The 113468-nt window shown below is 69.3% G+C and carries 101 protein-coding genes (1 of these 101 running past the window's edge); 54 read left to right on the plus strand and 47 right to left on the minus strand.

Features of this window, described 5'->3' with window-relative positions:
- The coding region (locus tag G8346_RS01605; RefSeq protein ID WP_370520513.1) for a ComF family protein at positions 1-195 on the plus strand (195 nt) is incomplete at its 5' end.
- On the opposite strand, the gene ubiA is transcribed toward G8346_RS01605, so the two are convergent.
- The 8 genes from ubiA to G8346_RS01645 form a co-directional block, all read right to left on the minus strand.
- The gene (ubiA, locus tag G8346_RS01610) at positions 180-1082 is read right to left on the minus strand and encodes a 4-hydroxybenzoate octaprenyltransferase (protein ID WP_166047553.1); all 903 of its coding nucleotides are present in this window, start codon (positions 1080-1082) and stop codon (positions 180-182) included. The genes G8346_RS01605 and ubiA overlap by 16 nt on opposite strands.
- Positions 1067-1648 (minus strand): chorismate lyase, encoded by a 582-nt coding sequence (locus tag G8346_RS01615; protein ID WP_166047555.1) that lies wholly within the window; start codon positions 1646-1648, stop codon positions 1067-1069. The genes ubiA and G8346_RS01615 overlap by 16 nt, the downstream gene beginning before the upstream one ends.
- Before the next feature lie 54 nt (positions 1649-1702).
- The gene (recG, locus tag G8346_RS01620) at positions 1703-3772 is read right to left on the minus strand and encodes an ATP-dependent DNA helicase RecG (protein ID WP_166047557.1); all 2070 of its coding nucleotides are present in this window, start codon (positions 3770-3772) and stop codon (positions 1703-1705) included.
- 16 nt (positions 3773-3788) lie between these two features.
- On the minus strand, positions 3789-4175 hold the full coding sequence (locus G8346_RS01625; protein WP_166047558.1) for a Rid family detoxifying hydrolase: 387 nt from the start codon (positions 4173-4175) through the stop codon (positions 3789-3791).
- A 10-nt stretch (positions 4176-4185) separates the two neighbouring features.
- Positions 4186-6339, minus strand: coding sequence for a bifunctional (p)ppGpp synthetase/guanosine-3',5'-bis(diphosphate) 3'-pyrophosphohydrolase (locus tag G8346_RS01630; protein WP_370520514.1), 2154 nt, complete (start codon positions 6337-6339; stop codon positions 4186-4188).
- 19 nt (positions 6340-6358) lie between these two features.
- On the minus strand, positions 6359-6622 hold the full coding sequence (rpoZ, locus tag G8346_RS01635; protein WP_166047560.1) for a DNA-directed RNA polymerase subunit omega: 264 nt from the start codon (positions 6620-6622) through the stop codon (positions 6359-6361).
- A 94-nt stretch (positions 6623-6716) separates the two neighbouring features.
- A complete protein-coding gene (gene gmk / locus G8346_RS01640; protein ID WP_166047562.1) occupies positions 6717-7343 on the minus strand; it encodes a guanylate kinase in 627 nt (208 codons plus the stop codon).
- Entirely contained in the window at positions 7333-8205 is an 873-nt protein-coding gene (locus tag G8346_RS01645) for a YicC/YloC family endoribonuclease (protein ID WP_166047564.1), read from the minus strand. The genes gmk and G8346_RS01645 overlap by 11 nt, the downstream gene beginning before the upstream one ends.
- A gap of 91 nt (positions 8206-8296) precedes the next feature.
- On the opposite strand from G8346_RS01645, the gene G8346_RS01650 reads away from it, so the two are divergent.
- The 6 genes from G8346_RS01650 to G8346_RS01675 all read left to right on the plus strand — a co-directional run bounded on the left by G8346_RS01650 (position 8297) and on the right by G8346_RS01675 (position 13675).
- Complete coding sequence (locus G8346_RS01650; RefSeq protein ID WP_166047566.1) at positions 8297-9037, plus strand: PP2C family serine/threonine-protein phosphatase; 741 nt, start codon at positions 8297-8299, stop codon at positions 9035-9037.
- Between the two features lie 12 nt (positions 9038-9049).
- On the plus strand, positions 9050-9775 hold the full coding sequence (gene rph / locus G8346_RS01655; RefSeq protein WP_166047568.1) for a ribonuclease PH: 726 nt from the start codon (positions 9050-9052) through the stop codon (positions 9773-9775).
- Complete coding sequence (gene rdgB / locus G8346_RS01660; protein ID WP_166047570.1) at positions 9772-10407, plus strand: RdgB/HAM1 family non-canonical purine NTP pyrophosphatase; 636 nt, start codon at positions 9772-9774, stop codon at positions 10405-10407. The genes rph and rdgB overlap by 4 nt, the downstream gene beginning before the upstream one ends.
- Before the next feature lie 2 nt (positions 10408-10409).
- Positions 10410-11564, plus strand: coding sequence for a radical SAM family heme chaperone HemW (hemW, locus tag G8346_RS01665; RefSeq protein WP_166047572.1), 1155 nt, complete (start codon positions 10410-10412; stop codon positions 11562-11564).
- 452 nt (positions 11565-12016) lie between these two features.
- Entirely contained in the window at positions 12017-12226 is a 210-nt protein-coding gene (gene rpmE / locus G8346_RS01670; protein WP_166047574.1) for a 50S ribosomal protein L31, read from the plus strand.
- Between the two features lie 147 nt (positions 12227-12373).
- Entirely contained in the window at positions 12374-13675 is a 1302-nt protein-coding gene (locus G8346_RS01675) for a citrate synthase (protein WP_166047576.1), read from the plus strand.
- Positions 13676-13696: 21 nt separating this feature from the next.
- On the opposite strand, the gene G8346_RS01680 is transcribed toward G8346_RS01675, so the two are convergent.
- Both G8346_RS01680 and G8346_RS01685 read right to left on the minus strand, forming a co-directional pair.
- On the minus strand, positions 13697-14305 hold the full coding sequence (locus tag G8346_RS01680) for a hypothetical protein (RefSeq protein ID WP_166047578.1): 609 nt from the start codon (positions 14303-14305) through the stop codon (positions 13697-13699).
- An 8-nt stretch (positions 14306-14313) separates the two neighbouring features.
- Positions 14314-16773 (minus strand): penicillin-binding protein 1A, encoded by a 2460-nt coding sequence (locus tag G8346_RS01685; protein ID WP_166047580.1) that lies wholly within the window; start codon positions 16771-16773, stop codon positions 14314-14316.
- Positions 16774-17212: 439 nt separating this feature from the next.
- Here G8346_RS01685 and G8346_RS01690 point away from each other — a divergent pair, with 439 nt between their 5' ends.
- From G8346_RS01690 to hemE, 10 genes are all read left to right on the plus strand, one after another.
- The gene (locus G8346_RS01690; protein WP_370520515.1) at positions 17213-18274 is read left to right on the plus strand and encodes a pilus assembly protein PilM; all 1062 of its coding nucleotides are present in this window, start codon (positions 17213-17215) and stop codon (positions 18272-18274) included.
- On the plus strand, positions 18274-18861 hold the full coding sequence (locus tag G8346_RS01695) for a PilN domain-containing protein (RefSeq protein WP_166047584.1): 588 nt from the start codon (positions 18274-18276) through the stop codon (positions 18859-18861). Before G8346_RS01690 ends, G8346_RS01695 begins: the two co-directional genes overlap by 1 nt.
- Positions 18858-19472 carry a type 4a pilus biogenesis protein PilO gene (locus G8346_RS01700; protein ID WP_370520516.1) on the plus strand — a complete coding sequence of 205 codons (615 nt, stop codon included), beginning with the start codon at positions 18858-18860 and terminating at the stop codon, positions 19470-19472. Before G8346_RS01695 ends, G8346_RS01700 begins: the two co-directional genes overlap by 4 nt.
- Positions 19469-19990 carry a pilus assembly protein PilP gene (locus tag G8346_RS01705; RefSeq protein WP_240901240.1) on the plus strand — a complete coding sequence of 174 codons (522 nt, stop codon included), beginning with the start codon at positions 19469-19471 and terminating at the stop codon, positions 19988-19990. The genes G8346_RS01700 and G8346_RS01705 overlap by 4 nt, the downstream gene beginning before the upstream one ends.
- A 50-nt stretch (positions 19991-20040) precedes the next feature.
- Positions 20041-22200, plus strand: coding sequence for a type IV pilus secretin PilQ (gene pilQ, locus G8346_RS01710; protein WP_166047586.1), 2160 nt, complete (start codon positions 20041-20043; stop codon positions 22198-22200).
- A 75-nt stretch (positions 22201-22275) separates the two neighbouring features.
- A complete protein-coding gene (aroK, locus tag G8346_RS01715; RefSeq protein ID WP_166047588.1) occupies positions 22276-22803 on the plus strand; it encodes a shikimate kinase AroK in 528 nt (175 codons plus the stop codon).
- Positions 22804-22811: 8 nt separating this feature from the next.
- Entirely contained in the window at positions 22812-23891 is a 1080-nt protein-coding gene (gene aroB, locus G8346_RS01720; protein WP_166047590.1) for a 3-dehydroquinate synthase, read from the plus strand.
- Entirely contained in the window at positions 23888-25042 is a 1155-nt protein-coding gene (locus G8346_RS01725; protein ID WP_166047592.1) for a deoxyguanosinetriphosphate triphosphohydrolase, read from the plus strand. The genes aroB and G8346_RS01725 overlap by 4 nt, the downstream gene beginning before the upstream one ends.
- 104 nt (positions 25043-25146) lie before the next feature.
- Positions 25147-25860, plus strand: coding sequence for an orotidine-5'-phosphate decarboxylase (gene pyrF / locus G8346_RS01730; protein ID WP_240901241.1), 714 nt, complete (start codon positions 25147-25149; stop codon positions 25858-25860).
- The gene (gene hemE / locus G8346_RS01735) at positions 25857-26924 is read left to right on the plus strand and encodes a uroporphyrinogen decarboxylase (RefSeq protein WP_166047596.1); all 1068 of its coding nucleotides are present in this window, start codon (positions 25857-25859) and stop codon (positions 26922-26924) included. The genes pyrF and hemE overlap by 4 nt, the downstream gene beginning before the upstream one ends.
- Before the next feature lie 458 nt (positions 26925-27382).
- Here hemE and G8346_RS01740 read toward each other — a convergent pair whose 3' ends face one another.
- Complete coding sequence (locus G8346_RS01740) at positions 27383-28129, minus strand: hypothetical protein (RefSeq protein ID WP_166047598.1); 747 nt, start codon at positions 28127-28129, stop codon at positions 27383-27385.
- A 133-nt stretch (positions 28130-28262) separates the two neighbouring features.
- Here G8346_RS01740 and G8346_RS01745 point away from each other — a divergent pair, with 133 nt between their 5' ends.
- Positions 28263-28766 carry a phasin family protein gene (locus G8346_RS01745; protein ID WP_166047600.1) on the plus strand — a complete coding sequence of 168 codons (504 nt, stop codon included), beginning with the start codon at positions 28263-28265 and terminating at the stop codon, positions 28764-28766.
- A gap of 3 nt (positions 28767-28769) precedes the next feature.
- Positions 28770-30020 carry a patatin-like phospholipase family protein gene (locus tag G8346_RS01750; protein WP_166047601.1) on the plus strand — a complete coding sequence of 417 codons (1251 nt, stop codon included), beginning with the start codon at positions 28770-28772 and terminating at the stop codon, positions 30018-30020.
- A 30-nt stretch (positions 30021-30050) separates the two neighbouring features.
- Here the strand turns inward: G8346_RS01750 and G8346_RS01755 are convergent, their stop codons facing one another.
- Positions 30051-31721, minus strand: coding sequence for a long-chain-fatty-acid--CoA ligase (locus tag G8346_RS01755; protein WP_166047603.1), 1671 nt, complete (start codon positions 31719-31721; stop codon positions 30051-30053).
- Positions 31722-31745: 24 nt separating this feature from the next.
- Positions 31746-32372 (minus strand): arylesterase, encoded by a 627-nt coding sequence (locus G8346_RS01760; protein ID WP_166047605.1) that lies wholly within the window; start codon positions 32370-32372, stop codon positions 31746-31748.
- Between G8346_RS01760 and G8346_RS01765 the strand changes: the two genes are divergently transcribed.
- Positions 32371-33054, plus strand: a complete 684-nt coding sequence (locus tag G8346_RS01765) for an ABC transporter ATP-binding protein (RefSeq protein ID WP_166047607.1) — start codon at positions 32371-32373, stop codon at positions 33052-33054. The two genes, G8346_RS01760 and G8346_RS01765, sit on opposite strands and share 2 nt — an antisense overlap.
- Positions 33051-35522 (plus strand): ABC transporter permease, encoded by a 2472-nt coding sequence (locus tag G8346_RS01770; RefSeq protein ID WP_166047609.1) that lies wholly within the window; start codon positions 33051-33053, stop codon positions 35520-35522. The genes G8346_RS01765 and G8346_RS01770 overlap by 4 nt, the downstream gene beginning before the upstream one ends.
- Here G8346_RS01770 and G8346_RS01775 read toward each other — a convergent pair whose 3' ends face one another.
- The 3 genes from G8346_RS01775 to G8346_RS01785 form a co-directional block, all read right to left on the minus strand.
- Positions 35523-36443, minus strand: coding sequence for a LysR substrate-binding domain-containing protein (locus G8346_RS01775; protein WP_166047611.1), 921 nt, complete (start codon positions 36441-36443; stop codon positions 35523-35525).
- 83 nt (positions 36444-36526) lie between these two features.
- Positions 36527-37930 (minus strand): deoxyribodipyrimidine photo-lyase, encoded by a 1404-nt coding sequence (locus G8346_RS01780; protein WP_166047613.1) that lies wholly within the window; start codon positions 37928-37930, stop codon positions 36527-36529.
- On the minus strand, positions 37927-38910 hold the full coding sequence (locus G8346_RS01785) for a D-2-hydroxyacid dehydrogenase (RefSeq protein WP_166047615.1): 984 nt from the start codon (positions 38908-38910) through the stop codon (positions 37927-37929). The genes G8346_RS01780 and G8346_RS01785 overlap by 4 nt, the downstream gene beginning before the upstream one ends.
- 65 nt (positions 38911-38975) lie before the next feature.
- Here G8346_RS01785 and G8346_RS01790 point away from each other — a divergent pair, with 65 nt between their 5' ends.
- Genes G8346_RS01790 through G8346_RS01800 form a run of 3 tightly spaced genes read left to right on the plus strand, consistent with a single transcriptional unit; the run spans position 38976 to position 41941 of the window.
- Positions 38976-39863 (plus strand): acyltransferase, encoded by an 888-nt coding sequence (locus G8346_RS01790; RefSeq protein ID WP_166047617.1) that lies wholly within the window; start codon positions 38976-38978, stop codon positions 39861-39863.
- On the plus strand, positions 39860-40555 hold the full coding sequence (locus tag G8346_RS01795) for a nitroreductase family protein (protein WP_166047619.1): 696 nt from the start codon (positions 39860-39862) through the stop codon (positions 40553-40555). Before G8346_RS01790 ends, G8346_RS01795 begins: the two co-directional genes overlap by 4 nt.
- Positions 40556-40582: 27 nt before the next feature.
- Complete coding sequence (locus G8346_RS01800; protein WP_206202548.1) at positions 40583-41941, plus strand: sodium:alanine symporter family protein; 1359 nt, start codon at positions 40583-40585, stop codon at positions 41939-41941.
- Here the strand turns inward: G8346_RS01800 and G8346_RS01805 are convergent.
- From G8346_RS01805 to G8346_RS01820, 4 genes are all read right to left on the minus strand, one after another.
- The gene (locus tag G8346_RS01805; protein WP_166047623.1) at positions 41908-42318 is read right to left on the minus strand and encodes an EF-hand domain-containing protein; all 411 of its coding nucleotides are present in this window, start codon (positions 42316-42318) and stop codon (positions 41908-41910) included. The two genes, G8346_RS01800 and G8346_RS01805, sit on opposite strands and share 34 nt — an antisense overlap.
- Before the next feature lie 132 nt (positions 42319-42450).
- On the minus strand, positions 42451-43134 hold the full coding sequence (locus tag G8346_RS01810; protein ID WP_166047625.1) for a response regulator: 684 nt from the start codon (positions 43132-43134) through the stop codon (positions 42451-42453).
- Positions 43131-44522: an ATP-binding protein gene (locus G8346_RS01815; protein WP_166047627.1), complete on the minus strand. Its 1392-nt coding sequence runs from the start codon at positions 44520-44522 to the stop codon at positions 43131-43133. Before G8346_RS01815 ends, G8346_RS01810 begins: the two co-directional genes overlap by 4 nt.
- A 94-nt stretch (positions 44523-44616) precedes the next feature.
- Positions 44617-44859, minus strand: coding sequence for a hypothetical protein (locus G8346_RS01820; protein WP_166047629.1), 243 nt, complete (start codon positions 44857-44859; stop codon positions 44617-44619).
- 123 nt (positions 44860-44982) lie between these two features.
- Here G8346_RS01820 and G8346_RS01825 point away from each other — a divergent pair, with 123 nt between their 5' ends.
- From G8346_RS01825 to G8346_RS01855, 7 genes are all read left to right on the plus strand, one after another.
- Complete coding sequence (locus tag G8346_RS01825) at positions 44983-45693, plus strand: ABC transporter ATP-binding protein (protein ID WP_166047631.1); 711 nt, start codon at positions 44983-44985, stop codon at positions 45691-45693.
- A complete protein-coding gene (locus G8346_RS01830; protein WP_166048013.1) occupies positions 45693-48059 on the plus strand; it encodes an ABC transporter permease in 2367 nt (788 codons plus the stop codon). Before G8346_RS01825 ends, G8346_RS01830 begins: the two co-directional genes overlap by 1 nt.
- 3 nt (positions 48060-48062) lie before the next feature.
- Complete coding sequence (locus tag G8346_RS01835) at positions 48063-49262, plus strand: efflux RND transporter periplasmic adaptor subunit (protein WP_166047633.1); 1200 nt, start codon at positions 48063-48065, stop codon at positions 49260-49262.
- A 7-nt stretch (positions 49263-49269) separates the two neighbouring features.
- Positions 49270-51000, plus strand: coding sequence for a TIGR04190 family B12-binding domain/radical SAM domain protein (locus G8346_RS01840; RefSeq protein WP_166047635.1), 1731 nt, complete (start codon positions 49270-49272; stop codon positions 50998-51000).
- An 86-nt stretch (positions 51001-51086) separates the two neighbouring features.
- Positions 51087-52268: an efflux RND transporter periplasmic adaptor subunit gene (locus G8346_RS01845; protein WP_166047637.1), complete on the plus strand. Its 1182-nt coding sequence runs from the start codon at positions 51087-51089 to the stop codon at positions 52266-52268.
- A gap of 7 nt (positions 52269-52275) precedes the next feature.
- Positions 52276-55431, plus strand: a complete 3156-nt coding sequence (locus G8346_RS01850) for an efflux RND transporter permease subunit (protein WP_166047639.1) — start codon at positions 52276-52278, stop codon at positions 55429-55431.
- Positions 55431-56831 carry an efflux transporter outer membrane subunit gene (locus G8346_RS01855; RefSeq protein WP_166047643.1) on the plus strand — a complete coding sequence of 467 codons (1401 nt, stop codon included), beginning with the start codon at positions 55431-55433 and terminating at the stop codon, positions 56829-56831. The genes G8346_RS01850 and G8346_RS01855 overlap by 1 nt, the downstream gene beginning before the upstream one ends.
- 417 nt (positions 56832-57248) lie before the next feature.
- On the opposite strand, the gene G8346_RS01860 is transcribed toward G8346_RS01855, so the two are convergent.
- Positions 57249-58580 (minus strand): MFS transporter, encoded by a 1332-nt coding sequence (locus G8346_RS01860; RefSeq protein WP_166047645.1) that lies wholly within the window; start codon positions 58578-58580, stop codon positions 57249-57251.
- A gap of 155 nt (positions 58581-58735) precedes the next feature.
- Between G8346_RS01860 and G8346_RS01865 the strand changes: the two genes are divergently transcribed.
- On the plus strand, positions 58736-59857 hold the full coding sequence (locus G8346_RS01865) for a hypothetical protein (RefSeq protein WP_166047647.1): 1122 nt from the start codon (positions 58736-58738) through the stop codon (positions 59855-59857).
- 7 nt (positions 59858-59864) lie between these two features.
- Here G8346_RS01865 and arsS read toward each other — a convergent pair whose 3' ends face one another.
- The 4 genes from arsS to G8346_RS01885 all read right to left on the minus strand — a co-directional run bounded on the left by arsS (position 59865) and on the right by G8346_RS01885 (position 65275).
- Positions 59865-60824 (minus strand): arsenosugar biosynthesis radical SAM (seleno)protein ArsS, encoded by a 960-nt coding sequence (gene arsS, locus G8346_RS01870; protein ID WP_166047649.1) that lies wholly within the window; start codon positions 60822-60824, stop codon positions 59865-59867.
- Entirely contained in the window at positions 60817-61653 is an 837-nt protein-coding gene (locus G8346_RS01875) for a sterol desaturase family protein (RefSeq protein ID WP_166047651.1), read from the minus strand. Before G8346_RS01875 ends, arsS begins: the two co-directional genes overlap by 8 nt.
- Before the next feature lie 115 nt (positions 61654-61768).
- Positions 61769-64393, minus strand: coding sequence for a sialidase family protein (locus tag G8346_RS01880; RefSeq protein ID WP_166047653.1), 2625 nt, complete (start codon positions 64391-64393; stop codon positions 61769-61771).
- A gap of 177 nt (positions 64394-64570) precedes the next feature.
- On the minus strand, positions 64571-65275 hold the full coding sequence (locus G8346_RS01885) for a Crp/Fnr family transcriptional regulator (protein ID WP_166047655.1): 705 nt from the start codon (positions 65273-65275) through the stop codon (positions 64571-64573).
- Positions 65276-65484: 209 nt separating this feature from the next.
- Here G8346_RS01885 and G8346_RS01890 point away from each other — a divergent pair, with 209 nt between their 5' ends.
- From G8346_RS01890 to fabB, 5 genes are all read left to right on the plus strand, one after another.
- Positions 65485-66729, plus strand: a complete 1245-nt coding sequence (locus tag G8346_RS01890; RefSeq protein WP_166047657.1) for an efflux RND transporter periplasmic adaptor subunit — start codon at positions 65485-65487, stop codon at positions 66727-66729.
- 5 nt (positions 66730-66734) lie between these two features.
- Positions 66735-69881 carry an efflux RND transporter permease subunit gene (locus tag G8346_RS01895; RefSeq protein ID WP_166048014.1) on the plus strand — a complete coding sequence of 1049 codons (3147 nt, stop codon included), beginning with the start codon at positions 66735-66737 and terminating at the stop codon, positions 69879-69881.
- A gap of 166 nt (positions 69882-70047) precedes the next feature.
- Entirely contained in the window at positions 70048-71688 is a 1641-nt protein-coding gene (locus G8346_RS01900; RefSeq protein ID WP_166047659.1) for a tetrathionate reductase family octaheme c-type cytochrome, read from the plus strand.
- Between the two features lie 143 nt (positions 71689-71831).
- On the plus strand, positions 71832-72344 hold the full coding sequence (gene fabA, locus G8346_RS01905) for a 3-hydroxyacyl-[acyl-carrier-protein] dehydratase FabA (protein WP_166047661.1): 513 nt from the start codon (positions 71832-71834) through the stop codon (positions 72342-72344).
- Between the two features lie 10 nt (positions 72345-72354).
- Entirely contained in the window at positions 72355-73566 is a 1212-nt protein-coding gene (gene fabB, locus G8346_RS01910) for a beta-ketoacyl-ACP synthase I (RefSeq protein ID WP_166047663.1), read from the plus strand.
- A gap of 401 nt (positions 73567-73967) precedes the next feature.
- Here the strand turns inward: fabB and G8346_RS01915 are convergent, their stop codons facing one another.
- From G8346_RS01915 to G8346_RS01925, 3 genes are read right to left on the minus strand one after another with little or no spacing between them, the layout of a single operon-like run.
- Positions 73968-76478 carry an RND family transporter gene (locus tag G8346_RS01915; protein ID WP_166047665.1) on the minus strand — a complete coding sequence of 837 codons (2511 nt, stop codon included), beginning with the start codon at positions 76476-76478 and terminating at the stop codon, positions 73968-73970.
- Between the two features lie 22 nt (positions 76479-76500).
- The gene (locus tag G8346_RS01920) at positions 76501-77328 is read right to left on the minus strand and encodes a DUF3014 domain-containing protein (RefSeq protein ID WP_206202535.1); all 828 of its coding nucleotides are present in this window, start codon (positions 77326-77328) and stop codon (positions 76501-76503) included.
- A gap of 18 nt (positions 77329-77346) precedes the next feature.
- On the minus strand, positions 77347-77652 hold the full coding sequence (locus G8346_RS01925; protein WP_166047667.1) for a hypothetical protein: 306 nt from the start codon (positions 77650-77652) through the stop codon (positions 77347-77349).
- 136 nt (positions 77653-77788) lie between these two features.
- On the opposite strand from G8346_RS01925, the gene G8346_RS15050 reads away from it, so the two are divergent.
- Positions 77789-79936 (plus strand): S9 family peptidase, encoded by a 2148-nt coding sequence (locus G8346_RS15050; RefSeq protein WP_206202536.1) that lies wholly within the window; start codon positions 77789-77791, stop codon positions 79934-79936.
- A gap of 47 nt (positions 79937-79983) precedes the next feature.
- Positions 79984-80505, plus strand: coding sequence for a DUF4136 domain-containing protein (locus G8346_RS01935; protein ID WP_166047669.1), 522 nt, complete (start codon positions 79984-79986; stop codon positions 80503-80505).
- A gap of 16 nt (positions 80506-80521) precedes the next feature.
- On the opposite strand, the gene G8346_RS01940 is transcribed toward G8346_RS01935, so the two are convergent.
- Positions 80522-81166, minus strand: coding sequence for a hypothetical protein (locus G8346_RS01940; RefSeq protein WP_166047671.1), 645 nt, complete (start codon positions 81164-81166; stop codon positions 80522-80524).
- Between the two features lie 93 nt (positions 81167-81259).
- Positions 81260-82558, minus strand: a complete 1299-nt coding sequence (locus G8346_RS01945) for a hypothetical protein (RefSeq protein WP_206202537.1) — start codon at positions 82556-82558, stop codon at positions 81260-81262.
- Positions 82559-82837: 279 nt separating this feature from the next.
- Here G8346_RS01945 and G8346_RS01955 point away from each other — a divergent pair, with 279 nt between their 5' ends.
- Both G8346_RS01955 and G8346_RS01960 read left to right on the plus strand, forming a co-directional pair.
- On the plus strand, positions 82838-84631 hold the full coding sequence (locus G8346_RS01955; RefSeq protein WP_166047675.1) for a sensor histidine kinase: 1794 nt from the start codon (positions 82838-82840) through the stop codon (positions 84629-84631).
- Complete coding sequence (locus G8346_RS01960; protein ID WP_166047677.1) at positions 84628-85284, plus strand: response regulator transcription factor; 657 nt, start codon at positions 84628-84630, stop codon at positions 85282-85284. Before G8346_RS01955 ends, G8346_RS01960 begins: the two co-directional genes overlap by 4 nt.
- Before the next feature lie 16 nt (positions 85285-85300).
- Here G8346_RS01960 and G8346_RS01965 read toward each other — a convergent pair whose 3' ends face one another.
- From G8346_RS01965 to G8346_RS01985, 5 genes are all read right to left on the minus strand, one after another.
- Positions 85301-86140, minus strand: coding sequence for a transporter (locus G8346_RS01965; RefSeq protein ID WP_166047679.1), 840 nt, complete (start codon positions 86138-86140; stop codon positions 85301-85303).
- Positions 86141-86171: 31 nt separating this feature from the next.
- Entirely contained in the window at positions 86172-86672 is a 501-nt protein-coding gene (locus G8346_RS01970; RefSeq protein ID WP_166047680.1) for a hypothetical protein, read from the minus strand.
- A gap of 116 nt (positions 86673-86788) precedes the next feature.
- On the minus strand, positions 86789-89506 hold the full coding sequence (gene ppc / locus G8346_RS01975; RefSeq protein ID WP_166047682.1) for a phosphoenolpyruvate carboxylase: 2718 nt from the start codon (positions 89504-89506) through the stop codon (positions 86789-86791).
- A gap of 5 nt (positions 89507-89511) precedes the next feature.
- On the minus strand, positions 89512-90180 hold the full coding sequence (locus tag G8346_RS01980; protein ID WP_166047684.1) for a glutathione S-transferase family protein: 669 nt from the start codon (positions 90178-90180) through the stop codon (positions 89512-89514).
- 3 nt (positions 90181-90183) lie between these two features.
- Complete coding sequence (locus tag G8346_RS01985) at positions 90184-90666, minus strand: YajQ family cyclic di-GMP-binding protein (RefSeq protein ID WP_166047686.1); 483 nt, start codon at positions 90664-90666, stop codon at positions 90184-90186.
- 186 nt (positions 90667-90852) lie between these two features.
- Between G8346_RS01985 and G8346_RS01990 the strand changes: the two genes are divergently transcribed.
- The 10 genes from G8346_RS01990 to G8346_RS02035 all read left to right on the plus strand — a co-directional run bounded on the left by G8346_RS01990 (position 90853) and on the right by G8346_RS02035 (position 101005).
- Positions 90853-92025 carry a hypothetical protein gene (locus G8346_RS01990; RefSeq protein WP_166047688.1) on the plus strand — a complete coding sequence of 391 codons (1173 nt, stop codon included), beginning with the start codon at positions 90853-90855 and terminating at the stop codon, positions 92023-92025.
- A gap of 54 nt (positions 92026-92079) precedes the next feature.
- On the plus strand, positions 92080-93945 hold the full coding sequence (locus tag G8346_RS01995) for an SLC13 family permease (RefSeq protein WP_166047690.1): 1866 nt from the start codon (positions 92080-92082) through the stop codon (positions 93943-93945).
- A 242-nt stretch (positions 93946-94187) separates the two neighbouring features.
- Positions 94188-95552: an anthranilate synthase component I family protein gene (locus G8346_RS02000; RefSeq protein WP_166047692.1), complete on the plus strand. Its 1365-nt coding sequence runs from the start codon at positions 94188-94190 to the stop codon at positions 95550-95552.
- A gap of 14 nt (positions 95553-95566) precedes the next feature.
- Complete coding sequence (locus tag G8346_RS02005; RefSeq protein WP_166048021.1) at positions 95567-96139, plus strand: aminodeoxychorismate/anthranilate synthase component II; 573 nt, start codon at positions 95567-95569, stop codon at positions 96137-96139.
- Positions 96136-97170 (plus strand): anthranilate phosphoribosyltransferase, encoded by a 1035-nt coding sequence (gene trpD / locus G8346_RS02010; protein ID WP_166047694.1) that lies wholly within the window; start codon positions 96136-96138, stop codon positions 97168-97170. The genes G8346_RS02005 and trpD overlap by 4 nt, the downstream gene beginning before the upstream one ends.
- A complete protein-coding gene (locus G8346_RS02015; protein WP_206202538.1) occupies positions 97167-97991 on the plus strand; it encodes an indole-3-glycerol-phosphate synthase in 825 nt (274 codons plus the stop codon). Before trpD ends, G8346_RS02015 begins: the two co-directional genes overlap by 4 nt.
- Complete coding sequence (locus tag G8346_RS02020) at positions 97988-98605, plus strand: phosphoribosylanthranilate isomerase (protein WP_166047696.1); 618 nt, start codon at positions 97988-97990, stop codon at positions 98603-98605. The genes G8346_RS02015 and G8346_RS02020 overlap by 4 nt, the downstream gene beginning before the upstream one ends.
- Positions 98606-98607: 2 nt before the next feature.
- Positions 98608-99849: a tryptophan synthase subunit beta gene (gene trpB, locus G8346_RS02025; protein ID WP_166048025.1), complete on the plus strand. Its 1242-nt coding sequence runs from the start codon at positions 98608-98610 to the stop codon at positions 99847-99849.
- Positions 99846-100622 (plus strand): tryptophan synthase subunit alpha, encoded by a 777-nt coding sequence (trpA, locus tag G8346_RS02030; RefSeq protein ID WP_166047698.1) that lies wholly within the window; start codon positions 99846-99848, stop codon positions 100620-100622. Before trpB ends, trpA begins: the two co-directional genes overlap by 4 nt.
- Before the next feature lie 62 nt (positions 100623-100684).
- The gene (locus G8346_RS02035) at positions 100685-101005 is read left to right on the plus strand and encodes a hypothetical protein (RefSeq protein WP_166047700.1); all 321 of its coding nucleotides are present in this window, start codon (positions 100685-100687) and stop codon (positions 101003-101005) included.
- Positions 101006-101053: 48 nt separating this feature from the next.
- On the opposite strand, the gene G8346_RS02040 is transcribed toward G8346_RS02035, so the two are convergent.
- On the minus strand, positions 101054-101434 hold the full coding sequence (locus G8346_RS02040; RefSeq protein WP_166047702.1) for a DoxX family protein: 381 nt from the start codon (positions 101432-101434) through the stop codon (positions 101054-101056).
- Between the two features lie 32 nt (positions 101435-101466).
- Complete coding sequence (locus G8346_RS02045; protein WP_166047705.1) at positions 101467-102339, minus strand: pirin family protein; 873 nt, start codon at positions 102337-102339, stop codon at positions 101467-101469.
- 97 nt (positions 102340-102436) lie between these two features.
- Here G8346_RS02045 and G8346_RS02050 point away from each other — a divergent pair, with 97 nt between their 5' ends.
- Positions 102437-103324, plus strand: a complete 888-nt coding sequence (locus tag G8346_RS02050) for a LysR family transcriptional regulator (protein ID WP_166047707.1) — start codon at positions 102437-102439, stop codon at positions 103322-103324.
- On the opposite strand, the gene ubiB is transcribed toward G8346_RS02050, so the two are convergent.
- From ubiB to dapF, 9 genes are all read right to left on the minus strand, one after another.
- On the minus strand, positions 103299-104951 hold the full coding sequence (gene ubiB / locus G8346_RS02055; RefSeq protein ID WP_166047709.1) for a ubiquinone biosynthesis regulatory protein kinase UbiB: 1653 nt from the start codon (positions 104949-104951) through the stop codon (positions 103299-103301). The genes G8346_RS02050 and ubiB overlap by 26 nt on opposite strands.
- Positions 104948-105529 (minus strand): SCP2 domain-containing protein, encoded by a 582-nt coding sequence (locus tag G8346_RS02060; protein ID WP_166047711.1) that lies wholly within the window; start codon positions 105527-105529, stop codon positions 104948-104950. The genes ubiB and G8346_RS02060 overlap by 4 nt, the downstream gene beginning before the upstream one ends.
- Positions 105529-106281, minus strand: coding sequence for a bifunctional demethylmenaquinone methyltransferase/2-methoxy-6-polyprenyl-1,4-benzoquinol methylase UbiE (gene ubiE, locus G8346_RS02065; RefSeq protein ID WP_166047713.1), 753 nt, complete (start codon positions 106279-106281; stop codon positions 105529-105531). The genes G8346_RS02060 and ubiE overlap by 1 nt, the downstream gene beginning before the upstream one ends.
- Positions 106278-106655, minus strand: coding sequence for a gamma-butyrobetaine hydroxylase-like domain-containing protein (locus G8346_RS02070; protein ID WP_166047715.1), 378 nt, complete (start codon positions 106653-106655; stop codon positions 106278-106280). The genes ubiE and G8346_RS02070 overlap by 4 nt, the downstream gene beginning before the upstream one ends.
- 87 nt (positions 106656-106742) lie before the next feature.
- Positions 106743-108092 carry an ATP-dependent protease ATPase subunit HslU gene (gene hslU, locus G8346_RS02075; RefSeq protein ID WP_240901242.1) on the minus strand — a complete coding sequence of 450 codons (1350 nt, stop codon included), beginning with the start codon at positions 108090-108092 and terminating at the stop codon, positions 106743-106745.
- A complete protein-coding gene (gene hslV / locus G8346_RS02080; protein ID WP_166047717.1) occupies positions 108092-108622 on the minus strand; it encodes an ATP-dependent protease subunit HslV in 531 nt (176 codons plus the stop codon). Before hslV ends, hslU begins: the two co-directional genes overlap by 1 nt.
- A gap of 31 nt (positions 108623-108653) precedes the next feature.
- Positions 108654-109562 carry a tyrosine recombinase XerC gene (gene xerC, locus G8346_RS02085; protein WP_166047719.1) on the minus strand — a complete coding sequence of 303 codons (909 nt, stop codon included), beginning with the start codon at positions 109560-109562 and terminating at the stop codon, positions 108654-108656.
- The gene (locus G8346_RS02090) at positions 109559-110299 is read right to left on the minus strand and encodes a DUF484 family protein (protein WP_166047722.1); all 741 of its coding nucleotides are present in this window, start codon (positions 110297-110299) and stop codon (positions 109559-109561) included. Before G8346_RS02090 ends, xerC begins: the two co-directional genes overlap by 4 nt.
- A complete protein-coding gene (dapF, locus tag G8346_RS02095) occupies positions 110296-111168 on the minus strand; it encodes a diaminopimelate epimerase (protein ID WP_166047724.1) in 873 nt (290 codons plus the stop codon). The genes G8346_RS02090 and dapF overlap by 4 nt, the downstream gene beginning before the upstream one ends.
- A gap of 47 nt (positions 111169-111215) precedes the next feature.
- Here dapF and ubiD point away from each other — a divergent pair, with 47 nt between their 5' ends.
- Both ubiD and G8346_RS02105 read left to right on the plus strand, forming a co-directional pair.
- Positions 111216-112682, plus strand: coding sequence for a 4-hydroxy-3-polyprenylbenzoate decarboxylase (gene ubiD / locus G8346_RS02100; protein ID WP_166047726.1), 1467 nt, complete (start codon positions 111216-111218; stop codon positions 112680-112682).
- A 66-nt stretch (positions 112683-112748) separates the two neighbouring features.
- Entirely contained in the window at positions 112749-113387 is a 639-nt protein-coding gene (locus G8346_RS02105) for a ParA family protein (RefSeq protein ID WP_166047728.1), read from the plus strand.
- Between the two features lie 13 nt (positions 113388-113400).
- Here G8346_RS02105 and G8346_RS02110 read toward each other — a convergent pair whose 3' ends face one another.
- A protein-coding gene (locus G8346_RS02110) for a GntR family transcriptional regulator (protein ID WP_166047731.1) crosses the window boundary here: on the minus strand, positions 113401-113468 show its 3' end. The gene runs 589 nt beyond the window's last position; 68 of the gene's 657 nt are visible here — the last part of the coding sequence; the start codon falls outside the window, past its right edge — the gene reads right to left on this strand; it ends in the stop codon at positions 113401-113403.

Below are 113468 nucleotides of genomic sequence, written 5' to 3' on the forward strand. Positions count from 1 at the left end.
CGCCGCCGCCGCAACCTCGCCGGGGCCTTCGTCGCCGGCCAGGGCGCCGGCGGGCTGCGCCTCGCGATCGTGGATGACGTCTTCACCACCGGGTCCACGGCCGAGGGCCTGGCGCATGCGTTGCTCGACGCCGGCGCCGGCGGGATCGAGGTATGGACCGTGGCGCGCGGGGGCACCGCTCAGGCGGGCGCGTAGATGTAATGCAGCAGGATGCCGACGAAGACCACCATGCCGTAGTGGTGGTTGTTGAGGAAGGCGCGGAAACAGAGCTCGGGACGGCGGTCGCGGATGAGGCGCTGTTGCCACAGCGACAGCGCCGCGGCGATGGCCAGCGCGCCCAGGTACCAGGCGCCGAGGCCGGCCTGGCGACCGATCAGCCACAAGGCCAGCAACAGGAGCAGCTGCAGCACGCCGATGAGCAGCCGGTCCGCGGCGCCGAACAGGATGGCGGTGGAGCGCACGCCGAGCTTGAGGTCGTCCTCGCGGTCCACCATGGCGTACATGGTGTCGTACACCACGGCCCAGATGACGACGGCGATGAACATCAGCCAGGCGAGCTGCGGGACGGTACCGGTCTGTGCGGCAAAGGCCATCGGCACCGACCAGCCGAAGGAGGCGCCCAGCCAGATCTGCGGCAGGTGGGTGAAACGCTTGAGGAAGGGGTAGGCCACCGTGAGCACGGCCCCGGCCAGTGCCAGCAGCACGGTGAGCCGGTTCAGCGTCAGCACCAGGCCGAAGGCCACGGCGCCGAGCGCCGCCGCGAGCAACAGCGCTTCCAGCGGGGAGACCGCGCCGCGCGCCAGCGGACGATCGCGCGTGCGCTCGACATGGGGGTCGATGCCGCGGTCCGCGAAGTCGTTCATGACGCAGCCCGCCGAGCGCATCAGCACGACGCCGGCGACAAACACCAGCAGCACGTGCGGGTCGGGGCGCCCCTGGCCGGCGATCCACAGCGCCCACAGCGTCGGCCACAGCAGCAGCAGCGTGCCGATGGGCCGATCCAGCCGCATCAGCAGGGCATATTCCCGCAGCTGCGAGCCGAGGCGGCGCGGCAGGGCGCCCTGGCCTAGCGGTTCCTGCATCGGGTCAGGCCGGGGAGGAAGATCTCGTAGATCAGCAGCGGCCCGGCCGCCAGGCTGAAGCGTGAGCGCCGCGCCCAGATGGACGCCGGGCGGATGTCGCTGTCCTGCAGCGCCGGCATGAACAGCGGGTGGTTCGGGCTGACGCGCGCGAACTCGAACGCCGAGCGGCAAATGCCGTCGCGCTCCAGCAGCGCGTCCCCCAGGGGGCGGTCACCCAGGGCCTCGAGCCACGGCGTGCCGGCCAGCGTCGCCGACGGTATCAGCGTGGTCGCGCACACGCACAGGCTCTCGCCGCAAAACATGCGCACGCGCCGCGCGCGCGCTGACTCTCCCGCGAGCAGCCCGCGCGCGTCCTCAGGTATGGGCTCGCCGGCCTCGCCCAAGAGCTCGAGGCGGAATCCCTGCGGGCAGGCGGCACGCAGGCGCGAGGTCAGGGATCCCGGGTCGCGCATCCAGTCGCGCAGCCCGGCGTCCTCCGGCAGGGCCCCGCGAGCGCGCGCCGGCAGCCAGGCCAGGGGCTCGGCGAGGTTGTCGGGCCGCGCGGTAACAGGACTCTCGCTGCTCATGGGGCGGGGTGTCGCAGGGAACGGAAGAACATTATAGATGCCTTCTGCGATTCGTCAGACCTGGCCGTAACGCGTGGCCGCGCCGATCCACCTTCGCTCCAGGCCGGCCACCGTTTCCGGGTGGCGCTGCAACAGGGCGTCCGCGAGCTCTCGCACCTGGGGCATGAGCGCGGCGTCGCGCGCCAGGTCGGCCACCTTGAGCGCCAGCAGCCCGGTCTGGCGCACGCCGAGCACTTCGCCGGGCCCGCGCAACTCGAGGTCGGTGCGGGCGATGCGGAAGCCGTCGTTGGTCTCGCGCATCGCCGCCAGGCGCGTGGTCGCGGCGGGCGACAGCGGGGGCTTGTAGAGCAGCACGCAGGAGGAGTCGTCCGAGCCCCGGCCGACGCGGCCGCGCAACTGGTGCAGCTGGGCCAGCCCCATGCGCTCCGCGTTCTCGATGATCATCAGGCTGGCGCGCGGCACGTCGACGCCGACCTCGATCACGGTGGTGGCCACGAGCAGCTGGATCTCGCCGGCCTTGAAGGCGCGCATGACCTGCTCCTTACCCGCCGGCTTCATGCGGCCATGCACCAGCCCGATGGCCAGCTCGGGCAGCGTCTCCGCGAGCAGCGTCGCCGTGTCCTCCGCCGCCTGCGCCTGCAACTGGTCCGACTCCTCCACCAGCGGGCAGACCCAGTACGCCTGGCGCCCGGCGGCGCACGCCTCGCGGATCCGGGTGATGACCTCGGCGCGACGGGATTCCGGCATGGCCACCGTCCGCACCTCGCCGCGTCCCGGCGGCAACTCGTCGATCACCGAGGTGTCGAGGTCGGCGTAGGTCGCCATGGCGAGGGTGCGCGGGATGGGGGTGGCCGTCATCACCAGCTGGTGCGGGCGGCGGCCGGCGCGCGTCCCCTTGTCGGTCAGCGCCAGGCGCTGGTGCACGCCGAAGCGGTGTTGCTCGTCGATCACCGCCAGCGCCAGGCGCGCGAACTCGACGCCTTCCTGGAACAGGGCATGCGTCCCCACCGCGACGGCCGCCTCCCCCGAAGCGATGCGCGCGCAGGCGTCGCGCCGCTGTGCCGCCGGCAGCGAACCGGACAGCCAGGCCACGTCGACTCCGAGCGGTTCGAGCCAGGCGCGGAAATTGGTGTAATGCTGCTCGGCCAGCAATTCCGTGGGCGCCATGATGGCGGCCTGCGCGCCCGAGGCGACCGCCTGCAGGGCCGCGACCGCAGCCACCACGGTCTTGCCGCTGCCGACGTCGCCCTGCACCAGCCGCATCATGGGTTCGCGCGCCGCCAGGTCGCGGCGCACCTCCGCGACCACGCGGCGCTGGGCGCCGGTGAGCGTGAACGGCAGGCTGTCGATGAAGCGCTCGACCAGCGGCCCGCCGGGCAAAGGCCAGGCCGGCTTGCGGCGCGCCTGGTGGCGCAGCGCGCGCATCGCCAGCTGGTGCGCCAGCAGCTCCTCCAGCGCGAGTCGCCGTCGCGCCGGGTGGCTGCCGCCCTCGAGCGCGGCGAGATCCGCGTCGGGCGGCGGGTGATGCAGCAGGCGCAGGGCGTCGTCCAGCGACGGCAGGCCGCGGCCGGCCAGCGCGCCCGGCGGCAACAGCTCGGGCAGGGAATCGCCGAGCGCCCGCATGGCCATGCGCACGAGCTGGCGGAGGCGCGCCTGCGTCAGGCCCTCGGTGCCCGGGTACACCGGCGTCAGGGCCTCGTCCTCCGTGCCGCCGGGACCGTCGGCGCGCTGGTACTCCGGGTGCACGATCTCCAGTCCGCGCTGGCCCGCGCGTACCTCGCCGAAGCAGCGCAGTCGCGTGCCCCGGGCCAGCGACTCCTGCTGGCGCGCGTTGAAGTGGAAAAAGCGCAGCGTCAGCATGCCGGTGGTATCGCCGAAGGCGACCACGAGCATGGGGCGGCGCCGGCGCACGACTTCGGTCAGCAGCACCTCGCCCTCGATCACGGCGCGCTGGCCGGGGCGCAGCGCCCCGATCGGGAGCACGCGGGTGCGGTCCTCGTAACGCGCCGGCAGCAGCAGTACCAGGTCCTGCACCGTGCGGACGCCGAGCTTCTCCAGCCGGGCCGCCAGTGCGGGACCGACGCCGCTCAGCCGCGTGACCGGGTCCTCGGGCGCGACGGGCACGCGGCTGGCGGGCGCCTCAGCGCCCCTTCACCAGCACGGCGTCGACCTCGACGCGGGCGCCCTTGGGCAAGGCGGCGACCTGGACCGTGGCGCGCGCCGGATAGGGCGGATCCAGGACTTCTTCCATGACGCGGTTCACCACGGCGAAGTCGCCGAGATCGGTGAGGTACACCGTGAGCCGCACGGCCTCGCCGAGGCTCGAGCCCGCGGCAGCGGCCACGGCGGCGAGGTTGCTGAACACCTGCCGGACCTCGGCCTCGATGTCGCCCTCGACCAGCGTCATGGTGGCGGGATCGAGCGGGATCTGGCCCGAAAGCCACACGGTGCCGGCGCACTCGACGGCCTGGGAATAGGTCCCGATGGCGGCAGGGGCGCGGTCTGTAGCAATGGCATGGCGGGTCATGGCGTCTCCTTCAGGTGTTGGTGCGCGCCACCGACAGCACTTCCGGCATGGTGCGGATACTGCGCAGCACGCGCTCGAGCTGGTCCCGTCCGTCCACCTGCAGCAGGAAGATCAGCGACGAACTGTCGCCGTCGCGCTCCACCACCTGGACGTGCTCGATATTGGTTTCTGTCGAGGAAATGTTGGCGGCCACCGCGGCCAGCACGCCGAGCCGATTGTGCACCTCGGCGCGGATCTCCACCGGGAAGGTGCGGTTGAGCCGGCTTTCCCATTCCACGGCCACCCACTTGTCGGGCTGCTTGCGGAACTCGGCCAGGTTGCCGCAGTCCTCGCGGTGGATGACGATGCCGCGCCCTGCGCTGAGATAGCCGAAGATCGTGTCGCCGGGGATCGGGTGGCAGCAGCGGCCATAGGTCACGACCATGCCCTCGGTGCCGGCGATCACCAGCGGCGCGGCCTGGCCGGCGCCGACTTCACCGGAGTCGTCCGGCAGCAGGCGCCGCGCCACCAGTGCCGCCATGCGCTCCCCCAGCCCGATCTGCTCGTACAGCTCCTGCACGTTGTTGCAGCCGAGCAGCTCGAGCGTCGCCCGCATGCGTTCGTCCGGGACCTTGCGCACCGAGAGCTTGAACTCCCTGAGCGCGTTGTCCAGCAGCCGGCGCCCGAGTTCCGCGGCCTCGTGGTGCTGCAGGTTCTTGAGGAAACTGCGAATGGCGGTGCGCGCCTTGGCCGTGACCACGAAGTTCACCCACGCCGGGTTAGGCGAGGCGCCCCGCGCCGTGATGATCTGTACCGTCTGGCCGTTCTTCAGCGCCGTGCGCAAGGGTACCGGGCGACGGTCGATGCGCGCCGCCACGCAGCGGTTGCCCACGCCGGTGTGCACGGCGTAGGCGAAGTCCACGCAGGTCGAACCGCGCGGCAGGCGCACGATGTCGCCCTTGGGCGTGAAGACGTACACCTTGTCCGGGAACAGGTCGATCTTGACGCTCTCGAGGAACTCCTCGGAACTGCCGCCCTCCTCCATCTCCATCAGGCTCGACAGCCACTCGCGCGCCCGCACCTGCGGCTGGCCGGCCGCGGCGCTGCCGGTCTTGTACATCCAGTGGGCGGCGATGCCCGACTCGGCGACGCGGTCCATGTCCTCGGTGCGGATCTGTACTTCGCACGGCAGGCCGCCGGGGCCGAACAGCGTGGTGTGCAGCGACTGGTAACCGTTGACGCGCGGGATGGCGATGTAGTCCTTGAAGCGGCCCGGCATCGGCTTGTAGCACTTGTGCACGACGCCGAGGCTGCGATAACAGTCGTCCACCGAGTCGACGATGATGCGGATGCCGTAGACGTCGACGATCTCGCTCAGGGCGCGCCGCTTCTCGCGCATCTTGCGGTAGATGCTGTAGATGTGTTTCTCGCGGCCCGCCACGCGACCCTCGATCTCGGCCTCGCGCAGGCTTTCCTGGAAACGCTTGCCGATCTTCTGCAGCACCTGCTTCTGGTTGCCCTGCGCCTTTTTCAGGGCGCGTTCCAGGACGCGGTAGCGATGCGGGTACATGCAGCGGAAACCGAGATCCTCCAGCTCCAGCCGGATGGCGTTCATGCCGAGGCGGTTGGCGATGGGGGCGTAGATTTCCAGTGTCTCGCGTGCGATGCGGCGCCGTTTTTCCGGCGGCATGATCCACAGCGTGCGCATGTTGTGCGTGCGGTCGGCGAGCTTCACCAGGATCACGCGCATGTCGCCGACCATGGCGAAGAGCATCTTGCGGAAGCTTTCGGCCTGCGCCTCGGCGCGGCTGCGGAACTCCACCTTGTCCAGCTTGCTGACGCCGTCGACCAGTTCGGCGACTTCGGCGCCGAACATGGCGGCGATGTCCGCCTTGGGAACCCCGGTGTCCTCGATGACGTCGTGCAGCAGCGCCGCCATCAGCGTCTGGGCGTCGAGCCTGAGCTCGGCGAGGATCGTGGCGACCGCTACGGGGTGAGAGATGTAGGGTTCGCCGGAGTAGCGCTGCTGGCCCTCGTGGGCCTTGGCGGCGAACTCGTAGGCCTGCATGACCTGCGCGACCTGGTCGGCCGGCAGGTACTTCTCCATCCTGCGGTTGAGCCGGTCGAGCCCAATGGAGCGCTTCCTCTTAGGCAGCCGGGCCAGGAAGGAAGCGGCGTAGTCCACGGGCGCGGATCCTCCCTCTTCAGTCTCCCAGTGGCGGGATGGGACGGTCGAAGGGCTCGGGCTCGCGCATCACGGCGGCCGGCTCGGGCTCGTCGAGGATGTCCTTGCCAATGACGCCGTCGGCGATTTCACGCAGCGCCACCACCGTGGCCTTGTCGTTCTCCCACTCCAGGCTGGAGGGGGCGCCATTGGCGAGCTGGCGGGCGCGCCGGGCGGCGATCAGGACGAGGTCGAACAGGTTGTCGACGTTCTGCATGCAGTCTTCAACGGTAATACGGGCCATGGCGTTCTCTGCAGTCGAGGAAAGCCCCGGGTCTTCGGGGCGAGCGGTCCATAGTAACGGAATCGGCGCCGGCGCTGCCAGTACGGGCGCGCGGTCAGTCCAGCAGGGCGGCGATGACCGGCGCGAGCTCCGGGCGCCGGGCCCGGCTGGCTGCCCCGCGTCCTTGCACGATGTCGGCGAGGGCGTCCAGCGCGCGGCCAAAATCGTCGTTGACCACCACGTAGTCGAACTCGTCCCAGTGCGACATGTCGGCGGCCGCATCGGCGAGGCGGCGGCGGATCACCGCCTCCGTGTCCGTACCGCGGCCGCGCAGGCGGCGCTCCAGCTCGGCGCGCGAGGGCGGCAGGATGAATATGCCCGCCGACTCCGGCATCTGCGCCCGGACCTGCCGCGCGCCCTGCCAGTCGATCTCCAGCACCACGCCGTAGCCGTCGGCCAGCAACGCCTCGACCTGGCCCCGCGCCGTGCCGTAGCAGTTGTCGAACACCTGCGCATGCTCCAGGAAAGCGCCCTCGTCGAGCATGCGCGCGAAGGTCTCGCGGCTGACGAAGTGGTAATGCTGGCCGTCCTGCTCGTCCGCACGGCGGGGCCGCGTGGTGTAGGAGACCGAGAAACGCAGCTCGGGCTGGCGCTCCATCAGCGCGCGCACCAGCGAGGTCTTGCCGGCGCCCGAGGGCGCGGCGATGACGAAGAGGCGGTTTTCGGCCGCCTCATTCGACATTCTGTACCTGCTCCCGCATCTGCTCGATGAGCACCTTGAGCTCCACCGCGAGGCGCGTGGTGTGTGCGTCCACCGACTTGGAGCCGAGCGTGTTCGCCTCGCGGTTGAATTCCTGCATGAGGAAATCGAGCCGGCGGCCGTTGGCCTCGCCGGCGTCGCTGGACAGGATGCGCCGCACCTCGGCCACGTGCGCGGCGAGGCGATCCAGTTCCTCGTCCACGTCCATCTTGCCGAGCTGCAGCGCCAGTTCCTGTTCCAGGCGCTGCGGCTCGAACTCGACCTCGAGCCCCTCGAGCCGTTCCAGCAGGCGCGTGCGCAGGCCGTCGCGAATGTCGGGCAGCACGGCGCGCACCTCCTCTGCCAGCGCTGCGACGCCGGCGCAGCGTTCCGCCAGGGCCGCGGCCAGGTGTTCGCCTTCACGCCGGCGCGACGCGTCCAGCGCTTCCAGCGCCTCCGCGAGCGTCTGCGCTGCGAGCTCCGCCAGGGGTTCCATGTCGCGTTCCTGCTCGCGCACCACGCCGGGCCAGCGCAGGATGTCCATGGCGCCGGGGAGCGCCAGGTCGCCGTTGCGCTCGCGCACGCGCTGCGCCGCTTCCACGACGCGCGCTGCGAGCTCGAGATCGAGCGCAAGTTCGCGCCCCGTATCGGCGTGCCAGCCCAGGCGCAGGCTGGCGTCGATCTTGCCCCGCTTCAGCTGCGCGGCAACCTGCTGGCGGAAGCGCCCCTCGAGCGCCCGCAACTCCTCCGGCAAGCGCAACCCGATTTCCAGGTAGCGATGGTTCACGGCGCGAAGCTCCCAGGCGATCGTGCCCCAGGGCGCGTCGCGCTCGATGCGGGAGAAGCCCGTCATGCTGCGGATCATGGCTGCATATCCATGGCGCGGTGAGCGTATACTGGCCGGCCTCGCGCCCCAGTGAGCGGGCGCGTAGTCTAGCAGAAGGCCGGGGAAGGATTTGCGCTTCGAAACAGCCGAGATCAGTCTGCTCGGCGACCGCGAGGATAACCAGGATCGCGTCGCCATCCATGCTGGCGCGGGGGGTCTGCTCATGGTCGTCGCGGATGGCATGGGCGGGCACTCGGGCGGGGCCCTGGCCGCAGCGACCGCGGTGGACTCGCTGCGCGACAGCTACGCTGCGGCGGAGCCGGCTTTCGATGCGGCGAAATTCCTGCACGCGGCCATCGTGCGGGCGCACGACGCGGTGGTGGCCGTCGGCGAGGAGGTGGGCATCGGCAGCCGGCCACGCACCACCTGCGCCGTTTGCGTGGTATGCGACGGCGTCGCGACCTGGGCGCACGTCGGTGACACGCGGGTCTATTTTGCCCGCGACGGCGCGCTGGTGACCCGTACCCGCGACCACACGGCCATCGAGGCGCTGTTGCAGGACGGCCTGATCAGCGAAGACGAGATCCCCGGCCACCCCATGCGGCACTACGTCGAGTTCTGCCTCGGCGGCGCGCCCGAACGGCCGTTGATCACCCTTTCCGAGCCGGTGGCGCTGGTTCCCGGCGACTTGTTGCTGCTGTGTTCGGACGGCCTGTGGTCGGGCGCGGGTGATGCCATGCTCGCCGCAGGCCCGCAACAGGGCACGAGCCTCGCCGACTGGCTGTCGCGCACGGCGGGCCGGGCCGTGCGCGCCTGCACACCCTACAGCGACAACACCACGGCAGCCGCCCTGCGCGCGCTGGCGGATTAAAGGATCGACGCCATGAGCGAAATCTCCAGGCCGAGCAGCCGGCGCCCTGATGAATTGCGCCCGGTGCGCTTCCAGCGCGGCTACCAGGAGCATGCCGAAGGCTCGGTGCTGGTCGAGTTCGGTGCCACGCGCGTGCTGTGCGCGGCGAGCGTCGAAGAGCGCGTGCCGCCGTTCCTCAAGGGCAAGGGCCAGGGCTGGGTCACGGCGGAGTACGGCATGTTGCCGCGCGCCACCCACACCCGGAACCCGCGCGAGGCGGCGCGCGGACGCCAGGGCGGACGCACGCTGGAGATCCAGCGGCTGATCGGTCGCAGCCTCAGGGCGGTGCTGGACCTGCGCGCGCTTGGCGAGCGCACCATCACGCTGGACTGCGACGTCATCCAGGCCGACGGCGGCACCCGCACGGCCGCCATCACCGGCGCTTACGTGGCACTGGTAGACGCCATCGACAGCCTGCGGCGCAAGGGGCTCGGCAAGAACCCGGTGCACGGCCAGGTCGCGGCGGTCTCGGTCGGGATCTATCGCGGCATGCCCGTGCTGGACCTCGACTACGCCGAGGACGTCGAGGCCGAGACCGACATGAACGTGGTCATGAACGATGCCGGCGCTTTCGTGGAACTGCAGGGCACGGCCGAGGGCCACGCTTTCCATCGCGCCGAGCTGGACCAGCTGGTCGACCTGGCTGCGAGCGGCATCGGCGAGTTGCTGGCAATGCAGCGGGCCGCGCTGGAAGCATGAGCGTGACCCCGCGGCGCGTCGTGCTGGCCAGCGGCAACGCCGGCAAGGCCCGCGAAATAGGCGCCCTGCTCGCCCCGGCCGGCATCGAGATCCTGTCGCAGGCGGACTTCGGCCTCGAGTCCGCCGCGGAAACCGGCCTGACGTTCATCGAGAACGCCCTGCTGAAGGCGCGCCATGCGGCGCAGGGCAGCGGGCTGCCGGCCATTGCCGACGACTCGGGCCTGGTGGTCGACGCCCTCGGTGGGGCGCCGGGCATCCATTCCGCGCGTTATGCCGGCGGGGGCGGAGATGCCGCCAACATCGCGCGGCTGCTGGCTGCGCTTGACGGCGTACCGCCGGCGGAGCGCTCGGCCCGTTTCGTTTGCGTCGCGGTCTTCCTGCAGGGCCCCGCGGACCCGCTGCCGCTGGTGTGCCAGGGCGCCTGGGAGGGACGGATCGCGACTCGCCCGCGCGGCTCCGGCGGCTTCGGGTACGACCCGGTGTTCCTGCCGTTGGGTGACCAGCGCAGCGCCGCCGAGCTCGCGCCCGAGGAGAAGAACCGTTGCAGTCATCGCGGGCGCGCCTTCGCCGCGCTGCGGCTGCGGCTGTCCGGTTCCGCGCTAGCGGGCGACGCCGGCGCGGGTGCGTCGTAGGCGTGGGGCCGCTAGAGCGCCCGCCGCTGGGCGTCTACGTGCATCTGCCCTGGTGCGTGCGCAAGTGTCCTTACTGCGACTTCAACAGCCATGAGTTGCGCGGCGAGGCCCCGTTCGCCGCCTATGTGGACGCATTGCTCGAGGATCTCGGGCAGGACCTGCCGCTGGTCGAGGGCCGGGCCGTGCAGACCGTATTCTTCGGCGGCGGCACGCCCAGCCTCTGCCCGCCGGAACAGGTCGGGCGTTTCCTCGACGGCCTGGCGCGATGCCTGCCGGTCGCCACGGATGTCGAGGTGACGCTGGAAGCGAATCCCGGCGCTGTCGAGCGGGGCCGCTTCAGCGAGCTCGCCGCCGCCGGAGTGAACCGCATCTCGCTGGGCGTGCAGAGCTTCCAGCCCGCGCTGTTGCGGGCCATCGGCCGGATCCATGACGACCGCGAAGCGCTCGCCGCGATCGGCGAGCTCGCCGCCGCCGGCATCGACAACTTCAACATCGACCTGATGTACGGGCTGCCCGGCCAGTCCGTGCCGGATGCGGCGGCCGACCTGCGCCGGGCCCTGGAAGCGGGGCCGGCGCACCTGTCGCTGTACCAGCTCACGCTGGAACCCGGCACGGCGTTCTTCCGCCGGCCGCCGCAGCTGCCCGACGAGGACGCATGCTGGGAAATGGAGCGGGAGGCCGCGGACCTGCTCGAGGCAGCCGGGTTCCGGCGCTACGAGGTTTCGGCCTGGGCCCGCCCGGGGGCCGCCTGCCGGCACAACCTCAATTACTGGTTGTTCGGGGACTACCTCGGCCTCGGCGCAGGGGCACACGGCAAGCTGACCCTCGCCGACGGCCGGGTGTTGCGTCGGCGCCGCCGCCGCCGGCCCGCGGGCTGGCTCGAGGGCGAGCGCCTGGAGGGTGAGGAGTGGCCGGACGCCGATGCGCTGGTGTTCGAGTTCATGCTGAATGCGCTGCGGCTGGTGGAAGGGTTCAGTCTCGAGCTGTTCGCGCAGCGCACCGGCCTGGCGGCCGGGCGGGTCGGGCCGCGGCTGGAAGCCGCCCGCTCGCAGGGCCTGGTAGAGGAGCCGACGCCCGGTTTCTGGCGCCCGACGGCGCTCGGGCGCCGTTTCCTCAACGATCTCCAGGGCCGCTTCCTGCCCCCTGGGGAAGGCTGACGCGACAAGTACTTATGCACATCTGCCCGCCGTGGCCCGCGGTCCCCCGCTGTCGCCAAGGCAGCGCGCGCGGCGCATGCGGCAAGCCACGATGGCTTTGATGTAAGTTGCTGTTTTTGAAGCGATGAAGCGGGGTTGGTCAAATTCTGACCAAGTCGAGTCGCAGCGCAGTCGCGGCTGGGCGCAGGCGAGTCATCAAGCCGCCATACACAGAGTTATCCACAGCTTTTGTGGATAAGAATCAAAGGCGCAGGCGGGGAAGCGATTAGCACCGCGAACTTAAAGCCGTTCCTCATCATCGTGGTGCGACGCAACAGCGCTCCCGGCGGCGGCCGGGCCCGGCGGCGTGTGGCGGTGGCGCCGGGCGTTTCCCGGCAAAGGCTTGCCCGGGAGCGGCCCAGTCGCTATTATGGCGCGCTTTTCCACTCATGCCCGTTCCCGGAAGGCCGACCATGAAGCCGAACATCCATCCCGAGTACTCCGAGATCAAGGTGGTCTGCAGTTGCGGCAACACCTTCACCACGCGTTCCACGCTGGGCGAGGAGCTGCACGTGGAAGTCTGTTCGCAGTGCCATCCCTTCTACACCGGCAAGCAGAAGATCGTGGACACCGGCGGCCGCGTCGACAAGTTCCGTCGCAAGTACGGTGGCATGAGCGCCTGAGCGGGAAGGAACGACCGGACCAGGCTGGAAAGGGCGCCCTCGAGGCGCCCTTTTTGCATCCGCCGCCGGGACATGGCCACCCCCCTGGATTATAATTTCGGGTCCACCCGCGACCCCGAATCGTCACCACGCACCAGGAAGGCCAGCATGAGCGACAAGACCCTGACCATCGTCAGCGACACGGACGGAACACGGCTGGAGATGCCGGTTCGCAGCGGCACTGTCGGACCGGACGTGGTCGACATCGGCGCGCTCTACAAGCAGCTGGGCGTGTTCACGCTGGATCCCGGTTTTGTCTCCACCGCCAGCTGCGAGAGCGCGATCACCTACATCGACGGCGACGAGGGCGTGCTGCTGTATCGCGGCTACCCGGTGGACCAGCTCGCTGAGCGCAGCAGCTTCCTCGAGGTGGCGTACCTGCTGCTCAACGGCGAGCTGCCGACGCGCGGCCAGCTGGAGCACTTCACGCACATCATCACGACGCACACGATGATCAACGAGACGCTGCTGCGTCATTTCAACGGCTTCCACCACAACGCCCACCCGATGGCGATGCTGTCCTCGGTGGTGGGCTCGATGTCAGCCTTCTACCACGACTCGACGGACATCGAGAGTGCGCGCCACCGCGAGATCTTCGCCCACCGCATCATCGCCAAGATTCCCACGATCGCGGCTGCGGCCTACAAGCACTCCGTGGGCCAGCCCTTCATGTACCCGCGCAACGACCTGGACTACTGCAGCAACCTGCTGCACATGTTCTTCGCCGTGCCCTGCGACCAGTACCGTGTCGATCCGGTCGCCGCCGAGGCGCTGGACCTGCTGTTCATCCTGCACGCGGACCACGAGCAGAACGCCAGCACCTCGACCGTGCGCCTCGCGGGGAGCTCCGGCACCAATCCCTACGCCGCCATCTCCGCCGGTATCGCCACCCTGTGGGGCCCCGCGCACGGCGGCGCCAACGAGGCGGTGCTGAACATGCTGGAGAAGATCGGCTCGGTGGAGAACATCCCGAAGTTCATCGCCAAGGCCAAGGACAAGGACGACCCGTTCCGCCTCATGGGTTTCGGCCACCGCGTCTACAAGAATTTCGACCCGCGCGCCAAGTTGATCCGCACCATGTGCCACAAGGTGCTGAACCGTCTCGGCCATACCGACTCGCCGATGTTCGAGCTGGCGCTGCGCCTGGAAGAGATCGCGCTGGAAGATGAATACTTCATCGAGCGCAAGCTGTACCCGAACGTCGATTTCTATTCCGGCATCATCTATCGCGCGCTCGGCATCCCGACCTCGATGTTCACGGTGATGTTCGCCATCGCCCGCACCGTCGGCTGGGTCGCGCACTGGCAGGAAATGATTGTCGATCCGAAGCGGCGCATCGGTCGCCCGCGCCAGCTCTACACCGGCGCCGGCAACCGCGACTACGTCCCGATCGAGCGTCGCGGCAGCTGACCGGCGGCGGACGCTGCCGGCCTACTCGTCGAGCAGGCGCTCGATCTCGTCACGCCGCGCGCGGCGCATCGGTCCCCCGGAGACCGGGCACACGGGCGGCTGGCGCAGCGCCCGCTCCGGGAACACCACGGCCTCCACGGCGGCCCCGCCTAGGTCGAACGCGAAGCTCGGATAAAAGGCGTGCTCGCCATTGCCCAGGCGCAGGCGCCGCTCGCCTTCCTGGTAACGGATGCCGCGCTCGAGCAGCAGGAAGGCCACCTGTTCCGGGGCCTCTGCGAACAGGTGCAGCGAGACGTCGCTGTGTGGTGTCGCGGTGCCTGCCAGCACCGGCCCGACCAGGCGCGGGCTGAAGCGCTCGAGCAGCCGCATCGCGCGCAACGCCTCCGCGCGCAGCGCGCGCAGGTTGTGCTCGTGCCCGGCCCCCTCGAAAAGGCGCTGCTGCGCAGCCAGCGCGTCGGCGATCTCCTGGTTGGCGGGCAGGGCCTGGCGGTCGACCACGCCGAGCCGGTCGGCGGCCTTGCGTTTCGCGAGCAGGAAGTCGCGCACCCCCTGCTCCCGCATGATGCGCGCCGCTTCCTCGGCGACCCGCGCCCGTACTTCGCCTGCCCTGGATGTGGAGCGTCGCGCCATCTGCGTGCTCAGAACAGGGGCTCGTCGTCGCGGCGGGACTCTTCCGGGTAGCGCTCTTCGCCCGGGTCCGGCGCCGTCGGCGCATTGCCCACGCGGAAGGTCTCGAATATCGCGCCGGGATCGCCGGCGCGCGCGAGACGGCCGGTGTCCGGGGAAATGCGCACGCTCACCAGTCCCGGGGGCTGTTCCAGCCGGCTCGGCGGGCTGCCCTCCAGCGCCGGCCCCATGAAGTCGATCCACATCGGCAGCGCCGTCGAGCCGCCGGTCTCGCCGCGGCCCAGTGAGCGCTCCTGGTCGAAGCCGATCCACGCCGTCGCCACCAGGTCGCCGTTGTAGCCGGCGAACCAGGTATCGCGGCCATCGTTGGTGGTGCCCGTCTTGCCGGCGAGGTCGCTGCGGCCGATGGTGCGGGCACGGGTTCCCGTGCCGCGCCGCACGACGTCCTCGAGCATGTCGCCTATGATCCATGCGTTGCGCGCTTCCACGGCGCGCGGCGGCTGTTCCAGCGCCACCGGTGCGAGCGCGTCGTCGCCCGCAGCTTCCGCTTGCCCCGCTTGCCCCGCCGGTTCAGTCGGCCCGGTCGGAACGGCTGCATCCGCCTCTTCGAGCAGCGCCAGCTCGCAGTCCGGGCAGGCCCACAACGGCTGCGCCGTGTACAGGAGCGCCTGGTCCGGGCCGTAAATCCGGTCGATGAAATAGGGCTCGACCCGGAACCCCCCGTTGGCGAAGGCCGCATAGCCGGCCGCGAGCTGCAGCGGCGTGACGTCGCCGCTGCCCAGCGCCAGCGTCAGGTTGCGCGGCATCGTCTCCGGAGCGAAGCCGAAGCGGCTGGCATGGTCGACGGTGAAATCGATGCCGACCTGTTCCAGCAGGCGGATGGAAACCAGGTTGCGCGACTGGACCAGCGCCTCGCGCAGTCGCATGGGTCCGTAGAAGCGGCCGGTGTAATTCTGCGGCCGCCAGGTGTCCTCCAGCCCCGGATCGTCGTACACCACCGGGGCATCGAGAATGACCGTGGCGGGGGTCAGGCCGCGCTCCAGCGCGGCGGAATAGATGAACGGCTTGAAGGCCGAGCCGGGCTGCCGGCGCGCCTGGGTTGCGCGGTTGAACTTGCTGAACTCGAAGTCCAGCCCGCCGGCCAGCGCGACGATGGCGCCGTCATGCGGATCCACCGCCACGACTGCGCCCTGCGCCTCGGGCACCTGGCTGAGGGCCCAGGCACCGGCTTCGGGACGCAGCAGCACGACGTCGCCCGGCGCGAGGACATCGGCGGGCGATTCCGGCGCCGGCCCGCGCCGGTCGTCGTCGATGAACGGACGCGCCCAGCGCATGCTCTCGAACGGCACGCGCACGGGGCCCGCGCCACGGAGCAGGACCTCGGCTCCTGCGTCGTCGACGGCGAGCACCAGGCCGGCACGCAGGCCCGCCGGTTCCGGATAACCCTCGAGCAGCGCCGCAACGGACTCGGTGTCGGCCGGCACCTCGCCGAGGCGCGCGAGCGGGCCGCGATAGCCGTGGCGCTCGTCATAGCGCCGCAAGCCGGAGCGCACCGCAGCCTGGGCCAGCGGCTGCAGGCGGCTGTCGATACTCGTGATCACCACGTAGCCGCGCGTGTAGGCCTCGGGACCGAAACGCTCCAGCATCGACTGGCGCGCCATCTCGGCAACCCACGGCGCCGTGAGTTTTACCTGGGCGCCATGGATGCGGGACACGATCGGCTCCGCCAGCGCGGCCTCCATCTCCGCGGCATCGATGACTCCCGTCTCCACCATGCGCCGCAGCACGTACGCTCGCCGCTGGCGCGCGCGTTCCGGGTTGGTGACGGGATTCTCGACCGAGGGCAGGCGGCCGATGCCCGCGATCAGCGCGATCTCGCCGGTCGTCAGGTCCCGCACGGGCTTGCCGAAATAGACTTCAGCCGCAGCACCGACGCCGTAGGCGCGCTGGCCGAGGAAGATCTTGTTGAGGTACAGCTCGAGGATCTCTTCCTTGGACAGGGAGCGCTCCATCTGCAGCGCGAGGAATATCTCGCGCACCTTGCGGGAGATGGTCTTCTCGCGGCTGAGGAAGAAATTGCGCGCCACCTGCATGGTGATGGTGCCGCCGCCCTGGGCGGGCTCGCCGGTCAGCGCCACGGCCACGGTCGCGCGCACCAGGCCCTGCCAGTCCACGCCAGGATGCTCGAAGAAGCGGTCGTCCTCGGCGGCGAGGAAAGCCTGTCTCAGCTTGAGCGGGGTGTCCTCGAGCACGAGAGGGATGCGGCGCTGTTCACCGAACTCGGCCAGCAGCAGCCCGTCCCGCGAGTAGACCCGCATGGGCACCTGCAGCTGCACCTCCCGCAGTGTTTCGGGATCGGGCAGGCTCGGCGCCACATAGTAATAGGCGCCGATCACGGCCAGGGCGAGGCCGACCAGGGCCGTCGATGCGAGGGCAGCGAGGCCAAAGGCGAGGCGCAACAAGATTCTCATCGGGCGAAGCGGGTGACTTGCCTTTTATCGGGGCGGTCAGAATACTAACATCTTGTTCAAAGCGTCCTGAAAGGGCGTCGCCGCCAGGAGCACAGCGCAGGAGGCGCTGGCCGGAGCGGCATGAACTTCGCTGTGGGGGCAGCCGCTTGAGTGCAACAGACGCTCGCCAGGGACACTGCAGGCTGATGCGATCCGCGGCCCGGACAGGCGTTCGGGCATGGCGTGAAGCGGCCTTGCCCGCCGTTCCTCCGGCCCCCGCCCCATCTTATGTAATATGCGAAGCCGTGACTCGGATCACGGATTCCCGGCAGCCATGTCCGGCAATGTTCGAGGGCGCCTCGTCGCCCGGATCGCAGCCGGTAGTCCATGCGCCATTGCATTACTTAATGTCGTAGTCTATCTTCGCCCTCCAAGCCCCGGATGCAAAAGGAAATTTAAAGTGCTCTTCGGGAGATCCGCCAAGCCCCTGCTGGGGTTGGACATCACGACTTCCTCAGTGAAGCTCATCGAGCTGTCGAAGTCCGGGGAAAACTACCGCGTCGAGGCATTCGCGGCCGAGGCCACGCCGATCAACGCGGTAAACGAAAAGGCGATCGTCGACGCCCAGGTGGTGGGTGACGCCGTGCGCCGCGCGGTGAAGCGCTCCGGCGCCCGCTCCCGCGACGCCGCCGTCGCCATCAGCGGCGACGCGGCCATCACCAAGACGATCCAGTTGCCGGCGAGCTTCAACGAGAACGAGCTCGAGGGCCAGGTCGCGCTGCAGGCCGACCAGTACATCCCGTTCCCCATGGAAGAAGTGAGCTACGACTTCGAGGTGATCGGTCCGAACGAGGCCGACCCGGAGATGCTCGACATCCTGCTCGTCGCCACGCGCACGGAGAACGTGGAACAGCGCCAGGCAGCGGTCGAAGCCGCCGGGCTGAAAGCGGTCCTCGTCGATGTCGAGGCCTTCGCGGTCGAGAATGCCTGCATGCTCCTGCGCCACCAGATGCCCGAAGAGGGCATCGGCCACAACATTGCCGTGATCGACTTCGGCGCCAGCAGCACGACCTTCAGCGTCCTGCGTGACCTGAAAGTGCGTTACACGCGCGACTTCGCCTTCGGCGGACAGCAGCTCACCGAGGAGATCATGCGCACCTACGGCCTGACGCTGGAAGAGGCCGGGCGCGCCAAGAAAGAGGGCGGGTTGCCCAGCAACTACGAGCCCGAGATCCTCGAGCCCTTCATCGACGACATGACCCAGCAGGTCAGCCGTTCGTTGCAGTTCTTCCTCGCCTCCGGGACCAACCGCGAGCAGCCGGAGCAGATCCTGGTCTGCGGCGGCTGCGCCAACATTCCCGGCGTGGCCGATGTCATCTCCAGCCGGGTGGGCATCCCGACCCAGGTCGGCAACCCGCTGGGCATGATGAAGATTTCCTCCAAGGCCCGCTCGCAGGGCGTGATGAAGGACGCCACCGCCCTGCTCACCGCGTGCGGGTTGGCACTCAGGAGCTTTGACTGATGCCGCGCATTAACCTATTGCCCTGGCGCGCCGAGCTACGCAAGCAACGCCAGAAGAACTTCGCGCTCGCCTCGCTGGCCGCCGTGGTGGTGGGGGCGCTGATCATGCTGCTGGTCAACATCTACCTCCAGGGGCGGATCGATTACCAGAATGCGCGCAACCAGCGCCTGCAGCAGGAGATTGCGCGGCTCGACAACGAGATCAAGGAGATCCGCAACCTGCGCCTGCGCAAGGAGCGACTGCTGGCCCGCATGGCCGCGATCGACGACCTGCAGCGTGCGCGCCCGGAGGTGGTCTATCTCTTCGACCAGCTGGTGGCGGTGATGCCCGAGGGCGTGTTCCTGACCGAGTTCAGCCAGAACGGCCGCAACCTCAACATGCGCGGCATGGCGGAGTCCAGCACCCGCGTCTCGGCGCTAATGCGCAACATCGCGGACTCGCCGCACCTGGGCGACCCGCGCCTGCAGGTGGTGCAGTCGGGACAGAACCAGCGCGGCACGCCCCAGGGCGCCGCCGGGCGCCGTGCGCAGTTCGGGCTGGGGGCGCGGCAGCTCAGCAGCACGGGTGACGAGGAGGTGCAACAGTGAACTACCTGGAGCAACTCCGCACGCTGGACATGAAGGACATCGGCCGCTGGCCGTTGTTGTTCCGCGCGGTCGCCGTGGCCCTGATCTTCCTGGTGGTCTCCGTCGGCGGGACCTATTACTTCGTGTGGAAGAACAAGATTCCGCAGCTCGAGCAGGTCGAGCGGCAGGAAACCGACCTGCGCGCGACTTTCGAGAGCCGCCAGCAGCTCGCCGCCAACCTCGAGGCCTACCAGGCCCAGCTGGCGGAGGTCGAGCAGACTTTCGGCGCCATGCTGCGCCAGCTGCCGGGCGAGACCGAGGTGCCCAGCCTGCTGGTCGACATTTCCCAGACCGGGCTTGCGGCCGGGCTGGAAGAGCGACTGTTCCAGCCGATGGCCGAGGTGAGCCGCGAGGCCTACAGCGAGCTGCCGATCAAGATGCAGGTGGTGGGCACGTTCCACGAGCTGGGTAATTTCGTCAGCGGCGTGGTGGCGTTGCCGCGCATCGTCACCCTGCATGACATCCGGCTGAAGCCGGAGCAGCAGCGCGACGGCCAGGGAGGAGGACGCCTGGTGATGGATGTCACCGCGAAAACCTACCGCTATCTCGAAGACGAGGGTGGCGGGCAATGAGCATGCGCAAGAGAACATTCCTGCTGCTGGCGGTCATCGGCGCTGCGGTGTCGCTCGCGGGCTGCTCGCGCAGCATGTCCGACCTCGACCAGTACATCGCCGAAGTCAACGCGCGCCCCGGCGGGCCGATCGAGCCGCTGCCCGAGATCAAGACCTACGAGGTCGTCGCCTACGAGCGCGGCGACGCGCGCTCGCCCTTTGTGCCCGACCTGCCGACAGCCGGCCCGGACGACGACGGCGTGCGGCCCGACGCGGACCGCAAGCGCGAATTCCTGGAGGGTTTCCCGCTCGACACCCTCCGCATGGTCGGCACCTTGTACCAGGACGGGCAGCTGTTCGGGCTGGTGCAGACGAGCGACCGGCTCATCCACAGGGTCGTCGTGGGCAACTATCTCGGCCAGAACGACGGCCGAATCATTTCAATCACCGATTCCTCCATCCAGCTGGTGGAGATTATCCCGGACGGCCTCGGCGGCTACACCGAGCGTGCCGCCTCCATCAGTCTGGGTGAGACATGAATCTCGGGGAGAAGCTAGCAATGATGCGCGATCACAGGCGGAGCAACAGGATGGACACAGTCCCGGCGAGGTCGCGCCGTGCATGGTGGGCACTTGCTGCCGCGCCCTTGTTATGGCTCGGCCTTTCCGTCCAGGCGGCGGAGGGGCTGGAGCTCACGGATCTCGAGGTCAGCACGCTGCCGGGCAACCGCGTGGTGCTGACCATGGTGACCAACGGACCGGCGCCCGAGCCGCTGTCCTTCACCATCGAGGATCCGGCCCGGATCTCGCTGGACCTCCCCGGCGTCACCCTCGGTTCGGCCGAACGCCGGCGTGAAATCAAGCGCGGCGTGCTCGACACCGTCATGCTCGCCGAGGCCCAGGGCCGCACCCGCGTGGTGCTCAACCTCGACGTGATGGTGCCGTACGAGACCAGGGTCCAGGGCGACCGCATCATCGTCACGCTCGGCGAAGCCGGGCGCCAGGCCGTCGCCCAGGCGCCGAACAGCGTGTTCGGCCAGCCGTCGGGTGCCGCCGCCAGCCGCAGTTCCGGCGACATCACCGGCATCGATTTCCGCCGCGGCGCCGACGGCGCCGGCCGTGTCATCGTGTCCCTCAGCGACCCGACCATGTCCGTCGACATCCGCGACGAACTGGAGCGCACGGTGGTCGAGTTCCGCAATGCCTCCTTGCCGGACTCGCTCCTGCAGAGCCTCGACGTGCTCGATTTCGCCACCCCGGTGGAGACCATCGACAGCGTCCGCTTCCCGGGCGGCGCGCGCCTCGTCATCAAGGTGGGCGGCGAGTACGAGCGCCTCGCCTACCAGGCCGAAGACCGCCTCAACATCGAGTTCCGCCCGGTCGAGAAGCAGGACCCGACCGAGTTCGGCGTGTTCGACGAGCGCAAGGAATACACCGGCCAGCGCCTGACGCTGAACTTCCAGGACATCGAAGTGCGCGCCGTGCTGCAGCTGCTGGCCGAAGTCAGCGGCCTCAACGTGGTGGTCAGCGACTCCGTGGCCGGCAGCGTCACGCTGCGGCTCGACAACGTGCCGTGGGACCAGGCGCTGGATATCATCCTGGCCACCAAGGGCCTGGACATGCGCCAGGTCGGCAACGTGATGCTGGTCGCGCCCGCCCCCGAGATCGCGGCGCGCGAGCGCGCGGAGCTGGCGGCGAAGCAGGACATCCAGCAACTGGCCCCGTTGCGCTCCGAGTTCCTGCAGGTGAATTACGCCAAGGCCAGCGATCTTGCGGCTCTGCTGAGCGGCGGCCAGGGCAGCGCCAGCTCCTTGCTCTCGGAGCGCGGCAGCGTCAGTGTCGACGAGCGCACCAACACGCTGCTGGTCTACGACACCGCAGAGCGCATCTCCGACGTGCGTCGCCTGGTGGCGGCGCTGGACATCCCGGTGCGCCAGGTGCTGATCGAGTCCCGCATCGTGGTCGCCAACGACGACTTCAGCCGCGAGCTGGGCGTGCGCATGGGCGCCACCTACGTGCGCGAAAACGGCGACGACGGCGTCATCTCGGTGACCGGCTCCGGACAGGGTAACGACACCATCGTCGGTTCGGCGAACGATAACCTGAACAACACCGGCAACGCTTTCCCGGTGACCCTGCCGACGCTGGACAACCGCTACAACGTCAACCTGCCGGTGGGCGACGCGGCCGGCCGCATCGGCCTGGCGATCCTGGGCTCGGATTACCTGGTGGATCTCGAGCTGTCCGCGGCGCAGGCCGAGGGGCGCGGCGAGATCGTCTCCAGCCCGCGCGTCATCACGGCGAACCAGAAAGAGGCCTCGATCGAGCAGGGTGTCGAGATTCCCTTCCAGGAGTCCTCGGCCAGCGGCGCGACCGCCACCCAGTTCAAGCAGGCGGTGCTGAGCCTCACGGTGACGCCGCAGATTACGCCGGACGACCGCATCATCCTCGACCTGGAAGTGACGCAGGACACCGTCGGCGAGTTCGTGCCCAGCGGCACCGGTGGCCTGGTGCCGAGCATCGACACCCGCCGCATCATGACGCAGGTCCTCGTCAACGACGGCGAGACCGTGGTGCTCGGCGGCATCTTCGAGACCGAGCGTCGCGACGAAGAGACCAAGGTGCCGCTGCTGGGCGACATTCCCGGCCTCGGCAGGCTGTTCAAGCGCACCAACTCGGTGTCGAACAAGCGCGAACTGCTGATCTTCGTGACGCCGAAGATATTGCGTGAGGGAAGCAACATCTACTGACCCCGGAGTACCCTCCGGACACATGCCCGGGCCCGCGCAGGCGGACCCGGGCATGTGCGTTTACCGGCGACGCCCATGACCATTCCGAACGTTTTCCTGGTGGGTCCGATGGGCTCTGGCAAGAGCGCCGTCGGCCGGCAGCTCGCGCGCATGCTGCGGCGGGTGTTCCACGACAGCGATGCCGAGATCGAGCAGCGCACCGGCGTGGACATTCCCTTCATCTTCGAGAAGGAGGGTGAAGAGGGCTTCCGGCGGCGCGAGCGCGAGGTCATCGACGATCTGACGAGCCTCGACGGCATTGTGCTCGCCACCGGCGGGGGTGCGGTGCTCGACCCGGAGAACCGCGGGGTGCTGGCGTCGCGCGGCCTGGTCGTATACCTTGAGGCCTCCGTGGAGCAACAGCTCGAGCGCACCCGGTTGTCCAGCCACCGGCCACTGCTCGAAACCCCGGATCCGGCGGAACGCCTGGCTTCCCTGATGCGGCAGAGGGAACCCCTTTACCGCGAGCTCGCAGCCCTGGTGGTGCACACCGACGGGCGCGTGGTGCGGGAGGTGGCGCAGGAGATCCACCGCAAACTGGTGCACGAGAACAGTAGTAACTGAGACCCGCGATGCATGCCCTGAACGTGCCACTTGGAGCCAGGTCGTACCCGGTAATCATCGGCCGCAGTATTCTCAGCCGGGGCGACCTGCTGGCGCCCTACATCGACGGTCGCCAGGTGTTCATCGTCACGGATTTCAACGTGGCGCCGCTCTGGCTCAAGCCCCTGCGCAGCGCGCTCGCAGACTACGAGGTGGCGGTGCACACCTTGCCTCCCGGCGAGAGCGAGAAGAACCTCGATACCCTGGCGGTGCTGCTGGACGTGCTCGCTGAGAACCACTTCAATCGCGACGCGACCGTGCTTGCCCTCGGCGGCGGCGTGGTCGGCGACGTGGCCGGATTCACTGCTGCCTGCTGGCAGCGCGGCATCGGTTTCGTGCAGATCCCCACCACGCTGCTGGCCCAGGTGGATGCGGCGGTAGGCGGCAAGACCGCGGTGAACATTCCCGCCGGCAAGAACCTGGTCGGTGCATTCCACCAGCCGAACGCCGTGATCATCGACACGGCGACGCTGTCGACGCTGGGGCGCAAGGAGTACTGCGCCGGGCTGGGCGAGGTGGTCAAGTACGGCCTCGGCCTCGACGCCGGCCTGTTCGAGTGGCTCGAAGACAACCTCGACGCGGTCATGGATCGCGATCCCGAGACCCTTGAGCGCATTACCTACTGGTGCTGTGCCCTCAAGGCGGCGATCGTCGCCGAGGATGAACGCGAGGCGGGCCGGCGGGCCCTGCTGAATCTGGGCCATACCTTCGCCCATGCCATCGAGACCGGGATCGCCATGGGCTCCTGGCTGCACGGCGACGCCGTGGCCGTGGGCCTGGTGATGGCCACGAAGCTGGCGGCCCGGCTGGGCATGGTCGAGCCGGGGCTGGTGGAACGCGTCGAGGCATTGCTGCAGGCCGCCGAGCTGCCGACGCGCCCGCCGCCGATCGGCGCGGCGCGGATGAAGTCGCTCATGGCGCTGGACAAGAAGATCGCCGGCGGCAAGCTGCGGCTGGTGCTGCCGGATGCTCTGGGCAGCAGCCGCGTGGTCACGGACGTGCCCGACGCCGAGCTGGACGCCGTACTGGCGCTGGCAGACGGCCCGTGAGCGAAGGCCTGGCGCCGTGGGCCACCTGCGAGACACACTCGCGGGGGCGGCGCCACCCCGAGCCGCCGCCGCGCTACCGCGGCGAGTACCACCGCGACCGCGACCGCATCATCCATTCCACGGCCTTTCGCCGCCTGGTGTACAAGACCCAGGTGTTCGTCAACCACGAGGGCGACCTCTACCGCACGCGGCTCACGCATTCGCTGGAGGTGGCGCAGATCGCCCGCACCGTGGCGGGGGCGCTCGGGCTGAACACGTATCTCACCGAGGCCATCTGCCTGGCGCACGACCTGGGCCACACGCCCTTCGGCCACGCCGGCCAGGAGGCGCTGAACCGCTGCATGGCCGACTACGGCGGCTTCGAACACAACCTGCAGTCGCTGCGCGTGGTGGACGAACTGGAGGAAAAGTACGCCGAGTTTCCCGGGCTCAACCTGATGTTCGAGACCCGCGAAGGTATCCTCAAGCATTGCTCGCGGCGCAACGCCCGCGACCTGGGCGAGCTGGGCCGGCGCTTCCTCGAGGGCTTCCAGCCCAGCCTGGAAGCCCAGCTGGCGAATGTCGCCGACGAGATCGCCTACAACAACCACGATGTCGACGACGGCCTGCGCGCGGGGTTGCTGCACACGGAGGAGCTGCGCGAGGCCGAGCTGTTCCGGGAACAGCACGACGCCGTGCGGGCAAGGTGGCCGGAACTGGCCGGGCGGCGCCTGGTGCACGAGATCGTGCGACGCATGATCGGCCGCGTGGTGGAAGACCTGGTGGAGGGTTCGCGCGCGGCGCTAGAGGCGGCAGCGCCGGATTCGGCTGCGGCCGTGCGCCATGCGGGCGCGCCGCTGATCCGCTTCACGCCCGGGATCGGCGCCGCGCACGACGCGCTGAAACGCTTCCTGCGCGCGCGCCTGTACCGCCATAACCGCGTCATCCGCATGACCACCAAGGCGCAGCGCACCGTCACCGAGCTGTTCGACGCCTTCATGGACGAGCCGCGGCTGCTGCCCGAGGACCATGCGCGCGAGGCCGAGCGCAAGGAGGCGGCGCAGGGCAAGGCGGGCCGGGCGCGGGCGGTGGCGGACTACATCGCCGGCATGACCGACCGCTTCGCCATCGTCGAGCACCAGCGCCTGTACGATCCCGGGGCCGGTACCTGAGGTTCGCCCCCGTCGGCGTCGCGGGCCGACTGCGGGCTTCACGGACGCTGGGCCCCGGCCGGTCAATGCTAGAATCGCGGGCCGATCAGACGGCCGGAACAACGATGAACCACAAGAACATCCCTGCCGCGGAACGGCTCATCTTCGCCCTCGACGTCCCCGATGCCCAGCGCGCCCGCGCGCTGGTGGAGACCCTTGGCGATGCCGTCCGCTTCTACAAGATTGGCCTCGAGCTGCTCATGGCCGGAGGCTACTTCGAGCTGCTGGACTGGCTCGCGGCGCGCGACAAGCGCATTTTCGTCGACCTCAAGTTCTTCGACGTGCCGGCGACCGTCGGGCGCGCCGTGGCGCGGCTGAACGACCGCGGCGTGACTTTCTGCACCGTGCACGGCAACCAGGGGATCATGGAAGCGGCCGCGGCAGCGAAGAAGGACGTCAAGGTGCTGGCGGTCACGGCCCTGACCAGCCTCGACCGCGGCGACCTCGAGGACATGGGCTTCCAGTGCGACGTGCCCGAGCTGGTGTTGTCGCGCGCGCGCCGCGCGCTCGAGGCCGGCTGCGACGGCGTGGTGTCTTCCGGTCTCGAGGCGGCCCGCCTGCGCGAGCACCTGGGCCCGCGCCTGATGGTCGTCACGCCGGGCATCCGCCCGGTGGAGAACCGGCCGGTCGACGACCAGAAGCGCGTCGTCACGGTCGACCAGGCGTTCGCGCTGGGCGCGGACTACATCGTCGTGGGCAGGCCCATCCGGGACGCTGCCGATCCCCGGGCCGCGGCGGAAGCCATCCAGGCCAGCATTGCAAAGGCAACAAGCGCATGACTGCAGAACTGAAGAACGACCGTTTCCTCCGTGCCCTGGCCCGCGAGCCGGTGGACCGCACGCCGGTGTGGATGATGCGCCAGGCGGGCCGCTACCTGCCGGAGTACCGCGCCACCCGCGCCAAGGCCGGGAGCTTCGTGGCGCTTTGCCAGAACCCCGAGCTGGCCTGCGAGGTCACGCTGCAGCCGCTGGAACGCTACCCGATGGATGCCGCGATCCTGTTCTCCGACATCCTCACCGTGCCCGACGCCATGGGCCTCGGGCTGCACTTCGAGACCGGCGAAGGGCCGCGTTTCGAGCGCACCATCCAGACCCAGGCCGACGTCGACGGGCTGGCCAGCCCCGACCCCGAGCAGGAGCTGCGCTACGTCATGGATGCCGTGCGCACCATTCGCCGCGAGCTCGGCGGGCGCGTGCCGCTGATCGGCTTCTCCGGCAGCCCCTGGACCGTGGCGACCTACATGGTCGAAGGCGGCACCAGCAAGAACTTCAGCCGCATCAAGGGCATGCTCTACGACCAGCCGGCCGTGCTGCACAGCCTGCTGGAGCGCGTCACGACCACGACGCTGGCCTACCTCAATGCCCAGGTCGCCGCCGGCGCCCAGGCCGTGATGGTGTTCGACACCTGGGGCAGCATCCTCACGCCGAAGACCTACCTCGACTTCTCGCTGGCCTACATGCAGCGCATCGTCGACGGCCTCACGCGCGAGGCGGGTGGGCGCAAGGTCCCGGTGGTGCTGTTCACCAAGGGCGGCGGACCGTGGCTGGAGATCATGGCGGAGACCGGGTGTGACGGGCTCGGCGTGGACTGGACCACGGACCTTTCCGAGGCGCGCGCCAAGGTCGGCGACAAGGTGGCGCTGCAGGGCAACCTCGACCCGGCCGTGCTCTACGCTTCGCCTGACGTCATCCGCGAGGAAGTGCGCCAGGTGCTGGAGAGCTACGGCCGCGGCCCCGGCCACGTCTTCAACCTCGGTCACGGCATTCACCCGGAGGTGAAGCCGGAACATGCCGGGGCGATGATCGAGGCGGTGGTCGAGCTCAGCCCGGCCTTCCACGACTGAGCGGCGCTCCTGCGCACGGCGCGGGCCTTGGCCCCTGCCCGCGGCCGGGGCATTGCATGGTCCTTCTCACTTGGAAGTCTTATGCCGCTCGAAGGACCATGCAATACCCCGGCCGCTACGCATGGGGCGCCCGCCGCGTTGCAGGTGCAAGGCCGGGTTGTCTGCCGATGTCGGCAGGCCGGCCTCTGAGGCTGCGGCGGCAAGCCGCGCCCGACCCGGTGAGTGAGCGCGGCGACCCAGGCGTGACATCGCCGCGCTGGTCACGGGTCTGGCACGGTCCTGTCCCGTTTCCATGTGTAGCCCGGTCCGCGTGCGCCCGGGCCTATGACCTGTACCCGTCGCAGCGGCCGGGGCATGACAGGGTCCTGCGAGCGGCATAAGAATTCCAAGTGAGCAGGACCCTGTCATGCCCTGGCCGCGGACAGGTCTTACACGCGAGGCGGAGCGCGGACAGGCCGTCAGCCGTGCGCCGGATCCCCGGGCGGCGCCCACGAGTCCACCGGTTCTTCCGCCAGGATCGACTCCATGATGGCGGTCTCGCGCGACATGATGGTGGCGATGAACTCGTCCGAGCCTTTCATGGCGCGGAAGGCGATGAAGCCGCGCTCGATGAACATGTGCAGGTCGAGCAGCCCGGCCATCTGTGCCGGGCCGTGCGCAAGCTTGACTGCGCTGTAGATGAAGGGCTTGAAGACGATGCTGTCCAGGGACTGGCCGACCTCGTGCACGATGCTGATCTGGCGCCGGCGCGCCTCGATATTGCCGCAGCGCCGGTACGCCTCGGCGTAACTGGCGGCGTCCAGCCCGTTCTTCAGGCCCATCTCGCCCCACAGCATGGCCACCATGTCGAGGTCGAGTTCCTGGCTGATGGCGTGCAGCTCGATGCCGATGCTGATGGTCATCAGCGCCGCGCCGGGCATGACCTTGGACATGATGGGATAGACGCGCTCGACGCCCTCGTCGCGCGCCGAAAAGTCCTTGTCGCCGTAGAGGTCGTTGAGGAAGAACTCGACCGCCTTGCGGTAGCGCGAGGTCTCCAGCAGGTCGCGGTACGTGTGGCGCAGGCGCTCGGCCTGCCACGCCGCGAGGATGCGGCACTCGGGGCGCAGTCCCTGCTCGTCGTACTGGCGCAGCCGGGCCAGCCGGCTGCGTTCCAGTTGCTCGGCCAGCCGCCGCGCGCCGGCATCCCTTTGTGCGCTGCTCATGGACCGGCATTGTAGGGCCAGGCCGGTGATTTTGCTCGCTTTGTGCCGCACGGGCCTAGACCATCGGATGCCTGTGACGCCGCCGCAGGCGGTGTTATGCTCGGGGTATCAAACAATCGTTTGAGGCGATCAGATGGCAAAACAGAACGGTTCCGGCTCGCTCGCGGACAACCAGCTCACCAGGCTGGTCGTCGGCTCGGCGAACCAGGTCTGGCACGTGGGCCGCGGCGCCTACACCTGGGCGGGCTCTGGCGGCGGTCGCCTGGTCGGCGGCTTGATGAACCTGGGCGGACGACTGGACCGCGAGGCCAAGAGCCGCGTCTTCGAAGCCCGCTCGAGTGCTGCGGTCACCTGGGAGCGGCTCGAGTCCGCTTTCGTGCAACGCGTGGCCCGGGCGTTGAACGCCCTGCAGATCCCGACTGCGCGCGACGTACGTGAGTTGAACCAGCGCGTGGAGTCGCTGCAAAAGGCGGTAGTCGCGCTGGAACGGCGTGCGGCAGAGGCAGCTGCGGTCGAGGCGGCAGCGTCCAGGGCCAAGCCTGCGGGGAAGGCGGCGGCCGCCGCGCGGCGTCGTGGCCCGGCGCGTAAGAAAACCGCGTCGGTAGCGCGTGCGCCGCGCAAGAAGGCCGGAAGCTGACGCATGCTGCAGACCCAGCGGACGCACCAGGCGGACAAGAAGGGCGGCCCGAAGATCGGGCTGGCACTGGCTGGCGGCGGCCCGCTGGGCGGCATCTACGAGATCGGCGCGCTGCTGGCGCTGAACGAGGCCATCGACGGGCTCGATTTCGCCGATGTCGATGTCTACGTCGGCGTGTCTGCGGGATCTTTCGTCGCCTCCACCCTGGCCAACGGCATTTCTGTCGAGGAGATGGGACGCCTGCTGGTGAGCCGGCGGGGCAAGCCGCAGCGCTTCGATCCGGCACTGTTCCTGCAGCCCAATTTCCAGGAATACATTCGCCGCGGCGCGCAGTTCCCGCGCCTGCTGGCCGAGGGCCTGTGGCAGTTTGCCCGTAACCCGCGCGCCAACGGCTTGCTGGAGTCGCTGAGCGGCGTGTCCCGGGCCATCCCCACCGCGGTGTTCGACAACCAGCCCATCGAGAGCTTCCTCGACGACCTGTTCAGCAACCGCGGCATGACCAACGATTTCCGCCAGTTGCCGCACACGCTGCTGGTGGTGGGCGTGGACCTCGACACGGGCGAGGCGGTGCGCTTCGGCTCGCCGGGGCACGACGACGTGCCCATCTCCAAGGCCGTGCAGGCCAGCACGGCGCTGCCCGGGCTCTATCCCCCGGTGAAGATCGGGGAGCGTTATTTCGTCGACGGCGGCCTGAAGCGTACCCTGCACGCCTCGTCGGCGCTGGACGAGGGTGTCGACCTGCTGTTCTGCGTCAACCCGATCGTGCCCTACGACGCCAGCGCGGCGCCGCCGGGCGACGACAAGCGCCATGATTCGCTGGTCGAAGGCGGGCTCACGGTCGTGCTGTCACAGACTTTCCGTGCCCTGATCCATTCGCGCATGAAGGTCGGCATGGCCAAGTACGAGACCAGCTACGTCGATCGCGACGTGGTGCTGTTCGAGCCCGACACGGGCGACTCGAAGATGTTCTTCACCAACGTGTTCAGTTACTCGAACCGGGAGATGGTCTGCCAGCACGCCTATCGCACCACGCGGCGCGACCTGTGGGCGCGTCGCCGGAAGCTCGGGCCGATCCTGAAACGCCACGGCGTGGTCATCAACGAGGCCATCCTGCAGGATCCCGACCGGCGCTTCACCAGCGCCTTGTCGCGCCGGCCCGACCCGATGCGTCTGGGGCACTACAAGAATCCGGTCACCAACCGCCTCGACGGCCTGCTGGACCGGCTCGAGGTGCTGGTGCGCCCGAGCCACTAGGGCCGCAGGCGCCGTCGCCGCGGCGCGCGCTCAGCTCGCCTCGTCGCGCAGCTCCCGACGCAGGATCTTGCCCACGTTGGTCTTCGGCAGCTCCTTGCGGAACTCGACCTTGCGCGGGACCTTGTAGCCCGTGAGGCCTTCGCGGCAGAAGTTGATGAGCTCCTTCTCGGTCACGCTCTGCCCCTCTCGGCACACCACGAACAGCTTCACCATCTCGCCGGACTTCTCGTCCGGGATGCCGACCGCCGCGGCCTCGAGCACGGCCGGATGGGTCACTGCGACGCCCTCGACCTCGTTCGGGTACACGTTGAAGCCGGAGACCAGGATCATGTCCTTCTTGCGGTCCTCGATGAAGATGTAGCCGCGCTCGTCCATGCGGCCCATGTCGCCGCTGCGGAACCAGCCGCCCTCCAGCATCACCTTGTCGGTCTCGTCGGGGCGATTCCAGTAGCCGGCCATGACCTGCGGCCCGCGAATGCAGATCTCGCCCACGGCGCCGATGCCGAGCTCCTTGCCGTCCTCGTCGCGGATGCTGAATTCGGTGGAGGAAATGGGCACGCCGATGGAGCCGTTGAACTCTTTCTGGGTGAGCGGGTTGATCGACGCGGCGGGCGACGTTTCAGTCAAGCCGTAGGCCTGGATCAGGGGTTTGCCTGTGACCTGCTGCCAGCGCTCCGCCACGGCGGCCTGCACCGCCATGCCGCCGCCGAGGGTCACCCTGAGGTGGCTGAAGTCGACCTCGTCGAAGCCCGGCGTATTGAGCAGGCCGTTGAACAGCGTGTTGACCCCGGTGATGAAGGTGAACTTCTGTTTCTTCAGCTCCTTGACGAAGCCGGGCATGTCGCGCGGATTGGTGATGAGGATGTTGTTCCCCCCCATCAGCGTGAAGACGAAGAAGTTCGCCGTCAACGAGAAGATGTGATAAAGCGGCAGCGGCGTGATCACCACGGACTGCCCTTCGACCACGGTGACGCTCAGCCACGCCCGCGCCTGCAGCAGGTTGGCGATGATGTTCCGGTGCGTGAGCATGGCGCCCTTGGCCACCCCGGTGGTGCCGCCGGTGTACTGCAGGAAGGCGATGTCGTCGTGGCCCAGCGGCGGCGTGTCCATGGTCTGCCACTTGCCCTCCTTGAGGGCCTTGTGGAAGGGCACCGCGTCCGGGATGTCCCAGGCCGGGACCATCTTCTTCACCTTGCGGATGACGAAGTTCACCAGGTGGCGCTTCGGCACCGGCAGCATGTCACCGATGGCCGTCACGACCACCGTCTTGATCGGCGTGTTGTGGCGCACCTTCTGCAGGGTGGCGGCGAAGTTTTCCACCAGGATGATGGCCTTGGCGCCGGAGTCCTTCAGCTGGTGCTCCAGCTCGCGCGGCGTGTACAGCGGGTTGACGTTGGTCACCGTCAGGCCGGCGCGCAGGATGGCGGCCACCGCCACCGCGTACTGGATGACGTTCGGCATCATGATGGCGACGCAGTCGCCCTTGGCGAGGCCGGCGTTCTTCTGCAGCCAGGCGCCCAGGTAGCGCGACATCTCGTCCAGCTCGCCGAAGCTGATCGAGTGGCCCATGTTGGTGAACGCGGGCAGGCTGCTGTACTTGCTGAACGACTGCTCGAGGAACTCCCGCAGCGAGGGGAATTCGTTGACGTCGATTTCGGCGGGCACGCCCTCCGGGTATTCCTGAAGCCAGATCTTGTCCATCGCTCCCCCGCGACTCCGGTGTGGTTATTCTTCCGAGTGCCGGATTGTACCCCCGAGCAGGCCCACAATCTCGGGCCACACGTTTTCCACGATGCGCGGCTGCGCGGCCGCCGTGGGGTGCAGCCCGTCGTCCTGCATCAGGGCCGGATCGAGCGCCACGCCGTCGAGGATGAAAGGCACCAGGCCGGTGCCGTATTCTTGCGCCAGCTCGTGGTAGACCTGGTGGAACGCCTCGGTGTAGGCCGGGCCGTAATTGGGCGGGATGTGGATCCCCGCCAGCAGCACCTCGGCGCCCACATCGTGCGAAAGTTGAATCATCCTGGCCAGGTTGCGTCGAATCTCCGGGATGGGGATGGCCCGCAACCCGTCGTTCCCGCCCAGGCCGATCACGACCAGGGCGGGCGAGTTGAGCTCCAGGGCGCGCGGCAGGCGCGCCAGTCCCCCACTGGTGGTGTCGCCGCTGATGCTGGCGTTGACCACGCGATGCGGATAGCCGGAGGCCTGCAGGCGCTCCTGTAACAGCGCCGGCCAGTTCTCGTGGATGGCCAGGCCGTAGCCAGCACTGAGGCTGTCGCCGACAATGAGGACCGTCGGCGTTGCGGCCGCGGCCGGCGCGGCCAGGACGAACAGCAATAAAAGGATTCTGTACATGGAACAAGCGACCGGGCGCACGCCGGTTCTCAAGGCTCAGGGTTTGACCCGGAAGGTTAGCAGCCCCGAGGGAGAGCTGACCATCCTCGACCACGCCGAGCTGGAGATCATGCCCGGCGAGTCGGTGGCCATCCTCGGCCCGTCCGGCGCCGGCAAGTCGACCCTGCTGTCGCTGCTCGCCGGCCTCGACCTGCCCAGCGACGGCCGCGTCTGGGTCAACGGCCGCGAGCTGACGGCGCTGGACGAGGACGGTCGTGCCGCCGTGCGCGCCGAGCAGGTGGGGTTCGTATTCCAGTCCTTCCACCTGGTGCCGGCGCTGACGGCGCTGGAAAACGTCATGCTGCCGCTCGAGCTGGCCGGGCGCCGCGATGCCCGGCGCCAGGCCCGCGCCGCGCTGGAGGAGGTCGGGCTGGGCCCGCGGGTCGGCCATTACCCGCGCCAGCTTTCGGGCGGCGAGCGCCAGCGCGTCGCCATCGCGCGGGCCTTCGTGGCGGGACCTTCGCTGCTGTTCGCGGACGAGCCCACCGGCAACCTGGACACGCGCACGGGGGGTCGCATCGCCGACCTGCTGTTCCGCCTCAACGCCGAGCACGGCACCACGCTGGTGCTGGTCACCCATGACCGGGTGCTGGCGGACCGTTGCGACCGCCAGCTGGAAATGGACGCGGGGAAACTGCTTTGAGAAGTCTCGTCTTCGGCCTCTCCCAGGTGGTGCGGGAGTTGAAGTCCGGCGAGGTGCGCGTGCTCGCCGCCGCGCTGGCGCTGGCCGTGGCGGCGATGACCGCGGTCGGTTTTTTCACCGACCGCGTCGGGCAGGGCGTGCAGGCGCGCAGCGCCGAGGTGCTCGCCGCCGACCTGGTGCTGCGTTCGAACCGGCCCATATCCGAGGCCCACGAGGCGCTGGCACGCGAGCTGGGCCTGGAGACCGCGCGCACGGCGTCCTTTCCCAGCGTGGTCGTGGCTGGCGAAGCCACCGCGCTGGCCGACATCGAAGCGGTCAGCACGGCGTATCCGTTGCGCGGCCGGCTCAAGGTGAGCGCCGCGATGGATGCCGAGTCGGTGGTGGTGGACGAGGTCCCCCCGCCTGGCGAAGCCTGGGCGGATCCGCGGCTGCTGGCGCGCCTGGACGCCGATGCGGGCATCACGGTGCAGCTCGGGCGCACCGAGCTGCGCATCACCCGGCTGCTGGACTATCGCCCGGACCAGGGCTTCAGCTTCGCCGAGCTGGCGCCCACGCTGCTGGTCAATCTCGAGGACGTGGAGGCCACCGGCCTGGTGGCGCCCGGCAGCCGCGTGTCTTACCGGCTGTTGCTGGCCGGCGACGCCCCGGCCCTGGCCGAGTTCCGCGACCGCGTCGAGCTGGGCGTGAGCGAGCGGCTGCGTGGCATCGAGGATGCGCAGCCCGAGATCGGCAGCGCGGTGGCGCGTGCGGGCCGCTTCATCGGTCTCGCTTCCCTGGTGAGCGCCCTGATCGCGGCGCTGGCGGTGGCCATGGCGGCGCGGCGCTTTGCCAGCCGGCGCATGGACACGGTAGCGCTGATGAAGTGCGTGGGCGCATCGCGGCGCTTCGTGCTGCAGGCGATGCTGGTGCAGCTCATGGTGGTCGGCCTCGCCGCCTCGCTGCTCGGCATCGGGCTGGGCTGGCTGGCGCAGGAAGGCCTGGTGCGCCTGCTCGCCGGCCTGGTCTCCCAGGACCTGCCGCCGCCGACCCTGGCGCCGGCCATCGGCGGCCTGGTGCTGGCGGGGCTGGTGCTGGCGGGCTTCGCCCTGGTGCCCATCATCGAGCTGTGTCGCACCCCGCCCGGCCGGGTGCTGCGGCGCGACCTCATGCCGCCGGCGCTCGGTCCCATGGTGCTGTACGGCGCGGCGGTCGGCGGGGTCCTTGCCCTGCTGGCCTGGCAGGTGCGCGATGCGCGCCTGGTCGGCTGGCTGGCGCTGGGCACCGCCGGCGTGGTCGTGGGCCTGGCGCTCGGCGGCTGGTTGCTGGTGTGGCTGGCCGGCCGCCTGCGCGGCGGCGGCGCCGCGTGGCGCTACGGTCTCGCCAACGTGGCGCGGCGCGGGCGCGAGAGCGTGGTGCAGGTGGGCGCTTTCGGCATCGGTCTGATGGTGCTCTTGCTGCTCACCCTGGTGCGCTCCGGCCTGCTGGAGCAATGGCGCGCCACCCTGCCGGAGGATGCGCCCAACCGTTTCCTCATCAACATCCAGCCGCATGAAGCGGACGGCGTGCAGGCCTACCTCGAGGCACACTTCGGCGGGGCCGAGCTGGTGCCCCTGATCCGCGCGCGCATGACCGAAATCGAAGGCGTAGCCGTGGCGGAGCGGGAGTATCCCTCGCCGCGCGCGCAGGGTTTCATCGATCGCGAGGCCAACCTGAGCTGGGCGGCGCAGCCCGCGCCGGACAATCGCATCGTGGCGGGCCGCTGGTGGCCGACGCGTGACGACGCCGAGGTCTCGGTGGAGGTCGACTTTGCGCGCGACCTCGGCATCAGTCTCGGCGACCTGCTCGAGTTCGACATCGCCGGCGAGCGGCTGGAAGTCAAGGTCACCAGCCTGCGCGAGGTACAGTGGGACTCCTTCAACCCGAACTTTTTCATGGTGTTCCCGCCCGGCCTGATGGAGCCCTATCCGCGCACCTACATCGCCAGCATCCACGTCGACCGGGAACAGCGCGGCGACGTGCTGGAGCTGGTACGCAGCTATCCCAGCGTGACCGTCATCGACCTCGAGGCGGCCATCGCCCAGGTGCGGGACGTCATGGACCAGGCCTCGCTGGCGGTGCAGTACGTGTTCCTGTTCGCCCTCGGCGCCGGCGTGCTGGTGATGCTCGCCGTGATCCAGTCGACCCGCGAGGAACGGCTGTACGAGAGCGCCATGCTGCGCACCCTCGGCGCGCGCCGCCGCGTCGTGCTCGCGGGCGTGGCGGTCGAGTTCGCGGCCCTCGGGCTGATCTCCGGCGTGCTGGCGGCGGCCGGCGCCACTGCCGTGGCGTGGCTGCTGGCCGAGCGTGTCTTCAATCTCTCCTTCACGCCCGACCCGACGGTATGGCTGGCCGGCCTGCTCGCCGGCGTGTTCGTGGTCGGCGGCACCGGCGTCCTCGCCACCCGGACCGTGGTGACCCACCCGCCCGCGAACGTGCTGCGGGGCTACTGATCAGAGCGCCGCGACCTCCCGCATCAGTCCCTCGATGGCACTGCACAGGTGGGTGATGGTCTCTTCGCGCGCACAGCCGGGGCGCCAGGCGGCGGCGATAGTGCGCGACGGCTCCGGGTCCTGCAGGCGGCGCAGCGTGAGTCCCGGCGTGCCGATGCCGTAAGGCTCGGCCGCCAGGTTCGGTAACAAGGTGATGCCGATGCCGGAGGCCACCATCTGGCGCAGCGTCTCCAGGCTGGTGGCGCGGAAGTCGGGCGCTTCGCGCACGCGCGCCAGGCTGCAGGCCGCCAGCGCCTGGTCGCGCAGGCAATGCCCGTCCTCGAGCAGCAACAGGGTTTCTCCGTCCAGGTCGTCGAGGCTGAGCCGCTTGCGCCTGGCCAGCGCATGCCCGTCCGGCAACGCGACCTGGAACCGCTCCGCATAGAGTGTGCGCGTGACAAGCCGTTCGGCCGGCAGCGGCAGCGCCAGGATCGCCATGTCCAGCTCCCCGTCCTTGAGCAGCTCGACGAGGCGCTGTGTCTGGTGCTCGAGCAACAGCAGCTTCAAGCGGGGGAAGCGGGCGCGCAGCGGCGCGGCGATGTGCGGCAGCAGGTAGGGACCGACGGTCGGGATCAGCCCGACACGCAACTCGCCGCACAGCGGGTCCTGGACGGTGCGGGCCATTTCCTCGATGTCGCGCGCGTCGGCGATGATGCGCCGCGCGCGTTCGACAATGCGCTCGCCGACTTCAGTGAGGCGCACGGACTGGCCGCGCTCCACCAGCTGCACGCCGAGCTGCTCCTCCATCTTCTTGACCTGCGCGCTCAGGGTCGGCTGGCTGACGAAGCACAGCTCCGCGGCCTTGCCGAAATGGCGTGTTTCGGCGAGGGCGACGAGGTAGCCGAGGGCGCGCAGGCTGAGGTGGAGATTAATAGACTTCATCTATCGACAAGATAAAGTCAATTTGCGAGCTGAAACAAGCCCCGCAGCAAGCGTCCGGCGCAGGCCCAGGGACCAGCGCTGTTTCAGCTGCTGTCCTTCAGTGCCTGCAGGGCCGCCAGCGCTTCTGCGCGGCTTTGCTTGAGATCGACGATCGGCGCCGGGTAATCCTGCGGCGGCGCTTCCCAGGGCCGGTGCACCGTCTCGGCCGGCAGGTCGCGCAACTCCGGCACCCACCGCTTCACGTAACGCCCCTCGGGATCGAACTTTTCGCCCTGGGCGACGGGGTTGAAGATGCGGAAGTACGGCGCCGCGTCGGCGCCCGAGCCCGCGGTCCACTGCCAGCCCATGGTGTTGTTCGCCAGGTCGGCGTCGACCAGGGTGTCCCAGAACCAGCGTGCGCCTTTCTGCCAGGGCGCGCGGATGTTCTTCACCAGCAGCGAAGCGGCGATCATGCGCACGCGGTTGTGCATCCAGCCGGTAGCCCAGAGCTGGCGCATCCCGGCGTCGACGATGGGGATCCCGGTACGGCCGCGCTGCCATGCGTCCAGTGCCGCGTCGTGGTCCTCGCGCCAGGGGAACCTCGCGTATTTCGGATACATCGGCTCGGTGGGCGTGTGCGGGAAGTGGTACAGCACGTGGTGCGCGAACTCGCGCCAGCCGAGCTCACGCAGCCAGGTGTCGATGCCTTTTTCCGACAGCTCGCTGCGTCGTGCCGCGGCGGCGGTCCAGGCCTGGCGCGGGGACACCTCGCCGAAGTGCAGGTGCGGGGAGAGGGCGGAGGTGCCGTCGCAATCCGGCCGGTCACGCTGCGCGGCGTAGTCCCCGAGGTCCTGCTCGCACCAGCGCTCCAGGCGTGCCAGGGCGCCGTCCTCGCCGGGCGTCCACATCCCCTCGAGGCCTTCATGCCAGCGGATGCGTGGCATGAGTTCCAGCGCGTCCAGCCGGGCGCCTGCGGGCAGGTCCGGCGGCGCCGGGATGCGCTCCGGCGCCGCGACGGGCCTGGCCGGCTCCGGCAGGCTCCGCGCCGCCTTCCAGAATGGCGTGAACACGCGGTAGGGATCGCCCTTGCCGGTCTCGAGCTCCCACGGCTCGTACAGCAGGGCGGCCTTGCAGCTGTGCGCCTCCACGCCCAGCGCGCGCAGGCGCTGCTTGATGCGGCTGTCGCGCTCCACCAGTGCGGGTTCGTACAGCCGGTTCCAGAACACGCCCGTGGCGCGCGTTTCCTGCACCAGCGTGGTGAGCGCGTCCTCTGCCGGCCCGCGCAGCAGAATGAGGCGGCTGCCGCGGGCGCGCAGCGACGCGTCCAGCGCGGCGAGGCTGTGATGCAGCCACCAGCGCCCGGCGCCGCCCGGCGCCCATTCGCCCTCGTCCTGCGGGGACCAGGTGTAGACGGGCAGCACCGCCTCCGCCGCGTCGAGGGCCGCCAGCAGGGCCGGATTATCGGCCAGGCGCAGGTCGCGCCGGAACCAGTGGATCGCGAGTTTCAAATCACCCGGCCGCGCCGGCCGCCTTCCAGGAATGACTGGATGTTGGCGGCGATTTCGTCCAGCGCCCGCTGGCGGGATTCACGCGCGGCCCAGGCCACGTGCGGCGTGATGATGAGGTTCGGGATCTCGGGGTCGAGCAGCGGGTCGCCGTCCACCGGCGGTTCCTGCGGCAACACGTCGATGCCGGCGCCCCCGATGCGGCCGGCGCGCAGCGCCTCCGCGAGCGCGGCCGAGTCGACCAGGGCGCCGCGTGCGGTGTTGATGAGCAGCGCGTCCGGCTTCATCCGTGCCAACGCTGGCGCGTCGATCAGCCCGCGCGTGGCCTCGGTCAGGGGGCAGTGCAGGGAGAGGATGTCGGCCTGTTCCAGCACCGTCGCGAAGGGCAGGCGCCCGACCTCTGCCGGCCGGGGTCCGTCCGCCGTGCCGCCCGGGCGCTCGCTTACCAGCACCTCGAGGCCGAAGGCGGCTGCCGCGCGCGCCACGCCCCGGCCGAGCTCGCCGTAGCCGACGATGCCGAGCTTGCGGCCGGCAAGTTCCCTGATCGGGTAATCCAGCAGGCAGAACTGGGGGCTGTCGCGCCACGCGCCCTGCTGCAGCAGGCGCTGGTAGCCGGAAAGGTGATGAGTGAGGGCGAGGATGAGGGCGTAGGTGTGCTGCACCACCGAGGCGGTGCAATAGGCGGTGATGTTGCACACCCCGATGCCGCGTGCCCGGGCCGTGTCGAGGTCGACGTTGTTGACGCCGGTGGCGGCGAGGCAGACCAGCTGCAGCCGCGGCGCAGCGGCCAGCTCCGCGGCGCCGATGCGCAGCTTGTTGGTGATGAGGATCTCGGCCGCGGCGAGGCGCGCCGGCAGCTCGTCCGGCCGGGTCAGGCCGTGCAGCTCGAGATCCAGCTCCGGGCGTTGCAGGGCGCCGAGATCGAGATCGCCACGGCTGACCGTGGCGAAATCGGGGAAAACGGTCTTGATGCGTGTGCTCATGACGCGCAAGCCTACACGCGCCCCCGGCGCCGCGACCAGCCTGGTTGGCGCTACAATGCGCGGTCATGGCGACGCTGCGCGGCATCCTGACGCTGGTCCTGATGGGGCTCAATCTCCTCTTCTGGATCATTCCGCTCTACCTGGTGGCCCTGCTCCGCCTGCTGCCGGTCCCGCGCCTGCGCGTCGCCTGCGCCCAGGCGCTGGTGCGTATCGCGCAGAACTGGATCGCCGGCAACAACCTCATCTTTCGTCTCACCCAGGACATCCATTGGGACGTCGAGGGCGTGGAGGCGCTGCCGGCGCGCGACTGGTACCTGGTGGTCTGCAATCACCAGAGCTGGGTGGATATCCTGGCGCTGCAGGGCGTGTTCAACCGGCGCATTCCGTTCCTGAAGTTCTTCCTCAAGCAGCAGCTCATCCGGGTCCCGCTGCTCGGCTGGGCCTGGTGGGCGCTCGATTTTCCCTTCATGAAGCGACACTCGCGCGAGCACCTGGAGCGCCATCCCGAGGCGCGCGGCCAGGACCTGGAGGCGACGCGCCGGGCCTGCGAGCATTTCCGCCACAAGCCGACCTCGGTGATGAATTTCGTCGAGGGCACCCGCTTCACGCTCGAGAAGCACGCCGCGCAGGATTCGCCCTACCGCCACCTGCTGAAGCCGCGCGCCGGCGGGATCGCCTTCGTGCTCGGCGCCATGGGCGACATCCTGCACCGGCTGCTGGACGTGACCATCGTCTATCCGGACGGCGCGCCGAGCTTCTGGGACCTCTGCTGCGGGCGCCTGCGCAAGATCATCGTGCGGGTCCAGGTGCGCGAGATTCCCGCCTGGACGACGCAGGGCGACTACCAGGAAGACGAGGCGTTCCGCGCGCGCCTGCAGGCCTGGCTGGGCGAGATGTGGACGGCGAAAGACGCGGAGATCGAGCGCTTGCAGGCGCGGGCGGCCAGCGCATGAGCGCCGCGCCCTCGCGGCCGCTCGAGGGCTACCCGGAAGTCTCGCCCGAGGAGATGCGCGCACGGGCCCGAGCTTTCTGCGAGCGCATGTCCCGGCGCCGCACCGTGCGCGACTATTCCGACCGCGCGGTGCCGCGGGCGGTGATCGAGGATTGCCTGCGCACGGCCGGCAGCGCGCCGTCCGGGGCCAACCTGCAGCCGTGGCATTTCGTGGCCGTGGGAGACCCGGTCGTGAAGCGCGAGATTCGCCTCGCGGCCGAGGCGGAGGAACGCGAGTTCTACCAGCATCGGGCTCCGGAGGACTGGCTGGCGGCGCTCGCGCCGCTCGGCACCGGTCCGGAGAAGCCGTTCCTGGAGACGGCGCCGTGGCTGATCGGCATCTTCGAGCAGCGCTGGGGCTACGACGCCGACGGCGCCAAGGTGAAGCACTATTACCCGAAGGAATCGGTCGGCATCGCCACCGGCCTGCTCATCGCCGCCCTGCACGAGGCGGGACTGGCGACGCTGACGCACACGCCGAGCCCGATGAAATTCCTCAACCGCATCATGGGTCGTCCGCCCGAGGAGCGGCCTTTTCTGCTGCTGGTGGCGGGATACCCGGCCGCGGGTGCGCGGGTGCCGCACATCCGCCGCAAGGCGCTGGAGGACATCGCGACGTTCCTTGCGCCGGACGGGAACGAATCAGAACAATAAGCGGGGAGTAACGCCGAAGTGGACGCAATGACCGCCTGGCTCGACAAGGTCTCGGCCTTCGTCTGGGGCCCTTACTGTCTCATCCCGCTGTTGCTGCTGACCGGCCTGTATCTCACGGTGCTGCTGCGCGGCCTGCAGTTCCGCCAGCTGGGCCCGGCCCTGCACCAGGCACTGATCGTCCGCACCGAGAGCGGGGCGCGCGGCGACATTTCCCACTTCGCCGCGTTGATGACCGCCATGGCCGCCACTGTCGGCACCGGCAATATCGTCGGGGTGGCGACGGCGATTGCGCTGGGCGGTCCGGGCGCGCTGTTCTGGATGTGGGTCACTGGCCTCGTCGGCATGGCCACCAAGTATTCCGAGGCGCTGCTGTCGGTGAAATACCGCGTCACCAATGAGCGTGGCGAGCAGGCGGGCGGGCCGATGTACTACCTGTCCGAGGGCATTCGCTGGAAGCCGCTGGGCCGCACCCTCGGCTGGCTGTTCGCCCTGTTCACCGCCTGCGCCGCTTTCGGCATCGGCAACATGGTGCAGTCGAACTCGGTGGCGGACGCCATCGGCGGCGCCTTCGGTATTCCTGCCTGGGTCAGCGGCGCGGTGATCGCCCTCGGGGTGGCGGCGGTCACGCTCGGCGGCATCCGCGCCATCGGCGGCTTCACCAGCCTGTTCGTGCCGGCGATGATCGTCATCTACATGGGCGCCTGCACCATCGTGCTGGCGTTCAACTTCAGCGCTATTCCCGCCGCCTTCGCCCTGGTGTTCACCGACGCCTTCACCGGCAGTTCCGCCGCCGGCGGCTTCCTCGGTGCCACCATCGCCCAGGCCATGCGCTACGGCGTGGCGCGCGGCATCTTTTCCAACGAGTCCGGCCTGGGCTCGGCCGGCATCGCCGCGGCCTCGGCGCAGACTCGCGAGCCGGTGCGCCAGGCGCTGGTGTCCATGACCCAGACCTTCATCGACACGCTGGTGGTGTGCACCTTCACCGGCATCGCCATCATCGCCAGCGGCGCCTGGACCTCGGGCGCCAACGGCGCGGCGCTGACGCAGCTGGCCTTCGGCTCGGCGATGCCGGGCCCGGTGGGCCCGGCCGTGGTCGCCATCTGCCTGGCGCTGTTCGCCTTCTCCACCATCGTCGGCTGGAGCCATTACGGCTCGCGCGGCATCGAGTACATCCTCGGTGTCCGCGCGATCCTGCCCTACCGCATCCTGTTCGTGCTTGCGGCCTTCGCCGGCTCCGTCTACACGCTCGACTTCGTCTGGCTGCTGTCGGACGTGATGAACGGCCTCATGGCGCTGCCCAACCTGGTGGGGCTGTTGCTCCTGTCGGGCGTGGTCGCCGTCGAGACGCGCAGTTACTTCGCGCGCGGGCAATCGCCCATGCGGTGATGGTGGTAGCCGCGGCCCTCGCCCCGGCCCTCGCCCCGGCCGGGACCGCGTGCCGCCAGCTCGTCGCCTTCGAGCACGCCGTTGCCGTCTGCGTCACGCTCGGCGAAGCGCGCCATGCGGCGGGCGCCGAACTCCTCCTTGTCGATCACGCCGTCGCCGTTGACGTCGAGCATCGCGAAGCGCCCTTCCTGCGGGGCCTTGAACTCTTCCAGGGTGATCTTGCCGTCGCCGTCGGCATCAATGCGCTGCATCATGCCGCGCGGGCCGTCGCCGCGCGGGCCGGGCTTGGCTGCATCGCCCGGTTCCTGGGCGAGGGCGCTGAAGGACAAGGTGGCTGCCAGCGCGAGGGCGGCTGCGGTGAGAATCGTGGTCTTCATGGTGTTGCTCCTGTGTTCGGGCTGTGTCGGCGCTGTCCCGGTGGGGACTGTCCCCACTGTCGATGACATGATCCGGCCCCGGCGTGCAGCAAGCGTGGCTGAAGCGCGGAGAAACCGTGGAGATGCGCCCGCTCATTCCTCGAGCCGGTAACCCACGCCGTAGACGGAGTGCAGCAGCTCGCGCTCCGGCGCCGCCTCGCCCAGCTTGCGGCGCAGGTTCTTCACGTGGCTGTCGACGGTGCGGTCGGACACCACGCGGTGGTCGGCGTAGATCCGTTCCAGCAGGGCCGCGCGCGAGAACACCCGCCCGGGGTGCGCGGCCAGTGTCTCCAGCAGGCGGAATTCCACCGGAGTCAGGTCCAGCTTGTGGCCGTCCAGCTCGGCCCGCCATGCCTGCGGCTCGATGTTCAGTCCGGCCACCGGGCCGCCTTGCACCGCTCCGCCGCCGCCCTGGCGGCGCAGCACCGCTTTCACCCGCGCCACCACCTCGCGCGGGCTGAAGGGCTTGCAGATGTAGTCGTCGGCGCCGAGCTCGAGGCCCAGCAGGCGATCGATCTCTTCCACCCGGGCGGTCACCATGATGATCGGCAACTGCGTGAAGCCGCGCAGCTCACGACAAATCGCGAGCCCGTCGCGCCCCGGCAGCATCAGGTCGAGCAGCAGCAACGCCGGAGGACGGGACCGCACCTCGGGCACCACGGCATTACCGTCGCCCAGGACGCGCGCGGTGAAGCCGGCTGCCTGCAGGTACTCGGCGAGGAGCGCGGCCAGCTTGGGCTCGTCCTCGACGATTAGGATGTCCTGCGCCGAGCTCACGCCGCGCCCCGCAGCAACGGCAGTCGCACCACGATGCTGAGCCCGCCGAGACTGGAGGACGCCGCACTGATGGTCCCGCCGTGCGCTTCCACGATGTTGCGACAGATGGCCAGCCCCAGCCCGGCCCCGCCGGAGGCGCGGTTGCGCGAGCCCTCGGCGCGGAAGAATCGTTCGAACAGCTGCGGCAGGAGCGCTTCCGGCACCCCGGGCGCCGTGTCGCTGACCTCGATGACTGCTTGCCCGTCATCGCATCGGCAAGCCACCTCGATGCGGCCGGGGGCGTCGGTGTAGCGCAGCGCATTCTCCACCAGGTTGCCGACCAGCTGCACCAGGCGGTCCGGGTCTGCGTGCACCCGCAGCGGGGCGCCCTCGACGCCGGTGCTGGCAAGCCCCAGCCCGGCGGCGGTGCAGCGTTCCCGCAGCGGCTGCAGGGCCTCCGCCACCTGCGTGCGCAGGTCGACGTCGCGGCGGCGATAGTCCAGCGCGCCGACGTCGGACAGCGACAGCTGGTACAGGTCGTCCACCAGCTTGCCGAGGGCGCGGGTCTCGGCCTGCAGGGAAGCCAGCGTGTCGGGGCCGAGCGCGCGGATGCCGTCCTCGACGGCATCCAGCTCGGCACGAATCACGGCCAGCGGCGTGCGCAGCTCGTGGGCCACGTCGGCCATCATGCGCCGGCGCATCGCCTCGTTGCGCTGCAGGGTGCGCGCCAGCAGGTTGAAGTCGTCGGCCAGGCGGCCGAATTCGTCCGCGGCGTTCACTTCGACGCGAGTGTCGAAGTCACCGGCAGCGAGCCGGTGCGAGGCGGCGCCGATGGCCCGCGCCGGGGCCAGGAAGGCGCGTGACAACAGCGCCGCCGCCAGCGCCGCCAGCAGCACCGCCGCCAGGCTGGCCACGCCGAGGTTGCGCAGCTGCGCGCGCTGGAAGCGCAGGTCGGTCGCCTCGGTCGGTCGTCGCGCAGGCGTTCGCGCCACCCAGCCGACGGTTTGCCCGTTCACCACCACGGCATGCCGGATGATCTCGCCGTCGCCTGGCACCGCACGACCCGCGATCAGCCGGTCATTCGCGTCGTAGAGCGCCGCGCGCGGCAAGCCGTGGCGGTGGCGGTGCAGCGCTTCAGGTGCCTCGTTGCCGGCGGGGCGCGGCTGCCCGCGCAGGATCGCGCGCCACCGTCGCTCCTCACCCGCCAGCGCCGACCAGTCCCCGCGCTGGGCATAAATCCCGGCCAGCGTCTCGACCAGCGCCTCCGCCCGGCGTGCCTCGGCCGCCTCGATGTAACGGCGGAAGTCGCGCTGGAAGCCCCACTGGCCCGCGGCCGCCATGACCACGGCGACCAGCACGCTGGTGGCCAGCACGCCGAGGAACAGCTTGGTGGTGATGGTCAGGCGCATGCTGGGCCGGGCGGGATGTTCCGAGGTCGGGTACCTGCCCCGAGGATAAGCCCAAAATGTGGAGGACCGGCGCAGGCGCTGCCTGCACGACCGCTCAGCGGCGCTTGCGGGCCTTGCCCGGCGCGGGCGGCGTGTCGTCCTCGACGCTCCACTGCTCGCGATGCGCGCGCGCCGCTTCGCTGTTCACGCCGGCGTGGCGGTTCGACAGCAGCAGCGAGCCCGGGTCGCAGACGCGCGCGCGGATCAGGCCGAGGTCGCGCGCGGCATCGAACAGGCTGGGATACCAGGACTCCCAGTTCGGCAGCAGTTGTTCCACCTGTTCACGCAGCGACGCCATGGCGCGACGTTAGCCGAGCCGGCGTGACCGGCGCAATCGCGACAAGTGCTGCAAGCACGGCGATTTCGCTGCCTGCGCCAAACCCGCATCGGCAAACATGTGGGCCGGGGCTATGCTGCGGGCATGGAAAAAGAGGTGGTGTTTCGCGCCCGCAAGCTGCGCAAGGTCTACCCCATGGGGGAGGTCGAGGTGGTGGCCCTGCGCGAGGTGGACCTGGATCTTTATCGCGGCGAGTTCGTGGTGCTGCTGGGGCCTTCGGGCAGCGGCAAGTCGACGCTGCTGAACATCCTCGGCGGGCTCGACAGCGCCACCGCAGGCGAGGTGTGGTACAGCGGTCATGATCTAACTGCGGCGAACGAACGCGAACTGACCGAGTTTCGTCGCGATCATGTCGGCTTCGTGTTCCAATTCTACAACCTCATCCCGAGCCTCACCGCGCGCGAGAACGTGGCCGCGGTGACCGAGATCGCCAGCGAGCCGATGCAGCCGGAGGCGGCGCTGGAACTGGTGGGCATGGGCAAGCGCCTGGACCATTTCCCGGCCCAGCTCTCCGGCGGCGAGCAGCAGCGTGTCGCCATCGCCCGCGCTATCGCCAAGAACCCCGCGGTGCTGCTGTGTGACGAGCCGACCGGCGCACTCGACTCGGCCACCGGCATCGTGGTGCTCGAGGCGCTGGAGCGCGCCAACCGCGAGCTCGGCACCACCACGGTGGTGATCACCCACAACATGGTGATTGCGCAGATGGCCGACCGCGTCATCCACATGGCGGACGGGCAGATCGCCGGCAGCGAGACCAACGCCGTGCGCAAGCCGCCCAGCGAGCTGCACTGGTGATGCGCGCCCTCGACCGCAAGCTGTTTCGCGACCTGTGGCACATGCGCGGCATGGTCTTCGCCATCTCCCTGGTGGTGCTGGGCGGCGTAGCCACCTTCGTCATGTCGCTGGTCACCTACGAGTCCCTGCTGGTGACCCAGCAGCGCTATTACGTCGACCAGCGTTTTGCTGAGGTGTTCGCCAACCTGGTGCGTGCACCGGAGTCGGTGGCTGAGCAGCTGGCGCCGCTGCCGGGCGTGAACCAGGTCGAGACGCGCGTGGTGGCGCCGGTCAATCTCGAGGTCAGTGGCTTCGGCGACCCGATCACTGGCCGGATCGTTTCGCTGCCGGAGTTCGGCGAGCCGAAGCTGAACAAGCCCCTGGTGCGGCGCGGACGGCTGCCCCAGCCCGGGGCCGAGACCGAGGTGGCGGTGAGCGAGGACTTTGCCAATGCGCACGGCCTCGAGCCGGGCGACCGCCTCGCCGCGGTGATCCGCGGCCGCCGCCAGCATGTCGACATCGTCGGCATCGCGCTGTCGCCGGAATACATGTACGCCATCGCGCCCGGCGCGATGTTCCCGGATTTCAAGCGCTACGGCATCCTGTGGATGAACCGCAAGGCGCTGGCCACGGCCTTCGACATGGACGGCGCCTTCAACGACGTGAGCTTCTCGCTGCAGCGCGGGGCGGTGGCGCAGGACGTCATCGATCGCGTCGACCTGGTGCTGGCGCGCTACGGTGGGCTCGGCGCCTATGCCCGCGAGGACCAGTTCAGCCATCGCTTCATCACCGAGGAGCTGCGCGGCCTCGAGACCATGGCGACGCTGTTCCCGGTGATCTTCCTCGGCGTGGCCGCATTCCTGCTCAACGTGGTGATGGGCCGCCTGGTCGCCACCGAGCGCGAGCAGATTGCGACGCTCAAGGCCTTCGGCTACTCCAGCACCCAGGTCGGCCTGCACTACGCCAAGCTGGTGTTGTTGATCACCTCGCTCGGGCTCACCGTCGGGGTCATCCTCGGGGCGCGCTTCGCGCGCGGCCTGAGCAGCATCTACCAGGAGTTCTACAGCTTCCCCTTCCTCGATTTCCGGCTCGACCCGGTGATCGTGCTGCAGGCGGTGCTGGTGACGGTGGGCGCGGCGCTGGGAGGCACCGCCTGGGCGGTGCGGCGCGCCGCGCGCCTGCCGCCCGCCGAGGGCATGCGTGCCGAGCCGCCGCCGGCGTACCACGCCACCTTCCTCGAGCGGCTCGGCCTGCAGCAGCGGCTCGCGGAACCCTCGCGCATGATCGTGCGTCATCTCAGCCGCCAGCCCTTCAAGGCCGCCTTGTCGGTGGCAGGGATCGCCGCGGCCTGCGGCATCCTGATGATCACCAACTTCCAGCGCGACGCCATCGGCTGGATGATGGGTGTGCAGTTCGGCCTCGGCAGTCGCGAGGACCTCGCGGTGACGTTCACCGACCCGACGCCGCGCCGCGCGCTGTACTCGCTGCAGTCGCTCGACGGCGTGACCCTTGTCGAGGGCCACCGCGTGGTGGCCGCGCGACAGGTGCACGGCCATCGCAGTCACCGCGGCAGCATCGAGGGCGTCGAGCCCGGCAGCAGCCTGCACCGTGTGCTGGACGCATCGCTGCAACCGCTGCAGGTGCCGGCGGAGGGCGTGGTCCTGACCGACTACCTGGCGCAGGAGATCCTGCAGATCGAGCCGGGTGACGTGCTGCGGGTCGAAGTGCTGGAGGGGTCCCGGCCGGTGCTGGAGATCCCGGTGGTGGCGGTGGCGCAGCAGTACCTCGGGGTCAACGCCTACATGCAGCGCGAGACCCTCAACCGGCTCATGCGCGAGGGGCCGGCCATCACCGGCGCCCGGCTCGCGGTCGACCCGGAGCTGGAGCCCGCGGTCTACCACCGGCTGCGCGAGATGCCGCGCGTCGCCGGCACGGTGGTGCGCGAGAACGCCATCCGCCAGTTCGACGAGATGATGGAAGAGACCATCCTCTACTTCAGTTTCATCACCGCGCTGCTGGGCGGCTTCATCGCTTTCGGCGTGGTCTACAACTCCATGCGCATCGCCTTGTCGGAGCGCGGGCGCGAGCTCGCCTCGCTGCGCGTGCTGGGCTTCACGCGCCTGGAGGTCGCCTACATCCTGCTGGGCGAGATCGGCCTGCTCACGCTCGCCGCGATCCCGGTCGGGTTCGCTTTCGGCTGGGCGCTGTCGGCCTACCTGGCGCTCGCCTTTTCCTCCGACCTGTACCGCATCGAGCTGGTCATTTCGCCCGGCACCTACGCGCTGGCTGCCGCGGTGGTGCTGGTATCTTTCCTGATTTCATCTGCGCTGGCCTGGCGCAAGCTGGACCGGCTGGACCTGGTCGAGGTCCTGAAGACGAGGGAGTGAGGCATGCTGGCCGGACGCTACAAGGGCATCGCCGTCATCGCCGTGCTTATCGCCGCGGCCATGACCTGGGCGTGGTGGCCGCGGCCGGTGCTGGTCGAATTCGCCGAGGTGGCGCAGCGACCGCTCGAAGTCGCGGTGGAGGAAGAGGGTCGCACGCGGGTCAAGGATCGCTACGTGCTTTACGCTCCGGTGGCCGGGTACCTGCGCCGCGTGACGCTGGAGCCGGGCGACGCGGTGGAGGCCGGTCAACCGGTGGCCTGGCTCGACCCCTTGCCGGCCGCAACGCTCGATCCCCGTGCCCGCGCCGAGGCCGAGGCCCGGCTCGCGGCCATGCGCGCGGCGCTGGAGCAGGCCGGCGAGATCCGCAAGCAGGCCGCCGCCGAGGCGCAGCTCGCCGAGCACGAGTTCGCGCGGCGGCAGGAATTGCTGGCGCAACAACTCATCTCGCGCACCGAGTTCGACCAGGCGGAAAGCCGTCGTGACGCTGCGGTGGCGGCCGCCGCTGCCGCGGCGTCCGCAGTGGACGTGGCGCGCCACGAGGTCGAGGCTGCCGAGGCGGTGCTGAGTTACGCGGGCGCCATGGCCGAGGGGGAGGCGCCGGCGCCGATAGCGTTGCGCGCGCCGGTGGACGGGCGCGTCCTGAAGCGCCTGCAGGAGAGCGCGGGCGTGGTGGCTGCCGGGCAGCCGCTGGTCGAGGTGGGGGACACACGCGCGCTCGAGGTCGAAGTCGAAGTGCTGTCGCGCGACGCAGTGCGCATCGAGCCGGGTGGCCGGGTCCGGTTCGAGCGCTGGGGCGGCGGCGAGTCGCTGGAAGGCCGGGTGCGCGTGGTGGAGCCGGCCGGCTTCACCAAGATCAGCGCCCTCGGCGTCGAGGAGCAGCGGGTGCTGGTGATTGCCGACCTGCTCGACCCGCCTGCAGCCTGGCAGCGGCTCGGCGACGGCTACCGCGTGGAAGCGCGCTTCATCACCTGGGCCGAGGACGACGCCCTGACGGCGCCGGCCAGCGCGCTGTTCCGCCGCGGCGACGCCTGGGAGGCTTTCGTGGCCGAGGACGGGCGGGCGCGACGCGTGAGCGTGACCCCCGGCCACAGCAGCGGACTCATCACCGAGATCGTGTCCGGGTTGGAGTCCGGGCAGAAAGTGGTCGTGCATCCGCCCGAAGAGGTCGAAGACGGCGTGCGCGTCGCGCCGTACGAGAAGTAGCCGCGCCATGGCGAAGGCCCAGAAGCCGGTAGACCTGCTGCTGCTGCACCCCCCGAGCGTGTACGACTTCCGCGACAAGTCGATCCTGTACGGCCCGGTCAGCGACATGGTGCCGTCGTCAGTGATGTTCGAGATCTACCCGATCGGCTTCCTGACCATGGCCGGCTACCTGAAGCAGCAGGGCATGCGGGTGCGCATCGTCAACCTCGCACTGCGCATGCTGACGGACCCGGGCTTCGACGTGCGCGAGTTCCTGGCGGCGCAGCGACCCGGGGCCATCGGGATCGACCTGCACTGGATGCCGCATTGCCACGGCGCGATCGAGATCGCGCGCCTGGCCAAAGAGGTGCACCCCGAGGTGCCGGTGATTTTCGGCGGCCTGTCCGCGACATACTTCCACGAGGAGCTGCTGCAGGAGTACCCGGACATCGATTTCGTGCTGCGCGGCGACAGCACCGAGCCGCCGCTGCACCAGCTGCTCCTGGCCCTGCGCGAGGGCGGGTCGCTCGACACCATCCCCAACCTGGTCTGGCGCGAGGATGGCAAGGTCAGGGTCAACCCGCTCAGCTTCGTGCCGCGCACGCTCGACTACATCGACGTCTACCCCGAGCTGCTGATCGAGATGGCGATCCGGTATCGCGACATCACCGGCGTCCTCCCGTTCAACGGCTGGCTGAGCAACCCCACCACCATGGTGCTGCCGCTCAAGGGCTGCGCCTTCGAGTGCATCACCTGCGGCAGCTCGAACTCGACCTGCGCCATGATGACGGGGCGCCGCAAGCCGGTGTTCCGCAGCCCGGCCAACCTGGCGTCGAACGTGGCGGCCATCGGCCGCTTCTCGCGCGGGCCGATCGTGATGCCGGGCGACCTGCTGCAGGGCGGGCGCAAGTACGCATCGGCCTGCATCGACGAAATGGCTGCCGCCGGGGTCGAGAACGAGATCTGCTTCGAGTTCTTCGACGTGCCGCCGGTCGATTTCCTGCAATACATCGATGCGCGGCTGCCGAACTGGAGTTTCGAGATCTCGCCGGAGAGCCACGACCGCGCGGTGCGCCATGCCATGGAGGGCCAGGCGGGGTACGAGAACGAGGCCATGGAGCACATGCTGCGGGAGGCGCTCAAGCTCAACTGCCACCGCATCGACGTGTTCTTCATGATCGGCCTGCCGCAGCAGGACCACCGCTCCGTCATGGATACGGTGGACTACTGCGAGTACCTGTTCAGCTGGGGCGATCCGAGGCTGCAGTGCTTCATCTCGCCGATGGGCCCGTTTCTCGATCCGGGCAGCCAGATCTTCGAGGCGCCGGAGCGCTTCGGCTATCGCAAACTGGCGTCCACGGTGGAGGAGCATCGGCAGCTGCTCACGCAGCCGAGCTGGGAGCAGATCCTCAACTACGAGACCGAGTGGATGACGCGCGCGCAGCTGGTGGATGCGACCTACGATGCGGCCGAGCGGCTCAACGAGATGAAGCTGCGCTTCAAGCGCATCACGCCGCGGCAGGCCGGGGTGGTCGCGGACAGCATCGCCGAGGCCCGCCGCCTGCGGGCACGGCTTCAGTACAGCCACGGCGGCCGCATGGACCCGGCGGCCGAGGCCCAGTTGCACGGCGAGATCTCCCGCTTCAGCAACAGCACCGTGTGCGACAAGCGGGAGCTGTTCTGGCAGCGCCACATGCTGAGTTTCCGGCTGCCGGCGATCGGGCGCGTGGCCCTCGATTGCCTGCGCCGCCCGGGGTAAATGCTGCGCCCGTTTTGGGGTGAGCTTGCGTTGAGTTGCCCGGGGCGCTGGTGCATGATGCCCCGGTCCAACGCATGGAACCGCGCATGAATCTGCTCGCAGTGTCTTCCTCCGGGTATCGATCCGCCGTGCTGGGGCCGTCGTTGCTCGCTCTCGCCGCCATCGCACTCACCGCATGTGAACCCCAGTCATCGCCCGCTGCCCGCGGGCCGGTGCCCGTGGTGGTGCAGCAGGTCGAGACACGCACCATCCCGGTCGTTACGTCGCGCGTGGCGCAGACCGAAAGCTCCCGCCAGGTCGAGGTCGTGGCGCGCGTTTCCGGCTTCCTCGAGTCGATCAATTACCGCGAAGGCGGCATGGTCGAGGCCGGCGACGTGATGTTCGAGATGGACCGCAAGCCGTTCAAGGCCCAGCTCGACATGGCGCAGGGCGAAGTCGAGGCGTCGCTGGCGCGCCTTGCCACTGCCGAGGCGAACCTGGAGCGCACGCGGCCGCTGGCTGCCGCGGACGCCCTCAGCCAGGCCGACCTCGATCGCGCCGTGGGCGAGCAGCAGGCGGCGGAAGCTGCGGTTTACACCGCCCGCGCGCGCCTGCGCCAGGCCGAGCTGAACCTGGATTACGCCACCATTCGTTCCCCCGTCACGGGGATGGCCGGCGCTGCCGAGCAGCGCGAGGGCACGTTCCTCAATGCCCAGGGCGCCTCGGCCAACCTGGCTTACGTGGCGCAGCTCGACCCGATCTGGGTGAACTTCAGTGTCTCCCAGAACGAGGCCGCGCGCCGCGAGGCGCGCGTGCGTTCAGGCCTGTATGTGTCGCCCGAGAATGAGCGCTACACGGTCGAAGTCGTGCTGGCGGGCGGCCGGGTCTTCGCGCACGAGGGCGTGCTCGATTTTGCCGATCCCTCCTACGACCGCCGCACCGGCACTTTCACGGTCCGCGCCGTGGTGCCCAACCCGGACCTGGAGCTGCGTCCCGGGATGTTCGTCACGGCGCGGCTGAAGGGCGCGCGACGGCCGAACGCCATCGTGGTGCCGCAGCGGGCGGTGCAAAAGTCGGCCGAGGGTCATGTCGTCTGGCTCGTCAATGCACAGGGCGCGGCCGAAGTCCGGCCGGTGGTGGCGGGCGACTGGGTGGGCGAGGACTGGCTGATCGAGCAGGGGCTCAGCGGTGGCGAGACTTTGATTGTGGACGGTTTCCAGCGCCTGGCGCCGGGTTTCCCGGTGCAAGCCGTGCCGGCGCTGCCGACCGACGCCGCGGCCGGCGAGTAGCTCCAGCATGGGCCCGGGTTTCTTCATCGATCGGCCGGTCTTTGCGTCGGTCATCTCGATCGTCATCCTGCTGGCCGGTCTTGCCGCCCTGCGCGCCACCCCGGTGGCGCAATACCCCGAGGTGGCGCCGCCGACCGTGACCGTGACCGCGGTGTACCCGGGCGCGACCGCCGAGGTCATCGCCAACACCGTTGCGGCGCCGATCGAGCAGCAGGTCAACGGCGTCGACGGCATGATCTACATGAGCTCGACGAGCTCGTCCTCGGGCGCGATGACCCTGACCGTGACCTTCGCCCCGGGCACGGACCCCGACATCGCCCAGGTCAACACGCAGAACCGGGTGAGCCAGGCGCTGGCGCAGCTGCCGGAGGTGGTGACGCGCCAGGGCGTGAAGGTGGAGAAGAAGTCCTCCAGCTTCATGATGCTGGTCAGCTTCTATTCCGAGGACGACTCGCTCGACCCGCTGTTCCTGAAGAATTACGTCAACCTGTACGTGCTGGATGCCGTCAAGCGACTGCCGGGCGCCAACCTGGCCAGCGTGTTTCCGCCGCCGGAAGTGGCGATGCGCATCTGGCTGCAGCCCGACCGCATGGCCCAGCTCGGCGTCACCACGACCGAGGTGGCGAATGCGATCCGCGGCCAGAACCAGGCCTTCGGCGTCGGCCAGATCGGCCAGGCGCCGGTCCCTGAGGGCACGCAACAGAACTTCCCCATCACCAGCCAGGGCATGCTGGCGACGGCCGCGGCCTTCGAGGACATCATCATTCGCACCGGCGGCCCGGGTGGCGACGCCGCCATCGTGCGCCTGCGCGACGTGGCGCGCGCCGAACTGGGGGCCCAGAGTTATTTCGTCGAGAGCAAGCTCAACGGCCGCAACGCCGCTGCACTGGTCGTCTACCAGCAGCCGGGCTCGAACGCCCTCGACACCTCCGCCCGGGTCCGCGCCACGCTCGAGGAGCTGTCCGCAAGCTTTCCGGACGGCCTCGCATACAAGGTGGTCATGGACACCAGCGAGTTCACTGCCGCTTCCATCGAGAAGGTGATTCATACCTTCTTCGAGGCGGTGGTGCTGGTGGTGCTGGTGGTGTTCCTGTTCCTGCAGAGCCTGCGCGCAACCATCATCCCGACCCTGGCCGTGCCGATCGCCATCATCGGCGCCTACATCGGCATCTATGCGCTCGGCTTCTCCACCAACATGCTCACGCTGTTCGGCATGATCCTGGCCATCGGCCTGGTGGTGGACGACGCGATCATCGTGGTCGAGGCGGTCGAGCACAAGATGGCCACCAAGGGCATGACGCCGCGCGCGGCCGCGCACGAGGCCATGCAGGAGCTGACCGGGGCGCTGATCTCCATCGTGCTGGTGCTGGCCGCCGTCTTTCTCCCGGTCGCTTTCCTCGGTGGCATGACCGGCACGTTGTACAAGCAGTTCGCGATCACCATCGCCATCGCCATGGTGTTCTCGGGCATCGTCGCCCTGACCCTGTCGCCCGCGCTCGCGGCGCTGATCCTCAAGCCCGGCCATGGTGAGAAGAAGGGCTTCTTCCTCGCCTTCGAACGCGGCTTCGAGCGCGTCACCGACTACTACATCGCCGGCGTGCGCTGGCTGTTGCGACATCGGCTGGTCGGCGTCGGGCTGTTCCTCGTCACGCTGGTCGGCGTGGTCGGCCTGTTCCGCATCCTGCCCTCCAGCTTCGTGCCGGAGGAGGACCAGGGCTACATCTTCACGGCCGTGATGCTGCCGGACGCGGCCAGCCTGGAGCGGACCACGGCCACCAGCGATCGCGTGACCGAGGTGCTGCTGGCGCATCCGGCGATCGCCGATGCCGCGCAGATCGATGGCTTCAGCCTGCTCGACGGGCAGACTCGCAGCAACGCCTCGGCGATGTTCGTCGCCCTCGAGCCCTTCGCGGAGCGTGGCGAGAGCGGGGACAGCGCCTTCAGCGCCATCGCCGAGCTGCAGCGCGACCTGGCAGGCGTGAAGTCCGGCCTCGCGTTCGCCGTCAACCCGCCGGCCGTCCCCGGTCTCGGCGTGACCGGCGGCTTCGATTTCTACCTGCAGGATCGCGCCGGCGGCAGCCCCGAGCAACTGGGACAGGCGGTGCAGGCCTTCGTCGCCGCGGCGCGCCAGCGCCCGGAACTGGCCGGCGTGTCGAGCACTTACTCGGCAAGCCAGCAGCAGCTCTACCTGGAGGTGGACCGGCCGCGCGCCGAGCTGCTCGGCGTGCCGGTGCAGGACGTGTACGGCACGCTGCAGGCTTACTTCGGCTCCATGTTCGTGTCGCAGTTCACCCAGTTCGGCCGCGTCTGGCAGGTCATCATGCAGGCCGAGGGCGAGTACCGTGACGACCCGGCCGATCTCGACGGCATCTACCTCACCTCCCGTGACAACGAGGTGCTGCCGCTGTCGGCGGTGGCGGAGCGCCGCTTCTCGGCGGGACCGACCCTGCTGAGCCGCTTCAACGGTTTCCCCGCCGCCAAGGTGACCGGCAGCGCCGCACCCGGGTTCAGCTCGGGCCAGGCCCTCGCCACCATGGAGGAGGTGGCGGCCGCAGTGTTGCCGGAGGGCTACGGCTTCGCCTGGGCCGGGCAGGCCTACGAGGAAAAGCAGGCCGGCGGCACCTCCGCCATCGCTTTCGTGTTCGGCATCGTCATGGTGTTCCTGATCCTGGCGGCGCAGTACGAGAAGTGGACGCTGCCACTCGGCGTGCTGCTCGCGGTGCCGTTCGCCATCCTCGGCGCGCTGCTGCTGACCTGGGGCCGCGGGCTGGAGAACGACGTCTACTTCCAGGTCGGGCTCGTGACACTGATCGGGCTGGCGGCGAAGAACGCCATCCTGATCACCGAGTTCGCCGTGGAGAACATGCACGCCGGCATGTCGCCGGAAGACGCCGCGGCGGAAGCCGCGCGCGCACGCCTGCGGCCGATCGTCATGACCTCGCTGGCCTTCATTCTCGGCTGCGTGCCGATGGCCATCGCCACCGGTCCCGGCGCCAACAGCCTGCACGCCATCGGCACCGGCGTGATCGGCGGCATGCTGGCCTCGACGCTGATTGCCTCTTTCTTCGTGCCGCTGTTCTTCGTGCTGCTGGAGGGACGGCGCAAGCCCGCCGCGCCGGGCGCGGCGACGGAAGCCGCGACGCATGACGGAGGGGCGCACTGATGGCGCCCATGGGGCCCATGGCGCGCGGCGCGGTCACCGCTTGCCTGGCGCTGGCGCTGGGCGCCTGCGCCGTCGGGCCGGATTACGAGCGCCCGGCGCTCGACATGCCCGAGGACTGGCGCGTCATGCCCGGCGAAGCCGTCGCGCTGGCGAATGCCGAGTGGTGGACCCAGCTTGGCGACCCGGTGCTTGACGAGCTCATCGCCACCGCGCTGGCCGGGAACCTGGACGTGCGCATCGCGGCGGCGCGGGTCGAGCGCTTCAGCGCTGCCCTGCAGGTTTCGCGCTCCGCCCTCATGCCGCAGCTGGGCTACGGCGTCGGCGCTGAGCGCAGCCGCACCAGCGAACTGTTGCTGCCCTCGGGTGCCGATCCCTACAGCACGCAGTACCAGGCCGCGCTCAGCGCCAGCTGGCAACTGGACCTGTTCGGCCGCGTGCGACGCGAGTCGGAGGCCGCGCAGGCACGGGTGTATGCCAGCCAACAAGGGCAGCAAGGCGTGATGCTGTCGCTCACCGCCAGCGTGGCCGCGGCCTATGTCAGCTTGCGCGCGCTCGACCGCCAGCTGGAAATCGCACGCGCGACGGCGGCAAATCACGAGGACACGCTGCGCATTTTCCGGCTGCAGCACCAGCAGGGCGTCGTCTCCCGCCTCGAGGTGGCGCAGGCCGAGTCCCAGTACGAGCAGGCCGCGGCGACCATCCCGCTGCTCGAGGGGCAGGTGGCGGCACAGGAGAACCTGTTGTCCATCCTGCTCGGCACCCCCCCGGCCCCGGTGCCGCGCGGGCTGACGTTGGCGGAGCTCGCAGTGCCCGCGGTGCCCGCGTCGCTGCCGTCCGAGCTGCTCGCGCGCCGCCCGGACGTGCTGCAGGCCGAGCAGAACCTGGTCGCGGCGAATGCCGACGTGGGAGCGGCGAAAGCCCTGTATTTCCCCGACATCTCGTTGACCGGGGCGCTGGGCCAGGTGAGCGCAGCGCTGGGCGACCTCACCGACAGCGCCGCGCGCAGCTGGAGCGCGGGCGCCGCGATCGCCGGTCCGCTGTTCACCGGCGGTGCGGTGAGTGGCCAGGTGGCGGCCGCAGAAGCGGCGCGCGAAGAGGCGCTGCTGGGATACGAGGCCACGGTGCTGGAGGCGTTGCGCGAGGTGAATGATGCGCTCGCCGGCGTGACTGCCACTGCAGGGAATTACGCGGCCCTGGAGCGGCGCGCCGATGCCTTGCGCGATTTCGCGCGGCTGGCGCGCATGCGCTTCGATGCCGGTGCGGCCAGCTACCTGGACGTGCTGTACGCGGACAACGAGCTGTTCGCGGCCGAGCTGGCGGCGATCGCGGCGCGCCAGTCGCAGCAGGTCAACATGATCACGCTCTACCGGGCGCTCGGCGGCGGCTGGCCGGAAGGCTGAGCGGTCTGCGGGGGAGGGGCCGCCATGGGCCCTCGAATCCGTCGCAACGGCACCGGCGAATCCTGCAATGTGACGGTCGTCACGATCAGGAAAAGTACTTAAAACAATCGTCTACGAGCTTGATCCAGGTCATGTTCCGGCCCTGGCCCGGTGGATATTATTCTGGCCGGTTAAGCTTGATTCAGAGCCAAGGAGGCTGCCATGGAAACCCGCAAGACCGCTGCCCGGACCAGGTCGTCCGCCAGCGAACAGGACGCCCGGCTGGGTCGCCGGTCCCGTCGTCGGCGCCGCCAGGCGCACGCCCGTCGCGCCTGAGGACGGCAAGAGGAGGGGGCGAAGCGCACGCCGCGACAATCACTCGCCGCGTCGCCTTCGCCCCGCACCAGGCCCCCGCAACACCCCCCGCGTTCAAACCGCTCAAGCCAGTCCCCGCCGCCCCAGGATCCGCCGCGACAGGATCGCATGCGCCCGCCGTCCGAGCGGGTAGCGCCACGCCAGCACCATCATCGGTACCAGCAGCAGGCAAGGCCAGGCCACGAAGGCCAGCTTGAGGCCCAGCGCCGCCTGGGCTGACATCGCGTCCTTCGCCGTGAAGCCGAACAGCGCCGGGATTGCCAGCGCGATGGCGCCGCCCACGCCCTGGTTGAGCTTGGTTACCAGCGCCTGGAAGGAAAAGAAGATCGCCGCGCGATCCCGGCGGTTGCGCCAGATGTCGTAGTCCACGATGTCCGCCAGCAGCGACGGCAGGGCGATGGAGGACAGGCCGAGGAAAAAGCCGAAGCTGGTCATGATGGCCATCATCGGGCGCAACGACGCCGGGCCCGGTTCCAGCCAGGGGACGCACAGCAGGGTGAGGATCATGCCGCCGGCGGCCGCAGCCCAGGCGCGATGCTTGTCGACCCGGCGCATCACCTGCAGCCACAGCGGCATGCCCAAGGCCATGGCCAGCGTCATCGGCAGGGCGATGTGAGGCACCTTGTCCGGCAGGCCGAGGTACTGGCTGGTGTAGATCACGAACAGGCTGGCGACCGCGCCGGTGGCAAGGCCGAACAGCACCTGCGTGACGAGGAAGTACTGCAGCGGCGGGTTGTCGCGCAGCGCCCGCCACAGGTCGCCCGGGCGCACCGGGCGCGCCTGCACCCGGCGCGCCGGCTCGGCCACGGTGAAGCACATCAGGACCACCGCGAGCGGGAGGCCGAGCATGATGAACAGCGCCAGCACGCGCATCACGGCCGGGCTGAACTCCGTCGTTCCGCCCACCAGCAGCATGGGCGAGGCCATGAACAGGATGCCGCCGGCAAAGCCGAGCAGCTGGCGCCACAGCACGATCCTGGAGCGTTCGTGGTAGCCGGTAGACAGCTCGGCCGCCATGGCCGTGTGCGGGATCTCGACCAGGGTCCAGCCGAGCGTGACCAGCAGGTACCAGGCCAGCAGGTGGCCCAGGCCGGCGTCGGCGGCAGGGTTGAACAGGAACCAGGTGCCGGCCGCGACCACGACCGCGCCGAGCACCATCCAGGGCTTGCGTGTCCCGGAGCGGTCGGACAGGTATCCGATCAGCGGGTCGGAAATGCCGTCGAACAGCCGCGCGATGAAGGTGGCGGTGGCCAGCCCGGCCAGCGTCACCGCGCTGTACTCGAGATAAAAGTTGGGCAGGATCGCCGCGGTGGGCGACATCAGCATGGACAGCGGCAGGTTGACCAGCCCGAACAGGATCAGCAGGGGGGTCGGCAGGCGGGAATGGGGGTTCATGACGACCGATTCTGCGCTCTTTCGGCCTGCGCCAGGCATCAGGAATCCGCTGCCTAAGCGCTAACAAACCTTAAGCAAAACAACGGGTTGCAACCCGGATTCAAGCGACTAGACTGTGGCGGTTAAGCAACGAGTCTAGCAACTTGGGGAGAAACATGAGACATGGACGCACCTTCACCGCGGCGCTGGCCGCTTTCCTGCTCGCACTGCCCGGCACGGTTCCGGCCGAGGACGAGGGCATCGAGTTCGGCGGCGCGGTCCGGCTGAACTACGCCTGGCGCGACTACGACGACACCAACAAGGACCGCGCCGGCGACTTCGAGCTCGAGCTGTTCCGCATCAACGTCCGCGGCACCGTCGGCGAGGTCATGCTCAACGCCGAGTGGCGTCGCTACAACGACTTCCAGGCCATCCACCATGCCTGGGTCGGCTACGAGTTCGACGACAACAGGCACATGGAGCTCGGCATCACCCAGGTGCCCTTCGGCATCCTGCCTTATGCCTCGCACAGCTTCTGGTTCGGCGGCACGTACTACATGGGCTTCGAGGACGACTACGACACCGGCGTGAAGTTCGTGCACGAGGCCGGCGACTGGGACTTCCATTACGCCTTCTTCAAGAACCCCGAGTATGCAGATCACAGCCGCGCGGACCGCTATTCCTTCGACCTGGTGACGGGTGGCGACCAGCAGAATGAAGAGATCAACCAGCTCAACTTCCGCGCCGCGCGCACGCTCACCCACAGCGACACCCGCAGCACGGAGCTCGGGTTGAGTCTCGAGGCCGGCCAGATCTACAACAACGTGACCACGGACACCGGGGACCGCTGGGCCGTGGCGGCGCACATGAACGGCAACTACGGCAAGTGGAACCTGCAGCTGCAGGGCGTGGCCTACGAGTTCAACCCGGAGAACCCGGTCGGCGTGTCGGACGATTTCGTCCAGCTCGGCGCCTTCGCCTTCCCCTTCCTGATGGCGGCCAAGGGCGAGGTCTACTCGGCCAACGTGGCGCGCTCCTTCGACCTCGACTGGGGACCGGTCACGGGTGTGACCTGCTACAACAACTTCACCTACATCGACCCGCGCGTGGACAACTCGGCCGAGTCCATGCAAAACGTCACCGGCTGCGCCTTCTCCGCGGGCGGCCTGTACACCTACGTCGACTGGATCGCCGGCAAGAACATGTGGTTCGCCGGCGGCGACGGCATCGGCCTGGACGGCGCTTCCGCCGGCAAGTGGCGTTCCCGGCTGAACATCAACCTCGGCTACTACTTCTAGCCGGGTCTCAGCTCAGTGCTCCGCCGCAGCTGGAGCCCTGGCCGGCGGTGCAGCCATAACAATGCTCCCCCACCGCGATGCGGCGGGGGAGCTTTTTTTCGTCCAGCAGGTCGCGCAGGTGGGGACTGTCGCCTGCGTCGCCCAGCGCCATGCCCAGCATCTGGTTGAAGTCGCAGTCGTAGAGGAAGCCCTGGTAGTCCACGCTGACCAGGTTGCGGCACATGACGCTTTTCAGGTTGTCCGCCCGGTAGGCGTTTTTCAGCAACGCCATGTAATCGTGGTACTGCCCCTTGGACAGGAGGATGGCACCGAAGCGCTTGATCGGCATGTTGGTGATGGTGAACAGGGCGTTGAACTCGATGCCGAACTCCTCTCCGAGCAGGCGCTTGTAGTCCGCTTCCAGCGCCTGCTGCGGCGGCGGCAGCGAGGCTCCGAGCGGGTTGTACACGAGGTTCATCTGCAGTCCCGTACCGGGGCGGCCGTAGCCCAGCGAGTTCAGTTCCTGCAGCGCGCTGATGGAGGCCTCGAAGACCCCGTTGCCGCGCTGCGCGTCCACGTTCTCCTTGGAGTAGCAGGGCAGCGAGGCGATGACCTCCACCCGGTGCTCCGCCAGGAAAGGGCCCACCCAGTCGTAGCCGGGCTCGCGCATGATGGTCGGGTTGAGCCGGTCCATGACGTGAATCCCGCGCTCGCGCGCCGCGGCGACCAGCCAGCGGAACTCAGGGTTCATCTCCGGCGAGCCGCCGGTCAGGTCCAGCGTGCCGACGCCATGACGTTGCGCGACTTCCAGCGCCAACTCCATGGTGGCGCGGTCCATCAGCTCCTTGCGTGTCGGCCCGGCGTTCACATGGCAGTGCACGCAGGCCAGGTTGCAGAGATAACCGAGGTTGAGCTGCAGCGTGTCGAGGCGCTCGCGCCGGATGCGGGGGAAATCCGTCTCCTGCAGCAGCGGCAGGGTGTCACGCATGGGGCTCTCCGTCGGCGGGCGCGTCCGCCCGCGCGGCACGCGGCGTCGGGCGGAAGGGGTTGAGCAACAGAGAGACCAGTCCCTGGTCGCGGGGTTCCCGCCATTGCTCGAGCCCGATCGGCATGCGGCGCTCGTCCTCGGCCGGCTCCACGGTGTAGCTGCGGAACACGCGGTCCCATACGGAGAGGTGGAAGCCGTAGTTGCTGTCGGTCTCGACGCGGCGCGTGGAATGGTGGATGCGATGCATGGAGGGCGTGACGAACACCCAGCGCAGGCGGCGGTCCAGCGCTCGCGGCAGGGCGATGTCGGTGTGGGTGAACAGCGAGCCGAGGCTGAGCAGCACCTCGAAGGCCAGCACCGCAACCGGGTGTGGCCCGAGCAGCGAGATCAGCGCCAGCTTGAAGCCCATGGAGAGCGCGATCTCCAGCGGGTGGAAGCGCACGCCCGTGGTGACGTCGAAGGCCGTGTCGCAGTGGTGCACCCGGTGCAGCCGCCACAGCAGCGGGACGGTGTGCATGAGGCGGTGCTGCCAGTAGATGGCGACGTCCAGCAGCAGGATGGCGGCGGCGATCTCCAGCCACGCCGGCCACGCCAGCAGCCCGAACAGGCCGCCGCCGTGCACCTGCGCGGCCCAGGCCACGGCCAGCACCGGAAAGCCGACGCGCAACACGCCGGTGCTGACGGCTACCATGCCGAAATTGACCAGTTGCCGCCGTGCCGGGCGGCCGTCGCCGCGCGCGGGCCAGCGCCTCTGGGCCGCGTAGAGCAGCAGCAGCAGGCCGAAAAAAGCCCCGAAGCGGACCAGGGCTTCGTTTTGCTCGAATTCCATGCGCTACAGGGTGCCTGCCGGCGGGCTGCGCACGCAAGAAGGAGGCGCCCTTGCGGACGCCTCCTTGGGTTAGCCCGTTTCACCAGGGGTCAGTCGCTTTCCCGAGCGGCTGTGGTTACGGCTTGACGGGCTTGGGGGGCTTGGGAGGCTTGGGGGGCTTTACGGGTTTGCCGCCACCGTTGCCCTTGCCCTTGCCCGCGGAGGGAAGCAGTTTCCCGGGGGCGCCCGGATCGACGATGTAGCCGTTCTGGGTGATGTCGACGTCGCCGATCAGGCCGTCCGTCAGCGTGAAGCTGAGGGTGTTGCCGTCCACGACCGCCGGGATGGTGAACCAGCTCGGAACCTCCGCGCCCGGGACCAGGCCGTACTTCCAGTACACCGTGTCGGGTGCCAGCTCTTCGCTGAATGTCAGCGTCACGTCGATCGAGCCGCCGGGCTTGACCTTGCTGACGGTGAACTCGAGCACGCCGTAGGGGAAGACATAGCCTTCGGGCGGAGGCTCGTATGCGTCGAGCGAGTTCCACACCGCATCGTCGATGCGCGCGTCGGAGTCAGACTCGGGCATCACGCTGAGCTTGGTCTGCACGCCGCTCTGGGTCTCGAGGTCCATGGCGTCGCCAAGGATGCGCCCGCGCCGGAACATGGCATTGTTGCCGCTGCCATCGTCGCCGGACCACACCGTGTAGCTGGCCCGGCCGTCCGGACGCAGCTTGATCTGGGTCTCGAAATCGCCGAAATCGTCCGCGAGGCCGTTCAGCGCGTCGCCGGCCGTGATGGCCTGCGGCTCGGTGAAGGTGGCGCCGAAGTCCGGCGTCATCAGCATGTAGAGATCGACGTCGGCCGCTTCTTCATAGTGCCGCACGTTGGTCTGCATGCCGAAGGCCACGTAGAGGACGTTCGAGTCCTGGCAGTCGGTGGGGTCAACAAGGCACTTCGGGCCGTCGCCAGGGGTCGGCACGATGCGTGGTTCCTTGGCGGTGTAACCGGAGGCCGCGTCCATCATTGGCGTCAGGTCGAGCGCGTCCGTCCAGGTCGCGCCGCCGTCGGTCGAGCGCCGCACGTAGAAGCGGTACGGCTCCTGGTCGTTGAGCAGCGAGAAGGCCGCGAGGTCGGGCACGTAGCTGAAGCCGATGAGGATATTGCTGCCGCGCATGGCGCCGCGATGCGCCAGCGCGTTCTCGATGTAGTTCTCGTCGGTGTCGATGTACTCGCCCATGACGCCCGTGCCGACGGCATCAGCCACTTCAACCACTTCGCCAAGCTCGTTGACGGTCGTGTAGGGGATGAAGCGCGTGCCGCTGAAATTCATCGCCGGGCCGTGCTGCTCCAGGTCGATGTCATACAGTGGGTCGCCGCCGGAGATGATGTGGGAGTAGCAGCCTCCAACGTGCACCTGCGGCTCGAGACGATCTGGCGTGAGGCCGCCCACGGCGCGCCGCAGCATGACATCCGATTCGCCGCCGCCCGTGAAGTTGCCCTGCTTGTAGATGAACAGCAGCGGCACCTCGTTGGTCTTGGCGGACTGGACCAGGAAGCGCACGCGGCGGGCGTTCTCCCACGGGTCGCTGAGGATGCAGCCATGCTCGCCGTACAGCGGCGGAGTCATGTAGTGGAAGCTGTGGTAGCGGACATACTTGCCGTCGTCCCAGCCCATCGTGCCCTTGGTTTCCTCGTAGGCGATCACCACCTGGTCGTCGACCTGGCCGATGTTCGGCCGCGAGGCGCCGACGTTGCCCTGGTCGTAGTCGCCGGCGGGATGCGTGATGAGGCTGGTGCCCGTCAACTTCTTGTTGCCGAAGATGTTCTTCGTGATGCGTGTCGGGACGCTCCACTGCCCGGCGACGAACCTGGGCGTGCTGATCTTGCCCGTGGCGGCGTCGTACGCATCGAGGTAGGTGTACCAGATGTCCGTGCCATGGTTGACGTTCGCGCCCGAGGCGCCGGAACCCGGCCCTTCCGCCTCGCCCAGCTTCAGGCCCAGCGGGTCTTCCTGCCAATTGAGGACGAAGCCGTACATGTTGCCGCGGTTGGCGTCCTGCTTGGCGTCACGAATACCGGTGCTCAGCTGGTCGGTCTTGAAGACTGCGCCCTCCCACTCTGTCCGTGCCTGGAACCTCTTACTGGTGCTATCCCACACCAGGCGCGAAGCGTACTGGCAGCTGTAGGGCACCGTGATGCCAAACAACTCCGGATACACGACGAAACGCTGCTCGCCGCCCGGGCAGAACTTGCTGTTGAAGGTCACCAGGATGTGGTTGCCGACGTTGAACACGTTCGGCTTGTCCGAGTCACCGTGGTAGGGAACGGCGTTCTCGTCCAGCCCGAGGTCCGGAGTCCCCTCCGGGCCGAGCATGGGCGGGCCTTCCTGCACCAGGATGCCGTATGCCGAGGTGCGCATCGCCGTGTTGTCGATGTTCAGCGGCGCGCTCCAGGTGTCCCCGTTGTCCAGGGAGTACTTGATGACGATATCGTAGGGCTTGCGCGTGTGGCTGCCCTTGGCATCCCAGACCTGTGCGTTCAAGTCGTAACCGACACTCTGGGCCTCGCCATAAACGGCGAACAGCGTGCCGTCCGGCGTGCGCAGGATCTTGACCTTGTTGGTGGATGCTATGCCGTCGGAGACCATGAGTGGTCCATCCGGCGGGTCGAATGCCATGGTGTCGCCGAGAGCCGGACCGGCCATGGCGGAGATGCTGAACACGGCCGCAGCCGTCAGCGCTGGCAATAACGAGCGTTTCATGATTTTGCCCCCCTTCGGGACTCCGGGGCCGACAGCCCTGCCGGCCAGGAACCGGAGCGTTCGGGCTAAGGCTAGGCAGGGGGGCGAGAGACGTCGGACCAAAACTGACGGCCGTCAGTTTTTGGATGAATTCCGCGCGAAAAGGTGAAATTTTTCACATTTTGGGGTGCGACGGACTCAAGCCAGGGGCAGCTGGCCGCGCTCGAAGCGCATCTCGTGCGCGCTCTCAGTGAGGATGCCCGCGTGCTTCAGGTCGGCGATGACCCGCGCGGCGGTCTCCGGGGCGATGTCCAGGGCCGCCGCCATGTCGAGACGGCGGATCCGCGGGCAGGGCTCCGGCGCCGCCAGGTCCGCCAGGTGGGCGAGGAACTTCAGCACGCGTTGCCGCGCCGGGCCATTCAATACTTCCAGCAGCAGGGAGTCGGTGCGCTCGAGCTGGGCGTGCCAGCGGCGCTCGATATCGCGATAGATAGAAGGCCGCTCGCGCTCGAGGCGTTCCAGCAAGTCGCGCGGGATCATGCACAGCTGGCAGGGTGTCACGGCGGTGGAATTCAGCCCGTAAGCCGGCTGCAGCAGGGCCTCGAGGCCGACCATGTCGCCCGGCCCGAGCATGCGCACGATCCGGCACTTGCCGGCGCAGTCGGTGCGCCAGAGCTTGATGAACCCGCGGCGGATCGAGTACACGCTCCGAGCGGGGTCACCCGCGTTGAACAGCGCCGCGCCCGCCGGCAGCGAATAGGCCTCCGCCTCGAGCATGGCCCGGTTGCCGAGATAGGTGGGTACGGGCTGCAGGGGCATGACGATCGGCGCCTGGCAGGCGCTGCAGTTCGCGCGCCCGCTCCAGTAGCCGGAGAGGCATGGTCGTGTAATCGCCCCGTCCATGGTGGCGCATCCTTGAGTGGCTTGGACTCTAGGCTACCACTGACACGAAGGCGCCGGGAGAATATCGGCGCTGCGGCGCAGCGTGCGTCGGCGCGGGACGTCGTGTGGAATTTTCGTGGATTCCTCAAGCCTGGATCCGTTTCCGACCGCGGCACGATTACAATGCCGTACTTTCCGCCCCGCGGATGACCCGATTCAGGCGAAACCAGATGATTGGCAAGTTGCTCAAGTGGATTCTCCCCCTCGTGGTGCTGCTGGCCGCGCTGGCGGGAGGCCGCTACATCATTTCCCAGCGCCCCGAGGCGCCGCAGTTCAATCCGCCCGTGGTGCCGGTGGCGATCGACGCCATCCGCGTCCAGCCGGTGGACTATCGCGTCGTCGTGCGCAGCGAGGGCACGGTCGAGCCCCGCACCGAGAGCACGCTGATTCCGCAGGTCTCCGGCAAGATCGTCGAGATCTCGCCGTCCTTCCGCGAGGGCGGCTTCTTTGCCGCGGGAGACCTGCTGGTGCGCCTCGACCCGCGCGACTACCAGCTCGCGATCGCCAGCGCGGAGGCGCAGGTGGCGCAGGCCGAATCCGCCCTGGAGCAGGAGATCGCACAGGCCAAGGTGGTCGAGAACGACTGGCGCATGCTCGGCAAAGAGGCGCCCGAGCTGGGCCTGCGCAAGCCGCAGATCGCTGCGGCCCGCGCCGCGCTGCTGTCGGCGCAGGCGCAGCTGGAGCGCGCCAGGGTGGACCTGCAGCGGACCCAGATCCGCGCGCCCTACGAGGGCCAGGTGCTGGAAAAGAACGTCGACATCGGCCAGTTCGTCTCCCCGGGCACCGTGCTGGCCCGGGTGTACGCCACGGATTTCGTCGAGATCCGCCTGCCCCTGTCCAGCCGCCAGCTGGAGTTCGTCGACCTGCCCGAGCGTTTCCGTGACGACACGACTGGCGGCTCCGAGGGCCCGGCGGTGCGGCTCAAGGCGTCCCTGGGGCGTGAGACCTGGGCTTGGGAAGGGCGCATCGTGCGTGCCGAGGGCGCCATCGACACCCGCAGCCGCCAGCTGTTCGTCGTGGCCCAGGTCGACAATCCCTACCGCCGCGGCGTGGGCGACCGCCCGCCGCTGCGCATCGGCCAGTTCGTCGAGGCCGAGATCGACGGCCGCGTCCTGCCCGGCGCTTACGTCATTCCCCGCGGCGCGCTGCGCGACGGCGATGGCGTGCTGGTGATCGACGCGGAGAGTCGCTTGCAGCGCCGCCAGGTCGAAGTGGCCTGGACCGACGGCGAGAATGCGGTGATCGTGGCCGGCCTGGCGCCGGGCGAGGTGGTGAACGTGACGCCGCTGGCCGTGGCCACGGACGGCACGTTGGTCAGCGCGACCATCGACGGCGTCCCGCCGGCCCCGCGTGAGCGGCCCGGTGAGGGTGGTCCCCCGGGCGACCGCGTCGCGGCCCAGGAGCGTCCGCAGTGAAGGGCATGATCGCCTGGTTCGCGCGCAACGACGTGGCCGCGAACCTGCTCATGCTGACCATCCTCGGCCTGGGCGCCTGGGGCCTCACCGCCAAGATCCCGCTGGAAGTGTTCCCCGCCTTCGAGCTGCGCAACGTCATCGTGCGCGTGCCTTTCCCCGGCGCCACGCCGTCCGAGGTCGAAGAGGGCATCACGGTCAAGATCGAGGAGGCGGTGCAGGACCTCGAGGGCATCAAGACGCTGCGCTCCACCGCGGTGGAGAATCTCGGCACCGTGGTGATCGAGGTGGAAAACAGTGCCGACCCGCGCGAACTCATGAACGACGTCAAGGCGCGCGTGGACGCGATCTCGACCTTCCCGGTCGACAGCGAGCGCCCGACGGTCTACATCCCGGAGATCCGTCGCGACGTCATCACCGTGGTGGTGTCGGGCGAGCTGCCGGAGTCCGAGTTGCGCCTCGTGGCCGAGCGCGTTCGCGACGAGCTGGTCGACCTGCCCGAGATCACCCAGGTGGAACTGGACGGTGTGCGGCCCTACGAGATTTCCATCGAGGTCTCCGAGCAGACCTTGCGTGAATACGGACTGACGCTGGAGCAGGTGGCTTCTGCAGTACGCAGCACCTCGCTGGACCTCGCGGCCGGTTCCGTGCGCACCTCGGGCGGCGAGATTCTCATCCGCACCCAGGGCCTGGCGCGCGTCGGCACGGAATTCGAGGACATCGTGGTGCGTAGCACCGAAGGCGGCGCCAAGCTGACCATCGCCGACATCGGCCGCGTGCGCGACGGCTTCAGCGAAGACCCGCTGGAGTTCCGCTATAACGGCCGCTCCGCGGCCTTCATCGACGTCTACCGGGTCGGCGAGCAGAGCGCGATCGAGGTGGCCGAAGTCGTGCGCGACTACATTGCCGCCACCCCGGCCTGGTTGCCGCCCGGCGTCAAGCTCGACTACTGGCGCGACCAGTCCCGTGTCGTTGAGGCGCGCCTGAACACACTGGTCAAGAGCGCCGTCCAGGGCGGCATCCTCATCATGGTGCTGCTGACGCTGTTCCTGCGGCCGGCGGTCGCTGCCTGGGTGGTGATCGGTATCCCCGTGGCGTTCATGGGCGGCATTGCACTGATGCCGGTGTTCGGCGTCACCATCAACCTCATCAGCCTGTTCGCCTTCATCCTGGTGCTGGGCATCGTGGTGGACGACGCCATCGTCACCGGTGAGAACATTTTCTCCCGGCTGCAGAAGGGCGAGGACCCGCTCCAGGCCTCTATCCGCGGCACGCAGGAAATCGCGGTGCCGGTCACCTTCGGCGTGCTGACGACCGTGGTGGCGTTCACGCCGCTGCTGATGATCGAAGGCGTGCGCGGCCAGATCTTTGCCCAGATCCCGCTCATCGTGATCCCGGTGCTGCTGTTCTCGCTGGTCGAATCCAAGCTGATCCTGCCGGCCCACCTGAAGCACGTGCGCATCCGCAACCAGCAGAACGAGCGCGGCTTCACGCGCCTGCAGGCGATGGTGCAGCGCGGCCTGGAGCGCAGCACGCGCGCGGCCTACACGCCGGTCCTGAACTGGTCGCTGCACAACCGCTACCTGGCCGGAGCGCTGTTCACCGCCGTACTGATCATCCTGTTGAGCGTCGCCATCGGCGGCCACCTGCGCTTCATCTTCTTCCCGCGCATCCAGGCCGAGACCGCCTCCGCCACCGTGACCATGCCGCCCGGCACGCCCTTCGAGGCCACCCAGGCAGCCATTCAGCGCATCAACGCCGAAGCCGAGAGCCTGAGAGAGCGCTACACGGACCCCGACACTGGCGAGAGCGTGATCAAGGGCATCCTGTCCACGGTCGGCTCGTCCGGTGGCGGCAGCACCCCGCGTACCGACATCGGTCGCGTTGTGTTCGAGATCACGCCGCCGGAGCAGCGCACCCTCGACGTCACCAGTTCCGACCTGGTGCGCGAGTGGCGGCGTGGTATCGGCCAAATCCCAGGCGCCAAGGAGGTCAGCTTCCGCGCCGAGATCGGCGGCGGCGGCTCGCCGCTGGACGTGCAGATCACAGGCCCGGACTTTCCCGCCCTGCGCACCCTGGCAGGGCAGGTGCGCGAGCGCCTGGAGACGTACCCGGGTGTATTCGACATCACCGACAGTTTCGAGGATGGCAAGGAAGAGATCCGGCTGCAGATCCGGCCCGAGGCCGAGTTGCTCGGGATCACGTTGGAAGACCTGGCCCGACAGGTCCGGCACGCCTTCTTCGGCTTCGAGGTCCAGCGCATCCAGCGCGGACGGGAGGAAGTGCGGGTCTACGTTCGCTATCCGGAGACCGAGCGGCGCTCGCTGGAGAGCCTGGACTCGATGCGCATCCGTACCCCGGGCGGCGCGGAGGTGCCGTTTGCCGACGTCGCCGTGGCGGAGTACGGCCGCGGCTTTTCACAGATTCGTCGCGTCGATCGGAACCGCACCATCAACGTGACGGCCGACGTCAACAAGGAGAGCGCGGACGTCGAGGCCATCAAGCGGGACATCAACGAGTTCCTCTCCGCCGAGGTGAAGCGCTATGCCGGCGTCAGCTTCAGCCTGGAAGGCGAGGCGCGGGAACAGCGCGAGTCCTTCGGCAGCCTGGGCTACGGCCTGCTGTTCGTCCTGTTCACCATCTACTGCCTGCTGGCGATCCCGTTCCGTTCATACCTGCAGCCGCTGATCGTCATGAGCGTGATCCCCTTCGGCGCCGCCGGCGCCATGCTGGGACACATGATCATGGGAATGAGCCTGACCATCATGAGCCTGATGGGCATGCTGGCCCTGACCGGCGTGGTGGTGAACGACAGCCTGGTGCTGGTGGACTACATCAACCGGCGGCGTGCCGAGGGCATGGCGCTGCTGGAGGCGGTCGCCACGGCCGGCGTAGCGCGCCTGCGCCCGGTGCTGCTGACTTCCCTGACGACCTTCGCCGGCCTCACGCCGCTGATCTTCGAGAAGTCCACCCAGGCCCAGTTCCTCATCCCCATGGCCGTGTCGCTCGGCTTCGGCATCCTGTTCGCGACTTTCATCACCCTGGTGCTGGTGCCGCTGAACTACCTCATGCTGGAGGACGCCCGCGGCTTCTTCGGCCGGCTGTTCGGTCGTGGAAGCCGCGCCGGCACTGGATCTGCTGCGGCGCACACCTAGTGGAAATCGCCTAGGCACAAACTGACTTGAGTCAAACATGACAGCCCGCTGAGTGGGCACATTTCACCCGCAACTAAATGAGAGTTCTCTAATTGAGAATCGTCTGCATTTAGGGGGACTGCCCCGCGACAACGGGGCTTAACAAGAAATGTGCAAGGGGTTGATCATGAACACTTCCAGGTGCGGACTGCCTGCCCGCTGGACAGGAATACTGCTCGCCGCCGCCATCCTGGCGCTCGGCGGGTGTAGTGGTGACGACGGTGACGATGGCGTGGCGGGTCCGCCGGGCGCCGACGGTTCCGACGGTATCAATTGCTGGGACCTGAACGAAAACGGCGTGGCCGATCCTGAAGAGGACAGGAACGGCGACGGCACGATCGACGTGTTCGACTGCCAGACGCCGCCGCCTTCGATTGCCGATCCCGAAACGCTGCACGCGGCGTATTTCGCGGACCGGGCTTACGAGGACGGCGCCTGCCTGGCCTGCCACGGCAAGATCGGCGACGACATCCTCACCACCGGCCACTGGAAGTGGGAAGGCGTGGCTGCGGGTATCGAGGGCTTCGAGGCCGGCATCCACGGCAAGACGGACATCATCAACAACTTCTGCGTCGCCGTGCCGACCAACGAGGGGCGCTGCACCCAGTGCCACATCGGCTACGACTGGAAGGACGACACCTACGACTTCGGCAACGCCAAGCTGATCGACTGCTTCGCCTGCCATGACCAGACCGGCACCTACTCCAAGGCCCCGCCCGCGGCCGGCCGGCCGCCGGCCACCGTGGACCTGCAGGCCGTGGCGCAGAGCGTGGGCGAGAACAACGGCGTGCCGACCCGCAAAGCCTGCCTGTTCTGCCACCAGAACGCCGGCGGCGGTGACAACGTCAAGCACGGCGACCTGTCGAGCGATCTCATCGCGACCACGCGCGAGTACGACGTCCACATGGGCGTCGATGGCGGCGACCTGAACTGCGGCGCCTGCCACGACGTCAAGCGCGACCTCGACGGCAACCTGCTGTCCCACGGTATCGGCGGCATGCCCTACCACTCGGTGGACGAGGGCGTGATGCGCCAGTGCGACGACTGCCACAGCCCGAGCGTCCATGTCGGTACCTCGGTTGAAGCCATCTTCAACTCGCATGAACGGCTCGCGTGCCAGGCCTGCCACATCCCGGCGATTTCCCGCAAGCTGCCCACCAAGACCGAGTGGTACTGGGCGGACGCGGGCCAGGACATCGATCCGATCCCGATCGACGCGGACACCGGCAAGCCGGCGTACGACAAGATGAAGGGTTCCTTCAATTGGGAGCTGAACGTCCGGCCGACGCTGCGCTTCTATGACGGCAAGTGGATCAAGTCACTGATCGGCGAGAACGACACCGTGGCCTCGCTCCCCTCCGAGGACGGCAAGGTCTATCTCGGCGGGCCGGCGGCGGATTACACCAACCCGGACGCCAAGATCTATCCCTTCAAGAAGCTGATCGGCAACCAGCCGGCGGACGCGAACAACGGCACCATCCTTGTGCCCCACCTGTTCGGCACGGCCGGCGGCCCGAACCCCTACTGGGGCGCGTATGACTGGAACCTCGCCCTGCAGGACGGCGCGGACCGTACCGGTCAGCCCTACACGGGTGAGTTCGAGTTCGTCGACACCGTCAGCTACTGGGCCGTGAACCACGAGGTCGCGCCGGCGGCAGATGCGCTCGGCCAGGGCGGCAACTGCGGTGACTGCCACTTCAGCGACCAGATCGACTGGGCCGGCCTCGGCTGGACAGCTGATCCGGTTGAAGGCGGTACCCGCCCTTAAGCTGAGCGGAGCTTCCCCTCCATCAAGGCGCCCACACTTCGGTGTGGGCGCCTTTCTCGTGGTCGCGTGACGCGGCGCAAGAAATACTCGCGCCGTTTTTGCTGCACAATATGGGCCGGGACCATGCCTAGCCGGAGCCGGCCTTGAAGAAGAACGCGTACAGTCGGGATGAATTGCTGCAGGCCGGCCACGGCACGTTGTTCGGGTCCGAGGGCGCGCGGCTGCCGTTGCCGCCGATGTTGATGGTCGATCGTATCACCAGCATCACCGGCGACGGCGGTGCCCACGGCTTCGGCCAGATCACGGCGGAGCTCGACATCCACCCCGACCTCTGGTTCTTCAAGTGCCACTTCGAGTCCGACCCGGTGATGCCGGGCTGCCTGGGGCTCGATGCGATGTGGCAGCTGATCGGCTTCTTCCTGTGCTGGAGCGGCGGCCCGGGTCGCGGTCGCGCGCTGGGCGTGGGCGAGGTCAAGTTCAGCGGCCAGGTGCTGCCGACGGCCAGCCTGGTCACCTACCGCATCGACCTCAAGCGGGTGCTGCTGCGCCGGCTTTACATGGGCATCGCGGACGCCACCATGGAAGTCGACGGGCGTCGCATCTACAGCGCCACCGACCTCAAGGTCGGCCTGTTCACCTCAACCGATTCTTTCTAAGGAGCTCTCCATGCGACGCGTGGTGGTCACGGGTTACGGCATCGTATCGAGCATCGGTAACACGGCCGCGGAAGTGCTGTCCGCGCTGCGCGAGGGACGCTCCGGCGTGCGTTTCAGCGAGGAGTATCGCGAGCTCGGCTTCCGCAGCCACGTGTTCGCGCCCGTGGACATCGACCTGGCGGCACTGATCGACCGCAAGCTGAAGCGCTTCATGAGCGATTCCAGCGGCTACGCCTGGGTCGCGATGGCCGAGGCCCTGGCGCATGCCGGCCTGGGTGAGGACGACATCGTCGATCCGCGCGTCGGCCTGGTGGTCGGGACCGGCGGCGCCTCGAACGAATACGTCCTCATGAACGCCGACATCGTGCGCAGCAAGGGTGCGCGCAAGGTCGGTCCCTACATGGTGACGCGCTGCATGTCCTCCGCCGTGGCCGCCAACCTCGCCACCGCTTTCCGCATCAAGGGCGCCAGCTACAGCATCAGCTCCGCCTGCGCCACCAGCGCGCACTGCATCGGCCATGCCGCCGAGCTCATCCAGTGGGGCAAGCAGGACATGGTGTTCGCCGGCGGCGCCGACGAGGTGCACTGGGGCAGCTCGGCGATGTTCGACGGCATGGGCGCGCTCTCGTCCAAATACAACGACACTCCCGAGCGCGCCTCGCGCACCTACGACGCCGATCGCGACGGCTTCGTCATCTCCGGCGGCGGCGGCATCCTGGTGCTGGAGGCGCTGGAACACGCCCAGGCCCGCGGTGCGCCGATCATCGCGGAACTGGTCGGCTACGGCGCCACGTCCGACGGCGCCGACATGGTGCAACCCTCGGGCGAGGGCGCCGCGCGCTGCATGCGCATGGCACTGCAGGACCTGGACGACCCGGTGGATTACCTGAACTCGCACGGCACCAGCACCCCGGTGGGCGACGTGCGCGAGCTCGAGGCGGTGCGCGAGGTGTTCGGCGCCGCTGCGCCGCCGATCAGCTCCACCAAGTCGCTGGGCGGCCATGCGCTGGGCGCCGCCGGCGTCAACGAGGCCATTCACTGCCTGCTGATGATGGAGCACGGCTTCATCAGCGCCTCGGCCAACATCGAGAACCTCGATCCCGCCGCCACGGGCTTCGACATCGTGCGCGAGCGGCGCGACGGGGCGCAGCTCAATACCGTCATGTCGAACAGCTTCGGCTTCGGCGGCGCGAACGCCACCCTGGTGTTCCGGCGCTTCTAACCCCCGGCCTCCGGGCGCCGTGCCGTGCGGATGCCTGTTTGCGGGGACGCTGTGAATACATCCCTGTACGCTCGCTCGCGCACGTCCTGTGCGCGAGCGCCCCGCAAACAGGCATTCCACCCGGCACGCGGCAGGCATCGGGGCGAACGAAGCGCAGCCCCATGGCGCCGCATCGCCTTGCTTCCGCGCCCTACCTTCCGCCAGTCGCACGACGACGGCCTCCGCCTCGGCACGTGGTTCCGTGAGCGCAGGTCGGGCCTGGTCTGAATTTGCCGGTGGGGGTTGCGGGTAGTCCTGTTCGGGGTGCTCGCGCACAGGACGTGCGCGAGCAAGCCTACAGGGACGTATTCACGGCGTCCCCGAACAGGGCTGCGCGCAACGCCCGGGCACGATAGCGCAGGTCAGGCGGGGGCGCGCTCGGTCTTTGCCAGCAACACCGGCAACAGCGTCATGTTCCCCAGCAGCGCCGCCGTCATGGCAAGGCCGGTGAGCAGGCCGAACATGATGGTCGGGATGAAGGCTGACAGGGCCAGCACCGAGAAGCCGAGCACGATGGTGATCATGGTGTAGTAGAGCGCGCGGCCGATGGAGGTGTGGCAGCGCATGATCGCGGCCCAGGGGTCGCCGTCGACGCGGATCTCTTCCTGGTAGCGGTGCACGTAGTGGATGGTGTTGTCCACGCCGATGCCGATGGTGATGGCGGCGATGGTCACTGTCATCAGGTCGAGCGGAATGCGCGCCCAGCCCATGAGGCCGAGCACCAGGGCGGCGGAAAGGAGGTTGGGCAGGATGCCGAGGACGGAGTAGCGCACCGAGCGGAACAGCACCAGGAACATCACCATGATGGCGCCGAAGACCACCCCGAGGGTGAGGATCTGGGAGCGGAACAGGCCCTGCAGCATGTTGTTGTACAGCACCATCATGCCCGACAGGTGCACGTTGTCCGCGCCGTAGCCCATTTCCTCCTCGAGATGCCGCTCGATCTCCTGCAGCATCTGGTTGCGTCGCAGGTCCGGCGCCGACTCGTAGACGCGGATGCTGAAGCGCAGCTGGTTGCCGTCCTCCGACATGTAGGGGTCGAACAGCACTTCCTTCACGTTCTCGGGCAAGCGCTGGTAGAACACCGAGATGAAGAAGTCCTCGCTGAGCACGCGCGGCTCCAGCTTGCCGAACATCTCCATGGCGGTGCTGATGGACAGCACCTTGCCGGTGCCCTCGAGCGACTCGAGGTATTCGTGGATACGCTTCGCCTCGCGCAGGCCGGCACTGTTCATCCAGTAACTGGTGCTGGCGATGCCGCTGCCGTCTTCCACCTCGAGCTCCTCGAAGCCGGAGAGGAAATCGGGCTCTTCGAAATCGTCCTTTGCTCCCTCCGGCTCTGCCGCCGGGGCGTCGACCAGCACGTCCAGCGGGGTGGTGCCGCCGAGTTGCTCGTCGATCAGCCGCATGCCCTGGTAGATCTCGGTGGATTTCTTGAAGTAGTCGATGAAGCGGTTCTCGATGGAGAGCTGGAAGGTGCCGGCGACGCCGGCGACCGCGAGTACCGCGCCGGCCAGCAAGGTCAGGCCCGGCCGGGCCGTGATGCCGCGCGCCAGCGCGCCGGTCATGGCGCCGGTGACGTTGCGCAGCTGCGGCGACTTGCCGGCCTTCAGCATCACCAGGGCGGCGGGAAACAGCGTGAAGGACAGCACGAACGCCACGCCCAGGCCGAGGACCATCATCCAGCCGAAGTCGATCACGGGGCGGATGCCGCTCACCAGCAGTGAGCCGAAGGCCACCATGGTCGTGAGCGCGGTGTAGAGGCAGGGCACGAACTTGCTGTGCACGGTGTCGCGCACCAGCGTGTACTGGTCGGCGTCGGGGTGCAGTTCGTGCAGCTCGCGATAACGCACCACCAGGTGAACGCACAGCGCCAGGTTGAGGATCAGCAGCAGCGAGACGAAGTTGGAGGAGACCACGGTCACGGGCCAGCCCATCAGGCCGAGCAGCCCCAGCATGGCCACGACGGACGAGGCGCAGGTGATGACGGGCAGCACGACCCAGCGGGGCTGGCGGAAGGCGACGAACAGGATCAGCACGATGAAGGCGCCGACGGCCGCGCCGAACACCACCAGGTCCGAGCGCACGAAGGCGATCGAGTCCACGGCGATCATGGGCACGCCGCCGAGATGGATCTCGGCCTGGTCGCGGAACCTGTCCAGCACCGCGCGCACATCCGCGATCGCCTGCGTCTCCTGCTCGCGCAGTTCGGCGCCGCGTGCGGCGATCTTCTGGTCCAGCTCCGCCAGGCGCGCCTGCTCGCCCTCGTCCAGTCCCTCCTCCTGGGCCTTGATGCGCAGCTGGTCCCGTTCGCGCTGCATGGCGCGGTAGGACTCGTCCTGCACGAACTCGACGCGGATGCCGCTGGTGCGCCCTTCCGGACTGACCAGCAGGTTGCGGTAGAGATCGCTTTCCAGCAGCCGGCGACAGTCCTGCGCCCGGTCCGGCCCGTCGCAGGTCAGCGCCTCGGGCTCGGTCGGCAGCTCGGTGAGACTCGCGTCCAGCCCGTCGAGCACGGGCACGTCCAGCAGGGTGGTGACCGCGGCGATGTGCGGGAGCTCGGCGAGGGCGTCACGCAGCGCGGCGAGGCGGGCCAGGGCCGGCTCCGTGAACAGGCCGTCTTCGGGCGTATAGGTGACGACGAGGAAATCATCGGACTCGTAGCGCGCGCGCACGGTGCGGTAGAACGTCACCGCCTCGTCCCCTTCCATCACCAGCGTCTCGGAGGAGGCGTCGAGCTGGAAACGCGGCGCGAACAGGGCCAGCACGCCGACCACGAAGGCGACCGCCACCAGCGTCACTATGGGGCGTTGCAGCACGACGGTGTCGTAGGCTGCGGTGAGGCGGCGCGCAGCGCGCCCGGCGATGCTCATCTGCGTTCCTGTTCCGGGGCGGTCAATCGGCGTCGGGCGCGCCAGGCAACTGTTCGAGCGCGGTGCGTAACTGGATCAGCTTGGTGCGGGCGATGGCGGCGTTTTCCGGGCCGATGCGCAACAGGATCTTCTGCCCGGGCGACAGCGCCTCCAGCTCCGGATCCGCGAACTGGTACAGGACGTGCGGGCGCGCCAGGGCCAACGGGCCGGACACCCGCGGCGTCGCCAGCAGGTGGTCGATGATTTCCAGCGCGCGGTTGTGGAACTGCCGGCCCGGATAGCCGAGCTCCTCGTAGGCCTGTTGCAGCAGCGGGTAGTGGCGCCGATAGGCGTCGGCCAGCATGCCGATGTCGACGGCCTCCACGAGCCGGAACAGGGGCGCATAACGCTCGTAGTTCGCGGGCGCAATGTACAGCTCGTCTTCCTCGCCCTCGACCAGGAACAGCCCGCCGATCGGCGGCACGACGCGCGCCTGGATCCAGAGCCCGTCGCGACTGAGGTTGTCGGTGGTGGCTACCAGCTTGCGAATGACGTCGTTCGCGGCCAGGTGCTGGCTCGCCAGCGTCTCCCCGGCGGCAGCCGCAATCACCGCGCGCGCCTCGGCGTCGCTCTCGTCCAGGGACGGCAGCGGGGCGGCGGGCTCGGCCTCCGGCTCGGCCACGAAGGCCGGCTCGGGCTCGGGCTCACGCGCGACCGGGGCCGCGGCGGGCGCCTGCTCTGCGCCTGCATCCGGCGCGTCGGGCAGCTGCACGGGCTGGGGCGCCGGCTCGTGCACCTGGCGCGGATAGCAGAAGGCCACCAGGCCGATCACCGCCAGTGCCAGCAAACCCCATGCCAGGTGCTTGTGCATAAACGTTCCGCTCCGGCCTCAGGTGGCCGCGACCAGGAGCCGCGAGTCGAAGCTGCGGGTCGTGCCGTCCTTCGCTTCCAGGCTGACTTCCCACAGGTCCTCGTCCGGGATGCTGGTGCGTTCGCGCCCAGGCAGTTCGCGCTCGTCGTCCACCTGCAGGCCCCACACCCGCACGTGGCGGATGTTGCGTACCGGAATGCGCTCGGCATCGAACTTTTCGCGCAACCCCGGCGCCACCGCGTCGCCGGCCCAGGTAGCGAACCCGGCGTCCCGGATGGCCGCGACTGCGGGCGGCATGGGGAAATCCTGGGCGGTGCTGGTCACGGTCCGATCCTCCTTGGCGGCGAGTGTTGAGCTAGACTAACCCCCCATCATGAGCCTCGCCACCCCCCGTGCCCCGCTATGGGCGGGATGCCGAGTGCTCGCAGAGACTGCCAAGCAGAGGAGGCCCGTCGTGGTCGTGGACTCAGTCAAGAACAGATCATTTCTCGCCGTGCTCGCGGCCGTGAGCATGTCCCTGGCCCTGGCGGGCTGCGCCAAGGAAGAGGCAGCCACCGCGCCGCAGCAGGCCGCACCGTCTCAGGACGCCGCGCCCGCCCCTGCGCCCGCGGCGGCGGCTGCGCCCGCAGCCGCACAGGCCACGGCTGCGGAGCCCGCGGCGCTGATCGAGCGCGACAAGCTGTTCGGCAACCCGGCGCGCTCCAGCGCCCAGCTCAGCCCGGACGGCAAGCGCATCGCCTACCTGGCGCCGCGCGACGGCGTCATGAACGTGTGGGTGGCGCCGCTGGACGACATCGCCGCGGCGCAGCCGGTGACGGCAGAAAAGGTCCGCCCCATCCGCGGTTACTCCTGGTCGCCTGACGGCACGCAGATCCTGTACGTACAGGACAAGGGGGGCGACGAGAACTTCCTGCTCTACGGCGTGAACCTGGAGAGCGGCGAGACGCGCGACTACACGCCGTTCGACAATGTGCGCGTCACCATCGTCGGGGTCAGTAACAAGGTCAAGGACGAGATCCTGATCGGGCTCAACAACCGGGATCCGCGCTGGCACGACGTGCACCGGCTCAACCTGGACAGCGGAGAGATCACCCTGGTGCGCCAGAACGACGGCTATGCCGGGTTCGCCGCCGACCAGGACCTGGAGCTGCGCATTGCCGCCAAGCCGACGCCGGACGGCGGGCTGCTGGTGGAGCGCATCGGCGCGGACGGGGAGACGTCCCTGCTGACGACCATCCCGTCGGAGGACTCGCTCACCAGCAACGTCCTCTCCATCCCGCAGGGCGCTGATTTCGCCTACATGCTGGATTCGCGGGGCCGCAACCTCGGCGCGCTGGTCAAGCTGGACCTCGAGAGCGGCGAGACCGAGGTCATCGCCAGCGGGCAGCGCGCCGACATCGGCGGCATCATGAGCCATCCGGTGACCGGCGAAGTGCAGGCCTATGCCGAGAACTACCTGTCCAACCGCTGGTACCCCATCGGTGACGCCCTCAAGGCGGACATCGAGTTCCTGGACCGCGAGGCCGGCGGCGAGTGGTCCGTCACCAGCCGCACCGACGACGACCGCTACTGGTCGCTGGTGATCGACCGGGTGACCGAGCCTGCGGCCTACTGGCTGTACGACCGGGAGGACAAGACGCTGGAGCGGCTGTTCACCATTCGGCCGGAGCTGGAGGGCGAGACGCTGGCCGCGATGCACGCGGTCGAGATCAAGAGTCGCGACGGCCTGACGCTGGTCAGCTATCTTTCGCTGCCGCCGCACCTGGACCCGGAGGGCAAGGGCGTGCCGGTGGAGCCGGTGCCCATGGTGCTCAACGTGCACGGCGGGCCCTGGGCGCGCGACGGCTTCGGCTTCCGTGGCGATCACCAGTGGCTGGCCAACCGCGGCTACGCCGTGCTGTCGGTGAACTTCCGCGGCTCGACCGGCTTCGGCAAGGACTTCGTCAACGCCAGCAACCTCGAGTGGGGCCGCAAGATGCACGACGACCTGATCGACGCGGTCGACTGGGCCGTCGAGCAGGGCATCACCACGCGCGACCAGGTCGCGATCTTCGGCGGCTCCTACGGCGGCTATGCCGTGCTGTGGGGCATGACCAACACGCCCGAGCGCTTCGCCTGTGGCGTCGACATCGTCGGCCCGTCCAACCTCAAGACGCTGCTCGACAGCATCCCGCCCTACTGGGCGTCCTTCTTCGAGCAGTTTGCGCGCCGTGTCGGCGACCCGCGCACCGAGGAGGGCCAGGCCCTGCTGGCGGAGCGTTCGCCGCTGACCTACGTGGAGAACATTCAGAAGCCGCTGCTGATCGCCCAGGGCGCCAATGACCCGCGCGTGAAGCAGGCCGAGAGCGACCAGATCGTGGCGGCGATGGAAGAGCGCGAGATCCCCGTGACCTACGTGCTGTATCCGGACGAGGGCCACGGCTTTGCCGTGCCGCAGAACCGGCTGAGCTTCTTCGCCGTGGCCGAGGCCTTCCTGGCCGACTGCCTGGGCGGGCGCTACGAGCCGGTCGGCGACGATTTCGCCGGCTCGAGCATCCAGGTGCCGGCGGGCGCGAAGTTCGTGCCCGGCCTGGAGGACGCCCTGGGGTCGGTCAAGGAGGCCGAGTGAGCCGCGCATTGCGGAGCCGCCCCCGACGGGGGCGGCTGCAGCGCCTCGTGGCCATCTTGGGCGGCACGGCGCTGCTCGCCGGCTGTGCAGCGACCCCTTCGCTCACGGTCGATAAGCTCGATGAGCCCTGGCGCTGCGCCAGCGTGGCCTGGATGGAACTGACGGACCGTCCTGCCTCGATTGCGGAGCAACGCATCCGGGCCGAGGTCATGCGCGCGCTGGAAGGGAAGGGGTATACGGTGGACGAGACCGCCCCGGACTGCCTCGTCGCCGGGCTGATCTTCACCGGCGCGCGTCCAGGTTCGCCAGTGAGTGTCGGCGTCGGGGCCGGGAGCTGGGGCGGGAATTTCGGCGGCAGTGTCGGTATCAGCCTCCCGCTGGGTGGCGGTCCGCGCACCTACGGCAACCTGGGCGTGGACTTCATCGACCGGGAGCTCAACGCGCAGGTCTGGCGCGGCACGCTGGAAGCAGCGTTCCCCACGCCTGAGCCGGACGATGCGCAGGTGGCGGCGGCCGTACAGCAGGTGCTGGCGTCCTTGCCCGCGCCTGCCGCTGCCACCGCCCCGTAGGTCGTCCCCGCGCGGGCTACGGCCCGCTGCGCACTGACTGATTGAGCAGGGCGCCGTCGTCCGCGATGCGGCGCAGGCTCCAGTTGAGCACGTAAGGCGTCACGACACCGTCGGACGGCGCGGCCATCACGACCGCGTCGTGGCCGCCGGCCCCGCCCGGGCCGCAGCCGCCGCTCTTCAGGCTGACGCGCAGCTGGTACTGCGCCGGCCGGCCGGAGTCGGGCAGCGGGCAGGCGATCGCCGGGTCACGCTGCCAGCCGGGCCGCGCCGGGCGATCGGCCCAGCAGATCATGGCGCCGGCCGAGTCGATCACCTGCAGGCACATCCCGCCGGGCCCGCCGGCGTCGTCGTGGTCTTCATGGTCGTCCGCGGCTGCAGTGACGACTTCGCCGCTGTCGTGCCCGCCGCAGTCTTCCTCGTCGTCATGCGAGCCGCCTTTGCGGCCCTTGACCTGGAAGATCTCGGCGTCGACGTCGGCAAACAGCACCTCGCCGCCCTTGCTCTGGAAGGTGAAGCTGTCGTCCGGATTCCAGTTGGAATCCAGCACGCCGGCCAGTGAATGCGTATCCGACTCGCGCACCACCTGGCCCAGGGCCGGGGTCGCGAGCAGCGCCGCGGCCATGCAGGCCAGCGTCGCCAGTCCCAGTGGTTTCGTGTTCATGGTGTTGCCCCCTTGTGGCATGGGCGGCCCGCATCGGGCGGGCCGCCCCTGGTGTCAACCGGAACGGTGTTCCGGCTTGGGTTCAAGCCGCGGTCACTCGACCGGTGTCTCGACGCAGTACTGCAACAGCTCGACCGGCACCGGGTGCTCGTGCACGAAGAAGATCACGGCACGGGCGTCGTCGACGGCCTGCGCGAAGCCCCAGGCGTTGTCACCGTAGAAGTCGGTATAGCTGTCGCCTTCCTCCGTGGTCGCCGCTGCGAGGCCGCCTACATAGCCGCCCTCGTCAGCCAGTGGCGGAAACACCAGCTTCAGGATCGATTCACGCGCCACCTGCACGGTGACCTCGGGCGGATCGCCGCTCACGTCGATGACTTTCAGGTAGCACACGTCGCCGGCATAGGTCTCGCCGCGGTCATAGCTGTACTTCACGAAGTTGAAGTACGGGAAGGGCACCTTGCCTTCTTCCTGGCCCGTATTGGGCAGCCCGAACAGCGTCGTCGCTTCACCGGTCATCTCGGCACCGATGTTCATGATCACCGTCGTGTACATCAGCTCGTCCAGCCCCATGGGATGGAACTTGTCCGCGGCGGCGCCCAGCATCGCTGCTGCACGGTCCATGAGGTGCAGCGCCCGCGCGTCGTCGCCCTCGTGCTCCGGCCATTCCGGCAGCACGACGTCGTCGCCCGGGTTCACCTCGGGATGCGACAGTGCGGCCGTCTCCAGCAACCGCTCGAAGCCGGCCAGGTTCTCGCGCGGCGCATCGATGGTCTTCAGCACCGGTATGCCGTCTTCCATGTAGCTCACGACCAGCCGACCGGCTTCGTCCAGCGCGATCGAGCTTTCGGGCGTGGTCAGTGTCGTCAGCAGTTCGATCAGGGCGGAGTCGAGCACCTTCGGCGGCGAACGCACGGCGCTCAGGCGGCCGAAATCGGCCTCCGTCACGCAGCCCGTGTACTGCGGGTCGACCTCGCCGTCGAGGAAGGGAACGCGATAGGCCGTAATGCCCAGCTCGCTGTAGATCGAGCCGGTCCCGAGCTGCACATAGCCGGAAGAAGTGTCTGCGAGCAGGGCATCGATATCTTCGACCGTCAGCGGGCATTCTTCCGTGCCCAGCTTTTCAGGAAACACGATCGGCGAGCGCACCCAAGTCTCCTTGTCCTTTGGTCCGAGGCCCCAGGTCATCAACGGCACGCCGTTCACGTCGCGGTCGAGCAGCGCCATGTCGCCGAGAAAGTCGTCCGGGGAGGAGCCCGGCTTGCCGCCGCCACCCCCACCACCGCCACCGCCACCGATGCCGCCGCCCCCATTGCCACCACCACCACCGCTACCGCCACCACCACTGGGGCCGGCCACGGCGAGGGACGTGACGAGCGCCACGACCAATGCCATCAGTATCTTTCTTGCCCCCAACATGATTGGTCACCTCCGTGTCCCGGGAGTACGGCCTGCGCAGTTACCGTTTCTCCTTGTCAGAAGGCGGCGCAGGCTTGCCACGGAGGGGGTTGTCGGCCCTGGGACCGGGGCCTGCGCCAGGCCTGCGCCGCCCCGTGAGCTATGTATGGTTGCTGGCGGCAAGGAGCGCCATGGGGTGAATCACCCATGCCCGCAGCGGGTGCTAGACTCAGGCCGTGATTCCGGCATATCCGGCTGGAATTGAGGCAGGGGCCGATGGCCAGGGACAGGACGAGCGACGCATCGATCAGGCGCTGGCTGCTTGCGGCCGTGCTGGCCGCGGTGGCGATGCTCGGCTGGCTTTCCTGGCATGCCATCGAGGCCTCAGTCACCGTCGGCCAGCTGCGCCAGTCCCATGCCGAGGCCGCCCAGGCCCACGACGCCATGCTGCGCCTTGAGGCGGAGATCCAGCGCACCGCGCAGCTGGCGATGGCTACCGGCCGGCCCGAGTGGCTGGAACGTCATGCCGAGACGGAGCAGCGCCTGCGCGAGCAGATCCACGCGCTGAGGGCGGATACGGTGGCAGGCCACGAAATTCTCGCCGAGGCGGTGAGCGCACTCGACGAGATGAGCCGTATCGAGCAGCAGGCACTTGCGCTGCAGGCAGCGGGGCAGGCGGAAACGGCCTTCGAGCTCGTTACCAGCCTCGAATATTCCACCCAGCTCATGACGCTCGGCCGGGCCATGCGCGGTTTCGATGACGCCTATCACGGCTGGATGCTCGAGAAATCACTCGGCCTGACCCGGGGCGAGGTCATCTCGCTGCTGGGAGCCATGGTGTTGTTCGGCCTCGCGATCGCGGCCTGGGTCCTGCTGGTGCGGCGGCTGCGCCAGGAACAGGCGGCGTTGCTCACGGAAATGGAGGCACGGACGCGTGCCGAGGCCGAGCTGTTGCGCGCGCAAAAGTTCGAAGTCCTGGGCGAGCTGTCTGGTACGGTCGCCCACGACGTGGACAACGTGCTCAGCGCTGTCGCTGGGTATACCTCTCTGGCAGCGAGAGCCGCGACCGGGCAGGCCAGGCGCGCCGCGCTGGAGGGTCTCGAGCGCGCAGTGCGCCACGGGCGCGGCCTGACGCGCAACCTGATGTCCTTCGTTCGTCATGAGCAGGCCAGCCTGCAGCCGGTCGAGCTCGGCGCCCTGGTGGAACAGGCGCGCGCATGGCTCGCACCGCTGCTGCCCGAGAACATCCAGTTGCAGGTGGTCAACCACGCGACTGAACCGCTCTGGGTCGAGGCGAACGCGGTGAACCTGGAGCAGGCGCTGCTCAACCTGGCGCTGAACGCGCGTGACGCCATGCCCGACGGCGGCGAGCTGACCCTGGCGCTGTGCCGCCGACAAAGCACCTCGGAGTCCGGCCGCGGCCCGGGTGCCGCGCTCGCGTGCCTCGGCGTCAAGGACACCGGCTACGGCATGGATGCAGAGACCTTGCAGCGGGCGCGCGAACCGTTCTTCAGCACGAAGCCGGCGGGGAAGGGCACCGGGCTGGGCCTGGTGTCCGCCGGCCGGATTGCCGAGTCCGTGGGTGGAGAGATGGAGATCGAGTCCCAACCGGGCGCCGGTACGCATGTCCGGCTGCTGCTGCCCGAGCGCGCGGACCTGGCGCCCGTACGGACTGGTGTGCCAGTTGGCGGCTCGCGGGTGGTGCTGGTTTCAGCGGGCGCCTTTTGGGGCGAGCTGCTGGCAGACACATTCGAGGACCAGGGCCTCTCGGTCGCGCGCTATCACAGCCTGGCGACCGCACGGGGTGACCCAACTCGCGCCGCCTTGCTGGTGCTGGACTGGCGCGGTTCGGTTGCAGAAGCAGTGACTGCACTGCAGGGCCTGCGGGCCGACGGGTTCACGGCCCCGGTGCTGCTGCTGCTCGACGCGGAGTTGGTCGGGCGGGATGCAGAACTGGAGTCCAGGCTGGCCGGCCTCGCGCTGGTGGTTTCGCGTGGCGTCCGGCTGGGAGAGCTCGGCAACCTGGCGCGGCGTCTTGCCATGGAGCAGGCAGCGGAGACAGCGGCATGAGCGCCCGGACGCGCATCCTGCTTGCGGACGACCATGCCATCCTGCGCGACATGCTGGCAGAACGGCTCGCACTGGAGCCCGATTTCGAGATCGTGGCGGCGGTGCCTGATGCCGACCAGGCGCTCGCGCTGGTACGCGCCCGGCCGGTGGACCTGCTGGTGCTGGATATCGATATGCCGGGACTGTCACCTTTCGCTGCTGCGCGACAGGTGCGCGAGGAATGCCCGGCGACGCGGGTCGTCTTCCTCAGTGCTTACCTGCGCGACGGCTACCTGGCGCAGGCGTTGGCGGTGGAGGCGGCCGGCTACCTGGTTAAAGAGGATGCGCCCGAAGCCATTGTCGACGGCCTGCGCCGTGCCGCGCGCGGGCGGGTCGCGTTTTCCCCCGCGGTGCGGGCGCGGCTGGTATCGCATCGCGAGAGTGTCGAACTATCGGATGCGCCGGCGGGCAGGCTGTCACTCCTCACGCCGCGCGAACTCGAAGTGCTGCGGTACCTGGCGAGCGGGCTCAGCCGCAAGGAGCTGGCCCGCACCATGCAGATCAGCGCCAAGACCGTTGAGCAGCACTGCGATCACTTGATGCAGAAGCTCGGCATCCACGACCGCGTCGAGCTGGCGCGCTTCGCCATTCGCGAGGGGCTGGTCGAGCCCTGATACCGGACCGCCCGGCTCAGCGGCGGGATACGAAAGTCAGTCCGAGACCCCAGTCCGGCGCGCTGTCGCTGAGACCCACCGAAGCCGTCACGTAGGCGCCCCATCCATCCATGCGCCAGCCGACCATGCCCAGCGCCTCGAGGCGGTCGTCGTTGAACTCGTAGCCGGCCTCCCGGTAGTCGAGGAATGCGCCGACTCGCATGCCGCGGGAGCCGCTGTTGGAGAGGCCGCCCACGGAGGCGATCAGGCCGTCGTCCAGCGTGAAGCCGTCCGGGTCGCCGCGAAAGACATAGCCGACAGAACCGATGGCCGTAAAGCCCGGCAGGAACTTGACCAGGTCGGCCTGCAGAGTGAAATCCGTCTGCCCGGTGCCGAGGCCCTTGTCCTCGTCGGCAGTGCCCAGCTTGATGCTGCCGCCCAGGTCCAGCGCAAGATCGCCGGCGCGGTTCTTCCAGGCGTCGTACAGGGTCATGCCGAGCACCACGTCTCCGAGCCCGCTCTCCGTCACGTCCGGGCCGTCGCCGGGTATGGGCTGGCCCCCGGGGCCCTCGATGATGGTGCCGGCGGGAGCGTCTACGCGGAGGTAAGGCACGGTCAGGCGCAGCGACATCCGGTCGCTGCGATACCAGCCGGTCAGGGGGATATAAAGCTCGTCCACCGAGCGGTCGCCGCCGTACTCGCCCGTGGTGAATTCGGTGCCGACGGACAGCTGGAAGCTGCCCGGTGAAGTCGCTCTCGGCGACTCCGCGGCTGGCGCCGCAGCAGCGGCCAGGGCGGTGATGGTTGCAAGCAAGAGGACGCCGGCGTCCTTGCCGGCGTCCCGCGAACGTACGTGTTTAGCGTTGTTAGCGTTCATCGCAATATCCGCGTGTCAGGATCTTCGCGGGTTAACCCGTCGGCTCTTCGAGCTTCACGCCACGCTCCCGCGCGCGCTTCATCATCTCCTCGTGGTGCCGGGCGCGAATCTGCTCGCGCTCCGCGTCACTGCCGGCATTGCGCATCTGTTCCATGTGCTGCAGACGCTCCTGCTCGGTCATCATCTCGCTGCCGAAGATCTCCTCGTCCTGGTGGATGCGCTCGCGCAGCTGGTCCTGGTCGCGATCCTGCTGCTGCAGGCGGTCCTGGTCCTTGTCCTGGTCGCGGTCGCGGTCCTGATCCTGGTTACGATCCTTGTCCTGGTCACGATCCTGCTGCTGCAGGCGGTCCTGGTCCTTCATTGCCACCTTGTCGGGCGATACCACCCGCTCGCGGCTCTGGACCCGTTCCATTTGCCGTTCCTGCGTCGTCTGGCCGGCACGCTCCTTGGCGCCCTGTTGCGCCCAGGCCCCTGCAGACACGACAAGCGCGGAGGTGGCCAGTGCCATCAGTATGAATGTCCTCGTTTTCACGGTACTACCTCCTTCGAGCTGTATGTCAGCTCGTCCCACTCACAGCATCGGTCCTGGCCGCCTTGCTGGCTATGGGGCTTTCACCCCATTCCGGGCCCAATGAGACGGGATGGAGGTCAGCCCGTGTTCTGCAGCCCGTGGGCGATGCCGTTGACCGACAACAGGAGGGCGCGAAACAGCGCCTCGTCCTCGCGCCCGCCTTCGCGCCAGCGCCGCAGCAGGTCCACCTGCAGCAGGCTCATGGGGTCGACGTAGGGATTGCGCAGGCGGATGGTGCGGTTGAGGGTTGCATCGTTCGCCAGCAGCTCGTCGGTGCCCTTCAGCCGCAGCACCAGGTCGACGGTACGCCGGTATTCGGCCTCGATGAGCTCGGCATAAGGCCGTGCCGGCGACTCGGCGAGCTCGGCATAGCGCCGCGCAATGCCCAGGTCGCACTTGGCCAGCACCATCTCGAGGTCGTCGAGCATGGCGCGCATGAACATCCAGCGCTCGAACATCTCCTTGAGCGGCGCTTCGCCGTGGCGTGCCACCGCGGCCTCGAGGCCGTGGCCGACGCCGTACCAGCCCGGCAGGATGGCGCGTGTCTGTGTCCACGCGAACACCCAGGGAATGGCGCGCAGGTCGCGAATGCCCTGCATCTGGCGCCGCGCCGGCGGGCGCGAGCCGATGCGCATGCGCTCAATGACGTCGATCGGCGTGGCCTGGCGGAAATAGGCGTAGAAGCCGTCGTCCTCGTGGACCAGCGCGCGGTAGGCGCTGCGGCTCTCGGCGCTGATGTCTTCCATCACCTGGCGCCACAGCGGCGGCGGCGCGTCGCCGCCGTCCCGCAGCGTGGCCTCGGCCACGGAGCTGGCGGCCTGCTCCAGGGTGCGGATGGCGATGCCGCGCAGGCCGTACTTGGCGTTGATGATCTCGCCCTGCTCGGTGACACGCAGGCGCCCGCGCACGGCGCCGCGGGGAGCCGCCAATGCTGCAGTGTGCGTGCGCCCGCCGCCGCGGCTGATGGTGCCGCCGCGGCCGTGAAACAGCGTCAGGTCGAGGTTGCGGGACTCGGCCACCGCCACCAGGCGTTCCTCGGCCTGGTGCAGCGCCCAGCGTGCTGCTGCGATGCCGGAGCCCTTGTTGGAGTCGGAATAGCCGATCATCACCATCTGCCGCCGCCGGCGGGTCTCGAGATGCGCCTGGTAGACGCGGTCGTCGAGCAGCTCGGCGAAGATCTCCGGCCCGCGCTCGAGGTCGTCCACCGTCTCGAGCAGCGGTGCGATGTCGAGCGGCACCACGCCGTTTTCATCCGCCAGTCCGGCCCAGCGCGCCAGCAGCAGCACCGAGAGCACGTCGTCCGCGCCCTGTGCCATGGAGATGATGTAGGGACCGATCGCCCGCTCGCCGTAGGTCGCCAGGCATTCGCCGGCGGCGCGGAACACCTCCAGGGTCTTCTCCGCCGCCGCGTCGTCCACCAGCGGGCACAGCGCGCCCTCGTCCAGCAGCTGCTGCAGGCGGGCGGTGCGCTCGGCGCGCGGGCGCTGCATCCAGGCCTCGTCGCGCAGGCAATGGGCGATGCACTGCCGGTGCACTTCGGAGTCCTGGCGCAGGTCGAGGGTGGCGAGATGGAAGCGGAAGGTCTCGGCCCGGCGCTGCAACCGTTTCACGGCGTAAAGCCCGGCATGCTCGCCCTTGTTCTGCGCCAGGCTGCGGGACATCAGGGCCAGGTCCACGAGAAACACTTCGGCGTTGGCATAGCCGTTGGCGGCGCCGCGTGCGGTGGCGGCGAGGCGGCGGCGCAGCAGCGCGCACCAGACGCGGTAGGGCATGTCGCGGTGGCGCGGCGCGACGTCTTCCAGCGCCTCCGGGAACAGCGCCTGGCAGGTCTCGATGCGCTCCAGCAGCTCAGGGGCGAAACCGATGCGGCTGGGCGCCTGCGACAGCTCGCGCGCGACCTGGCGCAGCTCCGCGCGGTACAGCTCCAGCGCGGTGCGCCGGTGCAGGGCGAGGGTCTCGCGGATGGTGTCGGGACCGACGTTGGGGTTGCCGTCCATGTCGCCGCCGACCCAGCTGCCGAAGCGGAAGATGATCCCGGGCTCGGGACGCGCCGAGGCCTCGCCCCACACCTCGGCGATGGCCTGTTCGAGGTGCTCGTACACGGCCGGGATGACGCGGTACAGGCTCTCGGCGAGAAAGAACAGCACCTGCTCGCGTTCGTCGCCGACGGTGATGCCGGTGCTGGGGTGCTCCTCGGTCTGCCAGCCGGCAGTGACCTGGGCGCGGATGTTGGCCAGCAGCACCGCATGCTCCTGGGGCGTCAGCGCCGGGTTCATTCGTTCCACCAGGCGGCGCGCCACCTGCTGCTGCTTGAGCAGGATGGTGCGGCGGGTCGGCTCGGTGGGATGGGCCGTGAATACCGGCTCGATCAGCAGTCCGTCGAGGAAGGCCATTGCCGCGCGCGGGTCCGGCCGGTGCTCGGCCAGCAGCCGCATGGCGGCCTCGAGGCTGTCGGAGCGCAGCTGGCGCGTGTCGCGCAGCCACTCGCGGCGCCGGCGGATGCGGTGCACTTTCTCGGCGATGTTCACCACCTGGAAGTAGGTGGAGAAGCCGCGGATGACGTCGCTGGCCGCGGCGGTGTCGAGGGAGTCGAGCAGGCCGCCGAGGTCGCCGCGCTGTCCGGTCTCGCGCTGGGTGATGGCCGCCTGGCGGATCTGTTCCACGGCGGCGAAAACCGCTTCGCCGCACTGCTCCGCGATGACTTCGCCGACGATGGCGCCGAGCTCACGCACGTCGTCGCGCAGGGCCGCGTCCTTGGGCTCGAAGTGGACGGGCTCGCGCTGGGTATCGGTCATGCGCTTCACACCAGGATCTTGCGGGCGCCGCTGACGAACTTCTCGACGTCCGGACGCGGGTTCCAGGGTTTGGGTACGTTCATGCCGCGTTGCACCGCCGGGCGCTCCCCGATCACCCCGAGCCAGCGCTGCAGGTGCTCGAGGCCGTCGACCGGGATGCCCGACCACTCGTACGACACGATCCAGGGCCAGGTCGCCATGTCCGCGATGGAGTAGTCGCCGGCAAGATAGTCGTTGTCGGCCAGGCGGCGGTCGTAGACCTCGAACAGCCGCCGCCCCTCGCGCTGGTAGCGCTCGATGGCGTAGGGGATTTTCTCTTCGGCGTAGCGGTAGAACACGTTGGCCTGCCCCATCATCGGGCCGACGCCGCCGACCTGGAAGAACAGCCACTGCAGCACCACCGAGCGCGCCTTGGCTTCCGTCGGCAGGAACAGCCCGGACTTTTCCGCCAGCCACAGCAGGATGGCCCCGGACTCGAACAGCGGGAAATCCCCGGCGGCGCGATCCACGATGGCCGGGATGCGGCCGTTCGGGTTGATGGCGAGGAACTCCGGCGTCTTCTGCTCGCCCTGCGCGAGATCGACGGCGTGCACGGTGTAGGGCAGCGCCATCTCTTCGAGCGCGATGGACACCTTGCGTCCGTTCGGCGTCGGCGCCGTGTAGAGCTCGATCATCGCTCAGTCCCGGAAGTTGGTGAACTGCAGCGGCAGTTCGAGCTCGGCCTGCTTCAGCAGGGCGATGGCGTCCTGCAGGTCATCGCGCTTCTTGCCGGTGACGCGCACCTGCTCGCCCTGGACCTGGGACTGCACCTTGAGCTTGGACTCCTTCACCAGCTTGACGATCTTGCGTGCGTCGTCGCTGCCGATGCCGTGGCGCAGGATCACCTTCTGGCGCGCCTTGTTGAGCGCGATCTCGGGCTCTTCCACCTTCATGCAGGCGACGTCGATGCCGCGCTTCGCCAGCTTCTGCGTCAGGATGTCGACCATCTGCTTGAGCTGGAAGTCGGCCGGCGCCTCCATGCTGACGACGAAATCGCCCAGCTCGAATTTCGCCCCGGTGCCCTTGAAGTCGAAGCGGGTCGCCACCTCGCGATTGGCCTGGTCCACGGCGTTGGCCACCTCGTGGCCGTCGAGTTCTGATACCACGTCGAATGAAGGCATGTCGTGTTCACCTCCGCCACCCGGGGCGAGGCGCTCCTGTCTCAAGCGGGGCCGTCAATCATGGTGGCCGCAGCGCTTCGCTGCAAGGCGGGCCGCGCTGCGCAGCGTGTTTCCGGGGTGCGAAGCCGGATTGGCGGCCTTCATCCTGCACGCCGGCTGCGGGACACTGCGGTCCCTGCAACGCACATGTACGGGGGACCATGGATGGTGGACCTGGAAGCGATCCGGGCGCTGGCGACACGGACGCCGCCGGCGCCCGCCCGGGTGGTGACGCTGGATTCGGCCTGCTGCCCGGAAGGACTGGAAGCGACCCTGGCGTCGGTCGACACGGCGCACGCTGCCGGATGCCGGGTCACGTTGCGGATCAGCGGCAGCTGCGAGCCTCATGAGTGCGATGCGCTCGTGGCGGCGCTGCGGCAGGACGGCGCGGCGCGCCGCAGTGCCCTGCAGGTTGCCGCGCTGGCCTTGCCCGGCGCCGCAGCGGCGCCCGACGGCCTGCTGCGCGGGGTGGGGGCGCTGTGCACCGCGTCGCCCGCACGGTACCTGCTGCTGCCCGGTGCCGCGCTGGAAGCGATCCAGCGGCGCGGCGGCGTGCGCCTGGCGCACGGCGACGAGGTCGACGGCCGCCGCTGGTGGCAGGGGCTGCTCGCGCTGGCGCACGGCGAGCACGAGGTCAGCCTGGTGCCGGAGGCGCCCGGACCGGGCGTGTCCCGCTTCGCGCCGGGGGGCTGCTGGGCCGGTCCTTCGCCCGGCGCCGGCGAGCTGATCCCGGCGCACGCGCGCCGCTTGCGCCTGCCGCTCGATTTCGGCGCCCTGGTGGCGGCGGCCGGCGATCATCCCGTCGCTCTCGGCCGGTTGGCGGGACAGCTGGTCGAGCTGGCCGACGGCTTGCTCGACGCCCAGGGGGCGGGGGCGCGACGCCTTGCGCTGCAGCTGGACGGCATCGCCCACGCGGTGGTGGCGCACGGCCACGACCCGCGCAGCTTCGCCGCGTTGCGCTGGGTCAAGGCCCGCCTCGGCGCCTTCCGCGACGGCGCATGCGCGGCATCGGTACGCCTGGCGCGCATGCATGGCGTGGGCGGCGGGCTGGACCCGTTTCCCTTGCCCGGCCGGCTCGAGGTCAGCGAGGCCGGCCCGAGGGAGCGGGCGGTGCTGGCGCACGGCGCGCGCCACTCTCACCTGGTCAGTCTTTCGCCCTGGAGCCTGGCCCCGCCCGGGCTCGGTCGCGACGCCTTCGGCCTGTTGCCGGCGCTTGCCTGTGCCGACAGCATCTGCTGGCGACGACCCGCGGGCGAGCACGGCATCGACTGGTATGGAGAAGCGCTTCGATTCGCATGGGCCGTGGCCCTGCGCGGCTAGCGACTTCATGCCCGGCATGGTAAAGGTGGCGTCCCCCAGCCCACCACAGGCCTGATGGAAACGATTGCAACGCTAGCGCTGCCGGACACCCACGGACTGGCCGTCATCGGGCTCGCGCTGTTCGCCCTCGTGGCCCTGACGCGACCCGCCGTGCCGCAGGAATCCACCAGCCTCATGGTGTTGATGCTGCTGGTGCTGGGTTTTGAGATCTTCCCTTACGAGGGCCCGGGCGGCCCGGTCAGCGCAGGCATTTTCCTCTCCGTATTCGGCAACCCCGGCCTGATCACCATCCTTGCATTGCTGGTGGTCGGCCGCGCGCTGGAAGTGACCGGCGCCATGCAACCGCTCACCCGCCTGCTGCTGCGCGCCTGGAGCGGGCCGCGTTCCCTGGCGCTGGTCGTCACCCTGCTGGTGGCCATGCTGCTGTCCGCCTTCCTCTCCAACACCCTGGTGGTGCTGGCGTTGCTGCCGGTGCTGGTGGGCGCGTCGACGCGGCTGCGGTTCCCCGCCTCGCGCGTCCTCATGCCCGCCGGCTTTGCCGCCCTGCTGGGGGGCATGACCACGACCATCGGCACGTCCACCAACCTGCTCGTGGTGACCGAGGCCGAGGCGCTGGGGCTGCCCGCTTTCGGCATGTTCAGCTTCCTCGCCCCGGCGGCTTTCGGCGCCGCTGTCGGGCTGCTGTTCCTGTGGCTCGTCGCGCCGCACATGCTGCCGGAGCGGGACGCGCCCATCCGCCAGGCTGCCCCGCGTATCTTCAAGGCCATGTTCTTCGTCGGCGAGGACAGCTGGGCGGTCGGCAAGACGCTGGCGGAGCTGCGCGAGCGCACCGGCCGCCGCATGAACGTCTCGCGCGTGCAGCGTGGCGACGGCCTGCAGGTGGCCAAGCTGCCCGCCATGCGCCTGCAGGCGGGCGACCGGCTGATGGTGGCGGACACCCGCGAGCACCTGAAGGAATTCGAGCGCCTGCTCGGCGTGCGCATGCACAGCGAGTTCGCCGGCGAGGGTGACGATCCGGGCGACGAGGCTGCGGCGGAGCAGCAGCTGGCAGAGCTCGTGGTCACGCCCGACTCGCCACTGTACGGCCGCACCCTGTCGACAACGCACTTCCGCCAGCGCTTCCGGCTGCTGCCGCTGGCCATCCACCGCGCCACGTCCACCGGCATGAGCGAGGTGACGGGCGATTTCGAGGACGCCGTGCTGCAGGCCGGCGACGTGATCCTGGTGCAGGGTGCCCCGGACCGCATCCGGGAGCTGCGCGCCAGCGGCAGCATGCTGGTGCTGGACGGGCGCATGGACCTGCCGAAGACCTCGCGCGCCCCGCTGGCGCTCGGCATCGGCCTGGCCGTGGTGATCACCGCTGCCGCCGGGTGGCTGCCGATCAGCGTCAGCGCCACGGCAGGCGCGGCGCTGCTCATCGCCAGCGGCTGCATCGGCTGGCGCGAGGTGGCCGGCGCCCTGTCGGCGCCGCTGGTGCTGATGGTGGTCATGAGTCTCGCCCTGGTCGAGGCCAGCGTGGCCACCGGCGCCGCGGCGTTCGTCGCCGACCTGTTCCTCGCCGGTTTCAGCGGGCTGCCGGCGGCCGCGTCGCTGGCGCTGGTGCTGTTGCTGGTGGCGGTGGGCGGCAGCCTGGCGCCCAACGTGGCGGTGGCGCTGCTCGCCGTGCCGGTCGCGGTGGCGGTCGCCGCGGGGCTGGGCGTGGGCCCGGAGCCCTTCGTGCTGGCCGTGCTGTTCGGCGCCAACCTCAGCTTCGCCACCGCGATCGGCTCGCGGCCCAACCTGGTCGTGGCCACTGCGGGGGGCTACCTGGCGCGGGACTTCCTGCGCGTGGGGTTGCCGCTGACGGTGCTGGTCTGGCTCGCCGTGTCTCTCGCCCTGGTGTGGCGCTATGGCATCCCCTGGGGCCTCGGTGGCATGTGAACGAGCGCTCAGGGAGATCCCGGGGGTTGACCGGCGTCCGGCGACGGGTAACATCCCTCACAGCATGAACGCCGACAGAAACAGCGCGCGCGGCCACTGGTGGTGGCGTCCCGGGTCCCCGGAGGGGGTCCGGTCGCGCGCTGCCGGCTGAAGCAGTCCACGCACCGAACCCGACTCCGGAGCCCTCCGGGGAAGGGTGCACGCGACCTCCTCCCGGACGGCTCCGGCTCGCTGGAGGAGGAATGATGCAGTCTCCGTTCGATATTTCCGCCGACCTCGATACGCCGGTGTCGGCGTACATGAAGCTGGCGCCGTTCCGCCCGCGTTTCCTGCTGGAAAGCGTGGAGGGGGCGGAGCGCCTCGGGCGGTACTCCTTCATCGGCTTCGGTGATGCGCTCAACGTGCGGCTGGACCGCACCGGGCTCCATTTCGGCGGCCGCAGCCGGCCGGTGGACGGCGACCTCCTCGCCGGATTGCGCGCAGCCCTGGCGCTGGCGCCGACCCTCGCCCCCGAGGCGGGCCTGCCTTTCGACGGCGGCCTGGTCGGGATCGCGGCCTATGACATCGTGCGGCATTTCGAGCGCGTGCCCGACGGCGGGCGCGACTTCCCGGAAGGCCTGTGGGTGGCGCCGCAGTCACTGCTGGTGTTCGATCACCTGACGCGGCGCGCAGCGCTGCTGCACGCCGGCGACGAGGCGGAACGCCAGGCGTTGCGGCGCGAGGTGGTGCAGGCGCTGGCCGGCGGCGTGCCCTTCCGTCGCGCCGGACACCACGCGCCACCGGTCGCCAGCATGAGCGAGGCAGAGTTCCTCGACGCCGTGGCCAAGGCCAAGGGCAACATCACCGCCGGCGACGTGTTCCAGCTGGTGCTGTCGGTGCGTTTCGCCGGCAAGAGCGACCTCTCGCCCTTCGAGGCTTATCGCGCCTTGCGCCTCCTCAATCCTTCGCCCTACATGTACTTCCTCGAGCTGGACGGCCTTTCCGTCGCCGGCTCCTCGCCCGAGGCCCTGGTGAAGCTGGAAGGACGCCATGCCTCGCTCCGGCCGATTGCCGGGACGCGCCCGCGCGGCGAGACCATGGAGGAGGACCGGGCGCGCGAAACCGAGCTGCTGGCGGACCCGAAGGAGAATGCCGAGCACGTCATGCTGGTGGACCTGGCGCGGAACGACCTCGGCCGGGTGGCGGTGCCGGGCTCGATAGCTGTCGAGCCGAGCCGGGCCATCGAGCGCTACAGCCACGTCATGCACATCGTCAGCGGCGTCAACGGCGAACTGGAGGCGGGACGCGATGCCTTCGACCTGTTCGCCGCGACTTTCCCGGCGGGCACGCTGGTGGGGGCGCCCAAGGTGCGGGCCATGGAACTGATCGAGGACTACGAGCCGGTGGGGCGCGGGCTCTACGCCGGCACGGTGGGGTATTTCGCCAAGCGCGGCGGCATGGACCAGGCCATCGCCATCCGCACCCTGGTGTTCCAGGGCGACGAATACAGCTTCCAGGCCGGCGCCGGCATCGTTGCCGACAGCGTGCCGGAGAGCGAGTACCGCGAGGTGCTGGCGAAGAGCGCGATCCTCAGGCGCGCGCTGCAGATGGCGGAGGAGGGCTTGTGAGCGCGCGCGTGCTGATGGTCGATAACTACGATTCCTTCACCTACAACCTGGTGCAGTACCTGCGCATGCTCGGCGCCGAGGTCCTGGTCCATCGCAACGACGCCTTGACGGTGGACGAGGCGCAGGCGCTCGGCGCGACGCACCTGGTGGTCTCGCCCGGGCCCGGGACGCCGCGCGACGCCGGCCGCTCCATCGAGCTGATCCGCGCTTTTGCCGGGCGCATTCCCGTGCTCGGCGTGTGCCTCGGGCACCAGGCCATCGTCGAGGCCTGGGGTGGACGCGTGATCCCGGCCAAGACGCTGATGCACGGCAAGACTTCGCTGGTGTACCACGACGGCCGCGGCGTCTTTGCCGGCCTGCCGCAGCCCTTCGAGGCCGGGCGCTATCATTCGCTGGCGGTGGGCGCGAACGAGCTGCCCGCCGCGCTGGAAGCCAGCGCGCACACCGAGGATGGCGAGGTGATGGGCGTCCGCCATCGCGAGCTGCCGGTCGAGGGCGTGCAGTTCCATCCCGAGAGCGTGCTCACGCCGCAGGGGCTGGAAATGTTGCGCAACTTCCTCGCGCCGCGCACGGAGGAGCGCGCATGAAAGAGCTGACCGCCCTGCTGGAGAAGCTGCTGGCCCGGGTCGACCTGGACGAAGACGAGGCCGGGCAATTGATGGTGGCCCTGACGCGCGAGGACCTGCCGCCGGCGCTGGCCGCCGCACTGCTGGTCGCGCTGCGCGCCAAGGGCGAAACGGCGGCCGAGGTGCGCGGCTTCGCCCGCGCCATGCGTGGCCTGGCGCGCAAGCCCACGGTGCCGGCCGACGCACCGCTGCTGGATATCGTCGGCACCGGCGGCGACGGCTCCGGCAGCCTCAACATTTCCACCGGTGCCTCGCTGCTGGCGGCCGCCTGCGGTATCCCCGTGGTCAAGCACGGCAACCGCAGCGTCTCCAGCCGCAGCGGCAGCGCGGACGTGCTCGAGGCGCTGGGCATGCGCCTGCCGGCCGACGCGGCGGAGGCGGGTGCCTGCCTGGCGGCGACCGGCTACACCTTCCTCTTCGCGCCCCATTTCCATCCCGCCATGAAGGCCGTGGCACCGGTGCGCAAGGCCATGGGCGTGCGCACGGTCTTCAACCTGCTCGGTCCCCTCACCAATCCAGCGGCGCCGCCCTACCTGCTGCTGGGCGCATTCAGTCCCGCGGCGGCCCGGCTGATGGCGGAGGCGCTGGCCGGGTTCGAGGGCCTGGCGCGCGCTTTCGTGGTGCATGGCTCACCCGGCTGGGACGAGGCCACGCCCGTCGGTCCCTTCGTGCTGTACGAGGTGTGTGGTGAGGAGGTCAGCGAGACCACGCGCGACCCCGCGGAGTGGGGCCTGGCGCGCTGCACGGCGGAGGACCTGGCCGGTGGCGACGCGACCGTGAACGCGACCCGCCTGCGCGCGGCCCTCGCGGGCGAGGACACGGGCCCGCACCTCGACGCGCTGCTGCTCGGGACGGCGCTGGCGCTGGAACTCACAGGCCGCGCCGACAGCCCGGCGAACGCCATCGGCGTGGCCCGCGCCGCGGTCGAGGACGGCCGCGCCCGCGCCCTGCTCGAGGCGCTGGCATGCCACGGCCGGGAAGCGTCGGCGTGAGCTTCCTGGCGCAGATGGCGCAGGGCTCGGCGGAGCGCGTGCGCGTGGCGCGCGCTGCCAGCGGTGAAGCGGCCCTGCTGGCCGCGTGCCGTGCGCGTCCGGCGCCGCCGCGGCTGGTGCTGGCAGGTTTCGACTTGATCGCAGAGATCAAGCGCCATTCGCCGGCCGAGGGCGCGCTGGGCCCGGCCACGGACGTGGTGGCCCGCGCCCGCGCCTACGCGGACGCTGGCGCCGCCGCTGTCTCGGTGCTGACGGAGCCGGAGCGTTTCGGCGGCAGCCTCGACGATCTCTCGGCGGCGACCCGGGCGCTCGAGGGCTCGGCCGTGCCGGTCATGCGCAAGGACTTCCTGGTCGACCCGTGGCAGGTGCTCGAAGCGCGCGCGGCCGGGGCCGGCGGGGTGTTGCTGATTATTGCCATGCTGAACGACGTGGTGCTGGCGGAGATGCTGGCCGCGGCGCGCGAGCACGGGCTGTTCGTGCTGCTGGAGGCATTCGACGAGGCCGACCTGGAGCGTGCCGGGCCATGCCTGGCAGGCGCGACGGCAACGGCGCCGGTGCTGGTGGGCGTGAACAGCCGCGACCTGCGCACGCTGGCGGTCGACCCGGCACGACTCGCGCGCCTCGCGCCGCGGCTGCCGCCGGGCGTGCCGGCCGTCGCCGAGAGCGGCCTGCATACCGCGGCGGACGCAGCGGAGGCCGCCGCGCTCGGCTATCGCCTGGCGCTCGTCGGTACGGCATTGATGCGGGCGCAGGACCCTGGAGCGCTGGTCGGGGTCATGCTGGCGGCCGGCCGGGACCAGGCAAGGGAGCAAGGACGATGAAGACATTCGTGAAGATCTGCGGCCTCACCACGCCCGAGGGCGTGGCTGCGGCAGTGCGGGCCGGCGCCGACGCGGTCGGCTTCGTGTTCGCGCCGTCGCCGCGCGAGGTCAGTCCCGCGCAGGCGCGGCAACTGGCGGCGGCCCTGCCTGCCGGCATCAAGCGCGTGGCGGTGTTCCGCCATCCCCCGCCGGGCAGGATCGCGGCGGTGTTGTCGGAGTTCCCCGCCGACTGGGTGCAGAGCGACGCCGTCGACCTGCACGGCGCCGACCTGGGCGGCGCCGAAGCGCTGCCGGTGTTTCGCTCCGGCGCCCCGCTGCCGCCCCTGCTGCCGGAGCTCATGCTGTTCGAGGGGCCTGACAGTGGCGTCGGGCGGCTGGCGGACTGGGAGGCGGCCCGCGGCGTGGCGCGGCAGACCCAGGTCATCCTGGCCGGAGGTTTGCACCCCGGCAACGTGCGCGCTGCGCTCCAGGCCGTACGGCCCTGGGGCGTGGACGTGTCGAGCGGGGTGGAATCGGCGCCGGGGGTGAAGGACCCGTCGCTGGTGGAAGATTTCGTCGCCGCCGTGCGACGAGCCGAGCAGAGCGAGCAGCAGAGCCAGGAAGGGGACGCATGAACATGACGGCAAGGCAGGAACAGGACCACGCGGCCCAGCTGGAGGCGCTGCTGGACGGGCGTTTCCCCGATGCGCGCGGGCGCTTCGGCCCCTGGGGCGGGCGCTACGTGCCCGAGACGCTGGTGCCGGCGCTGGACCGGCTGCAGGCCGGTGTCGCCGAGCACCTCCATTCCCCGGAGTTCCAGGCGTGTCTCGGTGCCGAGCTGCGCGACTGGGTGGGGCGCCCGACCGCGCTCACGCCGGCGCCCCGGCTTTCGGAGGCCTGGGGCGCGGAGGTATGGCTGAAGCGCGAGGACCTCGCGCACACCGGCGCGCACAAGATCAACAACGCCCTGGGCCAGGCGATGCTGGCGAAGATGCTGGGTGCGAAGCGGGTGGTGGCCGAGACCGGCGCCGGCCAGCACGGGGTCGCCTCGGCCGCCGCCTGTGCCCGTATCGGCCTGCCCTGCCTGGTCTACATGGGCGAGATCGACTGCGAGCGCCAGGTGCTGAACGTGGAGCGCATGCGCCGGCTCGGCGCCGAGGTGGTGCCGGTGACGAGCGGCGACCGCACGCTGCGTGCGGCCATCGACGAGGCGCTGCGCGACTGGGTCTCCGATCCAGAGGGCACGTACTACCTCCTGGGCTCGGTGGTGGGACCGCATCCCTATCCCTACCTGGTGCGCGAAATGCATGCCGTGATCGGGCGCGAGGCGCGCAGCCAGGTGATCGAGCGCGCCGGGGGGCTGCCGGACCTGGTGGTGGCCTGCGTCGGCGGCGGCAGCAACGCCATCGGGCTGTTCCATGGCTTCCTGGGCGATCCCTCGGTGGAGATCCTCGGCATCGAGGCCGGCGGCCGTGGCGCCGGGCTGGGCGAGAACGCCGCGACCATCAGCTTCGGCCGCCCCGGCGTGCTGCACGGCACTTACTCGCTGCTGCTGTCCGACGACGACGGCCAGATCTACGAGACGGACAGCGTCTCCGCCGGCCTGGACTACCCGGGTGTCGGGCCGGAGCATGCCTTCCTGCACACCATCGGGCGCGTGCGCTACGAGTATGCCGGCGACGTCGACGCGCTCAACGCGCTGGACGAGTGCTGCGAGCTGGAAGGCATCCTGCCGGCGCTGGAAACGGCGCACGCCTTCGCCGGGGCGAAGCGCTGGGCGCGGGACAACCCGGGCAAGCGCATCCTGCTCGGGCTGTCGGGCCGCGGCGACAAGGACATGCCGACGCTGGCGAAGTTTCCCAAGGGGGGCGCGCGATGAAGCCGCACGAGCAGGTCAGCGCCGCGATCCGCGCGGCAGGAGCAGAGGGCCGCACGGCGCTGGTGGCTTTCATCACCGCCGGCTATCCGGACAAGTCGCGCTTCCGCGCGACCCTGGCCGAGGTCGCTGAGGCGGCCGACGTGGTCGAGGTCGGCGTGCCCTTCAGCGATCCCATGGCGGACGGCCTGACCATCCAGCGCGCCAGCCGCGGCGCCATCGAGCAGGGCGTGACGCTGTCGTGGATCCTGGACGAGATTGCCGCCATGGAGCCGAAGCCTGCGGCCCCGGTGGTGCTCATGAGCTACCTCAACCCGTTGCTGGCCATGGGCTACGAGCGCCTCGCCGAGCGCGCGCTCGCCGCCGGGGTGGCGGGCTTCATCGTGCCGGACCTGCCGCTGGACGAGAGCGAGCCGCTGGACGAGGCGCTCGCCGCCGCGGGGCTGGCGCTGATTCACCTGGTGAGCCCGGTGACCCCGCCGGTGCGGGTCGAGGCAGCCGCGCGCGCGACGCGGGGCTTCCTCTACGCGGTCAACGTCACCGGAATCACCGGCGGCGCCAAGGCGGCCGGCGAAGGCCTGCAGGCATACCTTGCGGGCGTCGCGGCGAAATCGCCGGTGCCGGTATGCGCCGGTTTCGGCGTGCGCAGCGCGGAGCAGGTCAAGGCGCTGGGCGCGATCGTGCCGGGTGTCATTGTCGGTTCGGCGCTGGTGGAAGCGCTGGAGCGGGGCGAGTCGCCGGCGGCCTTCCTGGCGGCTTTGCGCCCGGCCGGCTGACCACGCTGCACGCTGCCGCAATGCGGCACGACAGCGGCTCGCGACCGGCCTAAACTCGAGGCATGAAACGCGCCCGCCGAGCCCCCGCCCCCCAACCCCGCGATGCCGGGCTGGGCGTATTGCTGCGCCTGCAGGCCAGGCTCGAAGCGGAGGGGTTCCGCGTCACCATGCATATGCTTGCGCCGGGCACCAGGTTCGAAGCCCACTGTCCCTGTGAGTCCCGCATCGACGTGGTTTTCTCGGGGCTGCTCAGGGTCATGATCGAGGGCGAGGAGCGCCTGCTCGGGCCGGGCGACTGGCAACTGGTGCCGGCCGGCGTCTCCATGAGCGCGGAAGTGATCGGCGACGAGCCCGTGCTGGGTTTCGACGCCGTGCGCGACTGACTTTTCTCGTCACGGCCGCCGGGCGTCCCTGCCCGGCGCGCCCGCACTTCAGCGGCGACGTGCGTCCAGCGAATAGCGTCCGGCGCCGTGCACCACCAGCAACAGGAAGCCGCCGCCAATGGCCAGGTTCTTAAGAAACTGGGTCTGCTCGTTCGGATCCAGCGGGCTGTGGAATATCAGCCCGGACAGGACCGAGAAGCCGGCCAGCAGGAAGGCGACCAGGCGGGTGCGGTAGCCGACCGCGATGGCGAGCCCGCCGACGATTTCCAGCGCGATCACCAGCGGCAGCAGGACGCCGGGCACGCCCATCGACTGCATGTAGCCGGCGGTGCCTTCGTAGCCGCCGATCTTGCCGAGCCCGGCGATGATGAACAGCGCCGCCAGGGCGACTCGCGCGGCCAGGTCGGCCCAGGGTTGCAGCTTGGTCATGGTTTTTCTCCTCAGGTGTTGGTGCTTGGTATTCAGTTCGCGACAAGCGCGCCTGACTGGTAGTCGCGGATGGCTTGGCGAATCTCTTCCGTCGTGTTCATGACGAAGGGGCCGTACTGCACGATGGGCTCGCCGAGCGGCCGGCCGGAGAGCAGCAGCATGCCGCTGCCGGAACGCTCGCCGGATGACGCGTCGCCGCTGTCGGCCGCGAGCGTGATTTCCCCGTCGCCCTCGAGGACGGCCATGCGCCCGCTGGCCACATGCGTCTCGCCGCCGTCAGCGCCGATGATGCGCACGCCGCCGTGGAAGGGCCGCACCAGTGCGCGATGCCCGGCGGGCGGCGTCCATGCAAAGCGGCCGCCGGGTTCGAGCCGCAGGTCCAGCACCGCGGCCTCGCACGCAGGGTCGGCGATCGGCGAGACGGCGTCGCCGTAACGTCCGGCCAGCACGCGCAGCCGGCCCGCGGCGAAAGCGACTTCCGGCAATTCGGCTGCCTCGGCCTGGGCGTAGCCGGGCGCGCGCAGCTTGTCGGCGGCCGGCAGGTTGATCCACAGCTGGAAGCCGTGAATCCGTCCCTCGCCGGGCAGCGGCATCTCGGAATGGATGACGCCGCGGCCGGCCGACATCCATTGCGCGCCGCCGGCACGGATCGCCGCGCGGTGGCCCATGTGGTCGCGGTGCTCGAAGCCGCCCTCCAGCATCACGGTCAGGGTCTCGATGCCGCGGTGGGGGTGGGAAGGGAAGCCGGCGACGAAATCCTCGCGTTTGTCGGAACGGATCTCGTCGAGCATCAGGAACGGGTCCATGTCGTGCTGCCCGTGGCCGACGATGCGCACGATCCGGACGCCGGCGCCGTCGGATGCGGGGCGCCCCTGCAGCAGGTGTCGAATGTGGCGATGAGTCATTGGGTTGTCCCCCGGGAGTGAACTTGCGTGCACATTAACTTCGACCAATTCGAAGATAAATGGCAAAATCTCGCCTTATGTGTTCGATTAAATCGAAATGAGGCCGCGCGTCACGCTGGAGCAGTGGCGCATGCTCCAGGCCGTGGTCGACCATGGCGGCTACGCCGGGGCAGCCGAGGCGCTGTCAAAGTCAGTCTCGACCGTTAACTACGGCATCCGGCGGCTGGAAGCCGGCCTCGGCGTCGAGCTGCTCGAGCTCGACGGCCGGCGCGCGGTGCTGACCCGGGCGGGACGGGAGCTGCTGCGCCGCTCGCGCCACCTGCTGGATGAAGCGGTGGCGCTCGAGCGCGCGGCGGGTGCGCTGGCGCGCGGGTGGGAAGCCGTGGTGACCCTGGCGGTGGAAGTGATTTTTCCCCAGGAGCGACTGCTGCACAGCCTGGATGCTTTTGCCCGGCTCACCGGGACGACGCGGGTCGAGCTGATCGAGTCCGTGCTCTCGGGCACCACCGAGCAACTGTTCAACGGCGCCGCCGACCTGGCCATCACCGCCTGGGTGCCACCCGGCTTTCTCGGCGACCCGCTGGTCACGGTGGAGTTCGTCGCCGTGGCGCACCCGGACCACCCGCTGCACCAGGTCGGGCGGCCGCTGACGCAGCGGGACCTGCGCCAGCATCGCCAACTGGTGGTGCGCGACTCGGGCGTGCGGGAAAGCCGCGATGCGGGCTGGCTGGAAGCCGAGCAGCGCTGGACGGTCAGCCACCTGTCGACCTCGCTGGAGGCCGTGGCGCGCGGGATGGGTTTCGCCTGGTTGCCGCGCCACCGCATCGAGGCCCGCCTGGCGGACGGCAGCCTGCGCGCCCTGCCCCTGCTGGAGGGCGGCGTGCGGCACCACGAGCTTTACCTGGTGTTCGCCGATCGCGACGACGCCGGGCCCGCCACGCGGGCGCTGGCGGACTGCCTCAGGAAGAGCTGCCCGGCCGACTGAGCAGGAACAGCGCGAGGCCGGCGATGAGCAGCGCCCAGCCGGCGGCCGGTGGCGTGGTTTGCAGTCCGAGCCAGAGGACGCCGCCGATCAGCAGCGCGCCGCCGGCACTGCTGCGCCAGCGCTGCCGTCGCCCCGCGCGCAGCTCGGCCCGCAGCGGCTCGAGGCCCGGATGCTTCACCTCGACCTGCAACTTCCCCGCGGCCGCACGCTGCAGGATGGCGTGCAGGGCCTGCGGCAGTTCCTGGATGGTCTCGCCGACCTCCGGCAATTGCTCGCGCAGGCGCTCGACGATGGCGCGGCCGCTGACGCGCTCGCGCATCCACTCCTCGAGGATCGGCTGCGCCGTCTCCCACAGGTCCAGGTCGGGGTAGAGTTCGCGGCCCAGGCCCTCGACATTGAGCAGGGTCTTCTCCAGCAGTATCAGCTGCGGTTGCACTTCCATCTCGAACTGGCGCGCCACCGTGAACAGGCGCACCAGGAACTGGCCGAAGGAAATGTCTTTCAGCGGCTTGTTGAAAATCGGTTCGCACACGGTGCGGAAAGCCGACTCCACCTCGTCGATGCGCGTGCCGGGCGCGAGCCAGCCGGATTCGACGTGCAGCCGCGCCACGCGCTGGTAATCACGCTTGAAGAAGGCGAGGAAACTCTCCGCCAGGTATTGCTGGTCGCTGGCGCTGAGGCTGCCGACGATGCCGAAGTCCACGGCGATGTATTGCGGCTGGGCGGGATTCTCGGGGTTGACGAAAATGTTCCCCGGGTGCATGTCGGCGTGGAAGAAGTTGTGCCGGAACACCTGGGTGAAAAAGATCTCGACGCCGTTGGCGGCGAGGCGGCGCATGTCGATCCCGGCCTCGTGCAGGCGCGCGGTCTGGCCGATGTTGATGCCGTGGATGCGCTCCATCACCAGCACGCCCGGCCGGCACCAGTCCCAGTACACTTCGGGCACGTAGAGCAGCGGCGAGCCCTCGAAGTTGCGCCTGAGCTGCGCGGCATTGGCCGCTTCGCGCATCAGGTCCAGTTCGTTCATCAGGGTGTTGTCGAACTCGCGCACCACTTCGCGCGGCCGCAGCCGGCGCGCCTCGCTCCAGTAACGCTCGGCCAGCCCGGCCAGCGCGTGCAGCACGTCCACGTCGCGCCGGATCTGTGCGCGTACGCCGGGGCGCAGCACTTTTACGATGGCCTCGCGTCCGTCCGGCAGGCATGCCGTGTGCACCTGGGCGATGGAGGCGGCCGCGAGCGGCTCGTCGTCAAAACGCGCGAACAGCTCCTCGAGCGGGCGCTTGTAGGCCGCGGCGAGCTGGCGATGCGTTTCCTCGGCCGGGAACGGCGGCACCCGGTCCTGCAGTTTCGCCAGCTCGTCGGCGATCTCGCGCGGCAGCAGGTCGCGCCGCGTCGACAGGGCCTGGCCGAACTTGACGAAAATCGGCCCCAGTTCGACCATGGCCTCGCGGATGCGCACCCCCATGGGCCGGGCGCGCGCCGCCTTGCTGATACCGAGCCCCGGGATCCGGCGCAGCCAGGCGACGGGCCGGAACAGGTGCGTGGCGCTGACCAGCTCATCCAGGCCGTGCTTCAGCAGCACGCGCTGGATGTGCAGCATCCGCCACACCTGGCGCGGTCGGATCACCGCACCTGCTCCAGCCGGCGCAGGCGCGCCTCGGCCCGGGCGACGTCTTCCGCAAGGCGGTCGACGCGGTCGAGGAAGGCTTCCACCTCGGCGCGCGCCGGCAGGTCGCGGCTCTCCTCCTGCAGGTACTCGGCCACGGTGCGCGACAGCCGGTCGGCGGCATCCCGGCCCCAGCTGCCGAGCCCGCGCAGCAGGTTGCCGGCCTGGCGTGCCGTCACGTCGCCCACCAGCCGCGCCAGCTCTTCCTCGAAGTCGGGCGCGGCGATGTCGATGAGGTCGCGAAAATCCTTCGCCACCAGCGGGTCTCCGCTGATGCGCACGGCGCGGCTGCGCAGCAGTCCCTCGTCGCCGCTGGCGGCGAGCCGGGCGAGCGCGCCGGGCGAGCCGCTGAGGCAGGCGTCCGCTGTGTCCGTGCGCGACAGCGATACGTGGTCCCCGCGCGAGACCAGCGTCAGGCCGAGGTTGAGGCCGTCGAGCTCGATGCGGAAGCTGCGGCCTGCCAGCTCGCGGCAACGCCGGGTGGCGTCGGTGGAGCCGCGGATGCCGCGATTCAGCAGGCTTTCCAGCGGCCCGAACATCAGTACTTCCAGCCGCGGTGCAGCGCGACGATACCGCCGGTGAGGTTGTGGTAGCGGCAGTCCTCGAAGCCCTGCGCCGCCATCATGGCGCGCAGCGTGTCCTGGTCGGGGTGCATGCGGATCGATTCGGCGAGGTAGCGGTAGCTGTCCGCGTCGCCGGCCACCAGCTTGCCGATGGCGGGCAGCACGCGAAAGGAATACAGGTCGTAGGCGGGCGCCAGCGCCGGCACCGGGCGCGAGAACTCGAGCACCAGCAGCTGGCCGCCGGGCTTGAGCACGCGGAACATCTCGCCCAGCGCCGTTTCCTTGTGGGTCACGTTGCGCAGGCCGAAGGCGATGGTGACGACGTCGAAACGCTCGCCCACGAAAGGCAGCCGCTCGGCGTCGGCGAGGCAGTATTCCACCTGGTCGCCGGCGAGGCCGCGATCCAGCATGCGTTCGCGGCCGCGCGACAGCATGGCCTCGTTGATGTCCGACAGCACCACCTTGCCGCCGGGCGCGACGCGCGGCGCCATCAGGGCGGCCAGGTCGCCGGTGCCGCCGGCCAGGTCGAGCACTTCCATGCCCGGCCGCAGCCCGGCCTTCTCCACGGTGAAGCGCTTCCAGGCGCGGTGGATGCCGAGCGACATCAGGTCGTTCATGACGTCGTAGCGCGCGGCCACGGAGTCGAACACGCCGCGCACCTTGCGGGCCTTTTCGGCCACCGGCACCTCGGTGAAGCCGAAGTGCGTCGTGTCCTTGTCGGCGCTCATCCGGCCGGGACGTCCTTGCGCTTGTAACCGACTTCCGCGCAGCGCTCCAGGTAGGTGGCCCAGTTCTCGTCGTAGTTGGCGCCGAGCCAGTGCAGGTAGGCCCAGGAGAACAACCCCGAGTCGTGCTTGTCGTCGAAGATCAGTTTCACCGCGTAGTTGCCCACCGGCTCGATGGCCGCGATGCTCACTTTTTCCTTGCCTACCAGCGTGACCGCCTGGCCGGGACCGTGTCCCTGCACCTCGGCCGAGGGCGAGAACACCCGCAGGTACTCGCAGGGCAGGTTGAAGGAGGTGCCGTCCTCCCAGTCGACCTGGAGCACGCGCGACTTGCGGTGCATGCGGATGGCGGACGGGCTTGGGATCTCAGCGCTCATGGCGTCACCGTGCTGGGGCGGAAAAAGACCGCCATTTTAACTGAATGCAGCGTGGGGACGGTCCCCGACGACGGCAGTCCCGGCGAATCAAAGGATATAGCGCGACAGGTCCTCGTCGGCGGCCAGTTCGCCCAGCGCCTGCTCGACGTAAGCGGCGTCGACGACCACCTCCGTGCCCTCGCGGTCCGCCGCCTCGTAGGAGACGGCGTCCAGCAGCCGCTCCAGCACCGTGTGCAGGCGCCGGGCGCCGATGTTCTCGGAGCGCTCGTTCACCTGGTCGGCGATCTCCGCGATGCGCTTGACGCCGTCGGCAGTGAAGCCAAGCTTCACGCCCTCGGTGGCCATCAGGGCCTGGTACTGGACCGTCAGCGAGTGGTCCGGCTCGGTCAGGATGCGCACGAAGTCGTCCGCCCTGAGGGCGTCCAGTTCGACACGGATCGGCAGGCGGCCCTGCAGCTCGGGGATCAGGTCCGCGGGCTTGGCGAGGTGGAAGGCGCCGGAGGCGATGAACAGGATGTGGTCGGTGCGCACCATGCCGTAGCGCGTGCTCACGGTGCAGCCCTCGACCAGCGGCAGCAGGTCGCGCTGCACGCCTTCGCGCGACACGTCGGCGCCGGAGCCCATGGCGCCCTCGCGGCGGGTGACCTTGTCGATCTCGTCGATGAACACGATGCCGTTCTGCTCGACGTTGGTGATCGCCTTGAGCTTGATCTCCTCGTCGTTGACCATGCGCCCGGCTTCCTCGTCCACCAGCAGCTTCATGGCGTCGCGCACCTTGAGCTTGCGCGGCTTGCTGCGCCGGCCCATGTTGCTGAACAGGCCCTGCAGCTGGTTCGCCATCTCTTCCATGCCGGGTGGCGCCATGATGTTCACGCCCGCCGGTGCGGCGCTCACCTCGACCTCGATCTCCTTCTCGTCGAGGCGGCCCTCGCGCAGCATCTTGCGGAACTTCTGCCGCGTCTCGGCGCCGCGCGCGGCGTCGACGTCGTCGCCCTTCGCTTCCCAGCCGGACTTCGTGCCCGGCAGCAGGGCGTCCAGCACGCGCTCCTCGGCAGAGTCCTCGGCGCGGTGGCGCACGCGGTCCATCTCCTGCTCGCGGGTCATCTTCACCGCGGCGTCGGCGAGGTCGCGGATGATGCTGTCCACCTCGCGCCCGACGTAGCCGACCTCGGTGAACTTGGTGGCCTCGACCTTGATAAAGGGGGCGCGCGCCAGCTTCGCCAGCCGGCGCGCGATCTCGGTCTTGCCCACGCCGGTGGGGCCGATCATGAGAATGTTCTTGGGCGTGATCTCGGAGCGCAGCGGCTCGTCAATCTGCATGCGGCGCCAGCGGTCGCGCAGGGCGATGGCGACGGCGCGCTTGGCGGCCTCCTGGCCGACGATGTGCTTGTCGAGTTCCTGCACGATCTCGCGCGGGGTCATGGGGGTGGTGGTCATCACAGGGTCTCGATCGTCAGGTGGCGGTTGGTGTAGACGCAGATGTCGGCGGCGATGCCCAGCGCCTTCTCGACCACGGCGGCCGCATCCAGCTCGGTGTTTTCCAGCAGGGCGCGCGCCGCAGCCTGGGCGAAGGGGCCGCCGGAGCCGATGGCCATGAGGTCGTCCTCCGGCTCGATGACGTCGCCGTTGCCGGAAATGATGAAGCTCTTCTCCTTGTCGGCCACGCACAGCAGCGCCTCGAGCCGGCGCAGCATGCGGTCCGTGCGCCAGTCCTTGGCCAGCTCGATGGCGGCGCGGGTGAGGTTGCCGTGCTGCTGCAGCTTGGCTTCGAAGCGCTCGAACAGGGTGAAGGCGTCGGCGGTGCCGCCGGCGAAGCCCGCCAGCACCTTGCCGTCGTACAGGCGGCGCACCTTGCGCGCGTTGCCCTTCATGACGGTGTTGCCCATGGAGACCTGCCCGTCGCCGCCGACGGCGACGACGCCGTTGCGGCGCACGGACAGGATGGTGGTGCCGCGAAACTGTTCCATCTTGGCTCCGGAGTTCGGGTGGGTGGGCGCCTCAGCGGCGCTTGCGCGCCCGCGGGTGTGCCTGGTCATAGATGCGGGCTAAATGCTGGAAATCAAGGTGGGTGTAGATCTGGGTGGTGCTGATGTCGGCGTGGCCGAGCAGTTCCTGCACGGCGCGCAGGTCGCCGCTGGACTCCAGCAGGTGGGTGGCGAAGGAATGGCGGAAGGTGTGCGGACTGACGCCCTGCGGCAGGCCGAGACGGCGCGCCCAGTGCTCGACGCGGGCCTGGATGTTGCGCATGGACAGGGGCCGGCCGATGCGGCTGATGAACATCGCGCTGCTCGGCGTCTTCAAGAGTTGCGGGCGCACCTTGATCCAGTCGCGCAGGGCCTCGCGCGCCTTGGCGCCCACCGGCACGATGCGGGTCTTGGCGCCCTTGCCGGTGACGCGCACGGTGCCCTCGCCGAAGTCGACGTCCGTGGTCTCCAGGGCGGCCAGCTCCGCCAGCCGCAGCCCGGAGGAGTACAGCAGCTCCATGATGGCGCGATCGCGCGTCGCGATCGGGTGGTCGCCGCGCACGTCCAGCAGCCGCCCCATGGCGTCGGCGTCCAGCGTGCCCGGCAGCCGCCGGGGCGCCTTGGGCGCGGTGATGTCGACGCCGGGATTGGCTTGCACCACGCCCTCGCGCAGCAGGAAGGCGAACAGGTTGCGCACCGCCGCGAGGCGTCGCTGGATGCTGCGCGGCGCCTGGCCGCGACGGTGCAGGCGGGCGGCGAAAGAACGCACGTGGCCGCTGTCGACGCGCCCCCAGTCAGGCACCTCGGCATTGCAGAGAAAGGTGTAGAGCGCCTCGATGTCGCGGTGGTAATTCTTTACCGTCAGCCCCGACAGGCGGCGCTCGTAGCGCAGGTGGTCCAGCCACTTCTCCAGCCAGGCGCGGTCGGGACCGGCAGCGTTCATGCGCGGCGGACAGCGCCCGCCCGTCGCTCGCGCGATGCCGCCAGCGCGGCTGCCGTGAGTTCGCCGATGCGCGCCAGGAAATCTGTGCTCATGGTGGGGTTGAAGCGGTGTGGGTCGTTGCTGCCGATGGCCAGCATGCCCTGTTCGCAGCCGGCGCCCAGGGGCACCATCGCCACGGAGGCGATCACGGCGCTCTCGCCGGGGAACAGGAACTCGCGCTGCACGTCGCGGATGCGGCCGCAGCGCGGCTTGTTCTGCTGGATGAAGGTGGCGAATGCGCGCAGCGCAGCGTCGCCGCGGCGGGCATGTTTCAGGAAGCGCGAGCCCTCCGGCGGCAGCGTCTCGTCGCTGCCGTAGAGCAGCACCACCACCGCCTGGTTGGCGCCGAAGTCTTCGCGCAGCCCGGCTTCCAGGGCCGCGAGAACAGCGTCGCTGTCGCCGGCGCGCAGCAGGCGGATGGCGAGGGCATGGATTTTGTCTGACAGGGTGGAGTTGTCGCGCGCCACCTCGACCAGTTCGCGCAGGCGCCGCTCCAGCGAGCGGTTTTTTTCCTGCAGCACGCTGACCTGGCGCTCCACCAGCGACACGGTGGCCGCACCGCTGCGATGCGGCAGCCGCAGCTGTTCTAGCAGGCCGGCATGGCGCTCGAAAAAATCCGGGTGATCGGACAGGTAATCCGCGACCCCCTGGTCGTTGTGTTCCGCGGCGGCCGGGCCGCCCTGTTCTGTGCTGCTCACAGCTCGATGCTTCCTTCGAATGCCTTCCTGGACGGCCCGCTGAGCCAGGCCGGCGTGCCGCGTCCCTGCCATTCCACCACCAGTCGGCCGCCGGGCAGGTCCACGTTCACCCGGGAGTCTACCCTGCCGGCGTCCCGGAGTACCGCCACCGCCGCGCAGGCGCCAGTGCCGCAGGCCTGGGTCTCGCCGCAACCGCGCTCCCACACGCGCAGTGCGACGTGGCTGCGGTCGCGCACCTCGGCAAAGCCGACGTTCACCCGGCGCGGGAAATCCGGGTGGCTCTCGATGGCGGGACCGAGGGTCGTCACCGGGGCCGTGGCGACCGCACCGAAGCCGAGTTCGTCCAGCACCAGCACGGCGTGCGGGTTGCCCATCGAGACGGCGCCGAAGCGGACGCTGCGGCCGGCGGCCTCGAGCTCGTAGCGCGCCGCTGCGGCCGCCGCGCGCAGCGGGATGCGCCCCGGTTCGAAGTCGGGCACGCCCATGGCCACGGCCGCGTGGCCGTCGCGCAACCGGGCCGCCACGACTCCGCCGGCGCTGTGCATGCGAAACTCGGCACGACCGGGCGACAACTCGGTGCCCCACAGGAGGGCGAGGCAGCGGGCGCCGTTGCCGCACTGCTCGACCTCGCCGCCGTCGGCGTTCCAGATGCGGTAGCTGAAAGCCGTGTCGGGGTCCGGCGCCGGCCCGATGACGAGCAGCTGGTCGCAGCCGACGCCTTCGCGGCGGTCGGCCAGGCGCCGCACCAGGGCGGGGTCGGGCGTGAAGGGCTCCGTGCGCGCGTCGACGACCACGAAATCGTTGCCGGCGCCGACCATCTTGTGGAAGGTGAGGGTGCGGGGCGCGGCGCTGGCGGATGTTTGGCTCATGACTGGGGCGCAATTATAGTGGGCGCGCCGCAACCAGGGTGGCTTGGATGAAATACACCGACCTCAGGGACTTCATGCGCCTGCTCGAGCAGCAGGGGGAGCTGAAGCGCATCACCGCACCGGTCAGCCCGGTGCTGGAGATGACGGAGATCTGCGACCGCACGCTGAAGCGCGGCGGCCCGGCGCTGTTGTTCGAGCGGCCCACGGGTTTCGACATCCCGGTGCTCGGGAACCTGTTCGGCACGCCGCGGCGCGTGGCCCTGGGCATGGGCCAGGACTCGGTCGAGGCGCTGCGCGAAGTCGGCAAGCTGCTGGCCTTCCTCAAGGAGCCCGACCCGCCCAAGGGCATGCGCGACGCCTGGGACAAGCTGCCCATCTTCCGCCAAGTGCTGAACATGGCGCCGAAGACGGTGCGCTCGGCGCCCTGCCAGCAGAACTTCGTCGAGGGGCCGGACGTGGACCTGGAGAAGCTGCCGATCCAGACCTGCTGGCCGGGCGACGCGGGGCCGCTGCTCACCTGGGGCCTGGTCATCACCCGGGGCCCCGAGCGGCCGCGCCAGAACCTCGGCATCTACCGCCAGCAGCTGATCGGCAAGAACCGGCTCATCATGCGCTGGCTGTCGCACCGCGGCGGCGCGCTGGACTTCCGCGACTGGCAGCAGAAGCACCCCGGCCAGCCCTTCCCCGTGGCGGTGGCGCTGGGTGCGGACCCGGCGACCATCCTCGGCGCCGTGACGCCGGTGCCGGACACCCTGTCGGAGTACGCCTTCGCCGGGCTGCTGCGCGGCGGGCGCACCGAGGTGGTGAAGTGCTCGCATGCGGACCTCGAGGTGCCGGCCAGCGCCGAGATCGTGCTGGAGGGTCATCTCCATCCCGGCGACACCGCGCCCGAGGGGCCGTTCGGCGACCACACCGGCTACTACAACGAGGTGGACGATTTCCCGGTCTTCACCGTGGACCGGGTCAGCTGGCGCGACAACCCGATCTACCACAGCACCTACACCGGCCGGCCGCCGGACGAGCCGGCGGTGCTGGGCGTGGCGCTGAACGAGGTGTTCGTGCCCATCCTGCAGAAGCAGTTCCCGGAGATCGTGGACTTCTACCTGCCGCCGGAGGGCTGCTCCTACCGCATGGCGGTGGTGAGCATGAAAAAGCAGTACCCGGGCCATGCCAAGCGCGTCATGCTCGGCATCTGGTCCTTCCTCAGGCAATTCATGTACACCAAGTTCGTCGTGGTCACCGACGACGACGTCGACGTGCGCAACTGGCAGGACGTGATCTGGGCCATGACCACGCGCATGGATCCGGCGCGCGACACGGTGATCATCGAGAACACGCCGATCGACTACCTGGACTTCGCCTCGCCGGTGTCCGGGTTGGGCTCCAAGATCGGTTTCGACGCCACCAACAAGTGGCCGGGCGAGACGCAGCGGGAGTGGGGCCGGCCCATCAGCATGGACCCCGAGGTCAAGGCCCGCGTCGATGCGTTGTGGCCGGAGCTGGGCATCGACTAGATTGAACATAACGCGCTGCCGCGGTGGTAGTCTTGCGTGCGCGCACAACTGGAAGGGGAGACGTGCATGCGGCATATCCTGGTGATGAATCCCAAGGGCGGGTGCGGCAAGAGCACCGTGGCGACCAACCTGGCCAGCTGGTACGCGACGCGGGGCGCGCAGGTGGCCCTGGCGGATTTCGACCCGCAGCGCTCGAGCATGGACTGGGCCGGGCTGCGCCCCGCGGATGCGCCGCCGGTGGCAGCCGTGGCGGCTTATGAAGAGGGGCTGCGCAGCGTGCCGCGCAACGCCGACGTCGTGGTCATCGACGCCCCCGCCCGCGCGCACGGCCGCGAGCTGACCGAGCTGGTGCGCCGCGCCGAAACGGTGCTCATCCCAGTGCTGCCGTCGGCCATCGACATGCGCGCGGCCTCGAATTTCATCACCGAGCTGCTGGACGTCGGCCGCGTCGCCCGGCAGCAGGCCCGGATCGCCGTCATCGCCAACCGCATCAAGGAGAACACGCTCAGCTTCGACGAGCTGGACTCCTACCTGCGCAAGCTCGGCGTGCCCTACGTGGCGACCCTGCGGGATGCGCAGAACTACGTGCGCGCCTACGGCCGCGGGCTCGGCGTGTTCGAGCTGCCGCACTACCTGGCGTGGCAGGACTGGGAGCAGTGGGCGCCGCTCACCGACTGGCTGGCAAGTCCCGCCAGCCGGCCCTGAGCTGGCGACGGCCTCAGCCCGCGGCGGCGTGCGGGCCCTGGATCCAGGCGACGACCGGCCGGATCTCGCCGACCCAGTGCC

The sequence above is a fragment of the Thioalkalivibrio sp. XN279 genome (assembly GCF_011089885.1).
Taxonomy (GTDB): domain Bacteria; phylum Pseudomonadota; class Gammaproteobacteria; order Steroidobacterales; family XN24; genus XN24.

Excerpts from the sequence above, each read along its gene's own strand:
- G8346_RS01755 (WP_166047603.1), bottom strand. The coding sequence starts at position 31,721 with ATGGACAAGATCTGGCTTCAGGAATACCCGGAGGGCGTGCCCGCCGAA.
- G8346_RS01995 (WP_166047690.1), top strand. The coding sequence starts at position 92,080 with ATGGAAACGATTGCAACGCTAGCGCTGCCGGACACCCACGGACTGGCC.
- hslU (WP_240901242.1), bottom strand. The coding sequence starts at position 108,092 with ATGACCACCACCCCCATGACCCCGCGCGAGATCGTGCAGGAACTCGAC.
- ubiD (WP_166047726.1), top strand. The coding sequence starts at position 111,216 with ATGAAATACACCGACCTCAGGGACTTCATGCGCCTGCTCGAGCAGCAG.
- G8346_RS01740 (WP_166047598.1), bottom strand. The coding sequence starts at position 28,129 with ATGAGCAGCGCACAAAGGGATGCCGGCGCGCGGCGGCTGGCCGAGCAA.
- G8346_RS01915 (WP_166047665.1), bottom strand. The coding sequence starts at position 76,478 with ATGAGCATCGCCGGGCGCGCTGCGCGCCGCCTCACCGCAGCCTACGAC.
- rdgB (WP_166047570.1), top strand. The coding sequence starts at position 9,772 with ATGAGCGTGACCCCGCGGCGCGTCGTGCTGGCCAGCGGCAACGCCGGC.
- G8346_RS02040 (WP_166047702.1), bottom strand. The coding sequence starts at position 101,434 with ATGACCAAGCTGCAACCCTGGGCCGACCTGGCCGCGCGAGTCGCCCTG.
- G8346_RS01645 (WP_166047564.1), bottom strand. The coding sequence starts at position 8,205 with ATGATCCGCAGCATGACGGGCTTCTCCCGCATCGAGCGCGACGCGCCC.
- ppc (WP_166047682.1), bottom strand. The coding sequence starts at position 89,506 with ATGACCGATACCCAGCGCGAGCCCGTCCACTTCGAGCCCAAGGACGCG.
- ubiA (WP_166047553.1), bottom strand. The coding sequence starts at position 1,082 with ATGCAGGAACCGCTAGGCCAGGGCGCCCTGCCGCGCCGCCTCGGCTCG.
- trpD (WP_166047694.1), top strand. The coding sequence starts at position 96,136 with ATGAAAGAGCTGACCGCCCTGCTGGAGAAGCTGCTGGCCCGGGTCGAC.
- G8346_RS01980 (WP_166047684.1), bottom strand. The coding sequence starts at position 90,180 with ATGATCGAGCTCTACACGGCGCCGACGCCGAACGGACGCAAGGTGTCC.
- G8346_RS01920 (WP_206202535.1), bottom strand. The coding sequence starts at position 77,328 with ATGCACAAGCACCTGGCATGGGGTTTGCTGGCACTGGCGGTGATCGGC.
- G8346_RS01695 (WP_166047584.1), top strand. The coding sequence starts at position 18,274 with ATGCCGCGCATTAACCTATTGCCCTGGCGCGCCGAGCTACGCAAGCAA.
- G8346_RS01965 (WP_166047679.1), bottom strand. The coding sequence starts at position 86,140 with ATGAACGCTAACAACGCTAAACACGTACGTTCGCGGGACGCCGGCAAG.
- G8346_RS02005 (WP_166048021.1), top strand. The coding sequence starts at position 95,567 with ATGGTCGATAACTACGATTCCTTCACCTACAACCTGGTGCAGTACCTG.
- G8346_RS01885 (WP_166047655.1), bottom strand. The coding sequence starts at position 65,275 with ATGGACGGGGCGATTACACGACCATGCCTCTCCGGCTACTGGAGCGGG.
- ubiE (WP_166047713.1), bottom strand. The coding sequence starts at position 106,281 with ATGAGCGCCGACAAGGACACGACGCACTTCGGCTTCACCGAGGTGCCG.
- G8346_RS01745 (WP_166047600.1), top strand. The coding sequence starts at position 28,263 with ATGGCAAAACAGAACGGTTCCGGCTCGCTCGCGGACAACCAGCTCACC.
- G8346_RS01955 (WP_166047675.1), top strand. The coding sequence starts at position 82,838 with ATGGCCAGGGACAGGACGAGCGACGCATCGATCAGGCGCTGGCTGCTT.
- trpA (WP_166047698.1), top strand. The coding sequence starts at position 99,846 with ATGAAGCCGCACGAGCAGGTCAGCGCCGCGATCCGCGCGGCAGGAGCA.
- G8346_RS02060 (WP_166047711.1), bottom strand. The coding sequence starts at position 105,529 with ATGTTCGGGCCGCTGGAAAGCCTGCTGAATCGCGGCATCCGCGGCTCC.
- G8346_RS01900 (WP_166047659.1), top strand. The coding sequence starts at position 70,048 with ATGAACACTTCCAGGTGCGGACTGCCTGCCCGCTGGACAGGAATACTG.
- G8346_RS02045 (WP_166047705.1), bottom strand. The coding sequence starts at position 102,339 with ATGACTCATCGCCACATTCGACACCTGCTGCAGGGGCGCCCCGCATCC.
- G8346_RS01895 (WP_166048014.1), top strand. The coding sequence starts at position 66,735 with ATGATCGCCTGGTTCGCGCGCAACGACGTGGCCGCGAACCTGCTCATG.
- G8346_RS01835 (WP_166047633.1), top strand. The coding sequence starts at position 48,063 with ATGCTGGCCGGACGCTACAAGGGCATCGCCGTCATCGCCGTGCTTATC.
- G8346_RS01775 (WP_166047611.1), bottom strand. The coding sequence starts at position 36,443 with ATGAAGTCTATTAATCTCCACCTCAGCCTGCGCGCCCTCGGCTACCTC.
- pilQ (WP_166047586.1), top strand. The coding sequence starts at position 20,041 with ATGGACACAGTCCCGGCGAGGTCGCGCCGTGCATGGTGGGCACTTGCT.
- G8346_RS02050 (WP_166047707.1), top strand. The coding sequence starts at position 102,437 with ATGAGGCCGCGCGTCACGCTGGAGCAGTGGCGCATGCTCCAGGCCGTG.
- G8346_RS01825 (WP_166047631.1), top strand. The coding sequence starts at position 44,983 with ATGGAAAAAGAGGTGGTGTTTCGCGCCCGCAAGCTGCGCAAGGTCTAC.
- G8346_RS01890 (WP_166047657.1), top strand. The coding sequence starts at position 65,485 with ATGATTGGCAAGTTGCTCAAGTGGATTCTCCCCCTCGTGGTGCTGCTG.
- G8346_RS01795 (WP_166047619.1), top strand. The coding sequence starts at position 39,860 with ATGAGCGCCGCGCCCTCGCGGCCGCTCGAGGGCTACCCGGAAGTCTCG.
- G8346_RS01945 (WP_206202537.1), bottom strand. The coding sequence starts at position 82,558 with ATGGCATTGGTCGTGGCGCTCGTCACGTCCCTCGCCGTGGCCGGCCCC.
- G8346_RS01875 (WP_166047651.1), bottom strand. The coding sequence starts at position 61,653 with ATGGAATTCGAGCAAAACGAAGCCCTGGTCCGCTTCGGGGCTTTTTTC.
- G8346_RS01820 (WP_166047629.1), bottom strand. The coding sequence starts at position 44,859 with ATGGCGTCGCTGCGTGAACAGGTGGAACAACTGCTGCCGAACTGGGAG.
- aroB (WP_166047590.1), top strand. The coding sequence starts at position 22,812 with ATGCATGCCCTGAACGTGCCACTTGGAGCCAGGTCGTACCCGGTAATC.
- G8346_RS01850 (WP_166047639.1), top strand. The coding sequence starts at position 52,276 with ATGGGCCCGGGTTTCTTCATCGATCGGCCGGTCTTTGCGTCGGTCATC.
- G8346_RS01985 (WP_166047686.1), bottom strand. The coding sequence starts at position 90,666 with ATGCCTTCATTCGACGTGGTATCAGAACTCGACGGCCACGAGGTGGCC.
- G8346_RS01990 (WP_166047688.1), top strand. The coding sequence starts at position 90,853 with ATGTACGGGGGACCATGGATGGTGGACCTGGAAGCGATCCGGGCGCTG.
- rph (WP_166047568.1), top strand. The coding sequence starts at position 9,050 with ATGAGCGAAATCTCCAGGCCGAGCAGCCGGCGCCCTGATGAATTGCGC.
- rpmE (WP_166047574.1), top strand. The coding sequence starts at position 12,017 with ATGAAGCCGAACATCCATCCCGAGTACTCCGAGATCAAGGTGGTCTGC.
- G8346_RS01765 (WP_166047607.1), top strand. The coding sequence starts at position 32,371 with ATGGAACAAGCGACCGGGCGCACGCCGGTTCTCAAGGCTCAGGGTTTG.
- G8346_RS01840 (WP_166047635.1), top strand. The coding sequence starts at position 49,270 with ATGGCGAAGGCCCAGAAGCCGGTAGACCTGCTGCTGCTGCACCCCCCG.
- hslV (WP_166047717.1), bottom strand. The coding sequence starts at position 108,622 with ATGGAACAGTTTCGCGGCACCACCATCCTGTCCGTGCGCCGCAACGGC.
- G8346_RS02020 (WP_166047696.1), top strand. The coding sequence starts at position 97,988 with ATGAAGACATTCGTGAAGATCTGCGGCCTCACCACGCCCGAGGGCGTG.
- G8346_RS01855 (WP_166047643.1), top strand. The coding sequence starts at position 55,431 with ATGGCGCCCATGGGGCCCATGGCGCGCGGCGCGGTCACCGCTTGCCTG.
- gmk (WP_166047562.1), bottom strand. The coding sequence starts at position 7,343 with ATGTCGAATGAGGCGGCCGAAAACCGCCTCTTCGTCATCGCCGCGCCC.
- G8346_RS01845 (WP_166047637.1), top strand. The coding sequence starts at position 51,087 with ATGAATCTGCTCGCAGTGTCTTCCTCCGGGTATCGATCCGCCGTGCTG.
- G8346_RS01830 (WP_166048013.1), top strand. The coding sequence starts at position 45,693 with ATGCGCGCCCTCGACCGCAAGCTGTTTCGCGACCTGTGGCACATGCGC.
- G8346_RS01790 (WP_166047617.1), top strand. The coding sequence starts at position 38,976 with ATGGCGACGCTGCGCGGCATCCTGACGCTGGTCCTGATGGGGCTCAAT.
- G8346_RS02000 (WP_166047692.1), top strand. The coding sequence starts at position 94,188 with ATGATGCAGTCTCCGTTCGATATTTCCGCCGACCTCGATACGCCGGTG.
- G8346_RS01680 (WP_166047578.1), bottom strand. The coding sequence starts at position 14,305 with ATGGCGCGACGCTCCACATCCAGGGCAGGCGAAGTACGGGCGCGGGTC.
- G8346_RS01940 (WP_166047671.1), bottom strand. The coding sequence starts at position 81,166 with ATGAACACGAAACCACTGGGACTGGCGACGCTGGCCTGCATGGCCGCG.
- fabB (WP_166047663.1), top strand. The coding sequence starts at position 72,355 with ATGCGACGCGTGGTGGTCACGGGTTACGGCATCGTATCGAGCATCGGT.
- G8346_RS01800 (WP_206202548.1), top strand. The coding sequence starts at position 40,583 with ATGACCGCCTGGCTCGACAAGGTCTCGGCCTTCGTCTGGGGCCCTTAC.
- dapF (WP_166047724.1), bottom strand. The coding sequence starts at position 111,168 with ATGAGCCAAACATCCGCCAGCGCCGCGCCCCGCACCCTCACCTTCCAC.
- arsS (WP_166047649.1), bottom strand. The coding sequence starts at position 60,824 with ATGCGTGACACCCTGCCGCTGCTGCAGGAGACGGATTTCCCCCGCATC.
- G8346_RS02105 (WP_166047728.1), top strand. The coding sequence starts at position 112,749 with ATGCGGCATATCCTGGTGATGAATCCCAAGGGCGGGTGCGGCAAGAGC.
- aroK (WP_166047588.1), top strand. The coding sequence starts at position 22,276 with ATGACCATTCCGAACGTTTTCCTGGTGGGTCCGATGGGCTCTGGCAAG.
- G8346_RS02035 (WP_166047700.1), top strand. The coding sequence starts at position 100,685 with ATGAAACGCGCCCGCCGAGCCCCCGCCCCCCAACCCCGCGATGCCGGG.
- G8346_RS01805 (WP_166047623.1), bottom strand. The coding sequence starts at position 42,318 with ATGAAGACCACGATTCTCACCGCAGCCGCCCTCGCGCTGGCAGCCACC.
- G8346_RS01615 (WP_166047555.1), bottom strand. The coding sequence starts at position 1,648 with ATGAGCAGCGAGAGTCCTGTTACCGCGCGGCCCGACAACCTCGCCGAG.
- xerC (WP_166047719.1), bottom strand. The coding sequence starts at position 109,562 with ATGAACGCTGCCGGTCCCGACCGCGCCTGGCTGGAGAAGTGGCTGGAC.
- G8346_RS01860 (WP_166047645.1), bottom strand. The coding sequence starts at position 58,580 with ATGAACCCCCATTCCCGCCTGCCGACCCCCCTGCTGATCCTGTTCGGG.
- rpoZ (WP_166047560.1), bottom strand. The coding sequence starts at position 6,622 with ATGGCCCGTATTACCGTTGAAGACTGCATGCAGAACGTCGACAACCTG.
- G8346_RS01685 (WP_166047580.1), bottom strand. The coding sequence starts at position 16,773 with ATGAGAATCTTGTTGCGCCTCGCCTTTGGCCTCGCTGCCCTCGCATCG.
- hemE (WP_166047596.1), top strand. The coding sequence starts at position 25,857 with ATGACTGCAGAACTGAAGAACGACCGTTTCCTCCGTGCCCTGGCCCGC.
- G8346_RS01760 (WP_166047605.1), bottom strand. The coding sequence starts at position 32,372 with ATGTACAGAATCCTTTTATTGCTGTTCGTCCTGGCCGCGCCGGCCGCG.
- G8346_RS01960 (WP_166047677.1), top strand. The coding sequence starts at position 84,628 with ATGAGCGCCCGGACGCGCATCCTGCTTGCGGACGACCATGCCATCCTG.
- G8346_RS01815 (WP_166047627.1), bottom strand. The coding sequence starts at position 44,522 with ATGCGCCTGACCATCACCACCAAGCTGTTCCTCGGCGTGCTGGCCACC.
- pyrF (WP_240901241.1), top strand. The coding sequence starts at position 25,147 with ATGAACCACAAGAACATCCCTGCCGCGGAACGGCTCATCTTCGCCCTC.
- G8346_RS02070 (WP_166047715.1), bottom strand. The coding sequence starts at position 106,655 with ATGAGCGCTGAGATCCCAAGCCCGTCCGCCATCCGCATGCACCGCAAG.
- G8346_RS01785 (WP_166047615.1), bottom strand. The coding sequence starts at position 38,910 with ATGAGCACACGCATCAAGACCGTTTTCCCCGATTTCGCCACGGTCAGC.
- G8346_RS01705 (WP_240901240.1), top strand. The coding sequence starts at position 19,469 with ATGAGCATGCGCAAGAGAACATTCCTGCTGCTGGCGGTCATCGGCGCT.
- G8346_RS01865 (WP_166047647.1), top strand. The coding sequence starts at position 58,736 with ATGAGACATGGACGCACCTTCACCGCGGCGCTGGCCGCTTTCCTGCTC.
- G8346_RS01675 (WP_166047576.1), top strand. The coding sequence starts at position 12,374 with ATGAGCGACAAGACCCTGACCATCGTCAGCGACACGGACGGAACACGG.
- G8346_RS01625 (WP_166047558.1), bottom strand. The coding sequence starts at position 4,175 with ATGACCCGCCATGCCATTGCTACAGACCGCGCCCCTGCCGCCATCGGG.
- G8346_RS01750 (WP_166047601.1), top strand. The coding sequence starts at position 28,770 with ATGCTGCAGACCCAGCGGACGCACCAGGCGGACAAGAAGGGCGGCCCG.
- G8346_RS01880 (WP_166047653.1), bottom strand. The coding sequence starts at position 64,393 with ATGAAACGCTCGTTATTGCCAGCGCTGACGGCTGCGGCCGTGTTCAGC.
- trpB (WP_166048025.1), top strand. The coding sequence starts at position 98,608 with ATGACGGCAAGGCAGGAACAGGACCACGCGGCCCAGCTGGAGGCGCTG.